The sequence below is a fragment of the Pseudomonas sp. RIT288 genome, assembly GCF_000631985.1.
In the GTDB taxonomy this organism is placed as follows: Bacteria; Pseudomonadota; Gammaproteobacteria; order Pseudomonadales; family Pseudomonadaceae; genus Aquipseudomonas.
The window spans coordinates 115,344-230,686 of record NZ_JFYN01000002.1 but is presented as its reverse complement, the minus strand read 5'-3'; the positions used below and the strand labels follow the sequence as shown (position 1 = coordinate 230,686).

Below are 115,343 nucleotides of genomic sequence, written 5' to 3'. Positions count from 1 at the left end.
GTTTATTGGCGTCTATGTTGGCGCAGTCGTGCGACTGATTAAAGTCTAAGGCGTGCGCCATCAAATACACCTTCTCGGGCACGCGAGAGTCGCTCAATTGTCCATTGGACCAATTCCATCCATAAAAAAGAATAACCCCAGATACGAAAATGGAAAGTAATGAATACAGCGGTGGTAGTTCATCTTGCTTGCCAGTGATCTTATCCTTTAGCCAACCGATTGCAGCAAAGACATGAACCACAAAAAGGGTTGTGGTTACCGCGAACACAAACGGAAGTAACAGTTTAAATACCATTAACCCTGTCATATAAACCAGCGTTATGGGCAGTGCTGACGCATCCGCATGAAATACGGCATTGATATAGCCGGCCGCTTTGCCTCTTGCGTAAATAACCACGCAAGACAAAGCTATAGATACGATAAGTTTGGTGACAGTAAAATCCCAGAGCGACTTCACAAATGCTGAGCGTTCGAGTGATACACCAACAAACATTGTGCATAGGGCTACGCCCCATAACCGAAAAGCCAGAGTGTGTTCCCTTACCCACTCGATATCGCTGCCAGCGGCACGAGTGATAGCTAGCATGAGGCCTATGAATCCGAGCAGGCCCAAAGCTATCTTCAGGTTTTGACTGCGTTGCTCCTGTTGCCGACTTTGCGCTCTTAACCATTCGTTCAAACCTTGGTTAATACCACGCACGTGGTACTTCAAAGACTTTTGGCGATTGTAGGACATATCGCTTTCAGAACCACTTAGCTCGTGATGAATGCCTTCAAGACGCGCTTCTATTTCCTTGCTCATGTCGCTATCACCAACTCCATTAAAATCGATCATCGCGCGGCAAGAATACAGCGCTCATCGGCTAGGCACTCATGTATTGGCATGAGCAAGAAGCTAAGCATCCCGCTTAAAGTTAACCGAAAATTTCTTCCACATCATCGGAGTGTCGAACTCCCAATACAAGCACAGACTCCAAGCTTGTAGATTTGCTTATTTCTCCAGCCAAAAGTTCAGAGTATCGCTGAAACTTATTGCTCCCCAAGGCTTTAGGAATCGGCCCAAAAATACCTTTACACACCTCTACAAAATCACGGGACGCTGATATGAATGCTTCGTCCAAATGAGTAACCTCAATGTGATCAACTGGTGAGCCACCTTCTCCACCCTTGAAAACCGTGTAGTTATGGGCAGAAACATTGCGTGCGAGTCGCAGCTTGTTGATGGCGTCACATATGTCTGACGAAAGAATACTATTCTCTTCGAGATGGTCAATATGTGTTGAGAAGTTTGGTGTAATCTTGCCTCGCTTACCATTTTCCCTTATAGGTCTCACGCGCTCTCGCCACGAGTTCCTGAACTCAGATATCTCCAGGCTTTTCTTGCTGACAATAGTCACCATAGCCTCAATGTAAGTCGAAACCGCAATTACCTGCGCGCGCTTATCAAATGTCTTAAGATCCATGCTGTGAAGAGTCAGTTTTTCTTGAATCTCGAGTTCTTGATCGGTCAAGTCAAATAGGTGTGCCTCAAGCCTAATAAAGTGCGGAACGCTATCCTTACTGCCGGCTAAGTCAAACAAGAGTCTGAACAAATCCATGCCAGTATCTTGATCACGAGAAAAATTTACGGTGATAAGTGGATGCCCAAAGCGCCTCAGCAATCCCTCAGTCACCGGAATATCAAACTTAACCTTATCAGAGTCGTGATAACCCTCGAATTCAGTGGTGCATTTCAAAGCTGATAAAATATCAAGAAGGCCCCTTAGAGTTTTCGCATCTAGCTCTTTCGTCTCAATCAAATTTGTTACGCCAAGCCTTTTGATCTCGAAAGTTGAAAGGCTTGCTCCAGGTTCGACATTGATTTTCTTCTTAAGTGTATCGATGCTCATGTGCTTTCCTTGTCAAATTGTGCTTTTGAAAATACGAACCCTAAATAACTGGTGGACGCCTGGAATCATTTAATGAAGCTTTGCCATAAATCGCCCGGAGTTTCTACACCGCGGCCCAGGTCGCAAGGACAGGCTAATCGGGGTGGCTTGCAGCTCACCCTGAAGCGCCCTCTGATGTTTGCGCAGCACCGAAGAAACTCTATCCCAGTTTTGCTGTAGCTGAAGCGATCCAAAAAGTCGCAGCCCGGAAGACTCTCTAACCTGTGCAACGGCACTCGCGCTGTTGTACAAAGCAGAAAGATCCAGCCCATTTGGAGACACAAAATCGTAGGCGTCCGAATCTCCCAAGATGTCGGCGAGCTGAAGACCCTGATTGACGTTTCCTCTACCCAGCATGCGGCTCAACTGCTCCGTACGCTGACGCATATAGATCTCGTTTTCGCGCAGGCCTTCCTTCGCGACTAGGCAGCCGAGACTTCAGGCTCTTGATTCGTTTCCTCAGCTCAAAGGTTTTCCGACGAGTTTTGTCTACCGGCGAGACTTCTGTTTCCTTCCCGTCTTGGTGCCATTTACCGCCGTGGTTGGTGATCTCGCCGCGCCAGTGCTTAAGCTCGACAACAAGAACGAGGCTGTGGGTCACGATGACAAGATCGAACTCCCCATCTGAGCCCCGCGAGTTAGCAAAACGAAAGCCTGCGTAGCCGCGCCAAGGCCATATGCCATGGCCTGACTCAGGTTTCTTCAATTGTTTGAGAACGTCAAACGACTTCCCTTTCGTGGGGCCTGATCCTGGTTCCGGAGGAAGCTCTTTGGGACCAAATGCTTTGGCTATCTTGTGGATAGCGTCGATCTCAAACAAAAGGAGACCTCCTTCCCAATAGCATACGTCCATGTAATCCCCGCGACTTTTTACAGTGGAGTCAATCTGCCATACGTTAAGGGAAATGGTGGCCTATTGAAATAAAATATCGGGGAATTTAGCGATTTGGGATTCGTTTTCTTGAGATCCGTCTAGCCCACATTTTTCGTTTTCTAGGACTAACTTCGACTTCACCCGCGCTCAAGGCTCAGAGTCTCGCCGATGACGACGGCCAACTACGCCACGATCTATTCACCCCCACTGACGGGACAAACGACCGCGCCATCCGGCAACTGACCGCCAAACGGCTGCTCTTTGCCGATTTTTTGCTTTTACCCACGGCTAGTTTGCAGTCGAGTCCAGCCGGTCATGAAAAGATCATGAGTACTGCCTGCCCGATCATGATCATTGCTGCTTGGCAGCAGTTCATCAGTGCGTCTTCAGCGCACGTTCGACGCTGATAGCAAGCGGCGTGGTTGGTCTCCCGATGAGTTCAGCCAAGGCGCGCTCGTTGCTGTAGAGCGCTCCCTGTGAAGCGCTGACGTCATAGGAAGCCAATGCTGCGGCGAGCCCCTTCGGCAAGCCAACACCTTCGAGCGCAGCGGCGTAGTCGGCTTCCGGGAGGTTGCGGTAAGGGATGTTCTTGCCGGTCTGCTTCGAGATTTCTGCCGCCAGATCAGCCAGTGTCCATGAGTTATCGCCGGCCAGTTCATAGGTCGCGTTTTCATGGCCATCAGCTGTCAACACCACGGCGGCCGCTTCAGCCAGATCCTCGCGTGTCGCTGACGAAATCCGGCCTTCGCCTGCACTACCAAACAGCGCGCCGTTAGCCAGTGCCACACCCGCGAAACCTGTGTGGTTTTCTGTGTACCAACCATTGCGCAACAGCGTGTAGGAAAGTCCGGACGCCTTGAGGGCAGCCTCGGTTGCGCGGTGTTCGTCGGCAAGTTGCAGCACGGACGAATCAGCGTGCAGCACACTGGTGTAGACAATGCGCTGGACGCCCGCCCTCTTCGCCGCCGCGATGACATTGGAGTGCTGCGCAGCACGTTGACCGATTTCGCTGGAGGAGATCAGCAGCAAGGTTTCCACTCCGGACAACGCCGCATCCAGCATTTCGGCCCTGGAATAATCGAACGCTCTTGCCGCAACGCTCAGCCCTTCTGCCTGTTCCGGCTTGCGCGCCAGGGCAAGAATACTGCTCGCGGCAACTCGCTGCTTCAGGTGCTCGATGACGAGGTGGCCCAGTTGGCCGGTGGCTCCAGTAACGGCAATGCTCATGAAGTGACTCCTTGGTGAACGGAAGAGTTGAAGAAACAGCCATGAGCGAATATAAGAAATTAGATTACTTTAAGTAAGTACGTACAAAAAGGTAAGTGTATGAATATGAACGCGCCTTCGAAATCATCAGAAAAACCGTCTGCAGTCCCATTGTCCGAACGATTGAGGCGCGGCGACGTGCTCGCGCCAGAATGCCCGTCGCGTGAAATCCTGAGCCACCTGACAAGCCGCTGGGGTGTGCTGGTGCTGATTGCCCTGCTGCCTGGCACGCTGCGGTTCAGCCAGTTACGACGCAAGATCGGCGGGGTCAGCGAACGAATGTTGGCGCAGACACTTCAGTTGTTGGAAGGTGATGGAGTGGTGGAGCGTCACGCCTATGACATCGTGCCGCCACACGTGGAATACACGCTGACGCCTATGGGGATCGAAGCCGCAGTGCGGGTGCGCGAATTGGCCGATTGGGTGGAGACGCACTACGCAACCGTGCTGCGTCAACAAGAGATGGCAGCCGTGGATAAAAGCTGAATGTCTTACGCTTGAGAAGCGTTAAGGCCCGTCCGTTTCACTCTCGCCGCAGAAGAGTATGGGGAGCAATGCCGAAGGCCTTGCGAAAAGCGTGGCTGAAATGAGAGAAGTCCGAGAAGCCGAAATCCAGCGCAGCCTGGGAAATGCTACGGACTTGACCACGCTCGATCGCGTCGCGGCTGGCGAACAACCGTGCCTTCCAGATTTCCGCGACCGGCGATTTCTGGTGGCGGGCGAAAGCGCGCGTCACCGTGCGCGTGGAGACATGGTGAGCTTGAGCAATGCGCTCGAGTGAAAGATCCGCGTCGGTCAGATACTGATGGATGTAATTCATGATCCGGCCGTACAGGTCCAACTCGTCATGTGTCTGCTTTAAATCCTGGAGCTCCAGGCTGACCACCAAGAGGTCGAGCAACGTGCTGGAATAACGACTGGACAGGCCTGGTTTATGGAAGCCTGAAGCCATGCTCGCGGCCTGGCGCAACATCTCGCGTAACGGAATCACCCCTGGGCGACGATCATCCAGAACCATCGCGGTGCACTCCGCTATGCCGGGCAGCCGCTGGCTGAGCAATTGTCGAGGAATGCGCACAAGGTGGTTATCGGTACCACCGAAGCTGAATCTGAAGGGCTGGGATGCGTCATAAAGGAACAGATCGTCCGCCGCCAGCTTCGTCCGCCGGTCAGCCTGCTCCAGTTCGCCATAACCGCTGCGGGTAAAGCCCAACCACAAATCGTCGTTCGGGTCGCTGCGCAGGTGCTGGGCGGTCCGCTCCCAATAATGCAAGGGTGCGGACAACGTGCAGATGTCCAGTGCCCCCATGCCATGCACCTCCAGCGCCCCGTCAAAATCGCTCTGCGCCAGCAGTTTGCTGTCTGCGTCCAGGCAATGGTGACACACCACCTCCTTCCAGTAATCGAACCGTTGGGGCGCCGTGACGGCAAGCGTTGAATACTGACATGTCTGGCTCATTGCATTGACCTCGCGGCGGCGGTTCAACAAAAAAGCGGGGTAACGTTTTTTGCGAGGTCAGCAATAATCAGGCCATCTGCTCAGTCTCACGCCCAGCGCTTAGCCGCGCCGCGAGATCACCCTCCGCACACTTGGCAGACAGCTCCGCCCCAACACTTCCCCTGCAACTTCCCTGGGCATTTCGTCCCTTGTTTCACAAGCCCCGCACCATCGCTGCGCATCGATGAGCTGGCCATTTACGGCTGTCCTTTTTAACCAAACGGTTGTCCATTCGAGCCAAGCACATCCCATCTCCCCTCGATAATTTTCACGCCATGCCGTGTCCCTCCCGACACCAATGACGAGGTGCCTCATGCAACGACGAGAACAGCAGCGACTGTCGGATTCGTCCTGGTTTTTACAGCGTTGGGACATGGCACCCGAAGAGTTCGCCATTTACCTGGTGCAACTCGGGACCCTCGCGCTGCAACGCCGATGGCGTGGTCCTGATCGCAAAACAACATCCACTGGCCTGTAGAACAGCGAACCGTCCGTTTGAGACGGAAATAAAGGAGCCCCCATGGAATCTGCAATCGATAAACATCTCAAATGTCCGCGGACTTTGTCGCGTCGCGTCCACGACGATTACCAGCCACCCTTCCCCATGTTTGTGGGACGGGCTGACGAAAACGTGAAGCAAGTCGTGATGGCTTACCTCGGGGTGCAATTTCGCGAAGAACAACGTGCCGCCGCCCTGCAAGCCATACGCTACATTGACGCCAGCTTCGCCCTCGCCGATGGCCCCGGGCATTACGACCTGACCTACCATCTCGACAATCAGGGGTATGGAAACTTCATCGCCGTGGGCTACTGGCGTGATCCCGTCGCCTATCACCGTTGGCTGCTTTCACCGCCGGTGGCGAATTGGTGGGGCGACGATGCGCGTCTGAGCGAGGGGCTGGGGTATTTCCGCGAGGTCATGGCCCCGCGCGCCGAGCAGTTCGAAACGCTGTATGCCTTCAAAGACGATTTGCCAGGCGTCGGTGCGGTCATGGACGGCATCAGCGGCGAGATTGAAGAGCACGGCTACTGGGGCTCGGCGCGCGACCGCTTTGCCATCTCCCAGACCGACTGGATGCAGCCGACCAGCGAACTGCAAGTCATTTCAGGCGATCCGGCCAAGGGCGGCAGGGTCGTCGTACGTGGCCACGACAACCTGACGCTGATCCGCTCCGGACAAGACTGGGTCGAAGCCGGCGAGGAAGAACGCGCGCTCTATTTCAACGAGATGCTGCCGCCCCTGCAAGACGGCATGAACTTCCTGCGTGACGAGGGGCAGGCGCTGGGCTGCTATAGCAACCGCTTCGTACGCAATATCGACCTTGATGGCAATCTCCTCGACATCGCCTATGACATCGGTCACTGGCGATCGCTCGACAAGCTGGAGCGCTGGGCGGAATCCCACCCCACTCACCTGCGCATTTTCACCACGTTCTTCCGCGTGATCGGCGGTCTTTCGAAGCTGCGGCTGTATCACGAGGTTTCGGTGGCGGATGGTAGCCAGCAACTGTTCGAGTACATCAACTGCCACCCGCAGACCGGGATGATGCGCGACGCACACGTCTCGCCCGCCTGACTCCATCGCTGACTCCACTTTTAGCCCTGCGCGTTGCCTGACTGGCGATAGCGGGGCTCTTTTTGCCCGAAAAAAGGATCTTCGATCATGAAACGGTTCCGCTACCTGTCGCTTGCAGCCCTCCTCCCCAGCCTTTCCTCCCACGCGCTCGAGGTCGATCCTGGCGACTACGAGCCGCTCCCCGTGGGCGCGACCATCGGCGTGGTCTACTACCAGCACGCCAGCACCGACAAAGCCTATTCCAACGGGCACAAGACCAGCTCCGATTTCAACCTGACGTCCGACGTCGGCATATTGCGTCTGCTGCACGTCTACCAACTGAGCGAGCGGCTGACCATCGAGCCGCAATTCCTGTTGCCCTTCGGCCATGTCTCAGGCGGTGGTGATGCGTCTGCGCTGGGCGACGCCAGCGGCATCGGCGACCTCATTCTTACTGCGCCGCTCAAGTACCGTCTAAACGACGCCAACGACACCCTCGGTGCGACCGCTTACCTGTACGTGCCGACTGGCAACTACGACAAGGACGACGCGCTCAACCTTGGCGAGAACCGTTGGAAATTCGATCTCCAGGCCGCTTACGTCAAGCACTTCACAGAAAAGTGGGCCATCGACCTCGTCGGTGACGCCATCTGGTACGGAGACAACAACGACTACGGCGCCAGCTCCGCCCGTCGCGAGCAGGACGTTTCCTATGGCGCCCAGTTGATGGGGCGCTACATGCCCGACGAGACAACGGCGCTGGCAATCGGCTTCGGCCACAGTTGGGGTGGGGAAAACCAGGTCGATGGTGTCAACCAGGACGACAGGATGGAAACCACCAACGTCCGCGTCACGGCCAGAAAGTTTCTGACCGCCAGGGACCAATTCCAGGTGCAACTAGGACGCGACCTTGCGGTGGAGAACGGCCCCAAAGAGGACTTTCGCATGAACCTGCGCTACGTCAGGGTTTTCTAGCCCTCCTCCTCTGCGCAGCCCGTATCAAGCGTGCCAACCGGCTCATGAGATGACCCTGATCTTAAACGGAGTAACCCGACAATGACCGACCAGCAACCCACCGTGGAACAACAACCCTCCCTCTATACCCGTCTTGGCGGCTATGACGCGATTTATCAGTTCGCAGGCGCCGTGTTGAGAAAAACAATGGGCCACCCCGCCATCGGGCACATCTGGGCCCATATGTCGGAATCGACGTTCCAGAAGGAACACATCAATTTTGTCGACTTCCTTTCCGAGCACTGGGGTGGCAGCGCCAAATACAGGGGCAGAGACATGGTCACCGCGCATCGCGGGATGGGGCTGACCGAGGTGCACTGGCAAGCGGTGCTCGATTGTCTGGAGGCGTGCTACGACGATTACGGTCTGGCCCCGGACCTGCGCAAGGAGGTCAATGACTTCCTCATCAAGTTCAAACCGGCGGTGATCGGCAGCCCCTCCTATCGGGACGTGGTACTCGCGCACCCGGAAATGGACCCGGCCAAAGGTATGAAGAGCGTCGGGGTTGTCTGGCCGAAACCCGGCAAGTCGTCCCGGAAACCGACCACGGCCGAATCCGAAGACTGACACGCTCGGCAAAAACCGGCGCTACAGCAATACGGCGTCCCGCTCAACCAAGCGAATGTCCTCCTCAACCAAGCGCCGCTCAATGTGCGCAGATAGCTTGATACCAGCCCGGTCGCGACATCGCCAATAGTGCGCACCGTAACCGGGCCTCCCCGAGACGACGTTTGAACAGACATTGCCAACCCAACAGGTTGGCACAGGACACAGGACACCCCATGGCCATCATCCGCCCGACGCTCGAACAAGTGCAGGATCTCGCCAGCCGCCTGCACATACAGCTGACTCCCGAGCAAGCCAGCGAATACCTGGCGCTCATGCAATCCAGTTTTGATGCCTACGATCTTGTCGATGAGTTGCCAGACTTCATCCCCCCGGTGTGCTACGAGCGCAGTGTCGGTTACCGCCCTTCAAGTACGGACAATCCGCTGAACGCCTGGTACTACAGAACCGAGGTGATGGGCGCCAGTTCAGGCAAGCTTGCCGGCAAGACGGTTGCGCTCAAGGACAATATCTCTCTGGCCGGTGTCCCGATGATGAACGGTGCCGCGCCACTGGAAGGATTCGTACCGTCATTTGACGCCACTGTGGTGACGCGTCTGCTCGACGCTGGCGCCACCATCCTCGGCAAAGCCACTTGTGAACATTACTGCCTCTCCGGCGGTAGCCATACTTCAGACCCGGCCCCTGTGCACAATCCTTATCGCCGTGGTTTCACCACCGGCGGCTCGTCTTCCGGCAGCGCAGCGCTGGTGGCGTCGGGTGAAGTCGACCTGGCTGTCGGTGGCGACCAGGGCGGTTCCATCCGCATTCCGGCAGCCTGGTGCGGCATTTACGGAATGAAGCCCACCTTCGGTCTGGTGCCCTATACCGGCGTCATGGCGATCGAGGCAACTTTCGACCATGTCGGCCCGATGACCAGCAACGTCCGCGATAACGCTCTGATGCTTGAAGTGATGGCTGGAGCGGACGGACTCGACCCTCGCCAGACCGCTCCCGAGGTCGATGCCTATAGCGATTATCTGGAACGAGGCGTGACCGGACTTCGGATCGGAATTCTTCAGGAAGGTTTCCAGCTCGCTAACCAGGACCCGCGTATCGCAGAAAAGGTGCGCAGCGCTATCGCCCGGCTCGAGGCGTTGGGCGCGCGGGTCGAGGAGGTCTCAGTACCCGAACACAACCTGGCGGGGGCATTGTGGAGTCCTATCGGCTGTGAAGGCCTGACCATGCAAATGATGCACGGCAACGGCGCGGGTTTTAACTGGAAAGGGCTTTACGACGTGGCCCTGCTGGACAAACAGGCTGGTTGGCGCGATCAGGCCGACGCATTGTCGCCGTCACTCAAGCTGTGCATGTTCGTGGGTCAGTTCGGTCTGGAGCGCTACCACGGTCGCTACTACGCCAAGGCCCAGAACATTGCGCGCTTTGCCCGCGCCGCCTATGACCGGGCGTTGAACAGCTATGACCTGCTCGTCATGCCGACCGTGCCGATCACCGCTCAGCCGCTCCCTGAGCCGGGTGCTTCAATCACCGAAACCGTCACGCGTGCGTTGGAGATGCTGGGCAATACGGCCGCTCAGGACATTACCGGGCACCCCGCCATGTCGATCCCTTGCGGCCTGGTGGACGGACTGCCCGTGGGGCTGATGCTTGTGGGAAAACATTATGCCGAAGGCACCCTGTATCAAGCCGCAGCAGCGTTCGAGGCCTCTGTCGATTGGCGGACGTTGTAAACCGGCGCATCGCACTGAACGTGAGTAGCAAATTCAGAGGGGTCAATACATGAGCCATACGCACGAACATCATCACGATCACGATCACACCGAGCCCCCCGAGGCCATCGCCCTGCGTGTCAAGGCGCTCGAATCCCTGCTGATCGAAAAGGGTCTGGTCGACCCGACCGCCATGGATGCGCTGGTGGACACTTACCAGCACAAGGTCGGCCCGCGCAACGGCGCTCAGGTGGTCGCCAAGGCCTGGTTCGATCCCGATTACAAGCACCGGCTACTGGAAGATGCCACTGCGGCGATTGCCGAACTGGGTTTTTCCGGCGTGCAGGGCGAAGACATGGTGGTGGTGGAGAACACCGCGACCGTGCACAACGTGACGGTCTGCACGCTGTGTTCCTGCTATCCCTGGCCCACTCTGGGCTTGCCCCCCGCCTGGTACAAATCCGCACCCTATCGCTCACGGATAGTCATCGATCCACGTGGCGTGCTGGCCGAATTCGGTTTGCTTGTTCCCGATGACAAGGAAGTTCGGGTCTGGGACAGCAGTGCCGAGCTGCGCTACCTGGTACTGCCGGAGCGTCCGGCGGGCACTGACGGCTGGAGCGAAGAACGCCTGGTCGAGCTGGTGACGCGTGACGCCATGATCGGTACCGGCCTGGCGAAGACACCGGGCGACGCAGCCTGACCACGCGAAGGAGAAAACCATGAACGGTGTACACGACTTAGGCGGTATGCACGGGTTCGGCCCGGTGCTCACCGAAGACAATGAACCGGTGTTCCATCACGACTGGGAACGCAGGATCTTTCCGCTGTTCGCCTCGCTCTTCGTCGGCGGATATTTCAATGTCGACGAATTCCGACACGCCATCGAACGCATGGAACCGGCGGAGTACTTGCAGTCGAGTTACTACGAACACTGGCTGCACGCCTTCGAGACCCTGCTGCAGGAAAAAGGCGTGATCAGCGCTGGCGAACTGCAGGGCACGGTCAAACCGACCTCGCCGACGCAGCCCCCAACGGTGCTCACACCAGACATCGTCGAGGCGGTGACTCTTGGCGGCGCTTCATCCAGGGCGAAAGAGCCTGTCGCCGGCCGTTTCCGGGTTGGTGACCGAGTGCGGACGAAAAATTTCAATCCAACCACCCACACCCGACTGCCACGCTACGCGCGCGGCAAGGTCGGGACCATCGAGATTGCACACGGTGCGTTTGCCACCCCGGACACCATGGCCCACGGTCTGGGCGAACAACCGCAACAGGTCTATGCCGTGCGCTTCAGTGCGACAGAGCTGTGGGGCGTGGCGCGACCGGACAGTGTCTGCATTGATCTGTGGGACAACTATCTGGAGGCCGTATGAACGCCAGCAAGCTTCACATCCCGCCCATCACCGGGCTATCTCTCGACAATGAAGGCCCGGTGTTCGACAAACCCTGGCAGGCCCAGGCTTTTTCCCTGCTGCTACACCTGCACCAGATCGGTCTATTTCCCTGGAAGGACTGGGTGCAGACGTTCAGCGACGAGATCAAGGCAAGCCCGGCGCAGCCCGGAGAAAGCGTCAACGACACGTACTACCGGCAGTGGATTGCGGCCATGGAAAGCATGGTCACCGCACTCGGTTTGACCGCTTTCGAAGACATCACCCGGCGCACCGAAGAATGGCAGCAAGCCTACGTGAACACGCCACACGGACAACCGGTCACGCTGCTCAATGCGAGTTGCCCGCCGCCCCATGGACATGAGCACGAACACCTGCCACGGCGCGAGCCGGTAGCGATCAGCCGAGCCGCAAACTGAGAGCGCAGTCATCCGTTTTTTTACTGTCGAGGTCGCGAAGCGGCCAAGGAGCAATCGTCATGCATATCGAACCTGATCTGGTGGAGGCCGGAAAACTCTGGCTGAGCTATGTCACTGCCGCAGGTGTCGGCGCCTACACCGTCAAACTCGCGGCGCAAGCCATCGGTGAGCGTGGGGTCTTTTCGCTGCTGGCTCGGACTGTCACTGCCACGGCCCTGGTGTTCAGCTTCTTCGAGCTACTGCCGCACTATCCGGTCGGTGTTTCCGAGGTGCATCTCATACTGGGGTCAACGCTGTTTCTGCTGCTTGGCGCCGCACCCGCCGCAGCGGGTCTCGCCCTGGGGCTGCTGATCCAGGGCCTGTTCTTCGCGCCATTCGACCTGCCGCAATACGGCATGAATGTCACCACGCTGCTGGTACCGCTGTGCGCAGTCGCTGCCCTGGCGAAACGCATCATCGCGCCCGACACGCCGTATGTGGAACTGAGTTACAGACAAGCGCTGGGGCTGTCGACCGCTTTCCAGGCAGGCATTGTCGCCTGGGTTGCGTTCTGGGCTTTCTACGGACAAGGCTTCACAGCCGAAAACGCCCTGTCAGTTCTGACCTTCGGCAGCGCCTACATGACCGTCGTCGCCCTCGAACCGCTGCTGGACCTGGCCGTACTGGCCGCGGCCAAGGCCAGCCATCGCCTGCGGGGTAGCACGCTGCTCGAACGCCGTCTGTACCAGGCCGCCTGAGTCGACGCACTCCAGTCCAGATCGGCCTGTCCCGGGCATTCGAAGAGCGTAATGCTCGGGGGATCAACCGCAAGAACCGCTCGCGACTGCCGTAGCAGTCGCGAGCGGTGAAGCTGGCTTCAATGCTATGGCTTACTGATCTTGAACCAGATGGAGTACATCGCCGGCAGGAACACCAGCGTCACGATGGTCCCGACGAACGTACCGCCGATCAGTGTGTAAGCCAGCGTGCCCCAGAACACCGAGTGCGTCAGCGGGATGAACGCGAGGATGGCCGCCAGCGCAGTCAGCAGCACCGGGCGAGCACGCTGTACCGTGGCTTCGATCACGGCGTGAAACGGATCAAGTCCTTCTTGTGCGTTGTGATGGATTTGTCCAATCAGGATCAGCGTATTACGCATCAGAATCCCCGACAGGGCGATCAACCCGACCAAGGCGTTGATACCGAACGGCTGCTGGAAGAGCAGCAATGTTGGCACCACACCAATCAGCCCGAGTGGCGAGGTCAGGAACACCATGATCATTGCCGACACCGAACGCACCTGCAGAATGATGATCAGCAGCGTGACGGCGATCATGATCGGCAGCAGCGGCAATATCGCTTGCCCAGCCTTGCCCGACTCCTCGATAGCCCCCGATTGCTCGATACGATAGCCCTCCGGCAGCGTGTCGATGACCGGCTGCAGCGCCTTAGTGATCACGTTTGAAACGTCCGGAGGCTGCAAGCCTTCGGCAATATCGCCGCGTACAGTGATGGTCGGCGTGCGATCACGACGCCGAAGGACGGGATCTTCCATGCGCACGTCCACCGTCCCCACTTGCGACAGCGGAATCCGCTGGCCCGCCGCGCCCACCAGCGTAAAACCTTGTATTTTTGCAGGGTCGAGCCGGATGTCCCCCGCCGCACGCCCGATCACTTGGACCGAACGGATGTCCTCACGAACGGCCGTGATCGGTACCCCGGCAAGCAGGAACTGCAACTGCTGCGCGACCGCACTGGAGGTCAGTCCCACCGCCTGCAAGCGGTCCTGATCCAGGGTGAAATGCAGCGCGGGTGTCAGCGGCCCCCAGTCAGTATTGACGGTTCGCATCAAGGGGCTCGCCTGCATCACGGTCTGCACCTGAGCGGCAATCTCACGCAATGTCGAGGGATCGGGCCCCATCACTCGGTAGGCGACAGGAAACGGTGAATACGGACCAAACACCAACTGCGTCACCCTGACCCGCGCTTCTGGAGCAAGCCCTTCGGCGACGGCCTCGCGCAGACGGAGCTTGAGGACTTCCCGTGCTTCCTGGCTCTGCGTCAACACCACAATCTTCGCGAATGACGGATCAGGCAGTTCCGGCGCCATGGCCAGGTAGAAACGCGGCGCACCCTGTCCGATATAGGCCGTGACGATTTTTGCTTCATTCTGCTTTTGCAGCCATGCCTCGACTTTGGCGGTGGTGATACTTGTCTGCTCGATGGAGGTTCCATAGGGCATCTGCACTTCGATCAACACTTCGGGACGATCCGAGGTGGGGAAGAACTGCTTCTTGACCAGGCTCATGCCGACAACGGCCAGGACAAACGTCGCGATCACAGTACCGGCGACCAGCCATTTGCGGGCGATGACGCGCGTCAAGATCCGGCGGAAGCGGTTGTAGTTGGGCGTGTTGTAAATGGCCGCGTGACCACCTTCGACCTGCTTGATGTCAGGCAACAGCTTCACACCCAGATAGGGGGTGAAGGCCACCGCAACCACCCATGAGGCAATCAGGGCAATGCCTACGATCCAGAACATGTTGCTGGTGTACTCGCCAGCGGTCGATTGCGCGAAGCCGTTGGGCAGAAAGCCGATAGCGGTCACCAGCGTGCCGGAAAGCATCGGTGCGGCGGTGTGACTCCAGGCATACGCGGACGCTTTGATACGGTCGTAGCCCTCCTCCATTTTCACCACCATCATCTCGATCGCAATGATGGCGTCGTCCACCAGCAGTCCAAGCGCCAGGATCAGCGATCCCAAGGTGATCCGGTCAAAGTTCTTGCCCGTTGCCGCCATCACCACAAACACCACGGCAAGCGTCAGTGGCACCGCTGCGGCCACGACAATACCGACGTGCCAGCCCATGCTGAGAAAGCACACCAGCATCACCACCAGCAGGGCGACGAAGAACTTGATCATGAACTCGTCGACGGCTGAACTGATATTCACCGACTGATCGGTGACTTTGCTGAGTGTCATGCCCAGTGGCATGCCTTCGTTGATCCGGGTTGTCTCCACATCCAGTGCCTTGCCCAGGTCCAGGCCGTTCCAGCCCTCGCGCATCACCACACCCAGTAACAGCGCTTCCTCACCGTTGTTACGCACAAGGAAGGTGGCCGGATCTTCGTACCCCCGCTCGACCGTAGCAACGTCCGAGAGCTTCAACGTGCGCCCCTGAATCGCCAGCGGTGTGTCACGAATCTTCTGCACCTTGTCGAAGGCGCCGTCGAGACGCAGGAAGACTTCTGGCCCCTTGGTTTCAATCGAGCCGGCCGGCGTCAGTACGTTCTGATTGTTCAGCGCGGCAAAAATATCCTGCGAGGTTACCCCCAGCGTGGCCAGCCGATCATGGGAGAAGGAGACAAAGATGCGCTCGCTCTGCTCACCAATGATGTTGACCTTTTTCACGCCTGGCACATGCAACAGGCGCTGGCGCAGCGATTCGGCATCACGTACCAGCAGTCGCTGCGGCTCGCCTTTGGCTTTCAAGGCAAACAGCGCAAAGGTCACATCTGCAAACTCGTCGTTGACCATCGGGCCAATCACGCCGGCCGGTAGCTTGATCGACTCATCGTCGAGTTTTTTGCGCGCCTGGTAGAACTCCTCCTGCACTTGGGAGGGCGGCGTACGATCAAGCAGTGTCACCACGGTGAAGGCAAGCCCCGGACGAGTGTAGGTTTCCGTGCGGTCGTACCATTTCAACTCTTGCAGGCGTTTTTCCAGCGGCTCGGCGACCTGGTCCTGCATTTCCTGCGCGGTTGCGCCCGGCCACGCAGTGATGACTGTCAGCTGCTTGACCGTAAACGGCGGGTCTTCCGCGCGCCCGAGCTGGAAAAACGCCAGGATCCCGGCAACACCGATCAGGAAGATCAGGAACACCGTGATCGAACGTTCGCGAACGGCGAGCGCCGAAAGATTGAAGCGCCCCTGGCTCATGGACGGCTCCCGGCAACCTGGACGTCAGCCTGTTGAGCCAGTCTCACCTCCTCCCCCTCACGCAGAAGATGTGCGCCTAAAGCGACAACTTGCTCACCGACCTTGAGTTCACCGTCGACTCGCGCAATGTCATCGCTCACGCCCAACATCCGCACAGGCCGCCAGGTCACCTTGGCCGGGTTGCCTGCAATCACCCAGAGGCCGGGGCCTTTGCCTGGGTCATAAACCGCCGCCAGCGGCACTTGCAACACCTGTGCATTTGCGCGGCTGCCAGCGATCTGCAGCGTAACGGTCGAACCCAACGGCGCATTGGCCAGCGCGCCCTCCAGCACATACCGCGCCTCAAAGGTGCGCGTCATGCGATCGGCCGAATCAGACAGCAGCCGCAGCCTGGCTGTCACGGCACCCGAGGTGTTGCCATAAAGTGTGGCCTGCGCGGTCGAACCTGCCGCCGGACGTAGCGTCTCGGGCAGGTGCACGATGGCTTCGCGCTGCCCTGCCCGCGCCAGTCGAACCACGGCTTGTCCCGGGCTTACCACTTGTCCTGGCTCGGCCAGCGTCTCCACCACCACGCCATCGGAATCAGCAAGCAACACCGCATAACCCGACGCGTTGCGAGCGACGTCAGCCTGCGCTTGCGCCGCGCTCAACTGAGCTTTGGCGGTATCTGCGGCGGCTTTGATCTGATCGTAGGCCGAGGCCGAGATGGCGCCGGCGGCGACCAGGTCGCGATACCGGGCCTCGTCATCCGCGGTCTGTATGGCTCGCGCCCGAGCGGCCATGACCGACTCTTGCTGTGCCCGCGCCTGCAGCCCGAGATCAATCGGGTCGAGGCGCATCAGTGGCTGACCTCGTTTGACCGTCTGGCCTGTGTCAACCAGGCGTTCGAGTATTTTGCCCGAGACCCGAAAGCCGAGGTCAGCCTCGACGCGGGCGATCACGATACCCGTGAAAGAACGTGAAGTATCTGAAGCGGCCTGAACCGCAGCGGATCTCACCAACGGGGCACGCGTACGGGGATCGTCAACGACGGATGAGTCACCACACGCCGTCAGGACGAGCGGCAACAGACAAACGGCAATAGGTACAGCTAGAGGCCGGCGCATAGGTTCCGTTACTCGAGAATAGGACATGCTCGGCATTTTCAGTACGGTGACCAATAATGTCAATGGTCACTTCCTTGTAGTGCATGGCGCAGATATCCAAGTTATCGTTGACCTGAAAGATGTGACCATAATTTAATATGGTCACTTACCATCCTCGTTGCAGGTACCTCAATGTCTCCTGTTCGCCCTATCACGCTTTTGGTGACCGCCAGCTTGATGGCAGGCTGCGCGGTCGGTCCCGACTATCAACGGCCTGCCCTCGCGCTTTCCGATCGTTACCTGAGTCAGCCAGCAGCCGAACAGACGCCGGCAACGGCGCCGACCCGCCTGGTCAACTGGTGGGAGAGTTTTAACGATCCCGTGTTGACCGGTTTCGTCACCCAGGCGCTGGAACAGAACCTCGATCTGGCACAAGCAGCGGCGCGGGTCACACAGGCACGGGCAGGATTGGGGGCCGCAAATGCCGCTCTGTTGCCCTCCGCGAGCATTGATGGCCAGGCCGCACGCGCCTATCAATCCGTCGAGACGCCGCTCGGCCAGGTGTTGAACTCAACGCCTGGCTATGATCGCTACGGAAGTGCCTACGAGCTCAACCTCAATGCCGGCTGGGAGATTGATGTCTTTGGCGGGCTGAGACGCGAGCGCGAAGCCGCACTCGCCGAATACCAGGCCTCCAAAGCGGGCGCAATCGCTACACGCCTGGCCATTGCAGCGCAGACGGCCGATATCTACATCACCCTCCGTGGGTTGCAGGCGCGACTGGAGATTGCCAACCGCCAAGTCGAAACGCAGCAGGGACTGCTGCAGAAAGTCCGCCTGCTCTACGGCAAGGGCCTCGCTGCCCGCTATCAGGTTCAACAGACTGAGGGAGCGCTGGCGCAGGTCCAGGCAAGCGTGCCAGTGTTGCAGACCGGCCTGGATGCCGCCATGAATGCACTGGACGTCATGCTCGGCACCCCGCCAGGGACTCACCGCACGCAACTGGCCGGTACGGAGCGCATTCCTGTTGTGCCGCCGATAAACGCCTCGGGAACGCCGGCCGATCTGCTGCGCCGCCGGCCGGACCTGATCGTCGCCGAGCGCCGCCTGGCAGCCTCCAATGCACGTATCGGCGTGGCGATTGCCGAGTACTACCCGAAACTCTCGCTCAGCGCATTGCTCGGTAGCGCAACGGCTGTTTCCGGCGGCAACCTGTTCACTGGCGGCGCCAGTCAGTCGGCGGCCGTCCTTGGGTTGCGCTGGAGACTTTTTGACGTAGGCCGGATCAACGCGCAGATCGATCAGGCCAAAGGACAGGAAGCCGAAGCGCTGGCCGCTTATCGTCAGTCGGTGTTACGCGCCACTGAGGATGTCGAGAATGCCTTCTCCGCCCTGGTGAACCGCAACCTTCAGGCCACCACGCTCGCGGGAGGCGAGGCTTCTCTGACACAGGCTCGCCAAGCGTCTTTTATCGCCTACGGAAAAGGCACCGCAAGCCTGATTGATGTGCTCCACGCCGACGAAACGTTACTCCAGGCTTCCGATGCCCGTGCGCAAGCACGGACAGAATCGGCGCGGGCTGCGGTCGCGGCATTCAAAGCGCTCGGCGGCGGCTGGCAAGTTCCTGAAACCCTGCCTGTTGCGTCGCGATGAAGCTCGCCAGCTGCGCAAAGAGTTTGCTCGACAGTACGCAGCAAAAGGCCGATCGCGGTTTTGACGTGGGCCATGCCACGGCGTTTTCATCAGAGCCTGATGGCCAAAGTCATGGGGGTTTGACGTACAAAAAAGGGCCATCCTCGCTGCGAGAATCGGCCCGATAAACATGCCCTTGCGCGTGTGGGGGCGGGAGGCAGCACGCCCTCCCGCCCCCACATTGTGAGTACAGCCCTCAGCTAGAAACGGTAGCTGACAGACGTACCGAGCCCGCTCGCACTGTTCTTGTATCTGGCACTGTAGGCACCTCTGGATGACGAGGTGTCGTTCACCTTCACGCTCTCCTCCCAGAGGTAGGAATAAGCGAAGTCGATGGTGAGATTTTCCACCGGCGTCCAGCCCGCACCGAAGCTGATAACCTTTCGATCGCCCGTAGGAATACGGGGACCGCGATGGGTGTTGTTGGCGGGTGATTGATCAACCGAAAACCCGCTACGCAGCACCCACTGGTTATTCAATTGATAGGCGGCACCGATGGCGTGAGCCCACGTGTCATGCCAGTCCTGCTCTTCGCTGATCGTCCCCAATTGGCCGCTCAGCAACGGCGGCAGGCCGCTGTTTTCGATCGTCAGCTCCTTGAAACGGCTCCAGCGCGTCTAGGTGCTACCGACATATAACGTCCAGTCATCGTTGAGTTGGTGTGTCGCCGAAAAGTCCACCGACTCCGGCGTGTCCACATCCAGCGATGCGTCATAACTGCGGCCGCTGACGCCCAGCACGCTGAAGATGCCATCGGTGACCTTGGTTTTCGCATCCAGGTGGTAACTGACTTTGGAGTGATAAGTCAGCCCCAGACGGGTTTGATCTGTCGCCTGCACCAGCACACCGACATTGAAGCCCAGCGCGGTGTCATCACCCGTGCTTTTGAGCTTGCCGTCATTGCGCCCCGGGGTTAATGGATTGGGCACCATGCCCGATATCTCTCCACCGATACGGTTGATGGTCGGACCGAAACCGATCGAGACTTTTTCGTTAAAGGCGTAGCTGATGGTCGGTTGGAAAGTCAGCGTGGTGACTTCGCTCTTGTTGGCGTAATAGCGTCCGGCAAACCCACTGCCGTAGTCGGTGATCAACCCGAAAGGTACATAAAACCCAACGCCGAATGCCCAGTGCTCATCGATGGGTTTGACGTAATAGCCCATCGGTACGGTGGTCGTGGGCACCATATCGCCGTCCTCCTTGCCGCCGAACGTACTGCGAGTCCGGCTGATATCGGACTTGGCGAACAATGTCGCCGCCCCCACGCTGACCTGCTCTTGTTTAAGTCGCGCCATGCCCGCCGGGTTGCCGTAGATCGTACTGGCGTCTTCGGCCGATGAAGATCGCCCGGCAAACCCGGACCCCATCCCGCTGATGCTTTGTTCGTTGAGTGCAAAGCCACCGGCAAGCACATTGGAAGACGCAAGCACGACGGCCAGGCCCACGGGGCTCTTGAGCATTGTTTTTTTCATTGTCGGGACTCTATGGAGATCACTGGAATAGAACATCGAGCACTACAGCGAAGCCATATTATCCATGTGACCAATTCAGTCAATGGTCACGACGAGCAAAATATTGCGCCTTCCCGGCAATCATCTGCCGGGAACAGGAAGCGTCATGCGGGGGGATGTCGTTTTGACTCGAATCGACTGAAAAATTTGATCAGCGACAGTCAGGGCATGAGGCTGCGCAGGATGAGGTTGGAGGTCAGCGTGGGCGCTTGCTCGATGAAATCCAGATTGTGCTGCAACAGCAAGGGGTTGACGAAAGGTCGCAGCGCCAGATCGATCGCCTCGACTGTCTCGTCCAGTGGAGTCTTGCGCTCGAACTCCCCCGCCTCTCGCCCTTGCCGCACGATGTCGACAATAAAGTCTTTGATCTGTGCTTCATACACCTGGGCACTGTGCCAACGCTCCGAGGCGGAAAACGCCGCGATGTCGTAAAGCTTGCGGTCGTTGAAGAACAGGTTCACACCCGTGGCAATGACGGTTTTTACCAATCTGCGGAAACGCTCGGTCGCCGAAACAGCTTCTGCGTTAACGGCCTGTTCGACCGCTGCAACGATTTGCCCCAGACAATTGGCGCAAATGGCCTCGCCAATCGCCTGCTTGGAATCAAAAAACTTATAGATGTACGCCTTGGAAAAACCGATGGCCTTGGCCAGGTCGGACACCGTGGTTTTAGCGTAGCCATACTGGCTGAAGTGCTCATTGGCGGCGGCGATAATCTGGTCACGAATGTCGTGCTCGGCCGGGCCACGAGTGTTCGGCGAGGAGGCAGATATTGATAGCTGATTCATGGCAGCAGCTTACTCATCCTGTTGCGGGCTGACAACTTGTGACCACACAGGAATAAGGTCACAAGTCTGGCGATTTCAGATGAGGCCAGCCGTTACATCTGCTTGCCGTTGCGCGCAGTGATCGCCACGGTAGTCGGCGAATCAGCCAAGGGAACAAAGCGTCGGGTTGAACCATCCAGCGCATCGATGCACCCCGCCTCGATGTCGTAGACCCATCCGTGCAGATTCATGCGCCCTTGCTCGAGCGCGAGGGCCACGGAGGGGTGCGTGCGCAGGTTCGCCAGTTGCGCGATCACATTTTCGCGGACCAGACCATCGAGCTTCGCGCGGGGTGTGTCGAACTCATGCGCCGCGTTGATCGCTTTCGCAGCGTCCGCGTGACGCAGCCAATTGGCGACCGCCGGAAGATGATCCAGACAGGTGCAGCGCGATATCGCCCCCATCGCTCCGCAGTCCGAATGCCCGCAGATCACGATGTCCTGTACGCCGAGTACGGCGACAGCATATTCGACGGTAGCGGACACGCCACCGGGTTCGGGACCGTACGACGGCACAATGTTGCCGGCGTTGCGGATCACGAATAGTTCACCGGGTTCGCGCTGTGTAAGAAGCTCAGGCACTACACGGCTGTCCGAGCAGGTAACGAATAACGCCTTCGGATTTTGTGAGGTCGCAAGTTGCTTGAACAGCTCGACACGTTGCGGATATACCTCACGCTGAAAGCGCAGAAAGCCGTCGATAATGTCACGCATGAAGTTCTCCAAATCCTGATGCCGGATGCTTGCAAAAGTACTCGATATGAAAGGGTCGTGGGTGTTTTCAGCGCTGCAACAGCCGCTTCGTCATCACCATCGACGTCTGCAGCGACTGCCCCGTACGCTGCAGCTTGTTCAACAAACTCGCCCCCAACCAAAGCTGATAGAGCGTTTCTGCCAGTTGCCGAGCGTCGGTCTCTGGCAAGCTTTTATCCAACTGCCCTTCTTCCAGGCACGTCGTGATACGCGCAACAATGCGCTCGGCGCCGTCACGCAAGGTGAGGCGCATCGACTCGGACAGGTCGGCGACTTCCGCGCTCAACTTCACCACCAGGCATTCATCGCCATGACCTTCCAGGGTGCAGCGGTTCTGCCAGCCCTGCCAGTAATCCATCAGCCGTTCATAGGCACTGAGCCCAGGCAGAGTCAGGCGTCGTTCCATGTCCGCCAGGTAGCCGACAAAGTAATCCTCCAGCAGCGCCTGGCCGTAGAGTTCCTTGGATTTGAAGTAGTGATAGAACGAGCCCTTGGGCACACCGGCGGTCTGCAGGATCTCGCTCAGGCCAACGCTGGTGAAGCCCTTTTCGGCCATCATGCGGTGACCGGTGTCGAGCAGGTGTTGGCGGGTATCGTCGTAGGTCGGTTTCATGGGGCGCAAAATACCAAACATTAGACCAGTCGTATATTTCTGATGAGCAGGAGTTTGCCACAGTGATGGCTCGGAAACACGAGCGTAAAAATTTACTAGACGACCGGTCTAATATGAATCTATTCTGTACCCGTCACTCCTTCCGAGGTGTCGCAGACGAACCCGTCGAGGACACCAGACCAATACAGGGCGCTCTATGAAAATCTTGATGGTTCTGACTTCGCACGATCAGCTTGGCAACACCGGCAAGAAAACCGGCTTCTGGCTCGAAGAGTTCGCGGCCCCCTACTACGCCTTCAAGGATGCCGGCGCGCAGATCACTCTGGTATCGCCGGCCGGCGGCCAGCCACCGCTCGATCCGAAAAGCGATGAGCCCGATGCACAAACCGCTGAAACCGACCGCTTCCGCCAGGACCCTGCTGCTCAGCAGGCACTGGCCAATACCGGGCGCCTGGCGGATGTCCGCGCTGACGATTTCGATGCCGTGTTCTATCCCGGTGGCCATGGCCCGCTGTGGGACCTGGCCGAAGACAAACACTCGATCGCGCTGATCGAAGCCTTCGACCGCAGCAACAAACCTCACGGTTTCGTCTGCCATGCGCCGGGCGTTCTGCGTCACGTGGTAGCTGCCGATGGCAAACCGTTGATTCAAGGCCGGGACGTCACCGGTTTCACCAATGCCGAAGAAGCCGCTGTAGGCCTGACCGATGTCGTGCCGTTCCTGATCGAAGACGAATTCCAGCGTCTCGGCGGCCGCTACTCCAAAGTCGCTGACTGGCAGGTTCACGTGGTGACCGATGGCCAACTGGTGACGGGTCAAAACCCTGCCAGCTCGGCAGCCGTCGCCGAAAAACTGCTGAAGCTGTTGGGCTGAGCCCTCCAGCGTCCAGACACCGTGCGCATGGCGCACGGTGTTTTTTTTGCCGCACTACTAGTCGACTGGTCTAATAAGACCAAAACAGGAATCACATGAAAAACAGCCCTTACTTCACCCCCGTCAAACTGGGCCTGCACACCCTGAAGAACCGCATCGTCCTGCCGCCCCTCACCCGCCAGCGCAGCACACAACCGGGCAATGTCGCCAACGCATTGATGGCCGAGTATTACCAGCAACGCGCCGGCGCCGGTCTGCTGATCACCGAAGGCACGCAGATCGAACCTCGCGGTCAGGGCTACGCCTGGACTCCCGGCATTCACACCCCTGAACAAATTGCCGGATGGCGCACAGTCACCGAAGCGGTGCATACAAAGGGCGGCGTGATATTCGCCCAGCTTTGGCACGTCGGACGTGTGTCCCATACCGCGTTGCAACCCGATGGTGCGGCCCCCGTATCCGCTTCTGCCATCGCCACCGAGCGGGTCAGCGTGTTCATTGAAACCGCGCCGGGCGCCGGAGAGCTGGTTACGCCATCCGCGCCGCGAGCACTGAGCACCGATGAGGTCCAGGAACTGGTTCAGCTCTATATACAGGCGGCGCGCAATGCGATGGACGCCGGCTTCGACGGAATCGAACTGCACTGTGCCAACGGCTATCTGGTGAACCAGTTCATTTCTGCCCACAGCAATGTGCGCACCGATCAGTACGGAGGCTCGCTGCACAATCGCCTGCGCTTTCTGCGTGAAGTGGTGTCGGGTGTCGCCGAGTGCATCGGCAAGGAGAAGGTCGGCGTGCGTTTCGCACCGCTGTTCACCACCACCGATGAAGCGCGCACCTATCTGGGCATGGTCGAGGAAGACCCGCACACCACTTACATCGAAGCGATCAAGGTGCTTGAGGATGTGGGCATTGCCTACCTGTCCATCGCTGAAGCGGACTGGGACGACGCGCCCGCGATGCCGCAAACCTTCCGCCGTGCGGTACGCGATACCTTCAGTGGCGCAATCATTTACGCCGGACGCTACAACGCTGAATCCGGTGCGCAACTGCTTGAATCGGGACTGGCGGATCTGGTGGCTTTCGGCCGTCCGTTCATGGCCAACCCGGACCTGCCGGCGCGCATCGCCAATGACTGGCCGCTCAATCCGCTGAACCCCGCCACGGTCTACGGCGGCAATGCCGAAGGCTATGTGGATTACCCGACCTACAGCGAATAATTCCGCGAATTCGCACAGCGCTCCCACTCCCTCGGGAGCGCCCCCTCTCTTCCCCGCTACACCCGCAACCTCGCGCGCTGCGCTGCGAGGTTTTCGTATCTGCACAAAAAAGATTGCCGATTCATTGTCAGGTGGATTTTTTCAGCCTATCTTGAATAAAACCTATACAAAGCACTTCATTTCGTACAACTCTTCCGCTATGGATTGGCCCTAACGCACAGCACTGCCGCGAGCACCCTGAATGAACCCACTACTAGCCAGCCATTACCGTGAAATCCTCGTCGGTGTCGGTGAAAACCCCGAGCGTGAAGGCCTGCTCGACACGCCCAAGCGCGCGGCCAAAGCGATGCAGTATCTGTGCAACGGCTACTCGATGAGCCTGGAAGACGTCACCAACGGTGCCCTGTTCGAATCGCAAAGCGATGAGATGGTCATCGTCAGTGACATCGAGCTCTATTCCTTGTGTGAGCACCACATGCTGCCTTTCATCGGCAAGGCGCACGTGGCGTACATCCCCACCGGCAGGGTGCTGGGCCTGTCGAAAGTAGCGCGCGTGGTGGACATGTTCGCCCGTCGTCTGCAGATCCAGGAGAACCTCACCCGGCAAATCGCCGAGGCGATCCAGCAGATCACCGATGCCGCCGGCGTGGCCGTGGTCATTGAAGCCAGGCACATGTGCATGATGATGCGCGGCGTCGAAAAGCAGAACTCGATCATGACCTCCTCGGTGATGCTCGGCGCCTTTCGCGACAGCTCTACGACGCGTCAGGAGTTCCTGCAACTGATCGGGCGGCGAAATTGATTTCCGATCTTCGACAGGCACGATAAACCTGTACACGACAAATCCACTGTACAAGCACGACACTCCTAATTTCACCCCCATACCTGTGCACTCAGGGAGAACGGCAATGGCTCGACTTGTGCTCTTACTGGCTCTGGCACTCGGCGTTGCGAGCTGCGGCAGCGTGGATGTCAGCCACTATGCCGATCAGCAACCAGCGCTGGATCTGCAGCGCTTTTTCAGCAAACCCGTGAAAGCCTGGGGGATGTTTCAGAAGCGCTCCGGGGAGGTGGTCAAGCGCTTCGAAGTCAATATCGTCAGCCATCGCGAAGGCGACAACCTGATCCTCGATGAGCGCTTCCTGTACAGCGACGGCACGCGTCAACGCCGCGTCTGGACCCTGACGCCCGAGGGCCAGGGGCGCTGGAGCGGGCGTGCGGGTGATGTGGTGGGTGTCGCCACAGGTCAGGTCGCCGGTAATGCACTGCACTGGCGTTATCGCCTGAATCTGCCGGTCGACGGCACGACCTATGAAATGAGCATGGACGACTGGATGTACCAGATGGACGAGGACACGCTGATCAACCGCACCCGCATGTCCAAGCTCGGTGTTGAAGTCGGCCAGGTGACCTTGTTCTTCCGTCGTCAGGGCACGGGAGAAAATCAATGAACAGCCCGTTCAGCATGGCCTCCCTGGGCGACGGTTATCGCGCACTGGTGATCGGCGCCAGTGGCGCTATCGGTCGCGCATTTTGCCAGCAGCTCAGTCAGGACCCGCGCTGTGCCGGCGTTCGTGAGCTGGGGCGCCATACCGTTCCAGTGCTGGATCTGGAGCAACCGGAAACCATCGCCAGCGCCGCCGCTGAACTGGCCGCCGAAGCGCCTTATCAATTGATCGTGCACGCTGCTGGGTTGCTGCATCGCGACCGGATCAAGCCAGAAAAGAGCTACAGCGCGATCGAGGCGGATGCGCTGCAAGTCGTGTTTCAAGTGAACACGCTGGGACCGGCAATGGTGTTGCGGCATTTTTTGCCGCTGCTCGATCCTCAAGGGGCGATGGCGATGCTCTCGGCCAAGGTCGGAAGCATTGGCGACAACCGTTTGGGCGGGTGGTACGCCTATCGCGCCTCCAAGGCTGCGCTGAACATGCTGATCAAGACCGCGGCGATCGAACTGGCGCGCACCCGCCCGCACAGCCGCTTGCTGAGTCTGCACCCGGGCACGGTCGTGTCGGGCTTGTCGCAACCTTTTCGCGGCGCTTCCAGCGCCCGTCCGGCAGACGTTGCCGCTAACCAGTTACTCAACCTGATTGACCAGTTGACCCCGGCCGACAGCGGCCAGTTCTTTGCCTACTATGGACAACGCCTGCCCTGGTAGGCAAGGAGTGACGCATGAATCTGCAAACCCTGACCGAACGTGCGGCCAACAGCGAGATACGTGAGCTGGAGCTGCTCTCGCTCGAAGGTGGTTTTTATCTGGCCCGCATCCGTCTGGATCACGGCCAGTTCACCTTGCTTGACGACGCGGCCAAACCGATGCACTTGCGCTCGATCACCCATCTGCGTGACTTGCTGCAGACCGTGCCGGCATTCCCCTGCGTGCTGGTGCAGCAATGCGTGCACGACGAAATGTGCGGGCGTGATAGCGGGCCCGTCGAAGAGCTGCGGATTCCGTTTTCGCTGACCACACCGTTATGAAACGGATGCTGTGAATGAACCAGAACCGTCGGTTGTGCCTGGTGCTGGGCGATCAGTTGTCCTTCGACCTGGCTTCATTGCAGACGCTCGATAGCGAGCGCGACACTGTGCTGCTGGTCGAGGTCATGGAAGAAGCCAGCCATGTGCCGCACCATCCACAAAAGATCGCCCTGATCTTCAGTGCCATGCGCCATTTCGCCCAGGCACTGCGAGACCAGGGCGTTCGAGTCGAATACGTGACCCTGGATGATCCGCACAACAGCGGCTCGGTACCGGGAGAATTACGCCGCTGGCAAAAACGCTTGAATGCCGAGCACGTGCACGTCACCGAATGCGGGGACTGGCGCCTGGAGCAGTCGATCAGGGATTGTGGCCTGCCCGTTCATTGGCACGCCGACACGCGTTTTCTGTGCAGTCGCGCCGAGTTCGCTGCCTGGGCCGCCGGCAAAAAACAGTTGCGCATGGAGTTCTTCTATCGAGAGATGCGCCGCAAGAGTCGCTTGCTGCTCAATGGCGACGGCACGCCGGTAGGCGGGGCGTGGAATTTCGATGCGGAGAACCGCAAGGCCCTGCCCAAAGGCGTGAAAGCCCCCTACCCGATCCGTTTCAGTAATGACGCGATCACCCGCGATGTGCTCGCGCTGGTGAAGGCACGCTTCAGCCAGCACTACGGTGCACTCGACGACTTCAACTACCCGGTCACCCACGCTGACGCGCAGGCGCTGTGGGACTATTTTCTGGATTATGGACTGGCAGGTTTCGGCGACTATCAGGACGCCATGGCCAGTGACGAACCGTTCCTGTTTCATGCGCGCATCAGCGCCGCGCTCAATATTGGCCTGCTGGATTTGCGACAGTTGTGCAGCGACGTCGAGTCGGCTTACTGGGCAGGCAGGATTGCCCTGAATGCCGCCGAAGGTTTCATTCGGCAACTGATCGGCTGGCGGGAATATGTGCGCGGCGTGTACTGGCTGAAAATGCCGGATTACGCGCTGGGCAATGCATTCGGCAACAGCCGGCCACTGCCCGAGTTCTACTGGACCGGCGCTACGCAGATGAACTGCATGCGCCAGGCCATCGGCCAGAGTCTGCAGCACGCCTACGCGCATCACATCCAGCGGCTGATGGTCACCGGCAATTTTGCCCTGCTCGCGGGCATCGCGCCGAGTCAGATCTGTGAATGGTACCTGGCGATCTACATGGACGCCTTCGACTGGGTCGAGCTGCCCAATACTTTGGGCATGGTCATGCATGCCGACGGCGGTTACCTCGGCTCCAAACCTTATTGCGCCAGTGGCCAATACATCAATCGCATGTCCGACTATTGCCGAGGTTGTGCCTACAAGGTCAGCGAAAGTACCGCGGACAATGCCTGCCCGTTCAATTCGTTGTACTGGCATTTTCTGATGCGCCACGGTGAACAACTGCGCGGCAATCAGCGCATGGCAATGATGTACAAGAACCTCGACCGCATGCCGCAAGCCAAACAGGAGGCGCTGTGGCAACGCGGGCAGAACCTGTTGGCGCGCCTGGATAACGGCGAATCGATCTGAAATGAGCGCTCTCATGCGCGAGTGGTGAAACTTAAGCACAGCGCGCCCGGTCAACGGATGATCGGTGCTCGAGTCCCCTGCGAGCGCGACGTTCACTGCTCGCGTTGTGCCTACGCGCTCTATGAAGCCAGCCCCTGAACATTCAATAAAGCAGGTCACATGGATACCCTTGAACACCTTAGTCGCGAAGCGCTTGAGTCAGAGGTAAGGCGATTGCGTGCGGCGCTTCAGAGCACTCAGGTCGACTCCCAGGACGTTGACCTCGATCGCGACATGGCGGCGCAACTGCAAGCCAGTCGGGATGCGCTCGCCCGCAGCGAGGCTCGCTTCAGCACCATTCTGGAAACCATCGAGTCGGCGTTTGCCATCGTCAAGGTCAAATTCGACGCTGACGATAAGCCCGTCGATTACTACTTCGTCGAAGCCAATCCGGCGTTCGAACACCAGTGCGGGGTCAACCTGCGCGGCAAATGGGTGACTGAGTTCGCGCCCAATCTGGAAAGCTTCTGGTTCGAAACTTACGGTCATGTAGCCAAGACCGGGGAACCGGCGAACTTCGAGAGCTACGCCAACACCTTTGAACGCTGGTTCGACGTGCGCGCAGTGCGTGTCGGCGATCCGGCCGACCGGCAGATCGCGATCCTGTTCAATGACGTCACCGAGCGGCGCGACGCCGAGGAGCGCTTGCGAGCCAGCGAGGCCATCGCGCGGGAGAACGTCGAGCGTGTGCAACTGGCGCTCGCCGCCGGTGCGATCATCGGCACCTGGCACTGGGACCTGCTCACCGATCGTTTCGCCGTGGACGAAGCATTCGCTCGGGTGTTTGACCTCGACCCGGCACTGGGCCGCGAAGGGCTCAGCCTCGAACAAGTCATGGTCACCGTGCATCCCGAAGACCAGGATGGACTGACCACCGCGATCAACGAGGCCATCGGCCGTGGTGGTGCCTACTCCCACCAGTACCGTGTGCGCCGCACAGACGGCAAATATCAATGGATCGAGGCCAACGGCCGTGTTGAGTGTGCCGATGATGGAACGCCGCTGCGCTTTCCCGGCGTGCTGATCGACGTCGAGGAACGGCGCAATGTCGAAGCGGAGCGCGACCGTGCCATCGCCGCGTTGCGCGCGCTCAACGATACGCTGGAGCAGCGGGTGTCATCGCGCACTTCAGAGCTGATGCAAGCCGAAGAGAAACTGCGTCAGTCGCAGAAAATGGAGGCCGTCGGCCAACTGACCGGGGGCCTGGCGCATGACTTCAACAATTTGCTGGCCGGCATTTCCGGCGCGCTGGAGTTGATGGGCGCGCGCATCAGCCAGGGCCGGCTGAATGAGGTCGACAAATACATGGTGACCGCCCAGGGCGCGGTCAAACGAGCCGCCGCCCTGACCCACCGTCTGCTGGCGTTTTCCAGACGCCAGACCCTCGACCCGCGCCCCACCGACGTCAACACGCTGATGACCGGCATGACCGAACTGATCCAGCGCACGGTCGGCCCCAGCATCGTCCTGGAAACCCGCGCCGCGCAGGGGCTCTGGCCAACGCTGGTGGATGCCAGCCAGTTGGAGAACGCCCTGCTCAACCTGTGCATCAACGCGCGCGATGCGATGCCGGATGGCGGGCGCATCACCATCGAAACGGCAAACCGTGCGCTGGACTGCGAGACGGCGCGCACCCTGGACATGCCCGAGGGCGAATACCTGTGCCTGTGCGTGACCGATACCGGCACCGGGATGACTGCCGATGTGATCGCCAAAGCCTTCGACCCGTTCTTCACTACCAAACCGCTGGGCCAGGGCACGGGGTTGGGGTTGTCGATGATCTACGGTTTCGCCAAGCAGTCCGGCGGCCAGGTGCGTGTGCATTCGCAGGTCGGCCAGGGCACAGAGATGTGCATTTACCTGCCGCGCTACCATGGCGAGCCCGTGCCGAATCAGGATCACAAGGACAACGCGCCGGCAGCCTTGCCCAAGTCTGGCGAGACAATTCTGGTGGTGGACGACGAGCCTACGGTGCGTGCGCTGCTGACTGACGTGCTCGGCGATCTCGGCTACACCTTGATAGAGGCCGCTGACAGTGTGGTCGGGCTGAAGATGTTGCGCTCGGACATCCACATCGACTTGCTGATCACCGACGTCGGCTTGCCGGGCGGCATGAACGGTCGGCAACTGGCCGATGCCGGCCGGGAAATCCGCCAGAATCTGAAGACCCTGTTCATTACCGGGTACGCGGAAAACGCGGTGATTGGCGCCGGTCAATTGGGCCCGGACATGCAGGTGCTGACCAAGCCGTTTGCCGTCGACACGCTGGTGGCGCGGGTCAGCGACCTGATGACGGTGAAATCCGAATAAACCACCGTTGTGGCGATATGAATTCAGACAGAGTGGCTGCGGCCAAGGAGTGATAAATGGTGACGTTTCTGATTTTCCTGATTGCGTGCGGCGCTGCAGCAAGTACCGGGGTGATTTTCAAGCCCGGGCCGTGGTACGAGGGCCTCGACAAGCCCGGATTTACCCCACCCAATTGGGCGTTTCCGGTGGCCTGGACAATAATCTATCTATTGCTGGCCTGGGCCGGTTATCGCTTGAGCCTGATTCCTGGCAGTCAGACGGTACTGGCGCTGTGGGCGGCGCAGATTGCCTTGAACACGTTGTGGACGCCGGTGTTCTTCGGCGCGCATCAGGTGGCCGCCGCCATGGTGATTCTGCTGGTGTTGTGGCTGGTGGTCGCGGCGATGGTGTTTCTGGCGTTGCGCCTGGATTTGATCACCGGGTTGATCCTGTTTCCGTATCTGGCCTGGCTGTGTGTGGCGGCGGCGTTGAATTTCTCGATTCTGCGCAATAACCGCGGCTGATGGCGACAGCTGTCATAACTCCCATTTTTTCTGACAAAAAGGCGCTTTTTCAGGCATTCAGAATATCTATCCAGCCCCTTGAAAGCGCAGGTTCCCGCTCAGAACGGAGATTTCGCAATGAACAACAGTTCATTACTGAATTAGTGATTTAACTAGGTAGTTACCTATCTATATAATGCACGCCTCATTTCAACGGGACATTCAACGTGAAGCAGAGTCAACGCCTCTCGGGCATATCAAAATTCATTCTGGTCGGGCTGGGGGTGATCATCGCCCTGCTCGGCCTGGCACTTGCGGCTGGCGGAGTGAAGCTGGTCAGCCTGGGAGGGTCGTGGTACTTCCTCGTGGGTGGTCTGGTGATGGCCGTTTCCGGTCTGCTGATCGCTCGCTTCAAGACGGCCGGCGCCTGGTTGTTCGCGGCATTTCTGGTCGGGACAGCGATCTGGGCCGTGAGCGATGCCGGGCTGGTGTTCTGGCCGGTGTTCTCACGTCTGTTCATGTTCGGCGCCGTGGGGCTGGCGGTGACGCTGGTCTACCCGCTGCTCAAACGTGCCAACGGTGGTGTTCCAGGTCGCGGTGCCTACGGCCTCGCGGCAGTGTTGGCAATCGCCCTGGCGGTGGCTGCCGGCAACATGTTCGTTGCGCACCCGACCGTCGCGGCAACCGGCACTGGCCCGGGCCTGACCCCGGTTGAGCCAGACAAGGCGCAAAAAGACTGGGCGCACTACGGCAATACCGAAGGCGGCAGCCGCTTTGCTGCACTGGACCAGATCAACCGCAACAACGTCGACAAGCTCAAAGTGGCGTGGACCTACCACACCGGTGACGTCGCCGAGAGCGATGGCAACGGTGCCGAAGACCAGCTCACGCCGCTGCAGATCGGCAACAAAGTGTTCATCTGCACCCCGCACAACAACCTGATCGCGCTGGATGCCGACACTGGCAAAGAGCTGTGGAAGAACGCGATCAACGCCAAATCGAAAGTCTGGCAGCGTTGCCGTGGCATGGCTTATTTCGATGCCACCAAGGCCATCGCTCAGCCAAGCAACTCGAGCATCATCGAAGCCAAACCGGCGCCGGCCGCCAATTGCCAGCGCCGTCTGCTGACCAACACCATCGACGCCCGCCTGATCGCGGTCGATGCCGATACCGGCGAGTTCTGCCAGGGTTTCGGCAACAACGGTCAGGTTGATCTGAAGGCCGGTCTCGGTGACGTGCCGGACAGCTACTACCAACTCTCCTCCGCGCCGTTGATGGCCGGTACCACTGTGGTGGTCGGCGGTCGTGTGGCCGACAACGTGCAAACCGACATGCCGGGCGGTGTGATCCGTGGTTTTGACGTGATCACCGGCGCCATGCGCTGGGCCTTCGACCCGGGTAACCCGCAGGATAAAAAAGCCCCGGCCGACGGCAGTACGTATGTGCGCAGCACGCCGAACAGCTGGGCGCCGATGTCCTACGATCCGGCGACCAACACCGTGTTCCTGCCGATGGGCAGCTCGTCCACCGACATCTATGGTGTCGAACGCAGCAAACTCGATCACACCTACGGCGCCTCGATCCTCGCGCTGGACGCCACCACCGGTGATCAACGCTGGGTGTTCCAGACCGTGCACAACGATCTCTGGGACTTCGACCTGCCGATGCAGCCGAGCCTGATCGACTTCACCAAGGACGGCAAAAGCGTTCCGGCGCTGGTCATCGGCACCAAGGCCGGGCAGATCTACGTGCTCGATCGTGCCACCGGCAAACCGTTGACCGAGGTTAAAGAAGTCCCGGTCAAAGCCGCGAACATCCCGAACGAACCGTACTCGCCAACCCAGCCAAAATCGGTGGGCATGCCGCAGATCGGCGCTCAGCACCTGACTGAATCGGACATGTGGGGCGCGACCCCGTACGACCAGTTGCTGTGCCGGATCGATTTCAAATCGATGCGTTACGACGGCCTGTACACCGCGCCGGGCACTGACAAATCGCTGAGCTTCCCGGGTTCGCTGGGCGGCATGAACTGGGGCAGCATCTCCACTGACCCGGTTCACGGCTTCATCTTCGTCAACGACATGCGCCTGGGTCTGTGGATTCAGATGATCCCGTCGCAGAACAAGGCTCAGGCCTCCTCCGGTGGCGAAGCGTTGAACACCGGCATGGGCGCGGTACCGCTCAAAGGCACGCCGTATGCGGTGAACAAGAACCGCTTCCTGTCGGTGGCCGGCATTCCTTGCCAGGCTCCGCCGTTCGGCACCCTGACCGCGATCGACATGAAGACCCAGAAAGTCGCCTGGCAGGTTCCGGTTGGCACCGTTGAAGACACCGGTCCACTGGGCATCCGCATGCACTTGCCGATCAAGATCGGTCTGCCGACCCTCGGCGGCACCCTGTCGACCCAAGGCGGCCTGATCTTTATCGCCGGCACCCAGGACTTCTACCTGCGCGCCTTCAACAGCGCCAATGGCGAAGAAATCTGGAAAGCGCGTCTGCCGGTTGGCAGTCAGGGCGGCCCGATGACTTTCGTTTCGCCGAAGACCGGCAAGCAGTACATCGTCGTCACCGCCGGTGGTGCGCGTCAGTCGACCGATCGTGGCGACTACGTGATGGCTTACGCCCTGCCGTAAGCCGCAGCGCCCGTGCTGAACACGGGCGCTTCTTTTTTGCGCGCGGCACCTGAGGGTGCCGCGCCGCTTTCCGAAATCGCTACAGATTTGAGCAGGAAGATCTCCATGTTTGGTTTTACTCGTAACGGCTGGGTCAACGGCGTGCTGTTGGGCCTGACCTGCAGCGCCACCCTGCCCGCCTTCGCCGATACCGATTCAAACCTGTTGACCCGCAACACCCTGACCGGCGATTGGGGCGGTCTGCGCCACCAGATGGACGAAGACGGCATCAAGTTCACCGGCGATTACACCGGTGAAATGGCTTACAACGCCGATGGCGGCCTGCACCGCTCCGGTCGTTATTCGCAGAACATCAAGCTCGGTGCCCAGTTCGACCTGAGCAAGTTGTATGGCGTAGAGAACGCCGGCAAGGTCCAGCTGAGCATCAACGATCGCCGCGGTAACAGTGCCTCGGAAGACCTGGTTGGCAACCGTCTGCCGATCCAGGAAAACTACGGCGGCCTCTACACCCGCCTGACCGAACTCAGCTACGAGCGCAGCCTGTTCACCCCAGCGCTCAACGTGAAGCTGGGTTACATGGCCATGGGCAACGACCTCGGTGGCCTCGACAGCGGCATTCTGTGCAACTTCATGAACGCCGGTTTCTGCGGCCATCCGTTGAATATGTCCGGCGGCAGCGGCTGGACCAACTACCCGAACGCACACCTGGGCGTGCGGGTGAAGTACGACTTGTCGTCCTCGTGGCAACTGCGGGTGGCCGCGTTCAATGTCGATCCCGAAAGCAACGGCAACTCCAGCCGTGCCTGGCATCTGGGCCCGAAACACACAACCGGCACCGTGGTGCCGATCGAGCTGGTGTACAAGCACGCAGGTCAATTGCCCGGCGAATACAAGCTGGGTTACTACTACGACAGCTCCGACGTGAAACGCATCGGCAGCGACAAGGAAGTCTCCGGCCGTGGCGGGCATTACCTGCTGATCGATCAGGCGGTGTGGAGTTCACAATCGTCCGAGGGCCGCAGCCTGCATGCGTTCGGCCAATACTCGGCGGCCAGCGAAGCGGCTTCGCCGTTCAGCAAGTGGTACGGCACCGGTCTGGTGCTGTACAAACCGTTCGAAGGTCGCCCACGCGACACCGTCGCCCTGGGCTACGGCCGCGCCGTGCCTAACCCGCGCAGCCGCGACGTGCAACAGGACGCCGCCATCGCCAACGGCACGCAGCTCCCAAATCTCGACAGTGGCGAGCAGTTGATCGAACTCGGCTACGGCTACCAGGCCACGCCTTGGCTGACACTGCGCCCGAACATGCAATACATCATCGAACCGGGTGCGTTTTCCGGGCAGGACATCGACAATGCGTTGGTGTTTGGCTTGCAGGTGAAAGCCTCGCTCTGAACCTTCGATGTGAAGCAATTGCAGACATCAAACAACCCGGCATATCGCCGGGTTTTTTGTTGCTCGATTATCTCGACTCGGGAGGTTCTCTTATCACGTGTTCAAAGCTGACTGCGGTGTATCGGGATTAAGTTGCCGACGCCGGAATTGCCCCGGCGGCTGGCCATGGATCTGGCGGAAACGCCGGGAAAAATAAGCTTCATCCGCGAAGCCGCACAACCTCGCCACCTCCCCCACCGGCCGTGTGCCATTAAGCAGGTAATTGCGCGCTGCGTGCATCCTGCGTTCGAGCACCAGTTCGGTAAACGTCTTGCCGATTTCCTTGCGCAACCAGTGCGTCAGGTACGTCGGGGACAGATAGGTCGCGGCCGCTACCTTGATCAGATTGAGATCGGGATCGGCGATGTTCTTGCGCAGATACTCATACATGCGGCTCAGTGCATCGCGTCGACTGGCTTCAGCCGCATTTTCCTCTGCCAGGCGTTTGAGCGGTTCGGCATACAGGAAGCACACGTTGCCGATCAGTTGCAGCAACAAGCCCTTGAGCATTTCGCGGGTACCGAACTGGCGGTTCTCATCCAGCGTGCGCATCTGCTCGATCAAGGCACAGACCTTGTTGAAATCCGCATCCTCCAGAACGAAGTCCAGATGCTCCTGAAAACGGAACGGCGACAGCTCCGGTGCGAGAAGAATCGACACCTCCTCCAGATCCATCGGGTCGCACTGCAAATGCGGCAACAGGAAGGTTTGGGAAAAGTTGATCACCATGAACTTGCTATCCGCCGGATGCGGGATCACATGCACCCGATGCGGCAGGATAAAGGCCAGCGTATTGCGCGGAAACGGACGCACAGCGTTGCCAATGTGCTGCACGGTGTCGCCGCCGAGGTTGACCTGAATCTGGAAGTACTCATGCCGATGCGGGCTGGTCTCGGCACGGCGGCCCTGTTTGTCGCGAATGTAAAAATCGGTGAGTTCACTCCTTTGCTGCATGACATAGGTGGGGACACGGCTGGGTGACGACATTTTTTGAGAATCCTCGACAGGTACGTTGGCAGGTTGTCCTGGCGTTGCCGGGCAAGTGGCGGTGTTCATCTTGAAGCCTCAGGGGTACTCCTTCAAGAAGTCATACGATGTCTCTGCTCGTGAAAAAATTTGCCCGTGTGCGTACCGATTCCGACTGTCCAAAAAAAGCATTTTTGGGTGATTTCAAATTGTTGTTTAAAAACAAACAGATAGGTGATTATCAGGCGAAGATCCCAGGCAGATTTACTGTCGCGTGTTTTTGGACAGGTTTGTCCAATCGGTTTTTCAACAAAAAAACGATCTAACACCCGGATTGATTTAGCGATGTTGTACGACCACTGTATTTACCCATGCAGCCCGACCTCTATCAAAAACAATCAAAGGTGCGCACGTCATGACTCTGCTATTGCTCCCCGCTAATCCCCCCGAACTCACGCCTGTAATGCTTGGCGCACGACGAACCTGAACGTCTGCCGCTAACGCTCACTGTCTTTTTTTCAGCACTCGATGGCTCGCTCCCTGCTTTTGTGGGCATGGCTTCGGCTGCTCGGAAATAACTCGACATTTCTAACAATAAAACGAGGCTCACTCATGTCGAATACCCACACTTCCCAGACGAGCGCTGCGCCGTTGCTTCCCGGCGCGCGCGACACCGTGGTGCCTCAGCGACTGCCTTCGCGGCGGCGCTGGTTCATGCTCTCTTTGCTGCTGATCGCGACGATCATCAACTACATCGACCGGGTGAATATTTCGATTGCCGCACCGTTCATGGCCAAGGACCTGGGCCTGGACAAAATCGAAATGGGCCTGATTTTTTCCGCGTTCGCCTGGACCTACGCGCTGGCCCTGGTGCCGGCCGGGTTTATTGCCGATCGCTTCGGTTCCCGTTTCACCTACGGTGTCTCGCTGATCAGTTGGTCGACGGTCACCGTCTGCCAGGGCTTTGCCAGCGGATTCGCCTCCCTGTTCGGTCTGCGTCTGGCCGTGGGCGCCATGGAGGCTCCGGCGTTTCCGGCCAACAGTCGTGCGGTCACGGTATGGTTTCCCGCTCGCGAGCGAGGTCTGGCCAGCAGTATCTATGTTTGCGGCCAGTACCTGGGCACAGCGTTGTTTACCGGGGCGCTGTTATGGCTGGCCACGACCTTTGACTGGCGCCACGTCTTCTACAGCACGGGCGCGCTGGGCATCGTTTTTGGTGTGCTGTGGCTTTATCTGTATCGCGACCCGTTGAACTGCAAGAAAGTCAGCAAAGAAGAACTGACCTACATCGAAGCCGGCGGTGGTCTGGTCAAGAGCAGTCAGGAGCGCACCCGTTTCAACTGGCGGCAAATCGCCGAGCTGTTCAGCTACCGGCAGATCTGGGCAATTTGCATTGGCAAGTTCGCCAGCACCTCTGCGCTGTACTTTTTTCTCACCTGGTTCCCGACTTACCTGATCGAGGAACGCAAACTGACCATGATCAAAGCCGGGATTTTTGCCGTGATGCCATTCGTGGGCGCCACCGTCGGCATCCTCCTCGCAGGCATTGTGTCCGACCTGCTGATTCGCCGGGGCTACTCGATGTCCTTCGCGCGCAAATTGCCGCTGGTGATTGGTTCGATGCTCGGAATGTCCATCGTTCTGGTCAATTTCACCGACTCCAACATCATCTGCATTGCCGTGTTGACCGTGGCCTTCTTCGCTCAAGGCATCGCCTCGTCTTCGTGGGCGGCGGTGTCGGAAGTGGCGCCCAAGGAACTCATCGGGCTCACCGGCGGCATCACCAGTCTGGCCGCGAACATCGGCGGCATCGTCACGCCGATCGTGATCGGGGCGATTGTCCATGCCACCGGCTCGTTCGCCTGGGCCTTCTGGTTCATTGGCGCTGTCGCACTGATCGGCACCCTTTCCTACTCGCTACTGCTCGGTCGTTTGTATCGCATCGAATTGAAGACGAACTGAGCCGCAAAGCACCGTTTTCTCCAACCAGAGGCAGCTTTCGTCCAACTTTGCCAACGAACGCCGCCGTACGCTGAAGCTTCTGACAGGATATTTAACAGGATGAACATGACTGAGTATGTTTTTACCCCGGATCTGCCAGTGACCTTGCCGGTGGTCGGCAGTGAGCAACGTTTTCCCGTCGGCCGGGTGTTTTGCGTCGGCCGTAATTACCCCTGGCCAGACACTCAGGGGCAATCTCGCCAGCCGCCGGTATTTTTCATGAAACCAGCGAGCAACGTGGTGGATGCCGTTGGTGAAGTGCCCTTCCCGCCTCTGACCGAAGAGTTCGCCCACGAGATCGAACTGGTCGTCGCCATCGGTGAAGGGGGCGCCGATATTCCAGAGAGTGAAGCGTTGGCCTATGTGTGGGGCTACGCCGCCGGCCTCGACCTGACCCGCCGCGACGTGCAGCGCCAGGCCAAAAGCAGCGGTTTGCCATGGGAAGGGGCGAAGGTGTTCGACGGTGCCGCACCGATGACCGCCATTGTCCCCGTCAATCGGTTGGGCCATCCCGACGGGGAGCTATGGCTGAACGTCAACGGCCAGAAGCGTCAGCGCGACAGCCTCGATAACCAGATCTGGTCGGTCAGTGAAGTGATCAGCCGGATTTCCCGATCGGTGACGCTCAAGGCCGGCGATCTGATCATGACCGGTAGCCCGGCAGGCGTCGATGTGCTGCAACCGGGCGACATCATCAACGCCGGCATCGACGGTATCGGCCAACTCGAAATGCGCGTCGGCCCACGGACTTGATCCCGCGCCACGCCCAACCTGATTCGTAGACAGGAGAACAATAAGATGTCGAGCGCTCAACCTTTGAAAGTAGCCCTGGTGACCGGTGCCGGTAGCGGAATCGGCCGCAGTGTGGCCCTCGGTCTGATGGCCGATGGTTACACAGTGGTACTCGCCGGACGCCGACCGGAACCGTTGCAGGAACTGGTCGAAATGGCAGCCCTGCAAGGCCATCAGGCGTTGGCGGTGCCCACCGATGTGCGTGACCCGGACAGTGTCGATGTGCTGTTTGCCACCATCGCCGAAGTCTATGGACGCCTTGACGTGGTCTTCAACAACGCCGGGGTCAATGCCCCCGCCGTTCCCTTGGATGAACTGTCGTTCGAGCAGTGGCGCAACGTGATCGACACCAATCTCAATGGCGTTTACCTCTGCGCCCGTGGTGCCTTCGGGCTGATGCGCCGCCAGCAACCGCAGGGTGGCCGGATCATCAATAACGGCTCGATCTCGGCTCACACGCCACGCCCGTTCAGCAGCGCCTACACCGCCAGCAAACATGCCGTGCTCGGGTTGACGAAGTCGCTGGCACTGGACGGTCGCGAATTCAACATCGCCTGCAGCCAGATCGATATCGGCAACGCCCTCACCGAGATGTCGGTGCGCATGACCAAAGGTGTGCGCCAGGCCAACGGCAACATCGCCGTGGAGCCGATGGTCGACGTCAAGCATGTGGCTGATGCCGTGCGCTATATCGCGGCCCTGCCGCTGTCGGCCAACGTCCTGAACATGACAGTCATGGCCACGGCCATGCCTTTTGCCGGCCGCGGTTAAGCCGGTCTTTTATTGAGTAAGTGAGGTTTACATGAAGCCAGAAGTCCTGCAGCTCAGTCCGATCCTGATTCCTGAGATCAACACTCGTCTCAGCGAACTGTTTACGGTCAGACGTTACTTCGAACAGGCTGACAAAGCGGCGTATGTGCAAGAGCACGGGGCCAATATCCGTGGCGTGATCACCGGTGGCCATACGGGGATCAGCCAGGCGCTGATGGCACAGCTGCCGAAACTGGAAGTGGTGGCCGTCAATGGCGTCGGCACCGATGCGGTAGACCTGGCTTACGCCCGGGATCGCGGGATCCGCGTCACTGCAACCATAGGCGCGCTGACCGAGGACGTCGCCGATCTGGCGATCGGTTTGCTCATCGCCGTGTGTCGCGGCCTATGTACGAGCGACCGTTATGTGCGCTCCGGCCAGTGGCCGCAGAGCCCGACACCGCTGGCCCCGCTGCCACTGGCTCGCCAGGTCTCCGGCATGCGCATCGGCATTGTGGGCATGGGCCGGGTCGGCCGCGCCGTGGCGGTACGGGCGGCTGCGTTCGGTTGCCCGATCAGTTACACCGATCTGCAACCGATGAGCGATATCAGCCACACCTTCGTGTCTGACCTCAAGCAATTGGCCCGCGACAGCGACGCCTTGATACTGGCAGCCGCCGCCGATAAAGCCGAGGCGATTATCGATGCTCAGGTGCTGCAGGCGCTGGGCAAAGATGGATACCTGATCAACGTGGCACGGGGCAAACTGGTCAACGAAGAGGATCTGGTGGCAGCCCTCACGGCCGGCGAGATTGCCGGTGCGGCACTGGATGTGTTTGTCGACGAACCGAATGTGCCTGAGGCCCTGTTCGCCAACGAACAGGTGGTGTTGCAGCCCCATCGCGCCAGCGCAACGCTGCAGACCCGCACGCGAATGGGCGAAATGGTCGTGGCGAGTCTGCTCGACAGCTTTGCCGGAAAAACACCACAGGGATGCGTCACCGGCTAGCGGTAATCAGACACTCTCCAACTCCCCTCTAAAGCGCCGCAGGCGCGCCCAGGCATCAGGCCTGTCGGCGTGACCTGCGTTGCCCTCGTTTGACGGATGCGGCCAGCCATCGAACCTTTATGGCGAAAACACCGTCCGAGCTAAGACGTAATTGTTGACCGCTCGCCACGAGGTTTCCGTTTGAAAGCCACCATCGTCAAAAAATACCGTTTGATCATCAAGACCATGGGCTACGTCGGCTGGTCGCTGTTCTGGCTGCTGCTCTGGGACATCGCCGTCACCGTCGACTTCATGTTGTTCCTCAACGCCAAGATCAACCTGCCGCTGATGCCTCTGACTTTGCTCGGTTCGGCGCTGGTGGTGCTGATCAGTTTCCGCAACAGCAGCGCCTACAACCGTTGGTGGGAAGCGCGCACGCTGTGGGGCATGATGATCAACAGCTCGCGCAGCTTTGCCCGGCAGGTGCTGACGCTGCTGGATGATCCGCATAACGAAATCAACCCGCTGAAGGCGACACTGTTGCGCCGCCATGTGGCCTACGTCAATTGCCTCGCGGCGCATCTGCAGGGTCAGCCTTGCCCGGAAGAAGTCCGCGCGTTCATCCCGGCAGATGAATTCGCCCGCAGCGGCACCACCAACAACTTTGCCAACGACATCCTCACCGGCTCCGCATCGTTGCTCGCTCGGGAATACAAGGCCGGGCGCCTGGACAGCATTCGTCTGGCACGGCTGGAATCGACGATGGTCGATCTGTCCAACAGCCAGGGCGGGATGGAACGCATCGCCAATACTCCGCTGCCCTACCCCTATGTGTATTTCCCGCGCCTGTTTATCTCGCTGTTCTGCCTGATTGTGCCGGTGGGGCTGGTGGAATCACTGGGATGGTTCACCCCGCTGGCCTCGACGGTGGTGGGTTTCATGCTGCTGGCCATCGAACGCATCGGTACCGACCTGCAAAGCCCGTTTCGCCATAGCGAGCACCAGATCCAGATGGAAGCCCTGTGCGAAACCATCGAGAAAAACCTGCAGTCGATGCAGCGTGATTCGTTGGGGGATGCGCGCAGGGTTGAAGAAACGGCTTGAAGAACGATCCGAGGGGACGCCAGGGCGTAAAGCCCTGGCGAGTCGCAGGTATTACTTCTTCTTTTTCGCCGGTTTGTCAGCCTTCTTTGAATCCTTGGCCTTTTCCGGCTTGCTGTCGGCTTTTTTGGCTGACTTTTTCGGTTCGGCGTCTTTCTTCTTGTCTTTCTTGTCGGAAGACTTCGAAAGCGCCGAGGCTGCCGATGATTTCTTTTCCGGCGAGGACTTTTTGTCTTTCAAGTCCTTGCTGGCTTTCGAAGCATCGTCTTTTTTGCTTTTCTTCTCGTCTTTAGCCACGTTGACCACCTCTCGGAATGTGCCGGTATTGGCACCGGGCCTGTGCGAATGAACACAAGCTGATCGTTAGGCGTGGGCGTTCGGGCGGGGTTCAGATTATTTGGAGTTGGCGAGCGTTTAACCAAGAGGCCTGCAATTTTTGAAGTGGATTTCAATCAGGCGGGCAAATGGCCCATGGGGGCGCAGGGGTAAACTTTGACTCGATCCATTGTTTGAACGCTATTACCACGGCGCTGGGAAACTTGGCTGACGGCCTGACCAGGTAAACCCCACCAGCGGTGTCGAGCTGCCAGTCCGGAAGAACGTGAAGCAACCTTCCTGCAGCAATGTCATGACGCGTCAACCATTCGCCTGCGCCGAGTATCCCCGAATCAGCGCAAGCGGCGGCAAGTAACGATTCGCTGTCGTTGGCTGTGAGGTTCCCTTTTGGCGCGACCGTTTGCAACTCGCTGCCGCGATAAAGCCTCCATTGCGGAAAAGACGCAAAGCCACTAAAGCGAAGGCAATTGTGCTTGATCAGATCGTGTGGATGGTCTGGCATGCCGTGCTTTTCTATGTAAGCAGGCGAAGCGCCGAGGATCCGGCGGTGGTCACTTAACCGTTTGGCGATCAGTCGGTTGTCTTCCAGTTCTCCGATTCGGATCGCAGCGTCAAATCCTTCCTCGATGATGTCCACCAGGCGCTCGCTATAGTCGGCGAGGATCGAAACGTGCGGATGTTCCTTGAGAAACTCCGGCAACATCGGGCCAAGCCAGCGCCGCCCCATGGCCGCTGGCAGTGCAAGCCGCAACGTACCTCGAACTTCGCTGGCACCTTGCGCCGCCTGCTGTTGCGCTTCATTCATCAGGTTGATGGCCGAGCGCAGATGCTGCTCAAGCTTGGCCCCCACTGGCGTAATTCGAACCTGACGGGTTGAACGCTCGACGAGACGCACACCGAGGCGCTTTTCCATGGCGGCCAGTCGCTTCGAGACGACGGTTGGGTGTCGCTGCAGGAGCCGACCTGCAGCGACAAACGAGCCTTGCGAGGCAACGGCCAGAAACGCAGCGATTTCGTCACTGTGCTGACTATTCAGAACATCAAGATTCATGGTTTTAGAATGATCGCCCCCGATGACTGCCCCGACTCCAATGCTGTATGCGCCTGCGCTGCATCTTTCAGAGCGTAGCTGGCCCAAATTCTGGGCTTGATAATACCTGCGCCTACGGCGGCCAACACATCCTGCGCCCGTTCCTGGTACTCACAGGCACTGGCGGTGTGTGCTGCCAGTGACGGACGTGTGAGGAACAGCGAGCCTTTAGCGTTGAGCGTCGACAGTTCTACAGCCGAGGGCGCACCTGACGAGGCCCCGAACGAGACCATCAGCCCGCGCGGCCGGAGACTGTCCAAAGACGTCTGGAAAGAAGCACGGCCAATGGGGTCGTAGACCACGTCGACCTTTCTGCCTCGGGTAAAACGACTGACCTCAGATGCCAGGTTGTCGGCGTCGAATACCAACACTTCATCACAACCCGATGTCAGCGCTTTTTCGACACTGGCCTGTTTTGAAACCACACCAATCACTGTCGCACCGAGGTGCCTGGCCCATGGCACCATGATCTCCCCCAATCCTCCAGCCACTCCATAGATCAGAACTGTGGTGCCCTGAGCCACTGGATAAGTGGTTTTTAGCAGGTACTGCGCCGTGATGCCCTTGAACATGACAGCCGCGGCATCATCGAACGACAAGGCGTCGGGTATCTTCGCCAGTCGCTCGGCCGGATAAAGCCGGGCCGAAGCATATGAGCCAATGGGTCCAGTGGCATAAGCGACCCGATCACCAACTTGCACATTGCTGACGCCTTCACCCACGATGGCGACGCGTCCGGCCCCTTCCAATCCGAGCCCGGATGGCAGCGCGACAGGTACTGCACCCTTGCGTTGAGTCACATCGAGGAAGTTGACCCCGACGGCGTCCTGTTCAATCCAGACCTCACCTGGCCCTGGCAATTGTTCACTCAACGTTTCCAGACTCAACACATCAGGCGCGCCGAACTGATTGAAGCGGATAGCGGATACCATGGTCGTTTCCCCTAAGGTCAGAAGCCTTCCGAACAGATACCGCCAGTGTGAGAACTGATCTGCCGATGAACAAGATGGCTGACTGCACGACATTAATGCATGGGTTGCAGCAATAACATCAAGGAATGGGCGCGCTGCATCAGTTGCGCCGCTGAACGGACAAAAGGGTCAGAGTTGTCAATAGCACAGTTGTGCGACTGTTCCGCAGATAGCGCAGTGATAGGCTTTTCTCGCGTGACATTACGCGAATGCCCGATCTGTTCAGAAGGCAGGTCGGGGCCTATGTATAAGCCCGCTGTCAGCTACTGAAAGGATTCGAACATGAAAAAGTCCATGACTACTCTGGCCATCGCCGCGACACTCGCTTTTGCCGCAACGGTCGCAAACGCTGCCGTGCATCCGACCACCATCAGTGCTCCACAGAAGGTCAATCAGGTGACAACCTCGATCGACACGCCTTTCGCAACACATCGAAAAGCTGCAGAAATCCAGACGGCCAGCCTGGCCAGAAGTTGCTCTGACGAGCGCTATTCCTGGTGGGAATTCAGTGGCTGGGAAATAATCGCCTGTCTCGGAAGCGGTCAGTGGTAATTATTCAAATGATCAAATCTTGAACCGCAGAAAACGCCAAAGGCGGACGTTCGATTACGTCCGCAGACTACTGATAACGGACATTGTTAAGCCACATGGCACTCCTGAAAAATCCGCACTTTGTTCCGGATTTTTCAGGAGTACGCTCCTTTACCCGAGTGCGCTGGCAAACGCCTGGGGCGTCGGGCTCTCCTCCCATTGTGCAACGCCTTGCGGCAGAACCATCCAGGGTTGCTTGCGTCGCGTCCAGATATGCGCCACCGGCGTGAAGCGCTCCGTACCTTCCAGCACGCCGGCCCGCACTACACGCATGCCGGGCGCGGCGGTGGTCTCGTTGAACAGTCGGGTATGGCACTCGCCGCAGGCATGTTGCGTGGAGGTATGCCCTTGGTGCTCGTGTACAAAGGTCGCCGTTTCGCCCGTCACCTGCACTGCCGAAGCCGCGCATAGCATGTGCAGGCCGAACGCGCTGCCGCTCCAACGCTGGCAGTTCAGACAATGACAGGCATACAGCGGTGGCAGTTGCTGCGCCTCGATTTCGATGCTGACGTGCCCACATAGACATTGACCGGTGAATCTCATGCGTTGACTCCTTACAATGACGCCCGGATAAGTTCGGCGCGCATGATCCCTTTTCACACGCCCGAGCAGAAGAGCAAAAAAGGAGCAGCTGTTGGTCAAGAATGTATGAGCGGTCTTGAGTGGGAAAGCCAGCAGGTGTTCCTTGCGGTGCTGCGCTCGGGCAGCCTGAGCGGTGCTTCGAAGTTGCTGGGGATTGCGCAGGCCACCGCACGCCGACGCCTCGATCATCTTGAGCAGGCACTCGGCTTGAGCCTGTTCACCCGCACGCCCTCAGGCCTGACACCCACGAGTGGGGCGCAGCGCCTCATCGATCATGTCGAAGCCATGGACCTCGCTGCGCAAGCCTTCAACCGGGCGGCCAGCGCTGAAACGTCGGTGGACCACGGCACGGTGCGGCTGACCTGTGGCGAGTTGCTGGGGGTGGAGGTGTTGCCCGGTTTACTACGGAGCTTCCATTACGACCATCCTGGATTGAAGCTCGAACTGAGCATCGGCGACGCACTGGAAGACATCGCCAGGCTGCAATCGGATATAGCCGTACGCCTGATGCGTCCGATGGAAGCCGATATCGCGGTACGACGGGTCGGTAGCTTGCGGATCGGCATCCATGCCAGTGCCGAGTGCCTGGAGCGTTATGGTGACCCCGTCAGCCTGACGTCGCTGCGCCAGCGGCCGCTGATCGGGCCTGACCGTCGCTCAGCCGACTTGCGTCGTTTGGTCGAAGCCGGGCTGTGTGAAGCCGATCAGCATTTCGCGATTGCCACGGATCACCACCTCGCGCAACTGGCTGCGTTGAAAGCGGGATTGGGCTTCGGTCTTTGCCCGATACCTATCGCCAGAAGCCATGGACTGATTCAAGTATTGCCAGACAGCTTCGGCTTCGAGGTCGAAGTGTGGGTCGCGATGCACGGTGACTTGCGCAAAATCAAACGGATCGCCAAGGCGTTCGAAGTGATAGGTGAGGAACTGCATCACTATCTGCGCTCGAACGACCATTGAGGGACGTGATCCATGCCTGCACCAGTCCCTGCTCGCCATACAGGGATAATCGCGATTTATTGGCCTCGCTCTGAATCAATCGGCGCGAACGCTTTGGCAGCGGCCACGGTATCCAGGGATTCGCGCAGCAGCTGAATTTTGCCGTCTTTGGCCACCAGGCGGCCTGCGTACATTTGCCGGTACGCGACCCACGGCCGAATCGATGTCCTCTTCGCCAATGCGGGGGGCGGATCGATGCGCTTCTTACAGCGTTCTACCGCTGGCTTGCTCATAGCACGCAAGGAAATGCTGCCACTGCGACTCATCCCAGAAAGAATGCCGTCTGAGTTGGGGAATGTCGTGACGCGCCGCGCCCATTGCCGTAGCACGACCACGAGATTTCTCCAGATCAAGCAGCGCCAGTTCAAAATCGAAGTCTGTGTCGGTAATCGACGCTTTGATAAAGATGTGTTTGGAACGCATGCAACCGTGCTGCCATCTGCCCGAGTGCATCCGCGCCAGCATTTGCGCTAAACGCTCAAGAAGTCGCTGATGTTGCTCGGTGGTCAACAGGCTTGCAGCGCCCTGGCTATACCAGGTATCCAGATCGATGAAACCGCCCAGATCTTTGGTAACCAAGACACCCTGCCATACGCCGTCGACTTTTCTCGCGCCATAAAATAATGGTCTTGGCGCATTCACGCCCAGTTGCTCGAGTCTTGAAAGGGCAATGCCTTCACGCAATGCGGTGGGTCGGCCAGTGGGGTAACGGAGACTGCGGAACAAATGGCCGGTCTGACGCTTTACGAAAAACGTCTTGTCACCTTGAACAACCAACTGGACACCACTGGTGCCGCTCCGGCGCACATTCGGCGGTTCCACCCACGACCCGGAAGTACCCCACCAGAACTCAAACTCATCGCGTGACCTGCCCATTTGTGCGCTCCATTTATTGTAGAAATTTTTTCGTGCGACATTTGCATTAGGGTCGCAACTGCAGGTCAGTCTGTTTGTGGACGTCAATAGTTCCCCGTTTATCGCTGGCGTTCGGCCCAGCTTGGGGCTTTTACGCAACTACGTAACGGAAATTGACTGGATACGTTCCAGGAGAACTTGCAAAAAACATTGAAGACCATCAGCAAGTTGCTTGAAAAAAGCGGCAGCGGCACGCGTCACTGGCAGGGCCCCAACGAAGCGTCGATGGAACCGATCGAAACGGCATTCAATTCGGCACCGTCCAGGCCGGGCATAAGACCGGCAACATCATTACCGCGTCCATCCCCTTCGGTATCTTCGATGCCATGAGTCGAGGCGAAGCCGAGAAAGGCCAGTTTTGCATGGGCTGGGCAGGCAGTGGCGGGATGGTTTTTTCTGCACTGCCGTTTACGTTGTAGGGCCTCATGCAACTTGCCGCCAGTAGGCGGCAAGTTACTCGACCACGATAACGGCTTTTGATTGTCAAGAAGCTCTCGAGAGGCCCCAGCCGCACGCCCTCCCCACTGACGCCTGATCCACCCGCGGCTTACCTCCAGAAATCCGTGTAAAGACGTTTTGGAGCCGGTATGACGGTCGGTGCCGGAACGTAAATCGCGCTTCGACACCCGTGACAGCGCCATGCTCGGTATCGACCAGATAGTTCACCGCTATTGCCCAGCTAAACCTCGTCGCCCCTAGGCCAGCGGCGGGTAGTCGGTATAGCCCTCTTGCGAACCACTGTAAAAAGTGGAGGCATCCGCAGTAGCCAGCGGCGCATCAAGGAAGAAGCGTTCCGGCAGATCAGGGTTGCTGATGAACAGCGTGCCAAATGTGACTGCATCGGCCAGACCGGTTTGCAGGGCCTGTTCCGCAGACTTCCGGTCATAACCAACATTCAACACGAAAATCCCTGAGAACCGCTGGCGAGCCCCGGGCGCCAAGGGTTTCGCGTCTTCCGGCAGGGTTCCCGGTTCCATGAAATGCAGAATTCCAACGTTTTTCTTTTCCAGCGCTTCTACCGCGTACATGTAGGTCTGCTCGAGATTGGAGTCGCCCATGTCATTGTACGGAATGCGCGGCGACAGCCTGACCGAGATACGGGCCGGTCCGAAGACCTTGATCGCAGCGTCCGTGGCTTCAAGCAAGAACCTCGCCCGCTTCTCAATGGTACCGCCATACTCGTCGGTACGTTTGTTTGAGCCGTCTTCCAGAAACTGCGCGGGCAGATAACCATTGGCACCGTGTACTTCTACACCATCAAAGCCCGCATCTTTCGCGGCCTGTGCAGCTTTTCCGTAGTCCGCAATGGTGGACTTGATTTCATCAATGGTCAGTTCGCGCGGGGTCACCGAGGGTTTGATGCCTTCAGGCGTGAACGCCTGGCTATTGAAGGGAACTGACGATGGCGCAACCGGCAATTCTCCACCATGAAAATCAGGATGAGATGCTCTACCGGTATGCCAGAGCTGGGCGAAAATGAGACCACCGGCTTCATGAACTGCCTGGGTTACCTTCTTCCAGCCCGCAATCTGTTCAGGCGTATAGATCCCGGGGGTATTCGTCCAGCCGACGGCCTGGGCGCTGATCTGGGTGCCTTCCGTAAAAATCAGGCCCGCCGATGCGCGCTGTGCGTAATAGGTCGCAGTCAATTCGTTGGCCACCTGATCCTTGGATCGACCTCTTGTCATCGGCGCCATGAACACCCGATTTTTGAAAGTGAGCTCTTCGTTGTTCAAGGGGGTTAGAAGCTTAAAATTTCCCATACTTTCCTCAGAATGAATTTTATTGAATGTCCGCCCGTGGCTAACGATTTCTCAAGTGCGGCTCGACCAGAGAAATGCTTCTGTCGGATGCTCGATTGGCTGGCTGAACGCCGCCGGCAAGAATGGCGAACGAAGGGTCCGGTTCGGACCGCTTCCCTCAAGTGAGGACAATTGACAAGGTATCAATAATAAACCTGGCGTCAATTAGGCACCGTTCGTAGACCTAGTAGGTCTGAGGATACCTACCGTCAGGAAATAGTCGGCGGCGTATGGGTCGTCGAGCCGTATACAGTGGCCTCGCGCGCAAGAGCAGGACGCTCTGCGTTCATGATCGAACAAGCCTGAGCAATCGATGTGAAGATTCGGTTGAAGCAGGTATCGGGATTGATTGCCCGCGCATGAAAGGCAAAAACCAGCGCACTGCCAACAGCAAAAAGTGTTGGCAGAGTTCCATGCTTACCAGGTCGCACTGGTTCGATTGAGATCTTCGGTGTTACTTAAGACATCGGGTGACAAGTCCCGAAGCGCAGCATGAGCGGCCGACAACGCGTTCATGTAATCGAGTGAAGCAGCCTTCCCTACGTACTTGTCGGTCCGATTGCAGCGGCGTCGAACTTCTGCCGGGCAGCATCAACCTCCGGCAGCTTGGCGAGCGTCCATTCATGCAGTGCCCGAAAAGGTTGTTGCAGCGTGCGGCCCAGCGGCGTTACTTGGTACTGCACCGCGACTGGCGAAAGCGAAATCACCTCGCGCGATACCAGGCCGTTGCGCTCCAGCCGGCGAAGACATTGAGTGAGCGCTTTTTGGGTGACGCCTTGCAGGCGACGACGGATCGCGTTGAAGCGTTGCGGACCGTCATCAAGCACGGCTAACACCATCATCGACCATTTATCAGCGATCTGGTCGAATAACGCTCGGCTAGGATAGTCGGACGAGAAGCACAGCGGTTCGAGTTCAAGCATGGCGGTTTCCTTCTGAATACCCACGCGCGCTCAGGCGCTGGATTGACGCCAAGTTTACTGGATATACCGAGCCTGAGAACGCTTTCTTCTGTTGTAGTGTTGGCGGGCCGCTACATCGGAGGACGTTGCAATTTGACCCACTCCTGTACGGTTGGTCGTTGCCATTGGCGCTGTGCGTACTCCACCAGCACGGGGGGTACGGAGTCACCATTGAGAATCAGCCGGTTGAGCATCAAGGCCAGATCCACATCGGCGATCGACCATTGGCCGAACAGGTATTCGGGATTGTCGGCAAGCAGCGTTTGTGCGGCACCGAACAGCTTGCGCGCTGCCGACTCGGCCTCTGGCGACAAGGGCTTTGATTTGAGTCCATAAAACACAACCAATGTGGATCGCTCCTGGCGAATGGACAACAGATCACTGCGCAGCCATGCCTGGACTTGTCGTGCCTTTGCATGCAGCCAAAGATCTTGTGGGTACACCGGCGACTGGGGGAAAACGTCTTCCAGGTACTCGGTGATCGCCGACGATTCAGACAAGGCGAAGTCCCCGTGCACAAGTGTAGGTACCCGCTGCGTCTGGGAGAGGCTGGCATAGCCCTCTGACTGGTTTTCATAGGCTTCGAGGTTTAGCGGGCTCATTTCAAATTCGATGCCCTTCTCGCGGAGTACCACGAAAGCCGACATGGCATAGGGGCTGGAAAATTGAGAGTCAACATATAAGCGCAGGCGGGAATTATTCACAGGGTCATCTCCTTATGCAGAAGGAGTCACGCTACGAGATCGAAAACGATAAATAAAATTCATGATTTTCATGGGCGTATTCCTGACCGGAATACCCGGTGGAAGAGATCGCCCCCTGAGAATTGGAGCTTTGAACCGTTAACTGGAACGCTCAGCGAGCCGGGAAGATGGCCTGAGCCTTGCGTGACCGACAGGTCTCCAATACGACCTCATGGTATTCACATGTCGATATCAGACACGATCATGGCGCAATCAGGCTATTGAATCGGCGGCAAGGCCGGCTAAGGTGCCGTGTCTTCCTATCAAAACAATCCCGGTCAGATCATGGGGTTGATAAGAACTGCGGCGGTTGGACGGGCTTCTTTCGGGAGTTTCAGCAGGCAACGATGGTGCTCGATCGTGTGCCCGTTCAATGGCTTAAATGTCGATCAGCAGAGAATAAAAATACCGATGATCAGCCCGAACTCCATGGATTCGAGTAGCCAATTGGCGCAGGGCTTCAAGCCTCGTCACGTCACAATGCTGTCCATCGCCGGGATTATCGGCGCCGGTTTGTTCGTAGGTTCAGGACACGCGATTGCCGCAGCAGGGCCGGCGGTGCTTCTGGCCTATCTGTTTTCAGGTTTGCTCGTCGTGCTGGTCATGCGCATGCTCGGCGAGATGGCGGTGGCCAATCCGGACACCGGTTCATTTTCGACCTATGCCGACCAGGCCATCGGCCGCTGGGCCGGTTTCACCATTGGCTGGCTGTACTGGTGGTTCTGGGTGCTGGTGATTCCTATCGAGGCGCTGGCGGCCGGTCATGTGCTGCACCAATGGTTTCCGCAGGTCGATGCCTGGCTGTTCGCGTTGGGATCGATCATTGCGCTGGTGGTGACCAACCTGTTCAGCGTGTCCAAGTATGGTGAATTCGAGTTCTGGTTCGCCATGGCCAAGGTCGTGGCGATCATCGGCTTCATCGGTGTGGGTTTTGCCGTGTTGATGGGCTGGGTGCCCGACCGCGAAGTCAGCGGGTTGAGCGGCCTGATGGCCGAACACGGCGGGTTTGCGCCCAACGGCCTGTCAGCGGTGGTCGGCGCTTTCATCACAATCATGTTCAGCTTCATCGGCACCGAAGCGGTGACCATCGCGGCCGCCGAATCGAATAACCCGGCGCAGAACATTGCCAAGGCCACCCGCTCCGTGATCTGGCGCATCGGCGTGTTCTACCTGCTGTCGATCTTCGTGGTGATCTCCGTGGTGCCCTGGAATGATCCGTTGCTGGCCTCGGTGGGCTCGTATCAGCGCGCCCTGGAAATCATGAATATTCCAAACGCCAAGTTCATGGTCGACGTCGTCGTCCTGATCGCCGTGGCCAGTTGCATGAACTCCTCGATCTACATTGCCTCGCGCATGTTGTACTCGCTGGGTCGTCGCGGCGATGCACCGAAAGCGCTGAAGGCGACTTCCGCGGCCGGTGTGCCACGGGCAGCCGTCATCGCCAGCACCGTGTTGGGCGCCTCGATCACCGTGTGGAGCTACTTCATGCCCGCCGGACTGTTCGAGTTCCTGCTGGCCAGTTCCGGAGCGATTGCCTTGCTGGTGTACCTGGCGATTGCAGTGTCACAGCTGCGCATGCGGCGGATATTGCAACAGCGCAAGGTCGAGCTGACCTTCCGCATGTGGCTGTTTCCATGGCTGACGTGGCTGGTGATCGGCTTCATCTGCGCGGCGCTGGCGGTCATGATGATCACCCCGCAGCACCGCACCGAAGTCACCACCACCATTGGCCTGGCGCTGGCAATCTCGTTTATTGGCCTGATGACGTCGCGTCACCCTGCCCCGGCAGCACGAGCAACGTCGGTGGGCTAGGCGTTCACGCCGAAGCTGATATTCCCTTGGCGAAGACCGGGGGAATGACCGACGCCTGCATCTCAGACCGATTCCTGTGAGGACATGATGTCATCGACCCCCTCCGTGGCCGACGGTACGACCCAATCCGTCGGGTTTCTGCTGTTGGATAAATTCACCCTCATGTCGCTGGCATCCGCCGTCGAGCCACTGCGCATGGCCAATCAATTGTCGGGGCGAAACCTGTATCGCTGGCATACGTTCAGCCCCGGTGGAGCACCGGTCTGGGCCAGCGACGGGGTTCCGATCACGCCGGACGCCTCGTGGAACAATCCCGGCGTGGCGGACACGGTGATTGTCTGCGGCGGTGTCGGCATCCAGAGCGTGATTACCCGTGAGCACACATCCTGGCTGCAAGCCCTGGCGCGCCAATCCAGACGCTTGGGCGGCGTGTGCACCGGCAGCTGGGCACTCGCCAAAGCCGGGCTGCTCGACGGCTATGAGTGCAGCGTGCATTGGGAGTTTCTGGCGGCCATGCAGGAAGCTTTCCCGCGCGTCAGTGTCAGCACCAGCCTCTTCACTCTCGACCGCAACCGCTTTACCTGTTCCGGAGGAACAGCGCCGCTGGACATGATGCTGCACCTGATTGCCCGCGATCATGGTCGTGAGTTATCCGCCGCCATCTCGGAGATGTTTGTTTACGAACGCATCCGCAACGAGCAGGACCATCAACGCGTACCGCTCAAGCATGTGGTCGGTACGCATCAGCCCAAGCTGCAAGAAGTCGTTGCGTTGATGGAGGCCAATCTTGAGGAACCGATCGAGCTGGACAACCTTGCCGAATACGTCGATCTGTCACGCCGACAGCTGGAGAGGCTGTTTCAGAAATACCTGCAATGCACGCCGTCACGCTACTACTTGAGGTTGCGGCTGATTCGCGCACGACAACTGCTCAAACAAACCTCGCTGTCGATCGTGGAACTGGCGTATGTCTGCGGCTTTGCCTCCACACCGCATTTCTCAAAATGCTATCGCGAGCACTTTGGGGTGCCGCCGAGCGACGAGCGCTCAGGTTCTGCAATGAGTCGTAAACGAGTAACGCCGCCGTCATCGATCACCACACTGACAACGCTTGATCAGGCGAGAAACGAATCGACGTTTGCCAGTGTTCGAATGATGGCGCGTGCCGATCTGGCTTGAATAAACCGAGGCAAAATGGCCAGGGACACACAAGAGACCCTGGCCATGCGCCCTGCCCGGTTACGCCTGATCCAAAGCCTCCACCACGCCCTTGTCTTCACCCAGAAAGCCGCCGCTCTGATGCGCCCACAGCCGCGCATACACACCGTTCTTCTCCAGCAACTCCGAATGGGTGCCCTGCTCGATGATGCGCCCGTCATCCATGACAATCAGCCGGTCCATCGCCGCAATCGTCGACAGCCGATGCGCGATCGCGATCACGGTCTTGCCCTGCATCATTTCATCGAGGCTTTCCTGAATCGCCACTTCGACCTCCGAGTCCAGCGCACTGGTGGCTTCGTCCAGCAGCAGGATCGGCGCGTTCTTCAGCATCACCCGGGCAATCGCCACCCGCTGGCGCTGGCCACCAGACAGCTTGATCCCGCGCTCACCCACCAAGGTGTCGTAGCCGGTATGGCCCTGACGGTCGCTGAGTTGGCTGATGAATTCATCAGCCTGTGCATTGGCAGCGGCGCGGCGGATCTGCGCGTCAGTGGCATCGGGCCGGCCGTAGGCGATGTTGTCGCGAATCGAGCGGTGCAGCAGCGAAGTGTCCTGGGTGACCATGCCGATCGCACTGCGCAGGCTGTCCTGGGTCACGCGCGCAATGTTCTGGTCGTCGATACGAATCTCGCCGCTGTCGACGTCATAGAAACGCAGCAGCAGGTTGATCAGCGTCGATTTGCCCGCACCGGAGCGGCCCACCAGACCGATTTTCTCACCCGGCCGAATGCTCAGGCTCAGGCCATCGAGCACCTGACGCTCGCCGCCATAGTTGAACTTCACCTTGTCGAACGTCACCGCGCCGCCGGAAGTGACCAGCACGCCGGCATCCGGTGCGTCTTGCACCTTGGTGCCTTGGGTCAACGTCGCCATACCGTCCTGGACGGTGCCGATGCTTTCGAACAGCGAGGTCATCTGCCACATGATCCAGTTCGACATGCCGTTGATCCGCAAGGCCATGGCGGTGATCGCAGCCACGGCACCGGCGCCAACATCACCCTGGTGCCAGAGCCACAGGGCATAGCCGCCAGCGGACATGATCAAGGCCACCACCAAGGCCTGATTGACGATTTCGAACAGGCTGACCAGACGCATCTGGCGAAAGCCGGTCTGCTTGAAATCCTCCATTGCCGCCCGCGCAAAGTGCGCCTCGCGGTTGGAGTGGGAGAACAGCTTCACCGTGGTGATGTTGGTGTACGCGTCGGCAATACGCCCGGTCATCATCGACCGCGCATTGGCCTGCTCTTGGCCGACCTTGCCCAGCCGCGGCACGAAGTACCACATGGCCAGGCCGAACAGTACGACCCAGGCGAGGAACGGCAGCATCAGCTTCAGTGCAAAGCCGCCGGCCAGAGCAATGATCGCGATGAAGTACACGCCGATCCCCGGCAAGATCTCGATCATGGTGAACAGCACGTCGCGCACGGCGAGCGCCGTCTGCATCACCTTGGTCGTGACCCGGCCGGAGAACTCGTCGGAGAAAAACGAAAGGCTTTGCCGCAGCATCAGCCGATGGAAATCCCAGCGCAGGCGCAGCGGCAGGTTAATCGCCAGAATCTGGTGCTGAACCATGGTGCGCAACGCCACCAGCCCGACACTGAGCACCATGACAATGCCCATGCCCCACAACACGCGGCTCTCCTGCACCGCCGCTTCGCCGCCGGCCTGCCACGTGGAGAGCAGATCGACGACCTGGCCGAGGAAGGAAAACAGCCACGCTTCATAAACCGATACGGCGGCACTGAGCAACGCCAGCGCCAGAATGTAGCCGCGAGCACCCCGAGTACAGGCCCAGAGAAATTTAGCCAGACCGTTGGGTGGCGGTGGCACCTCGTCAGGCGGGAAAGGGTCGAGTCTTCGTTCAAACACACGAAGCATGATGTTCTCCTGAACTTTCAAGTCAGGGAGATTCTGCCACCGATTGGATCCCGAGGGGTCTTTGTGAAAAAGTGTGTGCCCCGACCTGACGAGTGCCTGCCGTCTCTACCAGACTGCGATATGCGAATCCGCCCGCGGCTCAGTCCCGCCACACAGTACGCCCGTCACTGGATCACGCAGAATAATCTGGCCTCTGCCGTAATCCGTCAGGTCACTGGCGATCTGCACCTCATGCCCGCGACGCGCCAACGCATTGGCCAGATCCCTTGAAGCGCCCTGCTCGATGCCCACCTTCATGCCGCCGAGCCATTGCCAGCGCGGCGCGTCCAGTGCCGACTGCGGGTTCAAGCCGAAATCCACCAGGTTCATGACCATCTGCACATGGCCCTGCGGCTGCATGTAGCCGCCCATCACGCCAAACGGCCCCAGCGCTTGGCCGTCCTTGGTGAGGAAGCCGGGAATGATCGTGTGAAAGGTCTTTTTCCCCGGCGCCAACGCGTTGGCATGCTCGGGATCCAGGCTGAATTCCTGCCCACGGTTCTGCAGGGCGATGCCGCTGTCAGGCAGCACCACGCCTGAGCCAAAGCCGTGATAATTGCTCTGGATGAACGAAACCATATTCCCCTGCCCATCCGCCGTGGCCAGATACACCGTGCCGCTGGCGTGAGGATCACCCGGCTTCGGCGGCTGCGCCTGTTCGCCGATCTGAGCGCGGCGGCGGGCGCTGTACGGGTCACTCAACAGATCGGCCACGGCCACGCGCATGTGCAGCGGATCGGTGATGTAGTGCAGACCATCGCTGTAGGCGAGTTTCATCGCCTCCAGTTGCCGGTGCCAGGTCTGCTGGCTGTCACGGTGATCGAAGTCGAAGCCCTCGAGAATCTTCAGCGCCATCAGCGCCACCAGCCCCTGTCCGCTCGGTGGAATTTCCCAGACATCCACGCCACGGTAATTGACGTGAATCGGCTCGACCCACTGGGCACGGTACTGCTGCAGATCCGAGGCGCGCAGATAGCCGCCCGTTGCCCGCGAATGCGCATCCAGGCGTTGCGCCAGTGCGCCGCGATACAAGCTCTCGCAACGAGTGTTGGCCAACTCCTCAAGGGTTCGCGCCTGCGCCGGGTTACAGAACAGCTCCCCAGCCTTGGGCGCACGACCGTCAATCAGGAACGTATCGAACCAGGCCTGCAGCACTTCATCGCGATGGGGGCTGAACTCATCCAGTGCGATCTGCCATTGATGGGCAACCACCGGCGACAGCGGAAAACCGTCTCTGGCCAGACTGATCGCCGGTTGCAGCAAATCGGTAAACGGCAACACGCCAAAGCGTTGCGACAGCTCGGCCCAGGCCGATGGACAACCGGGCACCGTCACCGGCGTCCAGCCATACAGCGGCATTTGCTCATGGCCCGCTGCTTTTACCGCTTCGATACTTAGAGCCGCCGGAGCATGACCGTTGGCATTGAGGCCATGCAACTGATCCTTGAACCAGACCAGCGCAAACGCATCGCCGCCAAGGCCACAACCCGTGGGCTCGACCACGGTCAGTGCCGCCGCCGTGGCGATGGCCGCGTCAATCGCGTTGCCGCCCTTCTGCAGCATCTCGATGCCGGCCTGCGCGGCAAGTGGCTGGGACGCCGCGACCATGCCACGACGGGCAAAGACGCTTTGGCGTTGCGATGGATAAGGATATTCGTGAGCAGAAAATTTCAACATGGCAGAGGCTCTTCAAATCAGTAATTCATTGGCCGGACTTGATCCGGTTCCATTCGCGGGTGATCAGGCGCTGGATGTTTTCCGGCAGATCGGCGGAAACGAAGGCATGGTTGATCACTTCATCAGCCGGGTAGATCCCCGGGTTGCTGCTGACCTTCGGGTCCATCAGCGCCGTCGCGTCCTTGTTCGGATTGGCGTAGCCGACGTAGTCGCTGACCGGCGCAATCACCTCAGGGCGCAGCAAGTAGTTGATGAACGCATGGGCGTTGGCGACGTTACCGGCGTCCTTGGGGATCGCCAGCATGTCGAACCAGAGGTTCACGCCTTCCTTGGGAATCAGATAACGAATGTCGATGTTTTTCCCGGCCTCGCGGGCCCGGGTCTGGGCTTGCATCACGTCACCGGAATAGCCGATCGCCACGCAGATATCGCCGTTGGCCAGGTCGGCGGTGTACTTCGATGAGTTGAAGTAGGTCACCGAGGGCCGTAACGTCATCAGCAGCTCAGAGGCTTGTTTGTAGTCGTCCGGCTTGACGCTGTTGGGGTCCAGCCCGAGGTAAAGCAGGGCCTGAGGAATGATCTTCACCGGTGCATCGAGAAAGGCCACGCCGCAGCTCTTCAGTCTGGCAAGGTTCTGCGGGTCGAACACCATCGACCAGGAATCGAGCGACACATCCTTGCCCAGCACGGCTCGGACTTTCTCCTCGTTGTAACCGATGCCCACCGTGCCCCACATGTACGGCACCGCGTATTGATTGCCCGGGTCGGCAGCCTGCAGACGCTGCATCAAACGCGGATCGAGGTGCTTCCAGTTATCGAGCAATCCGCGTTGCAGCGGCTGATAGGCGCCGGCGCGAATCTGTTTCGAAAGAAACTGGCTGGACGGCACCACCACGTCATAGCCCGAGTGCCCGGAAAGCAACTTGGCTTCGAGCATTTCATTGGTGTCGAAGATGTCGTACTGAACCTTGATCTTGCTGTCTTTCTCGAAATTCTTCAGCGTGTCGGGGCCGATGTAATCGGACCAGTTGTAAACCTTCACCACCGAGTCGGCGGCCTGAAGCATGGGCACCACGGCGGCGCAGCACAGCGCCGCGAACAAGCTCGATAAACGCATCGTCGAAATCCTTGTGAAGCTCACAGCACGCGGCTGAGAAAGGCTCGGGTACGGGGATGGGTGGGACGACTGAAAATCTGTTCCGGCGGGCCTTGTTCGATCAGTTCGCCCTGATCGAGCACCACCACCCGGTCGGCCACCTCACGGGCAAAACCCATTTCATGAGTAACCACGACCATGGTCATGCCCTCCTCGGCCAACTCTTTCATGACCTCCAGAACCTCGCCGACAGTTTCCGGGTCGAGGGCGCTGGTGGGTTCGTCGAATAGCATCGCCTGGGGCTTCATCGCCAGCGCTCGGGCGATCGCCACCCGTTGCTGCTGGCCGCCGGAAAGCATCGACGGGTAATGACTGGCCTTGTCTGCCAGACCGACTCGTTTGAGCAACGCGTGCGCCTGCTCCAGCGCAGCCTGGCGTGGCACACCCAACACCTGAATCGGTGCTTCGATGATGTTTTCCAGGGCGGTCATGTGCGGGAACAGGTTGAAGCGCTGGAACACCATGCCGATGTCCCGGCGCTGGCGAGCGATGTTGCGTTCCGAGTCGCGCACCAGACTGCCGTCCGCCCGGGTGCGATAACCCATGGGCCGGCCGCTGACCCGGATCTCTCCGGCCTGAATGTCTTCGAGCAGATTGATGCAACGGATAAACGTGGTCTTGCCCGAACCGGAGGCACCGATCAGCACCACCACTTCACCGCGTCGCACTTGCAGCGAGATGCCCTTGAGAATCTGCAGATCGCCGAAGGACTTGTGAATGTTCAGCGCCTCGATGATCAGCTCGTCACTTTGATGCGCCATGATTAACGTCCCCTCAGCAGTTTCAGAGTGCTCCGGCCAAACATCCGACTGGACGCCGGCGGAGGTGAAGAAGGTCGGTCGGACTGGCCGAAGCGGTTCTCCAGCCAGCGCTGAAAGAAGCCCCACAGCGTGGTAAGCAGCAGGAAATAAATCGCCACCACCAGGTACAACTCGAACACCCGAAAAGTCGCCGAGGTGACCATCTGCGTGCTGAGCAACAGCTCCTGCACGCCGATCACGCTGACCAGCGTGGTGTTTTTCAGCATCACGTTGAACTCGTTGCCCAGCGGCGGCACGATCACCCGAAACGCTTGCGGCAGCACGATACGGCGCATCAGTTTGGCGAAGGTCATGCCCAGCGAACGGCCGGCCTCGTACTGGCCCTTGTCCACGGCGCCGATCCCGGCGCGGATGATCTCGGCCATGTACGCGCCTTCGTTGAGGCCCAGAGCGATGATCGCCGCCTGGATATTGCCGGGGATCACCAGCCCCAAAAGCTCAATGTCTTCGAAGCGAAAAATCCCGCCCGCCGCCAGCGCCGTATAGAGGAACACGATCTGCACCAGCAACGGCGTGCCGCGCATCAGCCACACATAAAAACGCACCGGCAGATGCAGCAACGGGTTCTTCGACAAACGCAGCAGCGCGGCGGCCAGCCCCAGCACACAGCCCAGCAACATTGCCAGCACACTGATCAGGCAGGTCAGCCAGAGCCCTGTGAGATAAACGCCGCTGGGCTGCAACAGGTACTGCCAGAACACATCCCAATTGAAGTTCATCAACGCTTACCTCAATCGAGTGTGTCGCTGGAGACGTGCCATTTGCTCAGAAGCTGGTTGTAGCTGCCGTCGCTGCGCATGTCGGTGATGATCTGCTGCACCGCAGCGCTCAGTTGCGGATCGTCCTTGCGAATGCCCAGACCGGTCAGGATCCGGCTGAAGGCCGGGACGCCTTCCTCGAACAGATCCGGGGCCATCGCGGCGTAATAACCGGCGGTTTCCACCGTGGTGCCGTAAGCGTCGACCTGATTGATGCGCAGAGCCTGGAAGGCATCGGTGTCGGTGTTGTAGACCACCAGTTTCATTGGCGACTTGCCGGCCTTGGTCAGGCTTTCATTTTCGGCGTCGAGCAGGGTCTTGATGGTCGAACCGTTGAGCACCGCGATCTTGTGCCCGCTCAGATTCGCGAGGGTTTTCAACGCCTTCGGATTGCCCTTGGGCACCACCACCGCCTGACTGGAATACATGTAGTTGACGATGTCGATCACCTCGCGGCGCTCGGGCTTGTCGAACAACTGGTCAACGATCATGTCGCACTGTCTGGCGAGCAAGGCCGGGAGCAATCCGGAGAACGGAATCACCCGCCAATCGACCTTCTTGTCACCCAGACGCCTGGCGATTTCCAGGCCCAGATCGACAGTCAGGCCTTTGGGCTTTTGCGCTTCATCAAAAGACACCAGCGGTGGTGAATCCATGCCCGAGCAATAGGTGAGTTTGTCGACCTTGACCAGACGCTCCGGCACCGTGGGTGCGGCAAGCGCCCACTGCGAACAGAGTCCCAGGGAAATTGTAGCCAGTAACAAGCGAGACATTTGCATGACCAGACACTCCAGTTCGGTTAGTAACGGGGCAGTACTCAAAGTCAAAACATCGGCGGACTCGTGTTCCACTCTGTGGTTATTTTTCCGATTGCAGAAACCTGATCAGCTCGGGGACGGTGCCTTCGATATGTTCGCGCACCACGGTCTCGGCCTTGCTGGCGTCGCCGGCACGAATCGCATCGAGGATCATCTGGTGTTCCTGGCGCGCACTCAGGGGCTTTTCGATGTGCTGCAGCCACAGGCGCATAGGGGCTTCGATCAGTGAGTAGAGGGCGCTGATCTGCTTCAGCAACCTTGGGCGATCGCTGAGGCTGCACAGGTATTCATGGAACTTGCGATGGCGGCTGACCCACGCCGCACTCTCCTCGCGGTAGTCGTCCATTTCATCGAGCAGCCGCTCCAGCGCGGTCAACTGACGCTCGCTGATCTTTGGCACCGCGATGCGAATCGCCAACCCTTCCAGAGCACTGCGCATTTCGAAAACTTCATGCATTTGCTCGACATCCAGACCGCTGACCACCGCGCCGCGATTAGGTCTGAGCGTCACCAGCCCCTGCGCATCGAGGCGGCGAAAGGCTTCGCGCACCGGCATGCGGCTCATGCCGATTTCACTGGCGATGTCCTCGGCGATCAACCGGTCGCCCTTGCGATAACGACCGCCGCAGATGCCTTCCAACAGAAAGTTGTAGGCCTCCTCCTCGGCGGTCATCGGTTGACGTTGGTCATAGGCTGGAGCGAATTGCATGGCAGCACCTTTTGTATTTTTGTATCCAATTATCCACGAATACAAAAAAGCACGATGCATGCCAGATTTCACATCAGCGGGCCAAGCTTTTGATTTGCATGATTTAAGCGGCAAAACAGCTACCCGACCCTGCCGTGCAAGACTTGAGATGTGCTACCCGATGGCCCATTGCGCGCCCCGCAAAGGGGCGGATTGGTAGCTGAGTAACACTCCACTGAATGGCACCCTCAGGGCTGATCGCATAAACCGGCATACCCCTAGCACGCCGCGCTGCCTGCCATGTCGTTTCACCTGTCTGTCGGAGATTGCCATGCACAGCAGCAAAACCCTGTTCATCACCGGGTGATCGGTACCCTGCGCAACGAGGCCAATCTGAAACCCTTCGAAGCCCTGTCAGCGGATCGGGCACACGGTGTGTTGCTCGACGTCACCGATTTCGAACGCATCGACGGGCTCCCCTACTCTCGGATCCTGACCGGTGCCCAGGGCGGTTCGATGCGTGCGGCGCTCCAGCAGCAAGGACATTTCGGCAAGGTCCGCCGCGGCCTAAAGGCAAAATCCCCGCGCATTCACTACGCTTGAGAAATCCGCCGCAGCGCAATCGCCAGCAACAGATTGAACATTGCGCCCAGGCCGCTGTTCCAGATGAGCAAACCCAAGCTACCAAGGACGAGCATATGGACAGTTTCGCTCCTGCTACGCCGGTTCCGCCTCAGCAAAGCGCAATCACCCGCCGCCTGGCGTTTGCGGTCGGCACACTGTTTATCGTCGGGGTGATTGCCGCTATCGGCACCCTGCTCGGCATTGCCGCTCGCCTGGATCGCGAGGATGTCGAGCAAAACCGCTTCTACATGGCCCGAGCGCTGGAAAATCGCATCAGCACCTCAAAGAGCTACATCACCAGTTATGCCGACTGGACCACGGCTTACGAGCACTTGCACAACCAAGTCGATACCGACTGGGCGTACACCCAACAGAACATCGGCAAGACGCTGTTCACCACTGACGGTTATGACGGCGTGTTTGTGCTGGATCGGCAGGGCACCAAATACGCCGTGGTGCAAGGACAGCAGGAAGACGCGGACATCGCGCGCTGGCTCGCGGTGCCTGCCGCGTCGCTGATTGAGCGGGTGCAAAACCAGTCCGAGTTGACTGTGCCTGTCAGCACTTACTCGCTCTTCGACGGCTGGCCGGCGCTGGTCACGGCAGCGGCCATTCTGCCCAACGATGAGCGTCCGGTGGGCGATCCGAAACAGACCTCGGTGCTGGTATTCGTCGACAAGCTGACACCGGCCAAACTGCAAGCGCTTGGCGTGGCCTATGGCCTGAACAACCTGACTCTGATTCCGGATGAACAGCTCAGCGGGGAGCAACCACGCGTGCCGCTGGACAGCACCGGTTTCAGCTTGACGGCAGGTCTGAAGCGACCCGGGCAGCAATTGTTGTGGTCATTGCTGCCAACACTCGGCAGCGTGCTGGCAGTGCTGATGCTGCTGACCGCCTATTTCCTGCGCCACGCCGTGCGATCTTCGACCTATGTCGACCACAGCTTCAGCACATTGAAGACCTCGAATCAGGCGCTGGAGGCGGCCAACCATGCACTGGAAGCCAGTGAAGAACGCTTTCGCGCGGTGGCCGAAGCCGCGTCGGACTGGATCTGGGAAGTCGACAGACACCTGCGCCTGACCTATCTCTCGGCGCGCTTCAGCGAGGTGACCGGCTACCCGCAAAGCGAGTGGCTGCGCCAAGGCATCGGGCAACTGCTGTCCTGCGATACCACGCCGCTGGAGCTGTGGCTGAAAAAACTTACCGAAGACAGCAATGCCAGCGACCTGCGTTGCACCTACCGTGATCACGCCGGGCAGCAACGCCACTGTCGGCTCTCAGCGCGGCCGATTATCGAAAAGCAAACCGTGGTCGGCTATCGCGGCACCGCCAGTGACATCACCGACGAAGTCGCTGCCCATGCGCAGATCCAGCACCTGTCGATGCACGACGCCCTGACCGGGCTGCCCAATCGCAACCAGTTGGCGCGTTATCTGGATGAGGCGCTGTTGCTCAAGGAACATGCCGCACCGTTGTCGCTGCTGGTGATTGACCTGGACAACTTCAAGCCGATCAACGATTCCCTCGGCCATCCGGCCGGTGATGCGGTGCTGCAGGAAGTCGCCAGTCGCCTGCGCGAATGCACCCGTGAGCACGACATCGTCGCCCGCCTGGGCGGTGACGAGTTCGTCGTGGTGCTCAATGGCATGGACACTCGGCAAGAGGTCGACAGGTTCTGTACCCGGCTGGTCGAGAGCCTGCATCAACCGATGGTCTTCGAGCACCATCCGCTGCACGTCGGCGCAAGCATCGGTATCGCCCTGAGCCGCCGCCAGGGTTTCGTGCCCAGCGAGTTGATCCGTTGCGCCGACATCGCGCTGTATCAGGCCAAGTCCGAGGGCAAGAACACCTGGTGTTATTTCGAAGCGCACATGAACGACCAGATTCAGACCCGCCGGCAAATGGAAAGCGATCTGCGTGGCGCGTTGAAGAACGAGGAATTCATCCTGCATTACCAGCCGCGCTACACCGTCGACGGCAAGCACATCGTCTCGGTCGAGGCATTGGTGCGCTGGCAACACCCGACCAAGGGGCTGCTGGGGCCGGACGTGTTCATCGGCCTGGCGGAACAGACCGACCTGATCGTGGCACTGGGGCGCTGGGTATTGCGTGAAGCCTGTGAAACCGCACTGAGCTGGCCGTCGGACATTCTGCTCTCGGTCAATCTGTCCCCGGCGCAGTTTGCCCTCAGCGACGTCGTCGAAGACGTGCGCGAAGCGCTGATCCAGACCCGTTTCCCGGCCAGTCGCCTGGAACTGGAAATCACCGAAAACGTGATGCTCATCGACACCGACGGCGCGCTGACCACGATGAATGCGCTCAAGGAACTTGGCGTGCGCCTGAACATGGACGACTTCGGCACCGGCTATTCGTCCCTCGGCTACCTGCGCGCCTACCCGTTCGACGGGATCAAGATCGACAAACGCTTTATCGCCTCGATCAGCAACGGCGCCAACGATCGCGCCGTGGTTCAGGCGATCATCGGCCTGGGCAAAGCCATGGGCCTGACCGTCACCGCCGAAGGCGTGGAAACCGAAGAGCAACTGGAGATTCTCGGCAAGGATCAATGCAACGAGGTGCAGGGCTATTTCATGAGTCGACCGATCGACAAGACCGCGTTTGCGCAGTTGTTGAAAAGCGCCAGGGCCGAGCCTGCCATTCATCCATCACCGAAGAAAGGGCGTGTCATCTAGCCGACCCGTTCAGGGAACTTCAACTATCGTATCTGGACAATCGACGCTTCCAGATACCGACCATCGAACCCACGCTCAGGGAAAGACCAACAATGGCCACTTATATAGTGCTGACAAAAGACGGTGTCGCAGATAATGGCCAGGAGGAGCTGCTTGCCGATCTGGCACAAGCCCTCAAAAAACCTGATGCGAAGTTGTTGTTGCACCTTCACGGCGGCTTGACTGATGAAGCTGCGGCAATAGCCAATGCCAAACGACTCTCCGGCACTGAACCAAGCAGCTGGAACCTCGGTGATGACTGGACGCAAGTCTATGTCGTGTGGCGAACAGGTGCGCTTGAAACCATCCAGACCAACTGGACCGAGCTAGTCCACGACGATCGTCTCTATCAAACCATTCAGCGCAAGTTACTGGCCTTTGTCGCCCGTAAACTCGGGGTATCGATCCCCGGAGCTCGTGGGGCGAAACCGGTCGTACTTTCCGAAGCGCAGATCCAACAACGCATTATTGGCAAACAGGGACCTCGACCTTTCGACGATGTCGATTCACATTTGCCTGCCGGTCAAACGGCAGGCCAGCGAGCAGCGATATTCGGCGGGCAATCCGAAGCTGATCTGGCCCTGGAATTCAGGAAAGAACTTAAAAGTGATACAGAGTTCCAGCAAGCTGTGGCGGATATTGACGAGGCCGTCAATGTCCCCAGTGGAGCCCGGGCAGCCTCGGCGGGGGCGGATGCGGTATCGGGTGGAAAAATGCTGGAGCGCCTGGACGAAAATCTCCAGCAACAGCTCGCGCCACCTGCGGCAATATCGGGTCAGCCACGAGGCTTGGTCACTGTTGCAACGTTCCTGCTCGAGCACGCTGCTCAAATCGCGCTCAGATGTTTCAACAGATTCAACAGTGGCCGGGATCATGGTTTCCACGCAACCGTAGTAGAGGAAATCTGTCGGGAACTGTACGGAGATCTGATCGGCGCGAAAGTATGGGGAATGATGGTCAACGACGCCGCTGATCACTTCGGAAACGGAAAATTCGGAAGTGCGCTGCTGGCATTGCTTAAAACAAACCAAACGCAGGACTTCGTGGTGACCGCCCACAGCGCTGGCTCCATCTGGGCAGCGCATTTGTTGCAACACATGAAGGCCGAAGGCATTCCGGCAAAGGTCAAACTGTTCCTGCTCGCGCCTGCTATACGCAAGGATGTTTTTGCTGCAACGCTTGATCGTGCCGGTGATCTTGTCTCCCGGTGTCGCATGATAACCATGACCGATGAACTGGAACGCCGCGACGCCGTACTGGGGCACGACAAGGGGTATATCTACCCAAGCTCCCTGCTGTATCTGGTCTCCGGACTCTTCGAAGAGCAATCGCATGAAGCCTACGTCGATGCCCCGCTTCTGGGAATGCAGCGCTTCTCTCAACTGTCAGGCCTGACGCCGGCAGAGAGCGCGATAGAGAAACGCATTTCGGCGTTCTTCAAACAGGACGACTGCAGCATCATTTATTCGCCCACACCAGAGGTGTCGAAGGCTGACAGCCACGGGGCGTTTGATGAAGAACTCTTGACTCTGAACACAGTCCGCAACCTGTTCTGAGGTTCAATCAATGAAGAGTTGGGCGATTGTTGTAGGCATCAATGTCTATCACCGGCGAGCCGCGCAGAAACCGTTGGACGGCGCTGTCGCCGATGCCTGTGATTTCGCCGATTGGGTACTGGATCCCCTGGGTGGCAACGTACCGCCTGAAAGGCTTTTTTTCTGGACGTATCCCTGGCCTGTAGCGTTATCTGCGGGGCGGCTGAAAGATTATCTGGAAGGCGAGTTGCCGAGCTGGTTCATCCCTGATGACAAGAAAGATAGCGATTGGCAACCTCCTGACAATGCGCGCGCCCCCAAGGCGACGGAAATTACATCCACTATTGAAACTGTCGGACGCGGTGCGTACACAACCGCATTTGTTGACAATGATGAAGAAGTCAGACGCGTGTATGTCTTTCTCGCCGGCCATGGCATTCGGGCTCGAATATATGGTCGCGGCCAGGATGAAACCTGCTTTATGGCAGGTGACTTTCACCCGAAATCCAGCGAACTCGCGGCAGGTTTGGTGCCTTGCGAGAGCTTTCGCAAGGCCTTACTCCACGAACGCTTCAACGAAGCCCTTTTGTTCGCTGATTGCTGTAGGTCAGAGGCCTCACGGTTAATGACCCAGGTACAGCCGGTTTCTGATTTTGACGGTGATCCAATAGCACCTTGGGGAATGGCGTTCGCGGCCCAGGAGGGTCAACCCGCGTACGAAACGTGCACGGAACCGTATCGCGGTGTCTTTACCAAAGCCTTGATGGATGGTTTACGCACGCATCGTCCAGGTAGCGCAGGTGAGCTATACGCGGCTCCGCTTCGAGACTTCATCCATTCCAATATCAAAAGCTATACCGTCAATGATCAGTTACCCCAACTCTCGTATCGACCTGATCCGCACGGCCCCTTGATTGTGACGGGGCCGGCGGGCCTTCCCAATGGTCCGGAGCTGAATGTCTCGACATTGGCAAACGGAACCAGGCTGATCCTCAAAGGTGGCGACAATAAACCCGTCGCCGATATGCCTGCCTTCGTCGTCACCGGACCGACCCTGTCATTGCCTCCCCTGCCGGAGAGCCTTTATGTGATCGAAATCGATGACGGCTCGGGGCGCCACAGAATGTTTGTGCAACCCACTCGGGAGAAAATCCATGTCCCATGAGTCCAGCACTTCACGGTCACTGTACAAGTTGTCGCTGGTTACCCGGCCGGGCATTGCCATCAGATTGCTGGACTCCAGCCTGAGCGAGATCGCGCGCGGCTCCGGGCAACTCGATACCCAGTTGCCCGAAGGGCTGTATCTGGTGCGCTGGAATTCTGCCGGGCATCAGTCGGAATCGATGGTGCGACTGGATGGCCGGCAGGAAAAAACGCAGTTGAAGTTCGACCCCAGCGAGATAGAGTCCGACGTATCATCAAGACAAAGTAGCAAGCCGCAAACTCATGCGCTGATTGATGCGGTCAGCGATGCATTGACACCCTCTGAACGAACACAGGATTCTTCAATCGTCGTGATTGTCACGGGTGAGAACTCTCTGCTCGAAAATGTCGCAGACCTGCGTATTCGCCTGTACGACCGAAACGATGTTGCAATGCGAAGAGACTCTGCCCAGTCGCTGAATCTCGATCTGCTGTCCAATGAAAAAGGCTACATCTACCAGGTCAAACCTGGCCGCTTCCATGTCGGTTTCCGATCCATCCTCAATGAGCGGCTGGGACTGATCGTTCCGTCGCTGGCTGGCCGCAAAACGGTGGTTTTTCTGAAGGTCAAGCACACCCGGTTGATTGTCCCTGACGTCGAACGGTTCGTGGCAGAGGATAGCGTCGGTATCGATCCTGCCGAGACGATCATCGTCACTGTGCTCGGCGATGAAGAAACCTATCGCATGCGTGAACGAATGCGCCTTGCACAACTGCTGATTTACGATCTCGCCAATGGAACAAACTCACTCACACAGGATGTCGTGTCTGTTCTTGATAACCCGAAAACCGACCCCTTGCTCAGGTTCTATGGAGCCTTGGTTGCACTTTCAACCCTCAAGCGGGGTGAAAGCCTGCAAACACCGGGTGAAAGCGCGTCTGTCGGATCGGGTGCAGACGTTTTGCAACGTTGGGGCAGGCGAATCCTCGACTGGATTCCAAACCCCGCCCAGCCGGGCATACCGGCAGACGCGCTCGCAGCGCATTGGGAATTGGCGCGAGCCATTCCGCAGACCATCATCCCGGACCGCTTCAGAAGCCTTCCCAAGCGTATTGAAAGTCCGCCGATGCTCGATTGCGCCTGGCGCTGGGCAATCGAGGAGAGTATCGCCCGCCCCACTGCTGTGCGCGGTACCGCGCTTGTGGCAGCCGCTACCCGCTCTTCAGGAGGCACCGCCGCCTGGTTGTGCTGGCAATTATCTGCCAGTAAAGCGCGGCTGCGCCGAAGCTCTGCGACTGAGGACTTGCCGTCGCTACTCGATCAGGTCGTGGCAAAGCTGGAAACGGTAACAGGTACGGCGAGCATCAATCGTATGGCCGATAAAATGAAGCTCTGGAGTTCGGATATTCAAGAAACGGCGCTGCGGGCACTTAATCTCATCAACAACACAGACCACCGCCCCATGGATACTGTTGGCATCACCGATCTGGCCGTTTCACTAGGCCTGCCCGCGCGGCAACTGACCAGCCGGCTGGACAGATTCAGTAAAATGCTTGATGCGGCGGTGACCCACTCATCGAAGGAAGAACAGGAGGATTGCTCTGGCCTCAGGCCCATCGATACCGCCCCTGCACTGAAGCGACGGGTGATGTACCGCGATGATCTGCAAAGGGGCCGGTTCGGTGGAAAGGCCAGCCTCGCAGGCTTCAGGGTTTCTGCGGAGTTTTCAGAGGGCCGCTCCAAAAACTGGGTTCGTATCAAACTGCTCGTGGAAGGGCCGGGAGAAGATGGTGAGGAAGTCGAGTTTCACCTCCACGACAGCTTCAAACCGGCATCCGTTAAACGCCGATTCAAAAGAGGTGTCGCTAAACTCCTGGTTTCTGCCTGGGGTGGCTTTACGGTGGGCATCTGGATTCCCGGGCCAGCAATAGAACTGGAACTCAATCTGGCAGCGCTCAAGACCGCACCACAAATCGTTCAAGAGCGCTGACGTGGAGTTTTAGAGATACCAGCGATACTCCCGCGCACTGATCTCCTGCATGAACGCCAGATGATCCTGACGTTTGTTCTCGCAATACACGTCGACGAACTCTGCGCCCAGTCCCGCACGCAGTTGCGGCTGATGCTGCAACGCGCGCACCGCGTCGAGGATTTCCGTCGGGAAATCGATGCCGCTGTTGCGGTCGTCGTTGAGTGGCGGGATCGGCTCGTTGCCTGATTCCAGACCATGTTCCAGGCCCACCAGAATTGCCGCCAGCACCAGATACGGGTTGGCGTCGGCGCCGGCCAGACGGTATTCGATGCGCAGGTTTTTCGTGTCTGATTCAGGAATGCGCAGGCAGGCGTCGCGATCTTCGTAACCCCAGTTCGCCTTGGTCGCGGTGTTTACCGTGCCGCTCAAGCGGCGCATGGCGTTCTGGTTCGGGGCGAAGATCGGCATGCTGTGCGGCAGCAGATCCAGACACCCGGCGACCGCATGGCGCAGCGGCTGTTGGTGATTGGCCGCCAGCAAGTTGTTGCCGGCCGCGTCATACAGGCTGACATGCACATGCATGCCGCTGCCCGGATGCTCCACGTACGGCTTGGCCATGAAACTGGCGCGGTAGCCATGCTTGAGCGCAACCCCGCGGGTGCTGCGACAGAACAGTGCCGCCCAGTCCGCAGCGCGCAAGCCGTCGTCCAGATGAGCAAAATTGATCTCGAACTGACCAGGCCCCAGCTCCGCGGTGATTACCGTGGCGTCAATGCCCTGAGCCCGCGTCGCTTCAACCATTTCGTCGAGCACCGGGGCGAAACGCGACAGGCGTTCGATGTGCATGTTCGGTTGATCATCGGCGTCGTCGGTCAGCTCGTCCCGAGGGAATTGCGGAAGCCCGTCGCGCAGTTTTTTGTCGAACAGGTAGAACTCCAGTTCGAAGGCCACCACCGGATGAATGCCTTTGCCCGCCAGTCGGTCGAGTACCTTTGCCAACACCTCGCGGGGTTCGAACTCGATCGGTTTGGCGGTGCCGTCGGAGGTAATCAGCATCTGCCCCAGCGGCTGCGCTTCCCAGGTCACGGGCTTGAGCGTGCCCGGGACCAAGCGGCGCACGGCGTCCGGGTCGCCGTCGTTGAAACAGTAATCGCCAATCTTGAACAGACCGCCCTGCACGCCCAGCAGCACGCAGTTCTGCGGCAGCTTCAGTGCGCTGCCCGCCGCGACTTTTTCGAGCATGTCCACCGGATAGCGCTTGCCGTAAAAGTGCCCCGGAATGTCCAGGGAAATCAGGTCGACATAGCGCACCTCGGGGTAACGTTGGCGAAACGCGCGCACTTCGGCGAGCAGGTCAGAGCAGACAGCGTCCATCGTGTTCATCCTTTGTTGTTATCAGGTGTAGACCCAGAGCACGCGAGTGAGCTGCCCGGTGAGGTTGCCGTAACGGCAATGGGTGTGACTGTCGAATTGAAAGCTGTCGCCGGCTTTTAAGGTCAGCGGATCGTCGTCGTGGCCCAGCCACAAGGTCAGCTCGCCTTCAAGGACGTAGCCGCCCTGCTCCGAGCTGTCGCTCATGTGTCGGTCGCCGCTGCTTGCGCCCGGTTCCAGATGACTTTCGAGCATGGAGAACGACGCGCGCATCTGCGGCGACACCAGAATGTCGGTGATGCCGTTGGCGTAATACAGCGTCCGGCGCTCGTCCGGGCGGGTGACCCACGGCACTTGCCTGGCTTTGGGCAGGCTGTAGAAATAGGTGGTCGGCACGCCGAGGGTTTCGCTGATCGCGGTGAGGTCGGCCACGGTCGGGCGCGACAGCCCACGTTCGACTTGCGAGAGAAAACCCACCGAACGGCCGATTTTGTCGGCCAGCTCTTTCAAGGTGTATTTCTTGTGCTTGCGCAGGTCGTGGATCAGGATCGCCAGCGAAGCGATTTCTTCTTGCTTGTTCATGGTCAAAATCTCATCAAATGCTGTCGCGCAGCCGATACCAGGCCTTGCCGATGGCCTCCAGCGGTGCTGCGAAGTGCTTGCCTCCGGGGAAACGGCCATTGCTCAGGCCCTGATACAACGCCAATTCATCCGCTTCGCCGAGAATCGCATCGGACACCGCACGGGCGGCGGCCAATGTCGGCAGCACGCCGTGGCCCGAATAGCCCTGCAGCCAATAACGATTGCCCTCGCCGCCGACATCCGGCGTACGGTTCATGGTCAGGTCGATGTGCCCGCCCCAGGCGAATTGCAGATCGACACCTTTGAGCTGAGGAAACACGCGTTCGAGAAACGGCCGAGTCGCCGCCGCAATGTCCTTGGGCATACCGCCCAGATAGGTGCAGCCGCCCCCGAACAGCAAGCGGTTGTCCGGCGTTCGGCGGAAGTAATCGAGGACGAACTGGTTGTCGGTCACGCAGACGTTGCTCGGCAGCAGCGCGGTGGCTTGCTCCGGTGTCAGTGGCGCAGTGGCGACTTGATAAGTGCCGACCGGCAGGATGCAGCTTGAGAGTTGCGGATCTAGTTGATCGAGATAGGCGTTGCAGGCCAGCACCAGCACATCGGCCTTCACCGAACCGCGCTCGGTATTGACCCGGAAACCGCTGCCCTCCTGCTGATAACTCAACGCTTTGCTTTGTTCATGAATGCGCCCGCCGGCGCGCTCGATGGCGGCGGCCAGACCCAGAGCGAGTTTCAACGGATTGAGGTGCGCGCCTTCGGCATCGTAAAGGCCGGCCTGATAGCGCTCGCTGGCGACCCATTGCGGCAGGTCTTCACGGGGAATGAACTGCAGACCGTCATGGCCCCACTTGTGACTGGCCTCGTGTTGCCATTCAGTCAGCAGGCTGACCCGACGCGGCATCACCGACGTCCACAAATGGCCGGGGCGATAGTCGCAATCGAAACCATGCCGCCCGGGTAATTCACGCAGTTCCTGCGCGGCCCAACGCATGCCGTCCCACAGACGCCGGGCGCGCTCATGGCCGAGCGCTGCTTCCAGCGGCGGCATGTCGCACGACCAGCCCAGAATCGCCTGCCCGCCATTGCGCCCCGAGGCAGCCCACGCCACGCGACTGGCTTCGATCACAGTGACGCGCTTGCCGGCCAGCGCCAGACGCAATGCCGTGTGCAGCCCACTGAAACCGGCACCGATGATCACCACTTCAGTGTCGTGCGCACCTTCCAGTGCCGGCCGTGTGCTAAGGATATCGGCGCAACTGTGAGCGTAATAACTGGCGACATGCTGCTGGGATTGCTGAAACATTCACGGCCTCATGAAATTTATTTCTTATAATTTCATGAAAATCTACAGAACAAATTTCATATCGGCAACCGGCAACTGTTTCACTCACACAGATCAGTGCTCCAGCGCATAACGCCGGCAATGCTCCAGATAACCTTTTTCATGTTTGCCAACCAACTGCACAACACTGGTCCACAGCCACGACGGCGCATCCAGCGCCTTCGTGCGGCACGCCTGCAGTTCACGCATCCATGAGGCCCGGGTGCTCATGTCCATTTGCCGGGCATGGGCCAGCCCCACGACGCGGGCCAGATACCCGGCGGCGAGCATCGCGTCGGTCTGGCTCAACTGATCCAGCTCCAGTTTCATGTCTTGAGGCAACAGTTCGCGGATGAAGAATCCATGGTCGAGCACCCGGGTGGCGATCATCCGGTTACCCAGGCCCGGCGAGAGAAAACGCGCGCCTTCAACCACACGTTTGCCGTTGTCGCGAGGCATCGCGGCTCGCGCCACTCGTGGTGCGGCGGCGGCAATCGCTTCCTTGATATCCAGCAGGCAATACTCTTGATCGTCGCCCTCGCCCACACCGAGTAGCACCGCATAACGCTTGAGCCCCAGCGAACTGCAGCCTTTGACCCAATAGGCCGAATCGAGCATTTTCACCCGGTCGTCCTTGTTGCGACCCTTCAACGAGGTCACCAGCGTGTGCAGGTCTGGCGTGGCGCAAAGGGTCTTCAGCGCACTGCGTTCTTCGCGTGACAGCGACCAGAAATGCTTGCCCAGCGGAATGGTCGGCTGGGTGCTTTCAATGCGCTCCTGGGCCAGATGTTTCCAGGTGCGCTGCACCGCGCTGCGCATCCCGGCCTTCACTTGCGCGGGTCTTGGCGGCTCTTTGTCGACGTCGTCTTCAAACGCCTGCTCATAGCCGCGCATCATCTCTTCGAGCATTCGTGCCGTGGCCACGCCGGGCAGATCCGAGCCACGGGCGGCGGTGGCCAGTGACAGCGCCAGCCGCACCAGATCATGCGCAGGATTGCCGATAACGGTTTGATCAAGGTCGCGAATGTGGATGTCGATGTGCCCCTTCAGATCGCCCGTCGGCCCGAGGTTGCCGGCGTGACAATCGCCGCAGATCCACACCGCCGGGCCCTGCGGCAAATTGCGGCCCGGTTGGCTGTGCAGCCACTCATAAAACTGCACCGTACTGCCACGAACATAGGCATGCGCGGAGCGAGCCATTTTCAGATTGCGCAGTTGTGACAGTGGTTCAAGCCGTGCGGAGGGCCGTGGGGTTTTCATGGACGCTTCTTGCAGAGAATGTGTCCTGTTGACCGTTCGTCACGGCCAAATGTTTCAACGTATTACAGTGGCAGCTCAACCCGAGCCAGCAAACCACCGCCGCTGCGATTGCTCAACGCCAGTTCCCCGCCCTGCTCGCGCACAATGGCCCGCGCCGCCGACAGCCCGAGCCCGACGCCACCGGTTTCCCGGTTGCGCGAGGTTTCCAGGCGAAAAAACGGGTCGAACACCCGCTGCAACGACGCTTCGGGAATCCCCGGCCCGTTGTCACTGACGTCGATGCAGACGCTGTAACCGTCGCTGCTCAGGGCAATGGCCGGCTGCTGCGCATACTTTTCGGCGTTTTCCAGCAGGTTGACGATCACCCGTTTGATCCCCAGCGGCCGGCCCTCGTAGACCAGATGCGCCGGGCCGTGGAAATCGATGGCAATGTGCTGGTCGCGGTAGTCGTCGATGATCGTCTGCAGCAATTCCGAGAGGTCGAACGCAGTGCTTTGCTCCGGCTGAGTGTCTTCCCGAAAGAACGCCAGTGCCGCGTTGATCATCGACTGCATTTCTTCGATGTCGCGGATCAGTTTGCCCTGATGATCAAAGTCCTCCATGAACTCGCTGCGCAGGCGCATGCGGGTCAGCGGTGCGCGCAAGTCGTGGGAAATCGACGCGAGCATGTGCGTGCGTTCGCTGATGTAGTGTTGAATCTGCGCCTGCATGGTGTTGAAGGCGATGATCGCCTGGCGGATCTCGTCCGGACCTTCGACCTTGATCGGCGGTGCGCGCAGATCACCGCCAAAACGCCGGGCGGCGCTGGCAAAACGTTGCAGCGGTTTGGCCAGTTGCTGCGTGGCCAGCCAGGCCACCAGCACAGTGGCGATCAGGCCCAGGGCGATGATGATCGCGATGCGCGTGCCGATGTCCAGGCCCCAGGAGCGTTCGGGCGAAGAGAACAACAGCCAGCTGGCATCCGGCAATTGAATCAGTGCCGCATAGCGGCCGAGCGGACTGCCGCTCGGCCAGTCAGCGGGATTGAACACCCGAATGTCTCGCTCATCGCCCAACAACTGATGCAACCCCGACGTCTTGTTGGCGATGAGCTGCGTACCACCCGCTGGCAATCCGAGTTCGTCGCGGTGCGCACTCCACGTCACCTCCTGCGTCGGGCCGGTTGCCGCGTGCGCCAGTTGCGCGCGTAGAGGCGCCGGGGCAGCCTCGATCACTTTGACGGTCGCGGCAATCTGCTCCAGCAACCCGGTGCGTTCAATCGGTGGTCGCGCCCAAGTCCCGGCCACCTCCACGAACAGGAAATTGAGTGCCAGCGAAGCGAGCATGGCCGCGACAATCGTCAGCGCGATCCGCCGACTCAGCGGGTCACGGCGCAGGAATCGACGGATCATGCGCGGGTGACCTTGGCGGTGAACATATAACCGCCGTTGCGCACGGTGCGGATCAGGTCCGGGCGCTTGCTGTCCGGCTCGATCTTGCGGCGCAGGCGGCTGACCTGCACGTCGATGCTGCGATCAAAGGCGTCGTGGCCCTGACCGCGAGACAGGTCGATCAGTTGCTCGCGGGTGAGGATGCGCTGCGGGTGTTCGAGAAACACCACCAGCAAGTCGAACTCGCCACCGGACAGCGGAATCATCACGTTTTCCGGGGAGCGCAGCTCACGACAAGTGATATCCAGATGCCAACCGGCGAAGGCGATCACCGGTCGCGAAGGTTCACTCGCAGGGCTGACTTGCTCACCGGCGCGACGCTGCACGGCACGCAGGCGCGCCAGCAGTTCACGCGGGGCAAACGGCTTGGTCACATAGTCGTCCGCACCGAGTTCAAGGCCGACAATCCGGTCGCTCAACTCGCCCATGGCGGTCAGCATGATGATCGGAATGCCCATCTGCGCCCGCACTTTCTGGCACAGGCTCAGGCCACCTTCACCGGGCAACATCAGGTCGAGAATGATCGTGTCCGGGCGCTGCTGCGCAATCGCCGCCCACATTGCTGCGCCGTCGGCTGCGACATCGACCTCGTAGGCGTGCTGGACGAAGAACTTCTTCAGCAGGGCGAGAATTTCCACGTCATCGTCGACGATCAGCAGTCTGCTCACGGGCACAGGATCCTCAGGCCAAAAAAGAACGCATCTAAAACTATTCTGGCGGGCGGGTCATATATTTCAATCGAGCAACATTCCGTCGTCCCGGACATCAAGCGGACATTCTGCGGCAAAACCCCTCAGGCACCCTGCACGCATCGACAACCGGGGGGCATTCAATGAGCGCATTGCACAACCGTTATACCGCCGAGGGCCACGACGCCCGCTATCCGTTGATTCTCAGCCAGCGCACCAGCGCGCCTGAGCAGGATACGCCGCTGTTGTTCCAGGAGTTCTGCCTGGGCCTGTCAGATGACCAAAGCCGTATCGTTCTGCGCCGCTATTTCGAGCAGTACGACCCCTGCGATTCGCAATGGGTGGAGTACGTGCATTCGATTCCGGCCGCCGACCTCATCCAATGGATCATGAGCCACGGCCAATTGCACATCGAATGCTCGGACAACACCCCGCCGCTCTCCTCCCCAATCACTGCCCGCGCTTGAACGACGCGGGGCAAAAGCGCAAAACAAGGATTCGCATGATCAGAAGCCATTGCTTGATGTCGGTGCTGTGTACGGCGTCCCTCAGCCTGTCGGCCTGCAGCAGCAAAACCGTCGAACCGCAGAAGTACACGGGATTCCTGCACGATTACAGCGTGCTCAGCGAGCACCAGTCGCCATCGGGGCAGACGGTGCTGGGCTGGGTCAGCCCGGCGCTGGCCCGGGGGCGTTACACCCAGGCCTATCTGGCGCCCAGCCAGTTCTACCCCAGCGCCGCGCCGACCGAACGGATCCCGCTGAGCACGCTGTCCGGCGTCACCGACTACTACGAGGCCGCGCTCAGGCTGGAACTGGGCAAGGTCATGCACCTGGTGTCGCAACCCGGCCCGAATACCCTGACCGTCAGACCGGCGATCACCCGCGTCGCCGCCAGCACCCAGGGCCTGCGCTTTTATGAATGGCTACCGGTGACCCTGGTTGCCGCCGGCGTGAGCACCGCCACCGGCATCCGCGACCAGGACAGTGAAATCACCACCGAAGTCTCGTTCGAAGACGGCTCAACCGGTGAAGTGGTCGCCGAAGTCGTGCGCAAGGGCATCGGGCTGCCGCTGGAGAACGACCAACAGGTGCTGACCGCCGATGACGTCAAAGGCGTGCTGGATGGTTGGGCGAGTGATCTTGGACAGTCCTACCTGGCGACCCGTCGTTAGCCATATCTACTGATGAACAGGTCTGTTGTGGCGAGGGAGCTTGCTCCCGCTGGAGCGCGGAGCAGTCCCGCTTCTCAGAGATGGCTGCTGCGCACCCGGCGGGAGCAAGCTCCCTCGCCACAGATCATGTTTTGGACTCCAGGCATTCTTCAGTCGGTTGCAATCGCTGAATCCACTCATGCTCGGGATGCAACCGAGCCAGATGTTGCATCAGCCATCGCCGCTCATCACGAGGCAAACCTGGCAATGCCTGACTGAAATCGGTTTGATCCTTGGCATGCGCTTTATTCCTTGTCACTTGGCTTTAGATTCCGCGCCGTTGCTCAAAATACCGTGGCAGATCAAACCCAACACACTGCGCATATGCCGGGCATGCGCTTGCCGATCCGGTGCCGCCTCCGTCGCCAGCCGAATAAACGCCATATTCGCGTACTGGTTGAACAGCGTCGCCGCCACATCGAGATCGACCGTCGCCCGCACCTTGCCCTGCGCCTGAAAATGCCCGAGCAGCGCCTTGGTTTCTTCGATCACCGCCGCATTCCACGGGCTCAACGCCTGAGCCAGTTCACCCGTGAGCAGAAACGGCGCCAGTTCACGCCACAATGAGGCCGGCATCGCTTGCAGTTGATAGTCGGTCATCAAGCCTTCGAACTCGCACAACGCCTCCAGCGGATCACTGTCGTCATCCAGATTGGCCCGGGCATCGCGCATCGCCTGCTCGTCCGGCTGCTTGAGCAAGGCCAGCAGAATCTCCTGTTTGCCGCCGAAATAATTGACCACCGTCGGCGCCGAGACCCCGGCCTGGTTGGCGATCTGCTCCAGCGTGGTCGCGCCGAAGCCATTGCTGATGAACAGCTCCAGCGCTGCCTGCGCGATGACTTCCCTGCGCTGTTCCTTTTGCCGTTCTCTGAGCCCGCTCATGGTGCTGATGTCCTGTCTTGCTGATCGGCGTCAGCCTACGGATTTCTTTTTTCATCGACAAATATTTTCTTTACAAAAATATTTTTAAGTGACAAATATTAGCCGTGCACCGCTGGAATGAACGCGCACCCACTTGCCCCATTGCTCTGGAGAACCGCCATGTCCGCCGAATTCGATCCGACCCGCAGCACCCGCGATTACCAGGCCGCCGACGCCGCCCACCACATTCACGCGTTCGTCGATCAAAAGGCTCTCAACGAGGAAGGCCCACGCGTGATGGTCAGCGGTGATCGCCTGGCGCTGTGGGACAACGACGGCAATCGGTATCTGGACGGCATGTCCGGCCTGTGGTGCACCAACCTCGGTTACGGGCGCAAGGACCTGGCCGCTGCCGCCACGGCGCAGCTGCAACAACTGCCCTACTACAACATGTTCTTCCACACCACTCACCCGCAGGTGATCGAGCTCTCCGAGCTGTTGTTCAGCCTGCTGCCCAAGCACTACAGCCACGCGATCTACACCAACTCCGGCTCCGAAGCCAACGAAGTGCTGATCCGCACCGTGCGCAAGTTCTGGCAGGTGATGGGCCAGCCCGAGAAGAAAATCATGATCGGCCGCTGGAACGGCTACCACGGCTCGACCCTGGCCGCGACGGCGCTGGGCGGCATGAAATTCATGCACGAAATGGGCGGCACCATCCCTGACGTCGCGCACATCGACGAACCGTACTGGTTCGCCCACGAAGGCGATCTCAGCCCGGAAGAATTCGGCCTGCAGGCGGCGCGGCAACTGGAAGACAAAATCCTCGAACTGGGCGCCGACAAGGTCGCCGCGTTCGTCGCCGAACCGTTTCAGGGTGCCGGCGGCATGATCATCCCGCCCGCCACGTACTGGCCGGAAATCCAGCGCATCTGCCGCAAATATGACGTGTTGCTGTGTGCCGACGAAGTCATCGGCGGGTTTGGCCGTACCGGCGAATGGTTCGCGCACCAGGCCTTCGGTTTTGAACCGGACACCCTGTCGATCGCCAAAGGCCTGACGTCCGGCTACATCCCCATGGGCGGCCTGATTCTGTCGCGGCGCATGGCCGAGGCGCTGGTGGAAAAAGGCGGCGTGTTCGCTCACGGCCTGACCTACTCCGGGCACCCGGTGGCGGCTGCGGTGGCGATTGCCAACCTCAAGGCGCTGCGCGATGAAGGCGTGGTCACCCAGGTGAAAAACGACACCGGCCCGTACCTGCAGAACTGTCTGCGCGAAGTGTTCGGCAACCACCCGCTGGTGGGAGAGATTCAAGGCGTGGGGCTGGTGGCGGCGTTACAGTTCGCCGAAGACAAAGCCACCCGCAAGCGTTTCGCCAACGAGAACGACATCGCCTGGCGCTGCCGCACCATTGGCTTCGAGGAAGGCTTGATCATTCGTTCGACGCTGGGCCGGATGATCATGGCCCCGGCGCTGATCGCCACACGGACGGAACTGGATGAACTGGTCGACAAGACGCGCATCGCCGTGGATCGCACGGCTCGCGAATACGGCGTGCTGTAACGCATACCCCCTGTGTGAGCTTGCCTGCTAGCGAAAGCGGAGTGTCATTCCACATCAATGTCGACTGGCAGGCCGCCTTCGCTAGCAGGCTAGCTCCCACAAGGGCACTCGGTTGAACTCAGCACATTCGCTCAATCCAGCCCGGTCGATCCTGCCCATCATCAGAGACCTTCCCTGATTGTCGGTCTCTCACGATGGCTACCTCAACACCACGCTTTGCATTGTTGGCGCTGCTGTGCGCAGCGACCGACGGAGCTTTGGCCAATGACTTCTTCAACGATGCCAAAACCGAAGTGCTCAGCCGCAACTTCTTCCTGAGCAACGACTACCGCTCGCCTTCGCCCGCCGGAAAAAACTATAAACAGGAATGGGCCCAGGGTTTTATTGGCACGTTCACTTCCGGATACACGCCGGGCGATGTTGGTTTTGGCATCGATGCCCACGCCTTTCTCGGGTTGAAACTCGACGGCGGCAAAGGTCATTCCGGCACGGGGCTGTTGCCGGTCGACAGCAATGGTCGCAGTGAATCGAACTACTCCAGCGCGGGCGGCGCGTTCAAACTGAAAGCTTCGCGCACCACCCTCGCGTTCGGTGAACTGACCGTGGAAACGCCGGTATTCGACACCTCGGACAAACGTCTGCAACCGGAATACGCCACAGGTTTGCTGTTGAACAGCCACGAACTCGACAACGTAAACCTCACAGCCGGACACTTCACCGCGTTCAAGAATCAGGACAGTTCCTCAGGGCGGGGCGACTTTTATGGTTACGGCGCCAACACCGAGGCCGGCGGAATCAGTTTTCTCGGCGCCGATCTGTTCGGCGACAGTCCGGTGGGTGGGTCGCTTTACGCCTCAGACCTGACTGACACCTGGCATCAGTACTACGCCAATCTGCATTTCAAACAGTCCGGGCTTTTGCTCGACGCGAACCTCTATCACACCCGCGATTCGGGCCGCGCGCTGGCCGGGGCGATCGACAATACCGCGTTCAGCCTGTCCGGCAAGTACAGTTTCGGCCCGCACGCGGTCATGCTCGGCTGGCAACGCATCAATGGCGACACGCCGTTCGATTTCGTGGGCGGCGACTCGATCTACCTCGCCAACTCGATCAAATACGCCGACTTCAACGGCGCTGGCGAACGCTCCTGGCAAGCCCGCTACGACCTTGACCTCGGCGCCTTCGGCATTCCCGGTCTGACGTTCATGACCCGCTACGTCTCCGGCAGCCACATCGATGGCACCCACGCGCCCAAGGGCGGCGCGTACAACCCGTTCGATGCCCAGACTGGCGACTATCAGCCGCAGCAAGGCGCTGGCGGCAAGCATTGGGAACGGGATATCGATCTGAAATACATCGTGCAATCGGGTGCGGCGAAGGACCTGTCGGTGCAGCTGTCACATGTCTCGCACCGAGCGAATGAGGCACAGGCCGGGGATGATATCGACCGGATTTATGTGGTGATTCAGTACCCGTTGGGGTTTTGATGGCCCGTGATTAAACCCAGACTCAGACCCGATGTCACCCAACCGCGCCCTCGACAACCTCGACCCGCCCGCCTGAAAACCTGATCCCCTGTAGGAGCGAGCCTGCTCGCGAAAGCGGCCGATCAGCCGACATTGATGTAAATGACACACCGCTATCGCCAGCAGGCTGGCTCCCACAAGGAATCGAGGTAAATCTGCAATGAAGAGACGAGGTTTGATCCGTCGTAAGCAGAGGCGCAACGCTGAAATGGAAACTCTGTAGGAGCGAGCCTGCTCGCGAAAGCGGCCGATCAGCCGACATTGATGTGAATGACACACCGCTATCGCCAGCAGGCTGGCTCCCACAAGGAATCAAGGTAAATCTGCAATGAAGAGGCGAGGTTTGATCCGTCGTAAGCAGAGGCGCAACGCTGAAATGGAAACTCTGTAGGAGCGAGCCTGCTCGCGAAAGCGGCCGATCAGCCGACATTGATGTGAATGACACACCGCTATCGCCAGCAGGCTGGCTCCCACAAGGAATCAAGGTAAATCTGCAATGAAGAGGCGAGATTTGATCCGTCGTAAGCAGAGGCGCAACGCTGAAATGGAAACTCTGTAGGAGCGAGCCTGCTCGCGATAGCGGCCGATCAGCCGACATTGATGTGAATGACACACCGCTATCGCCAGCAGGCTGGCTCCCACAAGGAGTCAAGGTAAATCTGCAATGAAGAGGCGAGATTTGATCCGTCGTAAGCAGAGGCGCAACGCTGAAATGGAAACTCTGTAGGAGCGAGCCTGCTCGCGATAGCGGCCGATCAGCCGACATTGATGTGAATGACACACCGCTATCGCCAGCAGGCTGGCTCCCACAAGGAGTCAAGGTAAATCTGCAATGAAGAGGCGAGATTTGATCCGTCGTAAGCAGAGGCGCAACGCTGAAATGGAAACTCTGTAGGAGCGAGCCTGCTCGCGATAGCGGCCGATCAGCCGACATTGATGTGAATGACACACCGCTATCGCCAGCAGGCTGGCTCCCACAAGGAGTCAAGGTAAATCTGCAATGAAGAGGCGAGATTTGATCCGTCGTAAGCAGAGGCGCAACGCTGAAATGGAAACTCTGTGGGAGCGAGCCTGCTCGCGAAAGCGGCCGGTCAGTCGACATAGACGTTGAATGACGTACCGCATTCGCGAGCAGGTTCGCTCCCACAGGGGATTCAGTGCGTCGTGGATGCTGCGGTAATTGGCGGAAGGCAGCCGGAGTCGAACCTGCCCGGGAACGGATGCCGTCCCCAACCGGGTTTGAAGCCCGGCCGCGCCACCGGGCGCGATTGCCTTCCTTTGTACTCAGGGTGCGTCGGCACTGGCCAGCGCGTTGTCGTGGCGGATCACGCGGGATTCGCCGATGCGTCGGGTCAGGCCGAGGCGGTCGAAGTATTCCAGGTACTGAATACAGCGTTTGCGTCCCAAGCCTAGCGCATCACGGAAGGTTGTCACCTGGATCGACGGATTTTCCTGTTCCAGCTGCAACAGGATGTCGGCCATGCGCCGCAGTTGCCCGTCAGTCAGAAACAGGTCACGTACCACTTGGTGCATCAGTCCCAGGCGCGCCAGTTTTCGTAGTAAGAGGCGTACCACCGCATCGTCTTCACCGAGTATTTTCGCGACATCGCGTACCCACGGCGGATCAAACCCGGCCTGTTCGAACAGCGGCTGCATGCGCTGCCACAGGGTTTCGTCTTCGGCATTCAAGCGCACCTGATGATCCGGCAGATGCAACCACGGACCGCTGGCGTTGATCGATCCGGCTGCGCGCAGTTCTTCCAGCAGGCTGACAAAGGTCGAACGCTCCAGCGCCAGACCACTGAAGCGTCGCAGGCGATCGCGATCCGGCCCCATCTGGTCCGGTTCCAGCTCATGCAATTTCGCCAACTGCTCCAACAGGGTGAACTTCAACTGCCCCCAACGCTGCACGTTGAACAGCACCGGCCCTTGGCGGGTGTCGATCAGGCGCACGTTGGCCGGTAGCGACCAGTCTTCACGCGGGCGATTGAACTGGCGCTCCAGCCGTTGCGGATCGAGGCCGCCAGCGCTGTGGTCGAGCAGCAGCGGCAGCGCTTGTTCAAGACTGTCGCCGCCGGCCAGCGCTTGCAGTTGTGCCAGCCGTTCCGGGCTGCGGCGTTGTCGGGCCGGGGCGAATGGGTCCAGCACCTGGCCGCCGCCAAGGGTGCGTTGTGCGCTCTGATCCCGCAGGATCAGGCGATCGCCCTTCACCGCGTGCACCGGGGCGTTGATCAACAGTTGCGCGAACATGCGTTCGCCAGGCCGCAAACGCGAACCTTCGAGCAACGCCACGCGGGCGATGACGTCTTGGGTACCGAGGTGCAGGTGCACCGGGTGAAAGTGTTCGAACGTGCGCTCGCCGGGCAGCAGTTGAAATTCGATATCGACCCGTTGCGTCGGTGCGTGCAGCCACTCCGCCAACAGCCATTGGCCGCGATGGATCTGCTCAACGGTCAATCGATCGCCACTGATATTCAGTGCCACCCGTTGCCCGGCGAAGGCCTGCTCGGCGGGCCGGTTTTGCGCGTGCAAGCCCCGCACCCGCACCGATTTTCCGGTCGGCCCGAGGGCCAGTTTGTCCCCGACTGACACCGCCCCCGACAACGCCGTGCCAGTCACCACAATCCCGACCCCGGCCACGCTGAAGGCACGGTCGATGGCCAGGCGAAAACCACCATCGCGACTGCGCTCCTGGACGTCACGTTGAATCTGCAGCAATGTCTGGCGCAGTTCATCGACACCCTGCCCGGTCACGCTCGACACCGTCAGTGTCGGCGCATCGGCAAACGGCCCGGCTTCGAGCAGATCGAGAATCTGCCGCTGCACCTCCTCCACCCTGCCCGCTTCAACCCGGTCGCATTTGGTGATCGCCACCAGCGCCCGGGGAATGCCCAGCAACTGAACAATCGCCAGATGCTCGCGTGTCTGCGGCATCACCCCGTCGTCCGCCGCCACCACCAGCAACACCAGATCGATACCCTGCGCGCCGGCGAGCATGTTGTGGGTGAATTTCTCGTGGCCCGGCACGTCGATGAACCCGGTCAGCCCGGCACCGGGCTGCAGTTCAGCGTAGAGATAACCGAGGTCGATGGTCATCCCGCGCTCACGCTCCTGCGGGCGGCGGTCGCCGGTTTGCCCGGTCAGGGCTTGCAGCAGCGAGGTCTTGCCGTGGTCGATGTGCCCGGCGGTGCCGACGATCACGACTCGACCTGCAACTGCGGCAACTGCGCCAGCCATGCCGGTTCATCGTCGAGTTGGCGTAGATCGAGCCACAGCGCATCGTCGTCAATGCGCCCGAGCACCGGGATCGGCAACGCACGCAATGCGGCCTCCAGATTCAGCAGACTGCGCCCGCGCAAACGCTTGGACACTTGCGGGCGCAGACACAGCGCCGCACTCGGCAAACGCGCCACCGGTTGGCTGCCGCTGCCGATCATGCCCAAGGCCTGCACGGCGCTGACCTGCCAGGGTTCACCCAGGACATCAGCCATCGCCGGTTGCAAACGGCAAGCCTGGGCGAGGATGTCGGCTTGTGGGCGAGTCAACAGCCGCAAGCTCGGCAGACGTTCGGCGAGGCGGTCCGGATCGCGATACAGACCAAGCACCGCTTCCAGCGCGGCCAGGGTCAGCTTGTCGACTCGCAACGCACGTTTCAGTGGGTTCTTCTTGATCTTCGCGATCAGTTCTTTGCGCCCGACAATCAACCCGGCCTGCGGCCCGCCGAGCAGTTTGTCGCCGCTGAAGGTGACGATATCCGCACCGTCGAGCAGCGCTTGCCGTACCGTCGGTTCCGCCGGCAGGCCCCAGCGGGTCAAGTCCAGCAGACTGCCGCTGCCCAGATCCTCCAGCAGCGGCAAGCCGTGCCGATGGGCCAGCTCGGCCAAATCGGCGGTGGGCACCCGGGCGGTAAAGCCTTCGATGCTGTAGTTGCTCGCATGTACGCGCATGATCAAACCGCTGCGTGGGCTGATCGCTGCTTCGTAGTCGCGGGCGTGGGTGCGGTTGGTGGTGCCGACTTCGTGCAGACGCACACCGGCGCGGGCCATGATGTCAGGAATGCGGAACGCCCCGCCGATCTCGATCAGTTCGCCGCGCGAGATAATGCCTTCCTTGCGCGCGCCAAGGCTGTTCAGCGTCAGGAGCACCGCAGCGGCATTGTTGTTGACCACGGTGACGGCTTCGGCGCCAGTCAGTTCGCGGATCAGACCTTCGATCAGGTCGTCGCGATCGCCGCGCTTGCCACTGGCCAGATCGAATTCCAGATTGAGCGGATAACGTGCAGCCATCTGCACCGCTTCAATGGCTTCTTCGGGCAACAAGGCGCGACCGAGGTTGGTGTGCAGCACCGTGCCGGTCAGGTTGAACACTCGGCGTACGTTGCTGCGCTGTTGCTGGGCCAAACGCTCGCCAACCCGCCCGGCGAGCACGTCGGGGCTGATTTCGACGGCTGACAATTGGCCGCTCAACACGCTGGAACGCAACTCATCGAGCAACTGGCGCAAACTGGCCAGCAACGACTCACGCCCGTAACGCTCGGCCAACGGCAGGCAGGCCGGGTGACGCAACAAACCATCAATGGACGGTAAACGCGGGGCAACACTTGCGGACATCAGCCACTCCCGAAAAAACAAGACTGTCCGGCGAGTGTAGACGCTAAGGTCATTCGTCTCCCGGCGCCAGCAACAGATTCGGAGCCAGACGCTGAAAACCGTCCTGCGCCAGACGCATGTCGAGCAACAGGCTATTCAGGTCCGCCGACAACGCCTCTCCTTCGGCATCGTTTTCCAGATACACCAGTTTCAGGTAGCTGTTGCAGCTCGGGCAGACCTCCGCCCGAATCGGCGCCTGATTGGCCGCGTGACGATCATCCTCAAGGCTCAGGTAATCCAGACCTTTGCTCGACTCGCAATACACACACTTGACCCGCACCACATGCCATTCGCAGGCGCACAGCGAACACACCAGATAGCGCAAGCCGTTGTGTTTGCCGCGATGACGAATGATCCCGGCCATCGCCGGCGAACCGCAACCCGGGCACTGGCTGAGGCTGTCGCCGGGTTTCAGTTGCAGATTGGGCACGCTGAGCAGCCAGTGGCTCCACGCCGTTTGCAGCCCGGCGCCGAGAAACGGTACCAGTTGCGCCGGCACCATCGAATATTGACCGCTGACCAGCGCCACCGCCCAAGCACGTAACTGACCGGGACTGGCAACCCGCAACGTTGTCACCGCTTCAAAGACTGCGGGCTGTTCATCAGGCTCATAACGCTGCAGCAAAGCTTCGAGATAAGCCTGCCAGCCCTCTTCGCGCACCAAGGTATCAGCCGCGAACGGTGGCAAGCCATGCTGCTGGCAAGCCTCGATCCGTTGCTGATCAAATGGCGCCACAAGCGGCGGATCATCGAATACCTGCTGCTGCACCCGGCACAATCCGGCAATCAATCGCAAATATTCCGCCAGCGCATGCCCCTCGGCCAGTTGCTCCAGTCGAGCGGCCCGCAGGGCAAACAGGTTAGGCGGTGGCAGGTGCAGAAACGGCGGCGAACTCGCCGCCGCCTCGATTTCCCCGGGTTCAAGAATGGTTGCCAAAGGTCAGCCCTTTTTGGTGATCGGTCGCTCCGGCACGTCCGGATTGCGTTCATCGCGGGTGATGTCGCGATACCAGAGTTCGTGGTGTTTCTTCGCCCAGGCGCGGCTGACCCAGCCATGTAGCATCGCGTCCACCGAGCCCTTGATCCACAGGCCGGCGTAGATGTGAACGATGATGCTGAGGATCAGCACAAACCCGGCCAACGCATGCAGGAGCATGGCCCAACGGATCACGGTGATGCCGAAATATGCGCTGAAGTACGCACGCCAGATCACCAGTCCGGTGAACAGCAAGCCAAGCATGCACAGCAGTAAAGTCCAGAACAGCATTTTCTGCCCGGCGTTGTACTTGCCCACCGGCGGCACGCTTTCTTCGTCATTGACCAGCACCCGATCGATGCGGCGCATCCACTTCCAGTCGTTGTCGATAAAGAAGTTCGCGCGCCAGAAGCGGAACACCAGGCCGAGGAACAACACGAACATCAGCACGCCCATGAACGGGTGCAGAATCCGCGTCCACGGCCCACCGCCGAACAGGTGGGTCAGCCAGAACATCGACGGATGAAACAACGCCAGCCCGGACAGCCCGGCCATGAAGAACAGAATCGCCACCAGCCAGTGATTGGTGCGCTGGTTGGCGGTGTAGCGCAGGATCGTCTTGTTGCTCATGGCCGGTCCTCCCCGCGTGGATCGAAGGTGTGCACCGCCGGATCGACGACATGCACCGAAGTATCCGGTGGCGTCGGATGGTCATCCTCCTCGGTGCGGTTCGGCCCGATGCGCACATAGTGGAAGAACCCGGCCAGTACCGCCGCGCCCATCGCCAGCAGACCCAACGGTTTGCTGATGCCTTTCCACAAGCCCACCAGCGGACTGATGGTCGGTGCCTCCGGCAACCCGGCGTAGATCTTCGGCGTATCGGCGTGGTGCAACACGTACATCACGTGAGTGCCGCCGACGCCTTCCGGGTCGTACAGACCGGCGTTGTCGAAGCCACGGCTCTTCAGGTCGACGATGCGTTCGGCGGCGTGTTCCTTCATGTCTTCCTTGGTGCCGAAGACGATGGCGCCGGTCGGACAGGTTTTCACGCAGGCCGGCTCCAGCCCTACCGCGACCCGATCCGAACACAAGGTGCACTTGTAGGCCTTGTGATCCTTCTGCGAAATCCGCGGAATGTTGAACGGGCAACCGGTGATGCAATAACCGCAACCGATGCAGTGATCCTGATCGAAATCGACGATGCCGTTGGCGTGCTTGATGATCGCCCCGGGACTCGGGCAGGCCGCCAGGCAACCCGGCTCGGCGCAATGCATGCAGCCGTCCTTGCGGATCAGCCACTCGAGGTTGCCGGCGTCGGTTTCATGTTCGGTGAAGCGCATCAGGGTCCAGGTTTCTGCGCTCAGATCCTGCGGGTTGTCGTAGGTGCCGTGGTTGTGGCCGACCTCGTCGCGCAGCTCGTTCCATTCCGAGCAGGCGACCTGGCAGGCCTTGCAACCAATGCATTTGGTGGTGTCGATCAGCTTGGCCACCGCCTCCTGATTCCTCACCGAGGGCGGCACCGTGGTGGTGGCCGAGCGGGCAATGATGTCTTGGCTGGCCATTTACAGTTTCTCCACGTTGACCAGGAATGACTTGGATTCCGGGGTCTGTGTGTTGCCATCGCCGAGGAACGGCACCAGGGTGTTGGTCAGGTAACCGTGGCGCGTCTGGCCGGTGAATCCCCAGTGCAGCGGGATGCCGATCTGATGCACCACCTGGCCGTTGACCTGCAGCGGCCGGATGCGTTTGGTCACCACCGCCACCGCTTCGATGAACCCGCGTTTGCAGCTGACCCGCACCCGATCCCCGGCGGCGATGCCCTTCTCCTTCGCCAGCACTTCGCCGATCTCGACGAACTGCTCGGGCTGGGCAATCGCGTTCAACTTGCAATGCTTGCTCCAGAAGTGGAAGTGCTCGGTCAGCCGGTAACTGGTGCCGGCGTACGGGAAGTCCTTGGCTTCGCCGAGGCTTTCCCAGACCGAATCGAAGATCCGCGCCGCCGGGTTGCTGGTGGCTTTCTTGTTTTGCGGGTGCAGCGGGTTGATGCCGATCGGCGTTTCGAACGGCTCGTAGTGCTCGGGGAAAGGCCCTTCGTTCATCTTGTCGACGGCGAAGAACCGCGCCACGCCTTCCGGGTTCATGATGAACGGGTTCATCCCGGCTTCCGGCGGCACATCGGCCTTGTAGTCCGGCACATCGGTGCCGCCCCAGGCCTTGCCGTTCCACCACACGAGGCGCTTTTTCGGATCCCACGGTTTACCCGCGACGTCCGCCGAAGCGCGGTTGTAGAGAATCCGCCGGTTGGCCGGCCACGCCCAGGCCCAGCCTTGATGCTGATGCATGCCATACGGATCGGCATTGTCGCGACGGGCCATCTGGTTGCCGGCCTCGGTCCAGCTGCCGGCGAAGATCCAGCAACCGGACGCGGTGCTGCCGTCATCCTTGAGCAGGCCGAACCCGGCCAGTTGCGAGCCGGCCTTGACCGCGACGCCGCTGGCATCGGTGAAGTCGGCCATGGCGCTGCCGTTGATTTCCTTGGCCAGCTCCTCCGGCGATGGCTCGTCAGGAATCTTGTACGGCCACGACAGGTTCAGCAGCGGATCGGGGAACTTGCCGCCCTCGGCCTGATAACGCTTGCGCAGGCGCAGGAACAGTTCGCTCATGATGCGGATGTCGGTTTGCGCTTCGCCGGGGCCGTCGGCGCCCTTCCAGTGCCATTGCAGCCAGCGGCTGCTGTTGACCAGCGAGCCGTCCTCCTCGGCAAAGCAAGTGGTCGGCAGGCGAATCACTTCGGTCTGGATCTCGGCACTTTTCACATCGTTGTACGGCCCGACGTTTTGCCAGAACTCCGAGGTTTCGGTGGCCAGCGGGTCCATGACCACCAGCCACTTGAGCTTGGCCAGCGCGCCCATCACCCGGTTTTTGTCGGGCAACGCGGCGATCGGGTTGAAACCCTGACACATGTAGCCGTTGACCTTGCCCTGGCTCATCAGGTCGAACATCTTCAGGACGTCGTAGTTCGGGATATCCAGTTTCGGCAGGTAATCGTAATTCCAGTTGTTCTCCCGCGTGGCGTTGGCGCCGTACCACGACTTCATCAGGCTGACGTGGAATTTGCTGTAGTTCTGCCAGTAGGACAGTTGCCCCGGACGCAACGGCATTTGCGTGCGCTTTTTGATGAAGGCGTTGTAGTCCTGCTCGCCATCGCCCCCCAGGGTCAGATAGCCCGGCAGCGAGTTGGACAACAACCCGAGGTCGGTCAGCCCCTGAATGTTCGAGTGCCCGCGCAAGGCATTCACACCGCCGCCCGGCATGCCGACGTTGCCCAACAGCAGTTGCACCATCGCCGCGCTGCGGATGATCTGCGCGCCGATCGAGTGTTGCGTCCAGCCGAGCGCATAGAGAATGGTCATGGTCTTGCCCGGCGTGGAGCACGTGGCAATCTCATCCCAGATTTTCTGCATGGCATCGACCGGCATCCCGCAGATCTGGCTCGCGAGGTCGATGTTGTAGCGGCTGTAATGCTGCTTCATCAATTGATAGACGCAGCGCGGATCCTGCAGGGTCGGGTCGACCTTTACGAAGCCGTCCTCGCCCAGCTCGTAACCCCAGCCGGATTTGTCGGTGTAGCTGCGTTTGGCCGCGTCGTAGCCGCTGAAGATACCGTCCTCAAAGCTGAACCCGGCTTTGACGATGAACGACACGTCGGTGTAGTTGCGCACGTATTCGTGCTGGATCTTGTCCTGAGTCAGCAGGTAATTGATCAACCCGCCCATGAAGGCGATGTCGGTACCGGTGCGGATCGGCGCGTAATAGTCGGCCACGGAGGCGGTCCGGGTAAAACGCGGGTCGACCACGATCAGCCGGGCAGCGTTGTGCGCCTTGGCCTCGGTCACCCATTTGAAGCCGCACGGATGCGCTTCTGCAGCGTTGCCACCCATCACCAGGATCAGATTCGCGTTGGCGATATCGGTCCAGGTGTTGGTCATGGCACCACGGCCGTACGTCGGGGCAAGACTTGCCACCGTCGGGCCGTGTCAGACACGCGCCTGGTTATCGAACCCCAGCATGCCGAGGCTGCGAATCACCTTCTGGGTGATGTAACCGGCTTCGTTGGACGCGGCCGACGCGGCGAGAAACCCGGTGGTCAGCCAGCGATTCACCGTTTGCCCGCTCTCGTTCTTCTCGATGAAGTTGGCGTCACGGTCGGCCTTCATCAGGTCGGCGATGCGATCCAGCGCCTCGTCCCAACTGATGCGGGTCCATTCGCTGCTGCCGGGTTTGCGCGTTTGCGGATACTGCAAGCGGCCCGGGCTGTGAATGAAGTCCAGCAGGCCAGCGCCTTTCGGACACAGGGTGCCGCGGTTGACCGGGTGGTCGGCGTCGCCCTCGATGTGGATGATATTTTGCGCGACGTTCTTCGCGGCATCGCCCTGGCTGTACATGATCAACCCGCAACCGACCGAGCAATACGGGCAGGTGTTGCGGGTTTCATGGGTGTGGGCAAGCTTGAAGTGACGCACCTGCTCGGCGAAGGCCTGCGTCGGGGCCATGCCCAACGCGCCCAGGCTAGAGCCTGCAAGGCCGATACCGGCGACCTTGAAGAATTGACGACGGCTGAGATCCATCGTGCACTCCTGATCAGGTGGAACCCGGTACTTGAGCCGGGCTTTTTCTGGACAAACACGGTTACGGCAGAATGCCTGCCGGCTTTTTCACTGTAGACAATGACCACACACTCTGTGTGAAAACCGACCGTCGGCGACAATCGGTCATGCCCTGGAAAACCTGTGGGAGCGAGCCTGCTCGCGAAGAGGCCCTGTCAGTTGAGACAAATATTGACTGACACACCGCCTTCGCGAGCAGGCTCGCTCCCACAGGTTTTGTGTATCCCCCAAGTGTCATGGGTTTATCATGACGCCCATGAACAACCCGCCTTCACGAGACCGCGCATGACTTTCGATTTTGATCAGGTATTCGACCGCCACAACACCGGCAGCACCAAGTGGAGCCGCTACCCGGCGGATGTGTTGCCGATGTGGGTTGCCGATATGGATTTCGCCGCGCCGCCGGTGATCATCGAGGCACTGCAGCAGCGTCTGCTACACCCGCTGGTGGGTTACAGCGTGGCGCAGGACAACCTGCGTGAAGCCATCGTCGCCGACCTGTGGAACAAGTTCGCCTGGAAGGTCAAACCGCAGGAACTGATCTTCCTGCCGGGCGTTGAATCGGGTTTCAACATGGCTTTGAAAGCGCTGGTGCAGCCGCAGCAGAACGTCGTGGTGCAGGTGCCGAACTACCCGCCGCTGCGGCATGCGCCGGGGCATTGGGGGCTGAACAAGGTCGAACTGGAATTCGTCGCCCAGGCCGATGGCACCTACGCCACGCCGCTGGAGACCCTGCGCGAATCGCTGAACGGTGGCGGCGCCCTGCTCCTGAGCAACCCGCACAACCCGATCGGCAAAGTGTTTGGCCGTGAAGAACTGCAGGCCGTGGCCGACATCTGCGCGGCACAGGACGCCTGGATTATCTCGGACGAGATCCACGCCGAGCTGTGCTTCGACGGCCGCGTGCACATTCCGACCGCCTCCCTGAGCCCGGAGATCGCCAAGCGCACCATCACCCTGATGTCGGCGAGCAAGGCCTACAACATCGCGGGCCTCAAGACCTCGTTCATGATCATCCAGGACACCGCCCTGCGCGAGCGCGTCAACCACGCCCGTTGTGGCATGGTCGACAGCGTCAACCCGCTGGGCATGGAAGCCACCCGCGTCGCCTACAGCGAAGGTGCGCCGTGGCTGGCCGAACTGAAAACCTATCTGCAGGCCAACCGCGACTGGTTGGTGGACGCCGTGCGCAGCCGCTTGCCGGGGGTGACCATCAATGTGCCGCAGGGCACCTATCTGGCGTGGCTCGATTGCTCGGCGCTGGACCTGGACAATCCGCAGCAGTTCTTCCTTGAGCAAGCCAGGGTCGGTCTCAGCGCCGGGGTGGATTTCGGTGATCAGCACCAACAATTCGTACGCCTGAACTTCGGCTGCCCGCGGTCGTTGCTCGAAGAAGGCATCAGCCGCATGGAGCGCGCCCTGACCCAGCGCAATACCTGAAAACACCCTAGACCCTGTGGGAGCGAGCCTGCTCGCGAATGCGGTCTTTCATCCAATAAAGAGGGTGACTGATACACCGCATTCGCGAGCAGGCTCGCTCCCACATTGGTTTTGCATTTCCAAGTCTGAAAGACCAGCGCAAATCCGATCGAACTCACGGCAAACCGTCCGGGTCAACCGCCCATACCTGCCCTGAGAACCTCGGAGACCTGTGATGACCGATTACCCAAAACCACCCTTCCCCAAACAAGCTCAAGCCGTCCCCGGTGCGCAAAGCAAAATGCAGCCGTACCCCGATTGCGGCGAGCAAAGCTACGTAGGCTCCGGGCGGCTGGCCGGCAAGATTGCGCTGATCACCGGTGCCGACAGCGGCATTGGCCGCGCGGTGGCGATTGCTTTCGCCCGTGAAGGCGCAGACGTGGTCGTGGCTTATCTGAATGAACATGAAGACGCCAAAGAGACCGCACGCTGGGTCGAACAGGCGGGCCGTCAGTGCCTGTTGCTGTCCGGCGACCTCGCACACAAGGCCCATTGCCAGGAACTGGTGGACAAGACCGTCGAACGCTTCGGGCGTATCGATGTTCTGGTCAACAACGCTGCGTTCCAGATGACCCACGAAACTTTCGAAGAAATCCCCGACGAAGAATGGGTGATGACCTTCGACGTCAACATCACCGCGATTTTCCGGCTGTGTCAGGCGGCGCTCAAACACATGCGCCCCGGTGCCTCGATCATCAACACCAGTTCGATCAACTCGGACATGCCCAAACCGACCCTGCTCGCCTACGCTACCACCAAAGGCGCAATTGCCAACTTCACCGGCGGACTGGCGCAGATACTCGGGCCGAAACAGATCCGCGTGAACTGCGTGGCCCCCGGGCCGATCTGGACGCCGCTGATCGTCTCGACCATGCCCGATGAAGAGGTGCAGAACTTCGGCAGCGAAACCCCGCTTGGGCGCCCCGGACAACCGGTGGAAGTGGCGCCGATCTATGTGCTGCTGGCCTCCGATGAAGCCAGTTACATCACCGGTCAGCGCTATGGCGTCACCGGCGGCAAGCCGATGTTGTAAGCCCCCATGAGCTTTGTCATCTGGGTCGCGGTGCTTGGCGCCGTGTTGCTGACCCTCGCGCTGACCTCGTCGTACCTGCGCTGGATGCCGGTCACCACCTCGGCCGTGTGCCTGTTACTGGGGATCGGCATCGGCCCGAGCGGTCTGGATCTGCTGAAGCTGTCACTGGAAAACGCCTCGGTGTGGATGGAACACCTCACGGAAGTGGCGGTGCTGTTTTCGCTGTTTGTCTGTGGGCTCAAGCTGCGTCTGCCACTGCGCGACAAGCGCTGGCGGATTGCGTTCGGGCTGGCCGGCCCGGTGATGGTCTTGACCATCGCCGGGGTCAGCGTGTTGCTGCACTGGGGCCTGCAACTGTCGTGGGGCCCGTCGCTGCTGATCGGGGCGATGCTCGCGCCGACCGACCCGGTGCTGGCTGCACTGGTGCAGGTCAACGATGCGCGGGATGTCGACAGCGTGCGCTTCGGTCTTTCCGGAGAAGCCGGGCTCAACGACGGCATCGCGTTCCCGTTCGTGATTCTCGGCCTGTTGCTGTTGCAGGCCGACGCGCAACCCGGCGCTTTGACCGATTGGGTGCTGCACGGTTTGCTCTGGGCAGTGCCAGTCGGTTTGCTCACCGGTTACTGGATGGGCCGCGGCATCGGTCGGTTGACCCTGTCGCTGCGCATCCGTAACGACGACAGCACCCTGAGCCCGAATGATTACCTGGCGCTGTCGCTGATTGCCCTGGCCTACGTCGGCGCGGATGCGATTGGCGGTTATGGCTTTCTGTCGGTATTCGCTGCCGGCCTCGGACTGCGCCAGGAAGAAGTCAACTCCACCGGCGCCAGCCAGCCGCCAGCCGAACATCTGGTGCAACCGGTGGTGGGCCATCAGAACATCGAACCGCAGCACGCGGTGCATGGTGATACCGAACGACTGGAGAGCAGTCAGGTCGCCGCCGGCATCATGATGGGCGACATGCTCTCGTTCGGCAGCCTGGTGGAACGGGCCATGGAAGTGTTTCTGGTGACCCTGCTCGGCGTGGTGCTGGTGCCGCATTGGGACTGGCGGGCATTGGTCATTGGCGCGGTGCTGTTCTGCGTGGTGCGTCCGGCCTGCGTCGCGTTGATGCCTTGGGGCACCTTGCTCGACGGCGGTCAGCGGCTGTTGATCGGCTGGTTTGGCATTCGCGGGATCGGCAGCCTGTTCTATCTGTTTTATGCCTTGAACCACGGTCTGAGCCCCTCGGTCGCGACGTTGTGTACCAACATCACCCTGTCGGTGGTGGCGCTGAGCATTTTGCTGCATGGCATCAGCACGCAACCGCTGCTGGCGCGCTATGAACAACGGCAAAAACGAAAAAACTGATTTTTTCGGCGGCAATATCTCGGGCGATCCATCGAAGTTTTTTCTGAAAATAAATGGATCCCTCGACCAAAGCCGACAGTCACAACCATAACCCCTCGCTGGATGCACTCGGTGGGGTCCGGCAGGTTCGGTTCCCCTGCGGCTTGCAGCCCATGAAAAGGAATCTTTGGATAACAAGGTCACGGTCATGAAAGAATGCTCGACTCCGGCACAAATCAAGGCTTGCAGGGCTTTGGCCCTGGAACGCAATCGTCAACTGTTCGAAGATGCCCACGCCCTCAACCGAGCGGCTTACGAGCTGCTGGAAGCGGACAATCTGGACCTCGAACAGTTTGAACACTATCGAGCACTGCGCCGCAAAGCCGATGCGAAGTTCGAGGAAGCCATCGATCACCTGTGCGTCCTCAACGAAGACTTCCCGCCGATTCCAGTGTCGCCGCATCACTCGCAGGAACTGCGTCGGCAGCTTGAAACCGTCGAATAAGCGCCCAAGAAAAAGCCCGGCAGCGATGTCCGGGCTTTTTCTTTGGGCGGCGCTCAGCCCCCGGGGTTGGTCACCTGAATGAACACCGCGTAAGCCCCGAGCAGTATCCAGAACGTGGCGAAGATCCACGGCGTGCGCACCGAAAACAACAGCGATTTGCGATAGCCCTTGTGGCTCGACTCCATTTCACTGAACAGCGGCGACTCGTCATAAGCCATGCCCATGATCGGCTCGCTGCGCAACAACTCGCTTTGCTTGTAGTGCCAGTGATCGATGATGTCGTACGCCGCACGAATCCCCGGCCAGGCGTTGAGCGAACTGAGCAGCCCGAGCAGTGCGAGAAACGGCGGCACCACCAGCGTGAACAGCTTGCCCCACTCGGGGTTGAGGTTGGCCATGCACGAAGCGAAGGCAATCACCAGAAACGACTGCGCCGCCAGATAGGCATCGGTGCGGTTGGCGAGGATGCTGGTTTCGTACTGGATTTCCTTGCGATAGAAATCCAGCCGTTCCTTGGGTGAGCCGAACATCTTGGCGTCGTGTTCGGTCAGGTGCTCTTCAGCACTGGGCTGAGTCAGTATGCGAGGCAAGGGACGCGCACTCCGTGGCGGGGAAGCCTTTTAGAAGGCCCTCGCCACGGACAAGTTCAGGCGGATTCATTTCATCGACTGAGCAATGATTTCCACCAGGTTGAGCTGGGTGAACGGCTTGGGCAGACGCGGTAATTGCGCAGCAAAGCCTTCAAGACGCTCGGCGTAACCGGTGGCCAGAATGATCGGCAGATCCGGCTTGAGCAGACGCACTGCATGCGCCAGTTGCGCGCCACTCATCTGCGGCATGGCCATGTCGGTGATCATCAGATCGATGACTTCACCCTGCTCGAACAACGCCAGCGCCCTGGCACCGGACGTGGCGCTGATCACACGATGGCCAAGGTCTTCGAGCAGCAGCGTGGTGCTGGTCATCACCAGCGAATCGTCGTCCACCACCAGCACACTGAGGCGTGGCACCAACACCGGTTTGACCGCCGGGTAAGGGTTTTTTGCCGTCTCCCCGGCCAGCGCCACCGGTATCCACATTTCAGCGCGGGTGCCATGGCCTTTTTCACTCTTGAGAATGAAACGGCCACCCAGTTGCTCGATAAAGCCATGCACCATCGACAAGCCCAGCCCGGTGCCCTTGCCCACGCCCTTGGTGGTGAAAAACGGATCCCTGGCCGAACCCAGCGTGGCTTCGTCCATGCCTTCCCCCGTGTCGATCACGCTCAGGCACACATAGCGCCCCGCCGCCATTGACGAATGGCTTTGCTCAAGCACGACTTCCGGCTGCGCGGTAATGCACAGGCTGCCACCGTCGACCATGGCGTCGCGGGCGTTGGTCGCCAGATTGAGCAGCGCCAGTTCCAGCTGGTTGCTGTCAGCCAGCACCGGTTGCAGATCCTCGGGAAAGCGAGTCTCGATGCGAATCCCGGGGCCCATCGAGCTGCGCAACAGCCCGGTGATACCTTGCACCAGTTGCGGGATATCGACCGGCTCGGTCTTGAGTTCCTGACGGCGGGCGAAGGCCAACATGCGTTGGGTCAGCGATACGCCACGCAACGCCCCCTGCGTGGCGTTTTCCAGCAGACGACTGTTTTTCGGATCGTCACCGATGCGCTTTTGCAGAATCTCCAGATTCCCCAGAATCACTGTCAGCAGATTGTTGAAGTCATGGGCGATGCCGCCGCTGAGCTGACCGATGGCCTGCATCTTCTGCGCCTGGAACAGCGCTTCACGGGTCTTTTCCAACGCCACTTGCGACTCATGGGCTTCGGTGACATCGCGGGTGATCTTGGCAAACCCGAGCAGCGTACCGGTTTCGCCGCGAATGGCATCGACCACCACGTGGGCCAGAAACCGCGTGCCATCCTTGCGCATGCGCCAGCTCTTGTTCTCGAAACGGCCCTCGCGGGTGGCAATCTCCAGTGCCCGTTGCGGTTCGCCGGCCGCACGGTCTTCTGGGGTGTAGAAAATCGAAAAATGCTGGCCGATGATTTCTTCCGGCTGGTACCCCTTGATCCGCTGGGCACCCTGATTCCAGTTGCTCACGCGACCTTCGGGGCTGAGCATGTAGATCGCATAATCGGTGACACCCTGCACCAGCAGGCGAAACTGCTGTTCGCTTTGCTTGAGGGTTTCCTCGGCCATCTTGCGGTCGGTCAGGTCGCGGGTGATCTTGGCGTAGCCGAGCAGTTTGCCGTTGGGATCGATGATCGGATCGATGACCACGTGGGACCAGAAGTTGGTGCCATCCTTGCGCACCCGCCAGCCCTCGCCTTCGAACCGTCCTTCGCGCAGCGCCGTGTCGAGCGCGCGTTGCGGCAGGCCCGCCGCACGATCATCGGCGGTATAGAAGCGCGAGAAATGCTCGCCGAGAATCTCCGCCTCTTCGTAGCCCTTGAAGCGCTTGGCGCCGGAGTTCCAGCTGGTGATGATGCCGTCCGGATCGATCATGTAAATCGCATAATCGACCACCGCATCGATCAGCAGACGAAAACGCATCTCCTCGATCGCGGCAGTTTTGCTCGGGTTGTCACTCATCAGGTTCACCGCTGGTTTTCATTAGCGCAAGTATGCGGCAATCCAGCGCCATGGGAAGGTGCAAACGCGCTTCTATTCACGGCGTGATCAATGGGTTGATTGAGGGCGAGTCGGCGCCGAGCGACCACCAGCGTGGCAGCAGTTGCTGAATGCGCGGTTCGGCGAAGCGGTCATCGATCAGCATCACCACGCCACGATCCTCGCGCGTGCGGATCACCCGCCCGGCGGCCTGCACCACTTTCTGCACACCTGGATACAGATAGGTGTAATCGTAGCCGGCGCCGAAAATCGCCGCCATGCGCCGTTTCAACTGCTCGTTGACCGGATTGAGCTGGGCCAGCCCCAGGGTCGCGATGAACGCACCGATCAGCCGTGCTCCGGGCAGGTCGATGCCCTCGCCGAACGCACCGCCCAACACGGCGAAGCCAATGCCCTGGCTGTCGGCGGTGAACTGATCGAGAAAGGCCTGCCGCTGCCCTTCGGCCATGCCCCGGGACTGTTGCCACAGATTGATCTGCGGATGGCGTTCGGCGAGCAGCGTCAGCACCTGTTGCAGGTAATCGAAGCTGCTGAAGAACGCCAGGTAGTTACCCGGGCGCTCGCTGAACTGGCGGGCGATCAGCTCGACGATCGGCTCCAGTGAGGCCTGCCGATGATTGAAGCGCGTGGAAATCCGGCTGACGATCTGCACCTGCAGCTGTTCGGCACTGAACGGTGATTCGACGTCTATCCACACTGTGTCGGCGGGCGTGCCGAGCAGATCGGCGTAGTAGCGCTGCGGGCTCAGCGTCGCCGAGAACAACACGCTGCTGCGCGCCGATTTCAGGCGCGGGCCGATGAATGCCGCCGGCACCACGTTGCGCAGGCACAAATGCGACAGCGGCCGTTTGCGCTCGAGGTCGCGCTTGCTGATGTCGAACAGGTAATGCTCGTCGAACAGCTCCGCCACCCGGCCGAACTGCAGCATGTCGAAATAAAAGGTTTGCAGCGCGCTGTCGAGTCCCTGCGGATGATCATTGAGGTAATCGCCAATGGCCGCGCTGCACAGGGACACCGCTTGCAGCAGTTTCTCCGGGGCCTTGTCGTAGGCTTGATACGGCGCCAGTTGCGGCTGATGCAGCGCGTTCCACTCGCGGTTGAGCCGTTGCAGGGATTTTTTCAGCACTTCGGGGGCCGTCTTGCGCACACTGGCCAGCGCGGCCTGATCGAGACTGGCGCTGTACATCGAGCGCCCGCGTTCGACCAGGTTGTGCGCTTCATCCGCCAGCACCGCGACTTTCCACTGGTTGAGCTGGGCCAGACCGAACAGCAGTGCGCTGAAATCGAAGTAATAGTTGTAGTCCGCCACCACCACGTCGGCCCAGCGGGCCATTTCCTGGCTCAGGTAATACGGGCAAACCGTGTGCTGACGGGCCACTTCGCGCATCGCTGCCTGATCCAGCAGATTGAGCCGGCTGGCCGCTTGCCGGGCGGCGGGCAGGCGATCATAGAAGCCCTGGGCCAAGGGGCAGGACTCACCGTGACAGGCTTTGTCCGGGTGTTCGCAGGCCTTGTCGCGGGCGACCATCTCCAGCACTCGCAACGGCAAGCGTTCAGACTGATCGAACAACACCTGACTGGCATCCAGCGCCAGTTTGCGCCCCGGGGTCTTGGCGGTCAGGAAGAACACCTTGTCCAGTTGCTGCGGCGCCAGCGCCTTGAGCATGGGAAACAGCGTGCCGAGGGTTTTACCGATCCCGGTGGGCGCCTGGGCCATCAGGCTGCGGCCGGTGCTGACCGCTTTGAACACCGATTCGGCCAGATGCCGCTGGCCGGGGCGAAAGTCGGCGTGAGGGAAGGTCATCTGCTGCGCCGCCAGATTGCGCGCCTCGCGATGGGCCACTTCCTGCTCGGCCCAGTTCAGGAACAACCGGCATTGCTGCTCGAAAAAGGCCTGCAAGACCGGCGCACTGAAGGCCTCGACCAGACAGGTTTCCTTTTCGCTGACGATGTCGAAATACACCAGCGCCAGATTGATCTGCTCAAGCTCAAGCTTGCGGCACATCAGCCAGCCGTAGATTTTCGCCTGCGCCCAATGCAGCTGCCGATGGTTGGCCGGCTGCTTGCTGAGGTCGCCGCGATAGGTTTTGACTTCTTCCAGACAGTTCTGCGCCGGGTCGTAGCCATCCGCCCTGCCCCTGACTTTCAACTGCAGAAACTCGCCTTCCAACGCCACTTCGCTCTGGTATTTGTCGCTGCGCCGCGAGGCCACGGTGCGGTGCCCGAGCATGCCTTCGAGGGCTGTCGGCGAAGGGGTAAAACGCAGGTCGAGGTCGCCGGTCTTGGCGGTGAACTCGCACAGCGCACGGACGGCAATGCTGTAGCTCAAGCGCTCTGCTCCGCCCATTGCACGTAGCACACGGCGACCGGCATCTGGTGTTGGTGGCAGAACTCCAGCCAGCGCAGTTGGTTATCCTGCAGGCGGTCACCGGGACCTTTGACCTCGATCATCCGGTAGGTCTTGTGCTGCGGCCAGAACTGGATCAGATCAGGCATGCCGGCGCGGTTGGCCTTGATATCGAGCAGCAGGCGATTGAACCAGTGCTTGAGGTGTTCCGCCGGCAAGCACGCCAGCGCCTGCTCCAGCAGTTGCTCATTCAACGCGCCCCAGAACACGAACGGCGACTGCACGCCCCATTTGGCGACGAAGCGCTCACGAATGGTCGCCGCATAACGCCCGTCGTCGAGTTGGTCGAGACAAGCCTGGAACAGTTCGGCGCGCCGTTGCTGAAAGTCTTCGTTGAGCAGATCCACCGGCCCGCGCTGAAACGGGTGAAAGAATGCCCCCGGCAACGGCGCAAAAATCGCCGGCCAGCACAACAGGCCGAACAGTGAGTTGATCAGGCTGTTTTCGACGTAATGCACCGGGCCGCTGTCTTCGTGCAGATGCGCCTGCACGTAGAACTCCACCGACAATCCCGGATCAACGCGCGGCAGTTGCAGATCGAGGCGCTCGACCGGACGCGGCGTTGCCCGTTTCAGCGGTGGCCCGCCGAGTTTGCGTCGCAGCCGTGGCAGCATCCGTTGCAGGCTCTGCTGCTCGGCGGCGCTTTCCGGCGCCTGTTCGGCGAGCGTCGCGAGCTCCAGCGCCCGTGCGTATTCGCCGCAGCGCTCCAGCACCCGGATCATTCGCTGGCGGGCGCCGGGATAGGCGCAATCGCGGTAAATGCCCAGCGCGAGGGCGAACTCGGCGATGCGCTCGCAATACTGACCGATCTGGAACAGCACCTTGCCGCGCCGCCGTTGCAGCCACGGGTTGTCGAACTGCAGCGCGCTGACCTGCTCGACAATGGCTGCCAACGGTTCACCGGCCTCGAAGCGTTGCTGGCACTGATGCAGGAACAGGCAGGCGTCAACGTCCTCTCGGCTGCGCAGGCCACGGGAGTCAGCGCAGAACTCGACTTTTTCGTAGGTAAAGATCCCGAGGTCGGCAAGGACGAATTCCGACCAGTCCTGGTACAGGTTGCCGAAGAACATCAGGCGCAGACGGTCGCACAGGTCCATGATGGTCAGGCTGAGCAAGCGCTCACCGAGCGTCGGTGCCCAATCGCAGAGACTGCGCGATTCGCTGAATTGCTCGGCCAACGCCGGCAGCCAGTCGTCCTTGCGGCCCTTGGGCTGTTCGATGAAGCGGCCGAACGCTTGCAACAGTTCGGCCTTGAGCAACACATCGAACACTTCGGCCACGCTCAACAGCGCCTGACCGTCGAGCCAGCCGTGACGCAACAATGGCTGCGCGGCGTCGCTGATGTCCCCGATTTCCGGGTAGTTGAGTTTGCCGAGGCGGAAATGCACGCCCTTGCGCATTACCATACGCACCAGCAAACCCTGCGAAGCGCGTGGCAAGGCCTTGAAGTCGCGGATGAAGCCGTGCTCGGATTCGCTCATCACATCGGCATAGCGAAGCTCAAGCCAATCAAGCACTTGCCGGAAGTTGTTGAGGTAATAGAACGGATCGTCGAGCGGGTTGGCAGTCACGGGAATTCAGGGCCATGGCGAGCGAGTACTGGTTATGCATACAGATACCAGCTCTGCCCCGTCGTGTGCAAACGGAAAAAGATCAGTGGCAGCGGCAATCGGGATTTTTTCAGGGTGCCATCGAACTTTTCCCGGTTCGATGGCACCAACCGCGTTAGAGACCGAAGTCGGTCAATTGATATGGAATGAGGTATTTGAGGTGGGTATGAAGATCAAGACTCTGGGTATTCCCCTGGCGGTAGCGGCCCTGCTGGCATTGGGCGGCTGCTCGACGCCAACGGTGGTCACCTTGCAGAACGGCACCCAGTATTTGACCAAGGACATGCCGAAAACCAAGACCAAGGACGGGTTCTATGAGTTCGAGGATATTTCCGGGACCAAAGTGAAAGTCCGCGGCGATGAGGTCGCGACCGTACGCAAGGAAGACTGACACCCCACTGTACGTGCAGGAGCTGCCGCAGGCTGCGATCTTTTGATCTTAAAAACAAGATCAAAAGATCGCAGCCTGCGGCAGCTCCTACAGAAGCCATCAATTACTCAAAAGCAGGAAGGCCCACAATGCTGTGATCACAGCTGAAATGCTGTTCACCCCGCCGCGCCAGCTCGGCTTGCAGACGTCGGCAGCGCTCCAGATCCTGCTGGGTCATGCGGTCAATGCTCAGATTGCCAGTGGCCTGCTGTTGTTTGCCGTCACCCAGGCGAATGGTCACGAACGGCTGTTCGGGCTGGATCTGAAACAGGCTTTTCTCTTCGACCGGCTCGACCGCTTCGGTCTTTTCCGGTTTCGGCAGTTGATCGGTACTGATCCCGTAACGGCTCAGAATCGAGGTTGGTGGCAGATCGGCCCAGACGTTGGCCGATAACAGCGCCAGTCCGACAACCCCGACATACCCCTTGAACCTTCTCACGTGTGCGTCTCCTGTACTCAATGGCGGCTAGCTATAGAACGTGTGTGCACGTGCTGGCTTTAGGCCGCTTTTGCTATTTGCAGAGCTTTTGAGTCAGGGTGTGGCTGCCGAGTCACTTCCAATACCGACCTGAATCCTTCGCGAGCAGGCTCGCTCCCACACTGGACCTGTGTCGATCACATAGCCCCATGTGGGAGCGAGCCTGCTCGCGAATAGACCCTTACCGGCGCCCTATCAACCTCAGGCGATCACAATTCCATCGCCACTGAGGCTATTCAGCGCCACTCCAACCAGCGTCACCGAGTCAGCGCCAAACTTGAGCACTGTGTCCTGCCCCACCATCGAGGCATGCGCGCGGAAGTCGTCATTGGGCAACACCCCCTGCACGCCAAGGAACACCAGTTTGTCGTTCGACGTAAAACCCACCACCCGATCCTGACCGAACGCGCCGTTGAACAGGAACGTATCCACCCCGCCCCCGGACTCCATCAGGTCATTACCGGCGCCACCGACAAACACGTCGTTGCCAGCGCCGCCGATCAAGTGGTCGTTGCCGTCCAGACCAAACAACCAGTCACCACCGGCGTGCGCCTTGAGCGTGTCGGCACCGCTGGTGCCTTTGACGCTGGACTCGTACTGGGTGACGTTGTTGCCGACCTTCAAACCGCTGGCCGTGACGCTGTGGGTCACGTCGTCCTTGAACAGGCCCCAGAGGAAGCCCGGCTCCTTGGTGACGATGCTGCCGATGTCGAGGGTGATGCTGATCCCGCCGTTGGCATCGCGCACGTACAGGTTGCCGGCGCCGTCGTTGGCGAAGTCGAAGGTGTTCACCGATTTCTGCAAATCGAGGGTATTGTTGCCGGCGCCACCGAGAATCACGTTGTAGCCGCCACCGTCACGGAAGGTGTCGTTGCCGGCGCGACCTTCGAGGTAGTCATTGCCGCTGCCGCCCTGGATCAGGTCGTTGCTGTCGCTGCCGATGATGAAGGTGCTGCCCTTGTGGGTTTCGGCGTTGCGGTTGAGGTCCTGCACCCAGGTGTTGGCCCGCGCCGGATCCGACAGGTTGGCGACGATGATCGTCGAGTCCTTGCTGGTCAGATCGTAGAACTTCGACTCGATGATCCGGTTCATGCCATCGCCGTAAGCAGTCGGCAGGTGCGAGATCCAGGTCGAAATATTGAGAATCGAGAACGGCAGCAGATTCCACGCAGTCGAGGCGTAGTGATCGTTGAAGCTGACGATGTTGTCGGTGGCCGACTCCTTGGGCGCGTCGTGCACGCCGACCGAGGCGCCGGTGAAGGTTGAGCCGTCGAGGGCGCGGAACACCGGATCGTTTTCGTAACCGACGTTGAGCACCTTGTCGGTGCCGCTCTGGGTCGGCGAGGCATAGGCGATGTAGTTGGAATCGGCGAAGAATCCGCCCCACTTGCCGCCACTCAGGTCAGCCATGCTGTTGACCGCCAGCCCGCCGAGGCTGTGGCCGCTGACCAGCACGTCCTTGCCGGTAAGGCCGTTGGCCTTGGCGAAAGCCACCACGTCATTGAGCAGATTGCCGAACGCTTCGCCGACGTAGTTCTTGGCGTAGTCCTTGGGACCGAAGGCTGCCAGCAGGTCGTTGATCACGTCGCCGATGGAGTCGATGATCAGGTTTTCCCGCGGGCCGCTGGTGCCGCGAAACGCGATGCCGATTTCCGTGAGATGGCCCTGGGCGTCGTACTTGCCGAGGATTTCCACCTGGGCGGTGGTGTAACCGGCCTTCTCGCCGAAGAAGGTTCCGCGCGCGTCGGTCTTGCCGTCGTAGCCCAGTTGCGAGGCGGTGATCGGAGTCCAGCCAGCCTTTTTCACGGCGTCGAGGGCGAGTTTTTCCGAGTCGGGGTTCCACGGAATTCCGGGAATCACCCCTTGCGAATCAGTACCGCCGAGCAGCGCCGTGACCAGCGTGGCAGGCAGGCCGAGACCGAAGCCGTTGTGCTGATAACCGGCGGCAAAGCCGTTATCGAGGTTGTGATAGGAATACAGCGTGATCGCCATGGCATCGCTGAACAACGCCTTGGAGTCGGCTGTACCGAAGTTCTTGTAGTCATACACACCCATTGCTATTGCCTCTCTTTTGTTGGAATTGTCAGAGATAGCTCACAGCCAAGGCGCCCCTCGCGGGCACGCCCCGGAGCATTTCAGTACTACTTGTTGCTGTTTACTGTGGGAGCGAGCCTGCTCGCGAAGGCGGTGTGTCAGGTACGAATACTTCAACTGACACTACGCATTCGCGAGCAGGCTCGCTCCCACATTGGATCTACGCGAACATGAAACTGGAGTCCGACAGGTTAGCCACTCCCACCCCGACCAGGGTCACGGCATAGTCGCCAATCTTCAGCACAGTGTCAGCGCCGGACTGGGCAGCATGCTGCTTGTAGTCATAACCCTGCCCCGCGCCTTCGACGCCCATGAACACCAGTTTGTCGCTGCCCTGGTAGCCATTGATCGCATCGAAACCGAACGCGCCGCTGAACAGGAAGGTGTTGTTGCCACCCACCGCCGTCATCACGTCATTGCCAGCGCCGCCGACGAAGGTCACATGGGCCTTGTCGCTGATCAGCTTGTCATCGCCACCCAGACCGAACAGCCAGTCACCGTCCGCGCTGGCATGCAGCGCGTTGCCGTACGCATCGCCGTTGAGCGAATGGGTGTACTGGGTCAGTTCGCTGCCATTGGTCAAACCCTTGGCCGTGACGCCCCAGGTGATTTCCTTGCTGCCCCACCACGACCCCGACTCCTTGCTCACCAGCGCGCCGATGTCGCGGGTCATGCTGATACCGCCGTAGGCGTCGCGCACATACAGCGTGCCGTCACCGTCGTTGGCGAAGCTGAAGTTCTGCAGCGGTTTCTGCAGCTCGAACGTGTTGTGGCCCTGGCCACCGAGGAGGATGTTGAAACCACCGTCATCGCGGAACCGGTCATCGCCGCCCAGGCCTTCGAGGAAGTCGTTACCCGCGCCGCCCTTGAGCCAGTCGTTGCTGTTGGTGCCGATGATGAAGGTGCTGCCGGTGTGCGGCTCGCCGCTGCGCCCCAGATCCTCGACCCAGGTCTTGCCCCGGGAAGATTCCTCAAGGTTGGAGACGATGATGGTCGAGTCCTTGTGCGTGAGGTTGTAGAACTTCGAATCAATCACCCGGTTCAAGCCATCGGCATACCCCAACGAGCCGTGGGCCGACCAGCTCAGCGGATTGACGATGCTGAACGGCACCAGGTTCTGCGCGGTGGACGCGTAGTTGTCGTTGAAATTGACGATGTTGTCGGTGGTCGACTCATGCGGCCCGTCGTGCTTGCCCAGCGAACCGCTGCTGAACGTGGTGCCGTCCAGTGCGCGGAACACCGGATCGTTCTCGTAACCGATGTTCAGCACGTTGTTGCCGGTACTGCTCTGGGTCGGCGAAGCGAACGCGATGTAGTTGGCGTCCTTGAAGAACCCGCCCCAATTGCTGCCACTCAACTCGGCCACGCTGTTGACCCCGAGGCCTCCGAGGCTGTGGCCGCTGAACAGCACGTCCTTGGCGGCGATGCCATTGGCCATGGCGAACGTGGCGACAGCCTTGAGCAGGTTGTCGAAGGCGTTTTTTGCGTAGTTGCTCGCGTAATCCGATGGCCCGATGGCGGCCAGCAGATTGTTTTTCATGTCGCCGAAGGTATCGCTGTAACCCAGCCCGCCGGTGCCGCGAAAGGCCACGCCGATGCCGATCAGCTTGCCGCCAGCGTCGTACTTGCCGAGCACTTCGGCCTCGGCGCTGGTGAAGCCGTCCTTCTCGCCGAAGAACGTGCCTTGCGCGCCGACCTTGCCCTGATAACCCAGCACCGTCGCGCTGAGCGGTTTCCAGGCAGTCGCCGGCAGAGGCTGCCCAGTCGGCGTGTAGGCATACAGCGTCAGCGCGATGGCATCGCTGTACAACGCTTTGCCGTCGGCATTTTTATAATCGAACAATCCCATGTTGTGCTCTCTCTTCCTTCACGTCAGGACTGGCAGCCTCCCGAGAGACTGCCAGTACGCCTTCAGAACTGCCAGTCGAGGGTCAGACCCACACCGTGGTCCTTCTCGTTGTTACCGATCAGTCCGTTGTAGTCCAGGTTGACCCGGACATCGCGATTGAGCGCCAGCCCGGCGCGTACGCCGACCACCGCCGCATCACGATCCATCGACACACTCTGCACGGTGAACGCGCTGTTGCCATTGGCGAACGCCAGGTGGCTGTCTGCATCGACACTGCTCAGGTTGTGCTGCCAGCCGAGGGTTGCGCCCAGTTCCAGCTGATGTTTGTCCGACAGCGCGAAGCTGCGCTTGGCACGCACACCAAGGGTCGACAGCACTACATCGCGGTTGTCTTCACCGCCCTTGAGCGCCGCGGCATCACCCTTCTCGGTGAAGCTGTCGGTGTTCAAGTGCACGTACGACAGATTGGCGAACGGCTCCAGATTCATCGGCTGCAGGCGCAGATCGTAAGCCGCTTCGGTGAACACCTGAGTGGTCGCCGCATCGTGCCTGGTTTTCTCTTTGCCATTGACGCCTGCGAACTGCAGATCACGTTTCACGTCCACGCGATGCCAGCTATACGCCGCACCGGCGGTCAGACGCAGCGCATCGATCTGATGCCCCAGGTACGCCCCCAAGTGGTAGCTGTCGACCGAGGCCGACGAATGCGTGCCGCCGCCCATGTTCAACGAGCTGTCGCTATAACCGGTAACGAAACCCAGACGGGTATCTTCAGCAATCAGGCCGTCGACACCGGCCAGCAAGCCGCCAATGGAGCTGTTGGAGTCGGCGTTTTCGTGGCCGCCATCGCTCTTGCCCCACGAACCCAGCACCTTGACCCAGGCATTGCTGCGGTCGTCGGTCGGTGCGTTGGCATTGAACAGATCACGCTCACGCAGACGCTCGCCCACCGCTTCGCGCAGGTAGCGGCTGTCGTTGATCAGCAGCGTGCCAATCGCCGGGTGAATCTCGCCGGACAGTTGCTGGAAGGCTTGTTGCGCCGAGGCCGCGTTCGGCGACAGCAACAGGGTTTCGAACAACGCATTGCCGGCGCCCAGCCGTTCAGCCGCCGCACCGACGGCGCGCTGGTTTGGGGTCAGACCGACACTGGCGAACGATGCGCCGTTGCGCCCGACGTCCAGTTGCACGCCGCTTGCCGAGTACGCCAGGGTGCCGCCGAGGAACGCGTAGTTCGGCAGCACTTGCCCGAACTGCCCTTGAATGCCACCGGCCGCTTGCAGGATGTTGAACTGAGTGCCGAGCAGGCTCTTCACTTCAGTCGTCGTCAGCAAGGTCGGGCTGTTTTCCAGCGACAGACTGACCGTGGCGCCATCGATCACCGCTTTGCCACCGGCAACGATCTTGTCGCTGTTGGTCGGCGAGACTTCCACCGCATAGGTCGAACCGCGCTCGAAGGTCACGTCACCGGCGACGTTCAGCGTGCCGATCGAGTTGCCCGGCGCGACAGTACCACCGCTTTTCGCGGTCAGCGCGCCGATGCGGCCGTTACCGCCGAGAATGCCGCTGTCGTTGACCGTGACCGCCGAAGCCAGCGAGCCATTGATCGCCAGACGCCCCTGATTGACCAGGGTCGGGCCGCTGTAGGTGTTGTTGCCGGTCAGCACCAGTGTGCCGATGCCCTGCTTGGTCAGGCCGCCATGACCGGAAATGTCGTTGCGCCAGGTGTCGAGGCCGCAAGTGATGTCGGTGCACACGCGTTCGGTCGGTTTACCCTGATCGATGATCGCGCCGATGCCCGGCAAGTCGGCGACGAACTGCCCGGAACCGTAGGCACCCTGGATGCGGAACTCTTCCGGGATGTCCTGCTCGGTGACGAACATCGCCGGGCCGTCGATGCCCTTGCGCAGGTTGATCATGCCCCAGCCGTACAAGGCGTCGATGCCCGGTGCGCCGAGGTCGGTGGCGGTGGTACGCAGTACCGTGGCGACCTGATCGCCAGTCATGTACGGGAAGCGTTCCATCAGCACCGCCATCGAGCCGGCCACGTGCGGTGCGGCCATCGAGGTGCCGTTGTAGTTTTTGTAGCCGGTGGTCAGGTTGTCGGCGTTGGTGCCGCTGATGATCGAGCTGTAGATCTGCGTGCCCGGCGCCGAGACGCAGAAGCTCGCGGTATAGCCGCAACGCGAAGAGAACGTACTCATGATGTACGGGTTGGCGCTGGCCTGATCCGGGTTCCTCTGCAACGCGGCGACGGTGATCCAGTTCGGCGCGATGTCCGGCACGAAGTAGCCGAGGCCGGCGATGGCGTCCGGGTTGTTCAGGTTGTAATCGTTACCGGCGGCGAAGATCGTCACGATACCGCTGCGGGCGGCGGCGATGGCGCCGTCGTAGGCACCACCGGGCTTGGTGCCGAGCAGCGTGCGGATTTCGTTGAACTGCAATTGCGCGTCGTTGACGGTGAAGTGCGGATACGCCGGGTCGCGGCCGCCGAGGTCGAAACGGTCAGTGATGCCGATGCCCCAACTGTTGTTGATGATCCGCGCGCCACTGGCGATCAGCGCATCCCAACCAGCCTTGTACACCGCGCCATCGTTGCCACGGACGATGCCGTCTTCCGGGCCTGGGTCACCGTTGTCGGCGCTGATGATCTGCGCTCCGAACGCCACCCCGTGCATCGGCCCGCCGTCACGGCTACCGGCTGCGATACCACCGACGTGGGTACCGTGCGCACCGAGCTTGCCGTCGGAGCCGACCGAGGGCGAACCGTCATAACGGAACGCATCGCCGGCTTTGACCGGGATGTACGGGTCGGTGTACTCGCGGATCCCGCTGGTGACCAGGGTCACGACTTTATTGGTGCCGGAAAACTCCGGGTGCGCGGCGTACACCGGCTGGTCGAAGATCCCCAGCTTCACGCCTTTGCCGGTGTAACCGGCGGCGTAGGCGTAATCCGCGCCGATGGCGCCCAAACCCCATTCCGCCTGGAACTCGGCGCTGCGCCAACTGGCGGGATCGCCGCTGCGGCCGCTTTCCACATAAGGCGCCGCGTGCGCGGTGCCCCAAGTGGTCAGCGCACAGAGTACAGCGCAATTAAGGGTTTTCATGGCGAAACGACCGCCCGTTTGCGCGGGGGTATTGTTGTTATTCATCCAGCGACCTTCCTTAGTGTTGTTGCGAAAAATCCGTCTATTTAAATCTCATGAATGCTGCTTTTTGTGGCGAGGGCGCTTGCTCCCGCTGGGGCGCGAAGCGGCCCTCTGCATTTTTCCAGTCGAACCCGGCTTGGCGGATTTACGACTGCTGCGCAGCCGAGCGGGAGCAAGCTCCCTCGCCACAGGTATGAACTGAATCTGTAGGAGCTGCCGCAGCCTGCGGCAGCTCCTACAGGGATACGCGTTCACCCTCCGTCAGAACTGCCAGTTCAGGCTCAGCCCCACGCCGTGGTTCTTCTCGCGGTTGGCCAGTTGTCCGTTGTAATCGAGGTTGACTCGCACGTCCTTGCTCAACGCCAGGCTGGCCTGTACGCCGACCAGCGCCGCATCACGCACCAGTGCCGAACTCTCGACCGAATACGGTGTGCTACCGCTGGCAAAGCGCAGGTGCTGTTCGGCGTCGATGTCGCTGAGGCTGTGCTGCCAGCCGAGATGCCCGCTCAGGTCCAGCGCCTGCCCTGACGACAGATTGAAGCGCTTGACCGCGCGCACACCGAGGGTACTCAGCACCGCATCACGCTGGTCGCCGGAGCTTTTCAGCGCCGCCGCGTCGCCCTTTTCGGTGAAGCCGTCGGTATCCAGATGCACATAAGCGAGGTTGGCGAACGGCTCCAGTGCCAGCGGCTGCAGGTTCAGCCGATAAGCCGCTTCGCCGAAGACCTGCGTGGTGGCCGCATCGACCTTGGCTTTCTGTTTGGCGCTGACGTCGCCGTATTGCAGATCGCGCTTCACATCGGCGCGATGCCAGCTGTACGCCGCGCCGGTGCTCAGACGCCAGGCGCCGGTTTCATGACCGGCGTAAGCGCCGAGGTGATAGCTGTCGACCTTGGCCGACGAATGCGTGTCCGAGCCCATGTTCAGCGAGCTGTCGCTGTAACCAGTGACCAGACCGATGCGGGTCTGCTCGTCCAGCGCGCCGTCGACACCGGCGAGCAAACCGCCGATCGAGGTGCTGTAGCGCGAAGTGTCGTTACCGGAGTTGGTCGCCCCCCAGGCGCCGAGGGTCTTGATCCAGCCATTGCTTTGCGTGGCGTTGGCATCGTGCAGACGTTCGCCGACCGCGTCGCGCAACTGGCGGCTGTCATTGATCAGCATCGAGCCGAGCGCCGGGTAAATCTCCCCGCTCAATTGCTGGAATGCCTGTTGCGCCGAGGCGGCAGACGCCGACAGCAGCAGGCTTTCGTACACCGAATTGCCGGCGCCGAGGCCTTCGACGGCGGCCGCCACCGCGCGCTGATTCGGGGTTTGCCCGACACTGGCGAACGAGGTTGCGTTGCGCTGAATGTCGAGCTGAATGGTGTTGGCCGCGTAGTCGAGGTTGCCGCCGATGAACAGGTAATCCGGCAGCACCGCGCCAAACTGGCCCTGAATGCCGCCGGCCGCCTGCAGAATGTCGTAAGAGTGCCCAAGCAGGCTGCGCGCTTCAGTGGTGCTGAGCAAAGTCGGGCTGTTTTCCAGCGACAGGCTGACGGTAGCGCCGCTGATGCTCGCGCTGCCGCCGGCAACGATGCGGTCGCTGCTGGTCGGCGACAGCTCTACCGCGTAGGTCGAGCCTGGGGCGAAGGTCACGTCACCGGCCACGTTCAAGGTGCCGATGGAGTTGCCCGGCGCCACGCGGCCGCCGCTGTTGGCGAGCAACGAAGCGATCCGCCCCGAACCGCCAAGGATGCCGCCGTTGTTGACGGTCACTGCCGAGGCCAGCGAACCGTTGACGCTGAGCAAGCCGCCATTGACCGTGGTCGGGCCACGGAAGGTGTTGTCGCCGGTCAGCAGCAAGCGCCCTGCTCCGGACTTGATCAGGCTGCCCTGATAGACCCGTGTCGCCGCTGCGGCATCTCGCGCCATACCGACCGCGTAGTCGGTCTGATCCTGCTGACTGGCGCCGGCCGGCACGCCGTTCTGCCAGCCCTTGTCCTGCAGAGTCTGCTGCCAGGCGCGGTGTTCGGCGAGGTCTTCGCGCTGGCGCTGAATCAATGCCTTGTCGGAAATGTCATTGCTCCACACATCGCTCTGCCCGGCGGCCAGATTGGCATCGAACGCGCCGAGCAATTGTCCCGGCCCGTGCATCGCCCGATTGAGATTGGCCACGCCCCAGCCGACCCGCTCGGTCGGTGCATCGGTGATCGAACCATCGAGCTGTGTGGCGGTGGTCAGCAGCACTTCGAGTGCCTGCTGGTTGTTCATGTACGGGTAGCGTTCCATCACCAGCGCCAGTGCCCCGGTGGCGTGCGGCGCGGCCATCGAGGTGCCGGACTTGACCGCGTAACCGCCACCCGGAATGGTGCTGTCGATCTTCGCCCCCGGCGTGGTGATGCACCAGTATTTGGCGATGCCGCACTGGTTGTACTTCTGCTGATTGCTCTGATCCAGCCCGGAGACCGCCAGCCAGTGGCCTTCGAGGTCCGGCTGAAAGTACGGCAACGCCGAGCGCACGCTGGCGTTCGGGTAGCCGCTGTTGCCGGCGCTGAACACGTTGATCACGCCACGGCGCGAGACGTCCGCCGCCGCGTCGAGCCAGGTGCCCTGATTCCAGTGCTGAGCGTACGCGGCGTGCAGATCGGCCAGGGTGCGATAGCTGACATCCGGCGGCTGGCTGCCCCAACTGTTGTTGATCGCGCGCACGCCGGCATCGGCCAGGGCGTCGTACACCGCTTTGAAATAGCGCGGATCGGGTTTCGGGCCGAAGAGGAAGCTGTCGTTGTTGTTGGTGTTGCCGACGTAGATCTGCGCGTTGTACGCCACGCCGTGCATGCCGTTGCCGTCACGGCTCGCGCCCATGGTGCCGACCACGTGAGTGCCGTGGGAATCGTTGTTGGGGTTGAGGGTGCCATTGACGCTGAACAGCGAACCGTCGACGTAGCTGCCGGAGGCCAGCACCGGGTGATAGCGGTCGCTGGCGAACTCTGGATGGGCGGCATCGAAGCCGGAGTCGAGGGCACCGATCTTCACGCCTTTGCCGGTGATGCCGGCGGCGTAGGCCTGATCCGCCTGCATCCGCGCCAGGCCCCAGTCGCGCTGGAATTCGGCGCTGCGCCAACTGGCCGGATCGCCGGGCTTGCCGGATTCGAGGTACTGCGCATGGGCTTGCGCGATGGAAACTGCGAGCAACAGGGTGCCGACCGCTGCCGGCTTGATGCGTACGTCCATGTTCACCACTCACTTTTATTGTTTTATGCAGGCGCCGCAGGCTGTTAAAAGCCAGATCAAAAGATCGCAGCCTTCGGCAGCTCCTACAGGGATTGCTGTGTCAGCCAGTTCTTGCTTTATGTAGGAGCTGCCGCAGGCTGCGATCTTTTGATCTGCTTTAAGCTCCTACAGGATTTTCAGTGCTATTGAGTTTTCGGGCCTTGTCCGAACGCCTCATCCACCCGCGCCAGATCCTGTTCGTTCAATGTCCCCGCGTAGTAATGCAGCTTGGTCCAGGCCATCAAGTAGTCGTAGCGCGCCTGGGCCAGATCGCGGCGGGTGGTAAACAGTTGCTGTTCGGCGTTCAGCGCATCGAGGTTAGTCCGCTCACCACCGAGAATGCTTTGCTTGGTCGACACCACCAGCGCTTCAGCCGAAGCCAGCGCCTTCTGATAGGCGCGCAGTTTGTTGACGCCCGACAGGCAGGCGCTGAACTGGCGGCGCAGTTCGATCAGCGTCTCGCGGGTCTTGCCATCGAGTTCGTATTCCGCCTGCTCCATGGTGCGGCTGGCCTGACGGGTCGAGGCCGAAACCCCGCCACCGGCATACAGTGGAACGTTGACTTCAAAACCGATGGTGTTGGTGTCATAGCGCTGGTTATAGGTGTTGCCGCTGTCCGATTCAGTCTTGCGGATCGAGGCATAGGCACTGACTTTAGGCAGGTGCCCGGCGCGGTTGCGCTCGACTTCGTACTTTGCCACTTCCACCGCCTGGCGTTGCGACGCCAGATTAGGGTTGTTGCTGATCGCCAGCTCATGCCAGGTGTCGTAGTTGGCCGGCATCAGCGCGAAGGTCTGGAAATTCTGATCCAGTGGCGCCAGCTCGCTGATATCCACCGTCTGCACGCCGACCAGCGCGCCCAACTCGCGCAGCGCCGCGTCCTGCTCGTTGC

The 115,343-nt window shown here is 60.0% G+C and carries 92 protein-coding genes, 1 tRNA gene and 3 pseudogenes (2 of these 96 cut by a window edge); 45 read left to right on the top strand and 51 right to left on the bottom strand.

Going from position 1 to position 115,343, the window contains the following annotated elements:
- The 4 genes from BW33_RS04525 to BW33_RS04505 form a co-directional block, all read right to left on the bottom strand.
- Positions 1-802 carry the 5' portion of a hypothetical protein gene (locus tag BW33_RS04525; protein WP_047597362.1) on the bottom strand. 167 nt of this gene lie to the left of the window's left edge, so the window shows 802 of its 969 coding nt (coding positions 1-802); it begins with the start codon at positions 800-802; the stop codon falls past the left edge of the window.
- A gap of 112 nt (positions 803-914) precedes the next feature.
- Entirely contained in the window at positions 915-1,889 is a 975-nt protein-coding gene (locus BW33_RS04520; protein WP_047597320.1) for a hypothetical protein, read from the bottom strand.
- 385 nt (positions 1,890-2,274) lie between these two features.
- Positions 2,275-2,748 carry a nuclease-related domain-containing protein gene (locus BW33_RS04510; RefSeq protein ID WP_047597317.1) on the bottom strand — a complete coding sequence of 158 codons (474 nt, stop codon included), beginning with the start codon at positions 2,746-2,748 and terminating at the stop codon, positions 2,275-2,277.
- Positions 2,749-3,177: 429 nt separating this feature from the next.
- Positions 3,178-4,029, bottom strand: coding sequence for an SDR family oxidoreductase (locus BW33_RS04505; protein ID WP_047597316.1), 852 nt, complete (start codon positions 4,027-4,029; stop codon positions 3,178-3,180).
- A 99-nt stretch (positions 4,030-4,128) separates the two neighbouring features.
- On the opposite strand from BW33_RS04505, the gene BW33_RS04500 reads away from it, so the two are divergent.
- On the top strand, positions 4,129-4,554 hold the full coding sequence (locus BW33_RS04500; protein WP_152546083.1) for a winged helix-turn-helix transcriptional regulator: 426 nt from the start codon (positions 4,129-4,131) through the stop codon (positions 4,552-4,554).
- Positions 4,555-4,591: 37 nt separating this feature from the next.
- Here the strand turns inward: BW33_RS04500 and BW33_RS04495 are convergent, their stop codons facing one another.
- Positions 4,592-5,527, bottom strand: coding sequence for a helix-turn-helix domain-containing protein (locus BW33_RS04495; protein WP_047597315.1), 936 nt, complete (start codon positions 5,525-5,527; stop codon positions 4,592-4,594).
- A 559-nt stretch (positions 5,528-6,086) separates the two neighbouring features.
- On the opposite strand from BW33_RS04495, the gene oxdA reads away from it, so the two are divergent.
- The 8 genes from oxdA to BW33_RS04455 all read left to right on the top strand — a co-directional run bounded on the left by oxdA (position 6,087) and on the right by BW33_RS04455 (position 12,961).
- On the top strand, positions 6,087-7,142 hold the full coding sequence (gene oxdA / locus BW33_RS04490) for an aliphatic aldoxime dehydratase (protein WP_047597314.1): 1,056 nt from the start codon (positions 6,087-6,089) through the stop codon (positions 7,140-7,142).
- Positions 7,143-7,229: 87 nt separating this feature from the next.
- Positions 7,230-8,096, top strand: a complete 867-nt coding sequence (locus BW33_RS04485; protein ID WP_047597313.1) for a transporter — start codon at positions 7,230-7,232, stop codon at positions 8,094-8,096.
- 81 nt (positions 8,097-8,177) lie between these two features.
- Entirely contained in the window at positions 8,178-8,702 is a 525-nt protein-coding gene (locus tag BW33_RS04480; RefSeq protein ID WP_047597311.1) for a group I truncated hemoglobin, read from the top strand.
- Between the two features lie 215 nt (positions 8,703-8,917).
- Positions 8,918-10,432: an amidase gene (locus BW33_RS04475; RefSeq protein WP_047597310.1), complete on the top strand. Its 1,515-nt coding sequence runs from the start codon at positions 8,918-8,920 to the stop codon at positions 10,430-10,432.
- A gap of 49 nt (positions 10,433-10,481) precedes the next feature.
- Positions 10,482-11,114 carry a nitrile hydratase subunit alpha gene (nthA, locus tag BW33_RS04470; RefSeq protein ID WP_047597309.1) on the top strand — a complete coding sequence of 211 codons (633 nt, stop codon included), beginning with the start codon at positions 10,482-10,484 and terminating at the stop codon, positions 11,112-11,114.
- Positions 11,115-11,133: 19 nt separating this feature from the next.
- Positions 11,134-11,787, top strand: a complete 654-nt coding sequence (gene nthB / locus BW33_RS04465) for a nitrile hydratase subunit beta (RefSeq protein ID WP_047597307.1) — start codon at positions 11,134-11,136, stop codon at positions 11,785-11,787.
- Positions 11,784-12,224 (top strand): nitrile hydratase accessory protein, encoded by a 441-nt coding sequence (locus tag BW33_RS04460; protein WP_047597306.1) that lies wholly within the window; start codon positions 11,784-11,786, stop codon positions 12,222-12,224. Before nthB ends, BW33_RS04460 begins: the two co-directional genes overlap by 4 nt.
- Before the next feature lie 59 nt (positions 12,225-12,283).
- Positions 12,284-12,961: an energy-coupling factor ABC transporter permease gene (locus BW33_RS04455; protein WP_047597305.1), complete on the top strand. Its 678-nt coding sequence runs from the start codon at positions 12,284-12,286 to the stop codon at positions 12,959-12,961.
- A 125-nt stretch (positions 12,962-13,086) separates the two neighbouring features.
- On the opposite strand, the gene BW33_RS04450 is transcribed toward BW33_RS04455, so the two are convergent.
- The gene (locus BW33_RS04450; protein ID WP_047597360.1) at positions 13,087-16,143 is read right to left on the bottom strand and encodes an efflux RND transporter permease subunit; all 3,057 of its coding nucleotides are present in this window, start codon (positions 16,141-16,143) and stop codon (positions 13,087-13,089) included.
- Positions 16,140-17,249, bottom strand: coding sequence for an efflux RND transporter periplasmic adaptor subunit (locus BW33_RS04445; protein ID WP_047597304.1), 1,110 nt, complete (start codon positions 17,247-17,249; stop codon positions 16,140-16,142). Before BW33_RS04445 ends, BW33_RS04450 begins: the two co-directional genes overlap by 4 nt.
- 171 nt (positions 17,250-17,420) lie before the next feature.
- On the opposite strand from BW33_RS04445, the gene BW33_RS04440 reads away from it, so the two are divergent.
- Positions 17,421-18,881 carry an efflux transporter outer membrane subunit gene (locus tag BW33_RS04440; protein ID WP_047597303.1) on the top strand — a complete coding sequence of 487 codons (1,461 nt, stop codon included), beginning with the start codon at positions 17,421-17,423 and terminating at the stop codon, positions 18,879-18,881.
- Between the two features lie 239 nt (positions 18,882-19,120).
- Here the strand turns inward: BW33_RS04440 and BW33_RS04435 are convergent.
- The 4 genes and pseudogenes from BW33_RS04435 to BW33_RS04420 all read right to left on the bottom strand — a co-directional run bounded on the left by BW33_RS04435 (position 19,121) and on the right by BW33_RS04420 (position 22,623).
- A pseudogene (locus tag BW33_RS04435) lies at positions 19,121-20,392 on the bottom strand (OmpP1/FadL family transporter).
- A 200-nt stretch (positions 20,393-20,592) separates the two neighbouring features.
- Positions 20,593-21,219: a TetR/AcrR family transcriptional regulator gene (locus BW33_RS04430; protein WP_047597302.1), complete on the bottom strand. Its 627-nt coding sequence runs from the start codon at positions 21,217-21,219 to the stop codon at positions 20,593-20,595.
- 92 nt (positions 21,220-21,311) lie between these two features.
- Positions 21,312-21,971 carry a carbonic anhydrase gene (locus BW33_RS04425; RefSeq protein ID WP_027611791.1) on the bottom strand — a complete coding sequence of 220 codons (660 nt, stop codon included), beginning with the start codon at positions 21,969-21,971 and terminating at the stop codon, positions 21,312-21,314.
- Positions 21,972-22,038: 67 nt separating this feature from the next.
- Positions 22,039-22,623: a TetR/AcrR family transcriptional regulator gene (locus BW33_RS04420; protein ID WP_027611790.1), complete on the bottom strand. Its 585-nt coding sequence runs from the start codon at positions 22,621-22,623 to the stop codon at positions 22,039-22,041.
- Between the two features lie 196 nt (positions 22,624-22,819).
- Here BW33_RS04420 and BW33_RS04415 point away from each other — a divergent pair, with 196 nt between their 5' ends.
- The 11 genes from BW33_RS04415 to BW33_RS04365 all read left to right on the top strand — a co-directional run bounded on the left by BW33_RS04415 (position 22,820) and on the right by BW33_RS04365 (position 35,607).
- On the top strand, positions 22,820-23,497 hold the full coding sequence (locus tag BW33_RS04415; protein ID WP_047597301.1) for a type 1 glutamine amidotransferase domain-containing protein: 678 nt from the start codon (positions 22,820-22,822) through the stop codon (positions 23,495-23,497).
- A gap of 95 nt (positions 23,498-23,592) precedes the next feature.
- On the top strand, positions 23,593-24,717 hold the full coding sequence (locus BW33_RS04410) for an alkene reductase (RefSeq protein WP_047597300.1): 1,125 nt from the start codon (positions 23,593-23,595) through the stop codon (positions 24,715-24,717).
- A gap of 241 nt (positions 24,718-24,958) precedes the next feature.
- On the top strand, positions 24,959-25,519 hold the full coding sequence (folE, locus tag BW33_RS04405; RefSeq protein WP_047597299.1) for a GTP cyclohydrolase I FolE: 561 nt from the start codon (positions 24,959-24,961) through the stop codon (positions 25,517-25,519).
- A gap of 106 nt (positions 25,520-25,625) precedes the next feature.
- Positions 25,626-26,168: a DUF3833 domain-containing protein gene (locus BW33_RS04400; protein WP_047597298.1), complete on the top strand. Its 543-nt coding sequence runs from the start codon at positions 25,626-25,628 to the stop codon at positions 26,166-26,168.
- Complete coding sequence (locus tag BW33_RS04395) at positions 26,165-26,875, top strand: SDR family NAD(P)-dependent oxidoreductase (RefSeq protein ID WP_047597297.1); 711 nt, start codon at positions 26,165-26,167, stop codon at positions 26,873-26,875. The genes BW33_RS04400 and BW33_RS04395 overlap by 4 nt, the downstream gene beginning before the upstream one ends.
- Positions 26,876-26,889: 14 nt before the next feature.
- Positions 26,890-27,195: a DUF6482 family protein gene (locus BW33_RS04390; protein ID WP_047597295.1), complete on the top strand. Its 306-nt coding sequence runs from the start codon at positions 26,890-26,892 to the stop codon at positions 27,193-27,195.
- Between the two features lie 14 nt (positions 27,196-27,209).
- Positions 27,210-28,748 carry a cryptochrome/photolyase family protein gene (locus tag BW33_RS04385; protein ID WP_047597294.1) on the top strand — a complete coding sequence of 513 codons (1,539 nt, stop codon included), beginning with the start codon at positions 27,210-27,212 and terminating at the stop codon, positions 28,746-28,748.
- Between the two features lie 159 nt (positions 28,749-28,907).
- On the top strand, positions 28,908-31,097 hold the full coding sequence (locus BW33_RS04380) for an ATP-binding protein (RefSeq protein ID WP_047597293.1): 2,190 nt from the start codon (positions 28,908-28,910) through the stop codon (positions 31,095-31,097).
- 59 nt (positions 31,098-31,156) lie between these two features.
- Positions 31,157-31,600, top strand: coding sequence for a tryptophan-rich sensory protein TspO (gene tspO / locus BW33_RS04375; protein WP_047597359.1), 444 nt, complete (start codon positions 31,157-31,159; stop codon positions 31,598-31,600).
- Between the two features lie 206 nt (positions 31,601-31,806).
- Positions 31,807-34,212 carry a glucose/quinate/shikimate family membrane-bound PQQ-dependent dehydrogenase gene (locus BW33_RS04370; RefSeq protein ID WP_047597292.1) on the top strand — a complete coding sequence of 802 codons (2,406 nt, stop codon included), beginning with the start codon at positions 31,807-31,809 and terminating at the stop codon, positions 34,210-34,212.
- Positions 34,213-34,317: 105 nt separating this feature from the next.
- Positions 34,318-35,607, top strand: a complete 1,290-nt coding sequence (locus tag BW33_RS04365) for a carbohydrate porin (RefSeq protein ID WP_047597291.1) — start codon at positions 34,318-34,320, stop codon at positions 35,605-35,607.
- 93 nt (positions 35,608-35,700) lie between these two features.
- On the opposite strand, the gene BW33_RS04360 is transcribed toward BW33_RS04365, so the two are convergent.
- On the bottom strand, positions 35,701-36,633 hold the full coding sequence (locus BW33_RS04360; protein ID WP_047597290.1) for a helix-turn-helix transcriptional regulator: 933 nt from the start codon (positions 36,631-36,633) through the stop codon (positions 35,701-35,703).
- 591 nt (positions 36,634-37,224) lie between these two features.
- Between BW33_RS04360 and BW33_RS04350 the strand changes: the two genes are divergently transcribed.
- From BW33_RS04350 to BW33_RS04330, 5 genes are all read left to right on the top strand, one after another.
- Entirely contained in the window at positions 37,225-38,574 is a 1,350-nt protein-coding gene (locus tag BW33_RS04350; RefSeq protein ID WP_047597288.1) for an MFS transporter, read from the top strand.
- Between the two features lie 99 nt (positions 38,575-38,673).
- Positions 38,674-39,366 (top strand): fumarylacetoacetate hydrolase family protein, encoded by a 693-nt coding sequence (locus BW33_RS04345; RefSeq protein ID WP_047597287.1) that lies wholly within the window; start codon positions 38,674-38,676, stop codon positions 39,364-39,366.
- Between the two features lie 45 nt (positions 39,367-39,411).
- Entirely contained in the window at positions 39,412-40,176 is a 765-nt protein-coding gene (locus BW33_RS04340; RefSeq protein WP_047597286.1) for an SDR family oxidoreductase, read from the top strand.
- 31 nt (positions 40,177-40,207) lie between these two features.
- Positions 40,208-41,164, top strand: coding sequence for a 2-hydroxyacid dehydrogenase (locus tag BW33_RS04335; protein ID WP_047597285.1), 957 nt, complete (start codon positions 40,208-40,210; stop codon positions 41,162-41,164).
- Positions 41,165-41,344: 180 nt separating this feature from the next.
- Entirely contained in the window at positions 41,345-42,247 is a 903-nt protein-coding gene (locus BW33_RS04330; protein WP_047597284.1) for a bestrophin family protein, read from the top strand.
- Positions 42,248-42,298: 51 nt separating this feature from the next.
- Here BW33_RS04330 and BW33_RS04325 read toward each other — a convergent pair whose 3' ends face one another.
- The 3 genes from BW33_RS04325 to BW33_RS04315 all read right to left on the bottom strand — a co-directional run bounded on the left by BW33_RS04325 (position 42,299) and on the right by BW33_RS04315 (position 44,602).
- On the bottom strand, positions 42,299-42,541 hold the full coding sequence (locus BW33_RS04325) for a hypothetical protein (protein ID WP_047597283.1): 243 nt from the start codon (positions 42,539-42,541) through the stop codon (positions 42,299-42,301).
- Positions 42,542-42,692: 151 nt separating this feature from the next.
- Positions 42,693-43,631, bottom strand: a complete 939-nt coding sequence (locus BW33_RS04320; RefSeq protein WP_047597282.1) for a LysR family transcriptional regulator — start codon at positions 43,629-43,631, stop codon at positions 42,693-42,695.
- Positions 43,628-44,602, bottom strand: coding sequence for a quinone oxidoreductase family protein (locus tag BW33_RS04315; RefSeq protein WP_047597281.1), 975 nt, complete (start codon positions 44,600-44,602; stop codon positions 43,628-43,630). Before BW33_RS04315 ends, BW33_RS04320 begins: the two co-directional genes overlap by 4 nt.
- A gap of 321 nt (positions 44,603-44,923) precedes the next feature.
- On the opposite strand from BW33_RS04315, the gene BW33_RS04310 reads away from it, so the two are divergent.
- Positions 44,924-45,193, top strand: coding sequence for a hypothetical protein (locus tag BW33_RS04310; protein ID WP_047597280.1), 270 nt, complete (start codon positions 44,924-44,926; stop codon positions 45,191-45,193).
- A 150-nt stretch (positions 45,194-45,343) separates the two neighbouring features.
- Here BW33_RS04310 and BW33_RS04305 read toward each other — a convergent pair whose 3' ends face one another.
- On the bottom strand, positions 45,344-45,775 hold the full coding sequence (locus BW33_RS04305) for a GFA family protein (RefSeq protein ID WP_047597279.1): 432 nt from the start codon (positions 45,773-45,775) through the stop codon (positions 45,344-45,346).
- Between the two features lie 42 nt (positions 45,776-45,817).
- Between BW33_RS04305 and BW33_RS04300 the strand changes: the two genes are divergently transcribed.
- Positions 45,818-46,774 (top strand): LysR family transcriptional regulator, encoded by a 957-nt coding sequence (locus BW33_RS04300; protein ID WP_047597278.1) that lies wholly within the window; start codon positions 45,818-45,820, stop codon positions 46,772-46,774.
- 243 nt (positions 46,775-47,017) lie between these two features.
- Here BW33_RS04300 and BW33_RS04295 read toward each other — a convergent pair whose 3' ends face one another.
- The 4 genes from BW33_RS04295 to yfcF form a co-directional block, all read right to left on the bottom strand.
- Positions 47,018-47,689, bottom strand: coding sequence for a lipopolysaccharide kinase InaA family protein (locus tag BW33_RS04295; protein WP_047597277.1), 672 nt, complete (start codon positions 47,687-47,689; stop codon positions 47,018-47,020).
- A gap of 734 nt (positions 47,690-48,423) precedes the next feature.
- Entirely contained in the window at positions 48,424-49,491 is a 1,068-nt protein-coding gene (locus tag BW33_RS04290) for an alkene reductase (protein ID WP_052032681.1), read from the bottom strand.
- Positions 49,492-50,069: 578 nt separating this feature from the next.
- Entirely contained in the window at positions 50,070-50,453 is a 384-nt protein-coding gene (locus BW33_RS04285; RefSeq protein ID WP_047597275.1) for a winged helix-turn-helix transcriptional regulator, read from the bottom strand.
- Between the two features lie 110 nt (positions 50,454-50,563).
- The gene (gene yfcF / locus BW33_RS04280; RefSeq protein WP_047597274.1) at positions 50,564-51,196 is read right to left on the bottom strand and encodes a glutathione transferase; all 633 of its coding nucleotides are present in this window, start codon (positions 51,194-51,196) and stop codon (positions 50,564-50,566) included.
- Positions 51,197-51,646: 450 nt separating this feature from the next.
- On the opposite strand from yfcF, the gene gabP reads away from it, so the two are divergent.
- Positions 51,647-53,047, top strand: a complete 1,401-nt coding sequence (gene gabP / locus BW33_RS04275) for a GABA permease (protein ID WP_047597273.1) — start codon at positions 51,647-51,649, stop codon at positions 53,045-53,047.
- An 87-nt stretch (positions 53,048-53,134) separates the two neighbouring features.
- Positions 53,135-54,226, top strand: a complete 1,092-nt coding sequence (locus BW33_RS04270; RefSeq protein WP_047597272.1) for a GlxA family transcriptional regulator — start codon at positions 53,135-53,137, stop codon at positions 54,224-54,226.
- A 60-nt stretch (positions 54,227-54,286) separates the two neighbouring features.
- Here the strand turns inward: BW33_RS04270 and BW33_RS04265 are convergent, their stop codons facing one another.
- The 7 genes from BW33_RS04265 to BW33_RS04235 form a co-directional block, all read right to left on the bottom strand.
- On the bottom strand, positions 54,287-56,146 hold the full coding sequence (locus BW33_RS04265; protein WP_047597271.1) for an ABC transporter ATP-binding protein: 1,860 nt from the start codon (positions 56,144-56,146) through the stop codon (positions 54,287-54,289).
- Between the two features lie 105 nt (positions 56,147-56,251).
- Positions 56,252-57,862, bottom strand: coding sequence for a gamma-glutamyltransferase family protein (locus BW33_RS04260; protein WP_047597270.1), 1,611 nt, complete (start codon positions 57,860-57,862; stop codon positions 56,252-56,254).
- A 25-nt stretch (positions 57,863-57,887) separates the two neighbouring features.
- Positions 57,888-58,979 (bottom strand): polyamine ABC transporter substrate-binding protein, encoded by a 1,092-nt coding sequence (locus BW33_RS04255; protein ID WP_047597269.1) that lies wholly within the window; start codon positions 58,977-58,979, stop codon positions 57,888-57,890.
- 20 nt (positions 58,980-58,999) lie between these two features.
- Positions 59,000-59,779, bottom strand: a complete 780-nt coding sequence (locus BW33_RS04250; RefSeq protein ID WP_047597268.1) for an amino acid ABC transporter ATP-binding protein — start codon at positions 59,777-59,779, stop codon at positions 59,000-59,002.
- A 2-nt stretch (positions 59,780-59,781) separates the two neighbouring features.
- Complete coding sequence (locus BW33_RS04245) at positions 59,782-60,558, bottom strand: amino acid ABC transporter permease (RefSeq protein WP_047597267.1); 777 nt, start codon at positions 60,556-60,558, stop codon at positions 59,782-59,784.
- A gap of 11 nt (positions 60,559-60,569) precedes the next feature.
- Positions 60,570-61,376, bottom strand: a complete 807-nt coding sequence (locus BW33_RS04240) for an ABC transporter substrate-binding protein (protein WP_047597266.1) — start codon at positions 61,374-61,376, stop codon at positions 60,570-60,572.
- A gap of 79 nt (positions 61,377-61,455) precedes the next feature.
- Positions 61,456-62,124: a GntR family transcriptional regulator gene (locus tag BW33_RS04235; protein WP_047597264.1), complete on the bottom strand. Its 669-nt coding sequence runs from the start codon at positions 62,122-62,124 to the stop codon at positions 61,456-61,458.
- Positions 62,125-62,457: 333 nt separating this feature from the next.
- Here BW33_RS04235 and BW33_RS28880 point away from each other — a divergent pair.
- The 6 genes and pseudogenes from BW33_RS28880 to BW33_RS04210 all read left to right on the top strand — a co-directional run.
- Positions 62,458-62,580: pseudogene (locus tag BW33_RS28880) on the top strand (short-chain dehydrogenase/reductase); the annotation flags it as partial.
- Positions 62,581-62,583: 3 nt separating this feature from the next.
- A pseudogene (locus tag BW33_RS28875) lies at positions 62,584-62,676 on the top strand (AraC family transcriptional regulator); the annotation flags it as partial.
- Positions 62,677-62,801: 125 nt separating this feature from the next.
- A complete protein-coding gene (locus BW33_RS04225; RefSeq protein WP_047597262.1) occupies positions 62,802-65,423 on the top strand; it encodes a bifunctional diguanylate cyclase/phosphodiesterase in 2,622 nt (873 codons plus the stop codon).
- Positions 65,424-65,515: 92 nt separating this feature from the next.
- On the top strand, positions 65,516-67,018 hold the full coding sequence (locus BW33_RS04220; protein WP_047597260.1) for an alpha/beta hydrolase: 1,503 nt from the start codon (positions 65,516-65,518) through the stop codon (positions 67,016-67,018).
- Between the two features lie 10 nt (positions 67,019-67,028).
- A complete protein-coding gene (locus BW33_RS04215; RefSeq protein WP_052032680.1) occupies positions 67,029-68,162 on the top strand; it encodes a caspase family protein in 1,134 nt (377 codons plus the stop codon).
- The gene (locus BW33_RS04210) at positions 68,152-70,131 is read left to right on the top strand and encodes a pYEATS domain-containing protein (RefSeq protein WP_047597259.1); all 1,980 of its coding nucleotides are present in this window, start codon (positions 68,152-68,154) and stop codon (positions 70,129-70,131) included. The genes BW33_RS04215 and BW33_RS04210 overlap by 11 nt, the downstream gene beginning before the upstream one ends.
- Before the next feature lie 9 nt (positions 70,132-70,140).
- Here BW33_RS04210 and BW33_RS04205 read toward each other — a convergent pair whose 3' ends face one another.
- From BW33_RS04205 to BW33_RS04180, 6 genes are all read right to left on the bottom strand, one after another.
- Positions 70,141-71,487, bottom strand: coding sequence for a glutamine synthetase family protein (locus BW33_RS04205; protein ID WP_047597258.1), 1,347 nt, complete (start codon positions 71,485-71,487; stop codon positions 70,141-70,143).
- 21 nt (positions 71,488-71,508) lie between these two features.
- Positions 71,509-72,066, bottom strand: a complete 558-nt coding sequence (locus BW33_RS04200) for a helix-turn-helix domain-containing protein (protein WP_047597257.1) — start codon at positions 72,064-72,066, stop codon at positions 71,509-71,511.
- A gap of 13 nt (positions 72,067-72,079) precedes the next feature.
- Positions 72,080-73,369 (bottom strand): NAD(P)/FAD-dependent oxidoreductase, encoded by a 1,290-nt coding sequence (locus BW33_RS04195; RefSeq protein WP_047597256.1) that lies wholly within the window; start codon positions 73,367-73,369, stop codon positions 72,080-72,082.
- Between the two features lie 93 nt (positions 73,370-73,462).
- Positions 73,463-74,647, bottom strand: a complete 1,185-nt coding sequence (locus BW33_RS04190; RefSeq protein ID WP_047597255.1) for a DUF2252 family protein — start codon at positions 74,645-74,647, stop codon at positions 73,463-73,465.
- Positions 74,648-74,709: 62 nt separating this feature from the next.
- Positions 74,710-76,038, bottom strand: a complete 1,329-nt coding sequence (locus BW33_RS04185; protein ID WP_047597254.1) for an ATP-binding protein — start codon at positions 76,036-76,038, stop codon at positions 74,710-74,712.
- A complete protein-coding gene (locus tag BW33_RS04180) occupies positions 76,035-76,745 on the bottom strand; it encodes a response regulator (RefSeq protein WP_047597252.1) in 711 nt (236 codons plus the stop codon). The genes BW33_RS04185 and BW33_RS04180 overlap by 4 nt, the downstream gene beginning before the upstream one ends.
- 164 nt (positions 76,746-76,909) lie before the next feature.
- On the opposite strand from BW33_RS04180, the gene BW33_RS04175 reads away from it, so the two are divergent.
- Positions 76,910-77,233: a hypothetical protein gene (locus tag BW33_RS04175; protein WP_047597251.1), complete on the top strand. Its 324-nt coding sequence runs from the start codon at positions 76,910-76,912 to the stop codon at positions 77,231-77,233.
- 35 nt (positions 77,234-77,268) lie between these two features.
- Positions 77,269-77,940: a DUF3313 domain-containing protein gene (locus tag BW33_RS04170; protein ID WP_047597250.1), complete on the top strand. Its 672-nt coding sequence runs from the start codon at positions 77,269-77,271 to the stop codon at positions 77,938-77,940.
- Between the two features lie 294 nt (positions 77,941-78,234).
- Here the strand turns inward: BW33_RS04170 and BW33_RS04165 are convergent, their stop codons facing one another.
- Entirely contained in the window at positions 78,235-78,861 is a 627-nt protein-coding gene (locus BW33_RS04165) for a TetR/AcrR family transcriptional regulator (protein ID WP_047597249.1), read from the bottom strand.
- Positions 78,862-79,020: 159 nt separating this feature from the next.
- Here BW33_RS04165 and BW33_RS04160 point away from each other — a divergent pair, with 159 nt between their 5' ends.
- Positions 79,021-80,403 carry an aspartate aminotransferase family protein gene (locus BW33_RS04160; protein ID WP_047597248.1) on the top strand — a complete coding sequence of 461 codons (1,383 nt, stop codon included), beginning with the start codon at positions 79,021-79,023 and terminating at the stop codon, positions 80,401-80,403.
- 194 nt (positions 80,404-80,597) lie between these two features.
- Positions 80,598-81,890, top strand: a complete 1,293-nt coding sequence (locus tag BW33_RS04155; protein ID WP_047597246.1) for an OprD family porin — start codon at positions 80,598-80,600, stop codon at positions 81,888-81,890.
- A 1,220-nt stretch (positions 81,891-83,110) separates the two neighbouring features.
- Here the strand turns inward: BW33_RS04155 and BW33_RS04150 are convergent.
- The 7 genes from BW33_RS04150 to fdnG all read right to left on the bottom strand — a co-directional run bounded on the left by BW33_RS04150 (position 83,111) and on the right by fdnG (position 92,182).
- Positions 83,111-83,206: transfer RNA gene (locus BW33_RS04150), tRNA-Sec, on the bottom strand.
- 7 nt (positions 83,207-83,213) lie between these two features.
- Positions 83,214-85,130 carry a selenocysteine-specific translation elongation factor gene (gene selB / locus BW33_RS04145; RefSeq protein ID WP_047597356.1) on the bottom strand — a complete coding sequence of 639 codons (1,917 nt, stop codon included), beginning with the start codon at positions 85,128-85,130 and terminating at the stop codon, positions 83,214-83,216.
- Entirely contained in the window at positions 85,127-86,539 is a 1,413-nt protein-coding gene (gene selA / locus BW33_RS04140; RefSeq protein WP_047597245.1) for an L-seryl-tRNA(Sec) selenium transferase, read from the bottom strand. Before selA ends, selB begins: the two co-directional genes overlap by 4 nt.
- 49 nt (positions 86,540-86,588) lie before the next feature.
- Complete coding sequence (gene fdhE, locus BW33_RS04135; RefSeq protein WP_047597244.1) at positions 86,589-87,515, bottom strand: formate dehydrogenase accessory protein FdhE; 927 nt, start codon at positions 87,513-87,515, stop codon at positions 86,589-86,591.
- A 3-nt stretch (positions 87,516-87,518) separates the two neighbouring features.
- The gene (locus BW33_RS04130) at positions 87,519-88,184 is read right to left on the bottom strand and encodes a formate dehydrogenase subunit gamma (protein ID WP_047597242.1); all 666 of its coding nucleotides are present in this window, start codon (positions 88,182-88,184) and stop codon (positions 87,519-87,521) included.
- Entirely contained in the window at positions 88,181-89,116 is a 936-nt protein-coding gene (fdxH, locus tag BW33_RS04125) for a formate dehydrogenase subunit beta (RefSeq protein ID WP_047597241.1), read from the bottom strand. Before fdxH ends, BW33_RS04130 begins: the two co-directional genes overlap by 4 nt.
- Positions 89,117-92,182, bottom strand: a complete 3,066-nt coding sequence (gene fdnG / locus BW33_RS04120; protein WP_152546082.1) for a formate dehydrogenase-N subunit alpha — start codon at positions 92,180-92,182, stop codon at positions 89,117-89,119. It abuts the gene before it with no gap.
- Positions 92,183-92,506: 324 nt separating this feature from the next.
- On the opposite strand from fdnG, the gene BW33_RS04110 reads away from it, so the two are divergent.
- From BW33_RS04110 to BW33_RS04095, 4 genes are all read left to right on the top strand, one after another.
- Positions 92,507-93,661 carry a MalY/PatB family protein gene (locus BW33_RS04110; RefSeq protein WP_047597237.1) on the top strand — a complete coding sequence of 385 codons (1,155 nt, stop codon included), beginning with the start codon at positions 92,507-92,509 and terminating at the stop codon, positions 93,659-93,661.
- Positions 93,662-93,875: 214 nt separating this feature from the next.
- Positions 93,876-94,733 carry a glucose 1-dehydrogenase gene (locus BW33_RS04105; RefSeq protein ID WP_047597236.1) on the top strand — a complete coding sequence of 286 codons (858 nt, stop codon included), beginning with the start codon at positions 93,876-93,878 and terminating at the stop codon, positions 94,731-94,733.
- A gap of 6 nt (positions 94,734-94,739) precedes the next feature.
- Positions 94,740-96,083: a cation:proton antiporter gene (locus BW33_RS04100; protein WP_047597234.1), complete on the top strand. Its 1,344-nt coding sequence runs from the start codon at positions 94,740-94,742 to the stop codon at positions 96,081-96,083.
- 187 nt (positions 96,084-96,270) lie between these two features.
- The gene (locus tag BW33_RS04095) at positions 96,271-96,567 is read left to right on the top strand and encodes a hypothetical protein (protein WP_047597232.1); all 297 of its coding nucleotides are present in this window, start codon (positions 96,271-96,273) and stop codon (positions 96,565-96,567) included.
- A gap of 53 nt (positions 96,568-96,620) precedes the next feature.
- Here BW33_RS04095 and BW33_RS04090 read toward each other — a convergent pair whose 3' ends face one another.
- From BW33_RS04090 to BW33_RS04075, 4 genes are all read right to left on the bottom strand, one after another.
- Complete coding sequence (locus tag BW33_RS04090; RefSeq protein WP_047597231.1) at positions 96,621-97,157, bottom strand: hypothetical protein; 537 nt, start codon at positions 97,155-97,157, stop codon at positions 96,621-96,623.
- Positions 97,158-97,223: 66 nt separating this feature from the next.
- The gene (locus BW33_RS04085; RefSeq protein ID WP_047597355.1) at positions 97,224-99,146 is read right to left on the bottom strand and encodes a hybrid sensor histidine kinase/response regulator; all 1,923 of its coding nucleotides are present in this window, start codon (positions 99,144-99,146) and stop codon (positions 97,224-97,226) included.
- 76 nt (positions 99,147-99,222) lie between these two features.
- On the bottom strand, positions 99,223-101,514 hold the full coding sequence (locus BW33_RS04080) for an ATP-dependent DNA helicase (protein WP_047597230.1): 2,292 nt from the start codon (positions 101,512-101,514) through the stop codon (positions 99,223-99,225).
- Complete coding sequence (locus BW33_RS04075; RefSeq protein WP_047597229.1) at positions 101,511-103,163, bottom strand: VRR-NUC domain-containing protein; 1,653 nt, start codon at positions 103,161-103,163, stop codon at positions 101,511-101,513. Before BW33_RS04075 ends, BW33_RS04080 begins: the two co-directional genes overlap by 4 nt.
- Before the next feature lie 205 nt (positions 103,164-103,368).
- Here BW33_RS04075 and BW33_RS04070 point away from each other — a divergent pair, with 205 nt between their 5' ends.
- Positions 103,369-103,593, top strand: a complete 225-nt coding sequence (locus BW33_RS04070; protein ID WP_047597228.1) for a YgdI/YgdR family lipoprotein — start codon at positions 103,369-103,371, stop codon at positions 103,591-103,593.
- A gap of 103 nt (positions 103,594-103,696) precedes the next feature.
- Here the strand turns inward: BW33_RS04070 and BW33_RS04065 are convergent, their stop codons facing one another.
- The 6 genes from BW33_RS04065 to BW33_RS04040 all read right to left on the bottom strand — a co-directional run.
- Complete coding sequence (locus BW33_RS04065; RefSeq protein WP_047597227.1) at positions 103,697-104,071, bottom strand: hypothetical protein; 375 nt, start codon at positions 104,069-104,071, stop codon at positions 103,697-103,699.
- Between the two features lie 240 nt (positions 104,072-104,311).
- A complete protein-coding gene (locus BW33_RS04060) occupies positions 104,312-106,165 on the bottom strand; it encodes a polyurethane esterase (RefSeq protein WP_047597226.1) in 1,854 nt (617 codons plus the stop codon).
- Between the two features lie 199 nt (positions 106,166-106,364).
- Positions 106,365-108,053 (bottom strand): polyurethane esterase, encoded by a 1,689-nt coding sequence (locus BW33_RS04055; protein ID WP_047597225.1) that lies wholly within the window; start codon positions 108,051-108,053, stop codon positions 106,365-106,367.
- 62 nt (positions 108,054-108,115) lie between these two features.
- Entirely contained in the window at positions 108,116-111,202 is a 3,087-nt protein-coding gene (locus tag BW33_RS04050) for an autotransporter serine protease (RefSeq protein ID WP_047597224.1), read from the bottom strand.
- A gap of 258 nt (positions 111,203-111,460) precedes the next feature.
- Positions 111,461-114,412: an autotransporter serine peptidase EprS gene (eprS, locus tag BW33_RS04045; RefSeq protein ID WP_047597223.1), complete on the bottom strand. Its 2,952-nt coding sequence runs from the start codon at positions 114,410-114,412 to the stop codon at positions 111,461-111,463.
- A 182-nt stretch (positions 114,413-114,594) separates the two neighbouring features.
- Positions 114,595-115,343, bottom strand: the 3' portion of a protein-coding gene (locus BW33_RS04040) for a TolC family outer membrane protein (protein ID WP_047597221.1). The gene runs 616 nt beyond the window's last position; 749 of the gene's 1,365 nt are visible here — the last part of the coding sequence; its start codon lies beyond the right edge, outside the window; its stop codon occupies positions 114,595-114,597.

Excerpts from the sequence above, each read along its gene's own strand:
- BW33_RS04520 (WP_047597320.1), bottom strand. The coding sequence starts at position 1,889 with ATGAGCATCGATACACTTAAGAAGAAAATCAATGTCGAACCTGGAGCA.
- BW33_RS04505 (WP_047597316.1), bottom strand. The coding sequence starts at position 4,029 with ATGAGCATTGCCGTTACTGGAGCCACCGGCCAACTGGGCCACCTCGTC.
- BW33_RS04500 (WP_152546083.1), top strand. The coding sequence starts at position 4,129 with ATGAATATGAACGCGCCTTCGAAATCATCAGAAAAACCGTCTGCAGTC.
- BW33_RS04495 (WP_047597315.1), bottom strand. The coding sequence starts at position 5,527 with ATGAGCCAGACATGTCAGTATTCAACGCTTGCCGTCACGGCGCCCCAA.
- oxdA (WP_047597314.1), top strand. The coding sequence starts at position 6,087 with ATGGAATCTGCAATCGATAAACATCTCAAATGTCCGCGGACTTTGTCG.
- BW33_RS04485 (WP_047597313.1), top strand. The coding sequence starts at position 7,230 with ATGAAACGGTTCCGCTACCTGTCGCTTGCAGCCCTCCTCCCCAGCCTT.
- BW33_RS04480 (WP_047597311.1), top strand. The coding sequence starts at position 8,178 with ATGACCGACCAGCAACCCACCGTGGAACAACAACCCTCCCTCTATACC.
- BW33_RS04475 (WP_047597310.1), top strand. The coding sequence starts at position 8,918 with ATGGCCATCATCCGCCCGACGCTCGAACAAGTGCAGGATCTCGCCAGC.
- nthA (WP_047597309.1), top strand. The coding sequence starts at position 10,482 with ATGAGCCATACGCACGAACATCATCACGATCACGATCACACCGAGCCC.
- nthB (WP_047597307.1), top strand. The coding sequence starts at position 11,134 with ATGAACGGTGTACACGACTTAGGCGGTATGCACGGGTTCGGCCCGGTG.
- BW33_RS04460 (WP_047597306.1), top strand. The coding sequence starts at position 11,784 with ATGAACGCCAGCAAGCTTCACATCCCGCCCATCACCGGGCTATCTCTC.
- BW33_RS04455 (WP_047597305.1), top strand. The coding sequence starts at position 12,284 with ATGCATATCGAACCTGATCTGGTGGAGGCCGGAAAACTCTGGCTGAGC.
- BW33_RS04450 (WP_047597360.1), bottom strand. The coding sequence starts at position 16,143 with ATGAGCCAGGGGCGCTTCAATCTTTCGGCGCTCGCCGTTCGCGAACGT.
- BW33_RS04445 (WP_047597304.1), bottom strand. The coding sequence starts at position 17,249 with ATGCGCCGGCCTCTAGCTGTACCTATTGCCGTTTGTCTGTTGCCGCTC.
- BW33_RS04440 (WP_047597303.1), top strand. The coding sequence starts at position 17,421 with ATGTCTCCTGTTCGCCCTATCACGCTTTTGGTGACCGCCAGCTTGATG.
- BW33_RS04430 (WP_047597302.1), bottom strand. The coding sequence starts at position 21,219 with ATGAATCAGCTATCAATATCTGCCTCCTCGCCGAACACTCGTGGCCCG.
- BW33_RS04425 (WP_027611791.1), bottom strand. The coding sequence starts at position 21,971 with ATGCGTGACATTATCGACGGCTTTCTGCGCTTTCAGCGTGAGGTATAT.
- BW33_RS04420 (WP_027611790.1), bottom strand. The coding sequence starts at position 22,623 with ATGAAACCGACCTACGACGATACCCGCCAACACCTGCTCGACACCGGT.
- BW33_RS04415 (WP_047597301.1), top strand. The coding sequence starts at position 22,820 with ATGAAAATCTTGATGGTTCTGACTTCGCACGATCAGCTTGGCAACACC.
- BW33_RS04410 (WP_047597300.1), top strand. The coding sequence starts at position 23,593 with ATGAAAAACAGCCCTTACTTCACCCCCGTCAAACTGGGCCTGCACACC.
- folE (WP_047597299.1), top strand. The coding sequence starts at position 24,959 with ATGAACCCACTACTAGCCAGCCATTACCGTGAAATCCTCGTCGGTGTC.
- BW33_RS04400 (WP_047597298.1), top strand. The coding sequence starts at position 25,626 with ATGGCTCGACTTGTGCTCTTACTGGCTCTGGCACTCGGCGTTGCGAGC.
- BW33_RS04395 (WP_047597297.1), top strand. The coding sequence starts at position 26,165 with ATGAACAGCCCGTTCAGCATGGCCTCCCTGGGCGACGGTTATCGCGCA.
- BW33_RS04390 (WP_047597295.1), top strand. The coding sequence starts at position 26,890 with ATGAATCTGCAAACCCTGACCGAACGTGCGGCCAACAGCGAGATACGT.
- BW33_RS04385 (WP_047597294.1), top strand. The coding sequence starts at position 27,210 with ATGAACCAGAACCGTCGGTTGTGCCTGGTGCTGGGCGATCAGTTGTCC.
- BW33_RS04380 (WP_047597293.1), top strand. The coding sequence starts at position 28,908 with ATGGATACCCTTGAACACCTTAGTCGCGAAGCGCTTGAGTCAGAGGTA.
- BW33_RS04365 (WP_047597291.1), top strand. The coding sequence starts at position 34,318 with ATGTTTGGTTTTACTCGTAACGGCTGGGTCAACGGCGTGCTGTTGGGC.
- BW33_RS04360 (WP_047597290.1), bottom strand. The coding sequence starts at position 36,633 with ATGTCGTCACCCAGCCGTGTCCCCACCTATGTCATGCAGCAAAGGAGT.
- BW33_RS04350 (WP_047597288.1), top strand. The coding sequence starts at position 37,225 with ATGTCGAATACCCACACTTCCCAGACGAGCGCTGCGCCGTTGCTTCCC.
- BW33_RS04345 (WP_047597287.1), top strand. The coding sequence starts at position 38,674 with ATGAACATGACTGAGTATGTTTTTACCCCGGATCTGCCAGTGACCTTG.
- BW33_RS04340 (WP_047597286.1), top strand. The coding sequence starts at position 39,412 with ATGTCGAGCGCTCAACCTTTGAAAGTAGCCCTGGTGACCGGTGCCGGT.
- BW33_RS04335 (WP_047597285.1), top strand. The coding sequence starts at position 40,208 with ATGAAGCCAGAAGTCCTGCAGCTCAGTCCGATCCTGATTCCTGAGATC.
- BW33_RS04320 (WP_047597282.1), bottom strand. The coding sequence starts at position 43,631 with ATGAATCTTGATGTTCTGAATAGTCAGCACAGTGACGAAATCGCTGCG.
- BW33_RS04315 (WP_047597281.1), bottom strand. The coding sequence starts at position 44,602 with ATGGTATCCGCTATCCGCTTCAATCAGTTCGGCGCGCCTGATGTGTTG.
- BW33_RS04310 (WP_047597280.1), top strand. The coding sequence starts at position 44,924 with ATGAAAAAGTCCATGACTACTCTGGCCATCGCCGCGACACTCGCTTTT.
- BW33_RS04305 (WP_047597279.1), bottom strand. The coding sequence starts at position 45,775 with ATGAGATTCACCGGTCAATGTCTATGTGGGCACGTCAGCATCGAAATC.
- BW33_RS04300 (WP_047597278.1), top strand. The coding sequence starts at position 45,818 with ATGATCCCTTTTCACACGCCCGAGCAGAAGAGCAAAAAAGGAGCAGCT.
- BW33_RS04295 (WP_047597277.1), bottom strand. The coding sequence starts at position 47,689 with ATGGGCAGGTCACGCGATGAGTTTGAGTTCTGGTGGGGTACTTCCGGG.
- BW33_RS04290 (WP_052032681.1), bottom strand. The coding sequence starts at position 49,491 with ATGGGAAATTTTAAGCTTCTAACCCCCTTGAACAACGAAGAGCTCACT.
- BW33_RS04285 (WP_047597275.1), bottom strand. The coding sequence starts at position 50,453 with ATGCTTGAACTCGAACCGCTGTGCTTCTCGTCCGACTATCCTAGCCGA.
- gabP (WP_047597273.1), top strand. The coding sequence starts at position 51,647 with ATGATCAGCCCGAACTCCATGGATTCGAGTAGCCAATTGGCGCAGGGC.
- BW33_RS04270 (WP_047597272.1), top strand. The coding sequence starts at position 53,135 with ATGTCATCGACCCCCTCCGTGGCCGACGGTACGACCCAATCCGTCGGG.
- BW33_RS04265 (WP_047597271.1), bottom strand. The coding sequence starts at position 56,146 with ATGCTTCGTGTGTTTGAACGAAGACTCGACCCTTTCCCGCCTGACGAG.
- BW33_RS04260 (WP_047597270.1), bottom strand. The coding sequence starts at position 57,862 with ATGTTGAAATTTTCTGCTCACGAATATCCTTATCCATCGCAACGCCAA.
- BW33_RS04255 (WP_047597269.1), bottom strand. The coding sequence starts at position 58,979 with ATGCGTTTATCGAGCTTGTTCGCGGCGCTGTGCTGCGCCGCCGTGGTG.
- BW33_RS04250 (WP_047597268.1), bottom strand. The coding sequence starts at position 59,779 with ATGGCGCATCAAAGTGACGAGCTGATCATCGAGGCGCTGAACATTCAC.
- BW33_RS04245 (WP_047597267.1), bottom strand. The coding sequence starts at position 60,558 with ATGAACTTCAATTGGGATGTGTTCTGGCAGTACCTGTTGCAGCCCAGC.
- BW33_RS04240 (WP_047597266.1), bottom strand. The coding sequence starts at position 61,376 with ATGCAAATGTCTCGCTTGTTACTGGCTACAATTTCCCTGGGACTCTGT.
- BW33_RS04235 (WP_047597264.1), bottom strand. The coding sequence starts at position 62,124 with ATGCAATTCGCTCCAGCCTATGACCAACGTCAACCGATGACCGCCGAG.
- BW33_RS04225 (WP_047597262.1), top strand. The coding sequence starts at position 62,802 with ATGGACAGTTTCGCTCCTGCTACGCCGGTTCCGCCTCAGCAAAGCGCA.
- BW33_RS04220 (WP_047597260.1), top strand. The coding sequence starts at position 65,516 with ATGGCCACTTATATAGTGCTGACAAAAGACGGTGTCGCAGATAATGGC.
- BW33_RS04215 (WP_052032680.1), top strand. The coding sequence starts at position 67,029 with ATGAAGAGTTGGGCGATTGTTGTAGGCATCAATGTCTATCACCGGCGA.
- BW33_RS04210 (WP_047597259.1), top strand. The coding sequence starts at position 68,152 with ATGTCCCATGAGTCCAGCACTTCACGGTCACTGTACAAGTTGTCGCTG.
- BW33_RS04205 (WP_047597258.1), bottom strand. The coding sequence starts at position 71,487 with ATGGACGCTGTCTGCTCTGACCTGCTCGCCGAAGTGCGCGCGTTTCGC.
- BW33_RS04200 (WP_047597257.1), bottom strand. The coding sequence starts at position 72,066 with ATGAACAAGCAAGAAGAAATCGCTTCGCTGGCGATCCTGATCCACGAC.
- BW33_RS04195 (WP_047597256.1), bottom strand. The coding sequence starts at position 73,369 with ATGTTTCAGCAATCCCAGCAGCATGTCGCCAGTTATTACGCTCACAGT.
- BW33_RS04190 (WP_047597255.1), bottom strand. The coding sequence starts at position 74,647 with ATGAAAACCCCACGGCCCTCCGCACGGCTTGAACCACTGTCACAACTG.
- BW33_RS04185 (WP_047597254.1), bottom strand. The coding sequence starts at position 76,038 with ATGATCCGTCGATTCCTGCGCCGTGACCCGCTGAGTCGGCGGATCGCG.
- BW33_RS04175 (WP_047597251.1), top strand. The coding sequence starts at position 76,910 with ATGAGCGCATTGCACAACCGTTATACCGCCGAGGGCCACGACGCCCGC.
- BW33_RS04170 (WP_047597250.1), top strand. The coding sequence starts at position 77,269 with ATGATCAGAAGCCATTGCTTGATGTCGGTGCTGTGTACGGCGTCCCTC.
- BW33_RS04165 (WP_047597249.1), bottom strand. The coding sequence starts at position 78,861 with ATGAGCGGGCTCAGAGAACGGCAAAAGGAACAGCGCAGGGAAGTCATC.
- BW33_RS04160 (WP_047597248.1), top strand. The coding sequence starts at position 79,021 with ATGTCCGCCGAATTCGATCCGACCCGCAGCACCCGCGATTACCAGGCC.
- BW33_RS04155 (WP_047597246.1), top strand. The coding sequence starts at position 80,598 with ATGGCTACCTCAACACCACGCTTTGCATTGTTGGCGCTGCTGTGCGCA.
- selA (WP_047597245.1), bottom strand. The coding sequence starts at position 86,539 with ATGTCCGCAAGTGTTGCCCCGCGTTTACCGTCCATTGATGGTTTGTTG.
- BW33_RS04130 (WP_047597242.1), bottom strand. The coding sequence starts at position 88,184 with ATGAGCAACAAGACGATCCTGCGCTACACCGCCAACCAGCGCACCAAT.
- fdxH (WP_047597241.1), bottom strand. The coding sequence starts at position 89,116 with ATGGCCAGCCAAGACATCATTGCCCGCTCGGCCACCACCACGGTGCCG.
- BW33_RS04110 (WP_047597237.1), top strand. The coding sequence starts at position 92,507 with ATGACTTTCGATTTTGATCAGGTATTCGACCGCCACAACACCGGCAGC.
- BW33_RS04105 (WP_047597236.1), top strand. The coding sequence starts at position 93,876 with ATGACCGATTACCCAAAACCACCCTTCCCCAAACAAGCTCAAGCCGTC.
- BW33_RS04100 (WP_047597234.1), top strand. The coding sequence starts at position 94,740 with ATGAGCTTTGTCATCTGGGTCGCGGTGCTTGGCGCCGTGTTGCTGACC.
- BW33_RS04095 (WP_047597232.1), top strand. The coding sequence starts at position 96,271 with ATGAAAGAATGCTCGACTCCGGCACAAATCAAGGCTTGCAGGGCTTTG.
- BW33_RS04085 (WP_047597355.1), bottom strand. The coding sequence starts at position 99,146 with ATGAGTGACAACCCGAGCAAAACTGCCGCGATCGAGGAGATGCGTTTT.
- BW33_RS04070 (WP_047597228.1), top strand. The coding sequence starts at position 103,369 with ATGAAGATCAAGACTCTGGGTATTCCCCTGGCGGTAGCGGCCCTGCTG.
- BW33_RS04060 (WP_047597226.1), bottom strand. The coding sequence starts at position 106,165 with ATGGGTGTGTATGACTACAAGAACTTCGGTACAGCCGACTCCAAGGCG.
- BW33_RS04055 (WP_047597225.1), bottom strand. The coding sequence starts at position 108,053 with ATGGGATTGTTCGATTATAAAAATGCCGACGGCAAAGCGTTGTACAGC.
- BW33_RS04050 (WP_047597224.1), bottom strand. The coding sequence starts at position 111,202 with ATGAATAACAACAATACCCCCGCGCAAACGGGCGGTCGTTTCGCCATG.
- eprS (WP_047597223.1), bottom strand. The coding sequence starts at position 114,412 with ATGGACGTACGCATCAAGCCGGCAGCGGTCGGCACCCTGTTGCTCGCA.